Origin of the sequence: Streptomyces sp. CB02009, assembly GCF_001905825.1 — a bacterium.
GTDB lineage: Bacteria > Actinomycetota > Actinomycetes > Streptomycetales > Streptomycetaceae > Streptomyces.
The window spans coordinates 35473-147295 of the sequence record NZ_LIVV01000001.1 but is presented as its reverse complement, the minus strand read 5'-3'; the positions used below and the strand labels follow the sequence as shown (position 1 = coordinate 147295).

Here is a 111823-nt window from a genome sequence, read left to right as displayed (position 1 = left end):
ACCTGCTCGGGCAGCCAGCGGAGCACCCCGTCCTCGCCGACGGCGATCCGGACGTCGTACGCGGCCGGCTCGGCGCTCCGGCCCGGCAGGGCGAGGGTGGCGGCGGCCGAGTCGACCAGCAGCCTGGCCCCGTCCCGCACCTCGGTCTCGACGGCGAGCCGGTCACCGCCGAGCGGCGCGCTCATCGCCCCGACGACGGTGACCCGGGTGTACGGCCCGGAGGCCCTGGTCCGGCGCAGGGCCAGGGGCCCGTCGCTCACGAGCAGCGGCAGGCCCCCGTCGGCGTCGGCGGCGATCCGGGCGGTGGCGCGCAGGCTCACGCGGTCCATGCCCCGAGCTGGGCCCGGACCCAGTCCGCGACCGGGGCGACGCCGTCCTCGGCGCGCAGCGAGGTGAAGGCGACGGGCAGGTCCCCGCGCTGCTCCTTGGCGTCGCGCGCCATCCGCTCCAGGTCGGAGCCCACGTACGGGGCGAGGTCGGTCTTGTTGACGACCAGCAGGTCGGCGGTGGTGACGCCGGGGCCGCCCTTGCGCGGGATGTCGTCGCCGCCGGCCACGTCGATGACGAAGATCTGGGCGTCGACGAGTCCCTTGGAGAAGGTGGCGGTGAGGTTGTCGCCGCCGGACTCGACGAGGATGAGGTCGAGCGGACCGACGGTGTCCTCGAGCTCCTCGACGGCTTCGAGGTTGGCGGAGATGTCGTCGCGGATGGCGGTGTGCGGGCAGGCGCCGGTCTCCACCGCCTGGATGCGCTCGGGCGGCAGGACGGCGTTGCGGAGCAGGAACTCGGCGTCCTCGCGGGTGTAGATGTCGTTGGTGACGACCGCGAGGGAGAGGGTGTCGCGCAGGAGCCGGCAGAGGGCGGCGACGGTGGCGGTCTTGCCCGAGCCGACCGGCCCGCCGAGCCCGATGCGCAGGGCGCGGCGGGTGCCGTCGGGGCGGTGGGCGTCGGCGGAGACGGCGCCGTGGTGGGTGTGGCCGTGGTCGAGGTGCATGGGGCGGCTCCAGGGTGCTCAGGAGGCGAAGAGGCGGACGGGCCAGGCGGCGTGCTGTTCGGCGGTGATGTCGAGGAGGGGCGCGGAGGCCGCGGGCAGGGCGGCGACGCCCTGCCGGGCGGCCCGCGCGGCCTCCGCGGCGACCAGGTCCATGGCGGGGGCGAGGCGGGCGAGGACGGCGGTGGCCTGGAAGGGGTCCAGGCTCAGGAGCCGGACCGCGGCGGTGGCGGGACCGCTGACGGTCTCGTACGCGACGCAGTGCGCGGCGTCCTCGGGGCCGAGCCCGGCGGCCCGGGCGGCGACGCCGAGGACGACGGGCTGATGGGCGCCGCGCGGGAACGCGGCCGCGAGCGCGTCGAGTTCGGCGCACGGCCAGGTGGCGCGCGCCGCCCGCATCATCTGCCGGCCGAGCTTGCGTGCCGCCGTGCGGAGGGCGGGCGACGGGGTGCGGGCGTCGGCGGCGGCGTCGAGTTCGTCCGCGTCGAGGCCGTGCGCGGCCCCCGCTGCGAGCCCGGCGGAGGTGAGTCCGGTGGTGTGCAGCCGGCCCCGGCAGAAGGCTTCGAGTCCGGCCGCGTCCCGGATGCGGCCGGCCTTGACGGCAGCCTCCGCGCCGCCCGAGTGGGCGTGCCCGCCGGCGGGGAACCGCCCGTCGGCGAGCACCAGGAGTGCTGAGCGACTCGTCATCAGAAGAGGAAGTAGCGCTGGGCCATGGGCAGTTCGGCGGCGGGGGCGGGTTCCACCGCTTCGCCGTCGATCGTGACCGTGAAGGTGTCGGCGTCGACCTCGACCCGGGGCATCGCGTCGTTCTCCCGCATGTCCGCCTTGGACACCCGGCGGGTGCTGCCGATCGTGGTGAACTCCTTGTGCAGGCCCAGCCGTTGCGCGATGTCGTCCTCGATGGCGGCCTGCGCGACGAAGTTGACCGAGCCGGCCGCCGCCGCCTTGCCGAGCGCGCCGAACATCGGCCGGGGCAGGACGGGCTGGGGCGTGGGGATGGAGGCGTTGGCATCGCCCATCTGCGCGTACGCGATCTGGCCGCCCTTGAGGACGGTGAGCGGCTTCACCCCGAAGAAGGCGGGCTCCCACAGCACCAGGTCGGCGAGTTTCCCAGGTTCGACGGAGCCGATGAGGTGGTCCATGCCCTGGGCGACGGCCGGGTTGATCGTGTACTTGGCGACGTAGCGGCGCGCCCGGTGGTTGTCCGCGCGACCGTCCCCGGGCAGGGCTCCGCGCCGCTTCTTCATGACGTGGGCGGTCTGCCAGGTGCGCATGACCACCTCGCCGATGCGGCCCATGGCCTGCGAGTCGGAGGAGATGATCGAGATGGCGCCCAGGTCGTGGAGGACGTCCTCGGCGGCGATGGTGGAGGGCCGGATCCGGGACTCGGCGAAGGCCAGGTCCTCGGGGACGGCGGGGTTGAGGTGGTGGCAGACCATCAGCATGTCGAGGTGTTCCTCGATGGTGTTGACGGTGTGCGGCCGGGTCGGATTGGTCGAGCTGGGCAGGATGTACGGCTCCGAGACCACCGTGATGATGTCGGGGGCGTGGCCGCCGCCCGCGCCCTCCGTGTGGTACGCGTGGACGGTGCGCCCGGCGATGGCGGCGAGGGTGTCGCCGACGAAGCCGGCCTCGTTCAGGGTGTCGGTGTGGATGGCGAGCTGGGCGCCCGTCTCCTCGCACACGCCGAGACAGGCGTCGATGACGGCGGGGGTGGCGCCCCAGTCCTCGTGGATCTTGAACCCGAGGGCTCCGCCGCGCAGTTGGGAGTGCATGGCCTCCCGGGACATGGTGTTGCCCTTGCCGAGCAGACCGATGTTGACCGGGAAGGTGTCGAGGGCCTCGAACATCCTGGCCGTGTGCCAGGGGCCGGGGGTGACCGTGGTCGCCTTGGTGCCCTCGGCCGGTCCCGTACCGCCGCCGACGAGGGTGGTGACGCCGGTGGCGAGGGCCTGCTCGACGACGGTCGGCGAGATGAAGTGGACGTGGGCGTCGACGGCGCCGGCGGTGACGATCCGGCCGTTGCCGACGATGATCTCGGTCTCGGGGCCGATCACCAGGTCGGGGTGGACACCGTCCATGGTGTCGGGGTTGCCGGCCTTGCCGAGGGCGGTGATCCGGCCGTCACGGATGCCGATGTCGGCCTTGACGATCCCCCAGTGGTCGATGACCACGGCGCCGGTGATCACGGTGTCGGGGGCGCCCTCGGCGCGGGTGGTGCGGGCCTGGCCCATGGACTCGCGGATGACCTTGCCGCCGCCGAAGACGGCCTCGTCGCCGGCGCGGCCGGGGCCGCCGCTGCGGTCCTCCTCGATCTCGACGAGGAGATCGGTGTCGGCGAGCCGGATGCGGTCGCCGGTGGTGGGGCCGAACAGATCGGCGTAGACGGCGCGGTGCAGGTCAGGCACGGTCGGCCCCCTCGGCCTCGGTGGGTTCGTCGGTCGTGGCGGCGTCGGTCGTGTCGAGCGGGCCCGCCGTCCCGCCGCGCAGGCCGGGCACGATCCGCCGGCCGGCGAGCGGGACGAGTTCGACCTCCACGGGGATGCCCGGCTCGAAGCGGACGGCGGTACCGGCGGCGATGTGCAGGCGCTGTCCGCGCGCGGCGGCGCGGTCGAAGGCCAGACCGGGGTTGACCTCGGCGAAGTGGTAGTGGGAGCCGACCTGGACGGGCCGGTCGGCGGCGTTGAGCACGGTCAGACGCGTGACGGGGCGCCCCTCGTTGAGGGCGACGGGGCCGTCCGCGTACAGGATCTCTCCGGGGATCATCGGCGCGGCCCGTTCAGACGATGGGGTCGTGGACGGTGACGAGCTTGGTGCCGTCGGGGAAGGTGGCCTCGACCTGGACGTCGTGGATCATCTCGGGGATGCCGTCCATGACCTCGTCGCGGGTGAGCACCTTGCGTCCCGAGGCCATGAGTTCGGCGACGGTACGGCCGTCTCGGGCGCCTTCGAGGATGTGCGAGGTGAGGAGGGCGACGGCCTCGGGGTGGTTGAGGCGCACACCCCGGGCCAGTCGCTTGGCGGCCACGTCCGCGGCCACATGGATGAGCAGGCGTTCCTGTTCGTGCGGGCTCAGTTGCACTCTTCCACCTCACAGTCGTCGACCGGGACACCCGGACAGCTGCGGACCCTACCGACCGTCAACACCTTGTTGAACTGCGGAGATGCGGCACGCGGCCAGACATTGCACGTTAGGGCGGAAGTTTTTCCGGCTCGTTAACTGCGCCTTTGCTCTTTCATGATCATCGGATCGGGTCGACCGTCATGGACATGAGCCCCCGGATGCCGTCCTCCAGGACGTCGACGGCGACGTCGCCGAAGAGGGCCTGCTGGGCGATGAAGCCCTGGACGACGGCGATGAGCGTGCGGGCCACGTGGTCGGCGGGGACGTCGGCGGCCAGGATGCCGCCCTCCTTGTAGAGGGCGACCAGGTCCGCCCAGACGACGCGCATGCCGTTGTACCCCTCGGCGAGGGTCAGCGCGAGCCGTTCGTTGCGCAGGGTCTCGGTCCACACCTGGATGATCAGGCGCGCGAAGGCCTGCCGGTCGGCGCCCTCGATCCGCTCCTCGAGGAAGAGCCGGAGCACCGCGCCGATCAGCACGTCGGGGGTGGGCGGCGGCGTGGCTTTCGACGCCTCCTCGAAGGCACCCCTTATCCCGGCGAAGGCCTCGGTCGCGATGGCCGCGATGATCTCGTCCTTGCCGCGGAAGTACCGGTAGACCGCGCCGGCCGACAGCCCGACCTCACCGAGCACGTCCTGCATCGAGGTGGCGTGGAAGCCGTTGCGGGCGAAGCAGCGCGCCGCGCCGTCGAGGATCTGGCGCCGCCGGGCGTCGAGGTGTTCCTGGGAGACACGAGCCATGGCCCGAATCTAAAACGAATATTCATTCTTGACAACTTCCGATGCCCGCAGGACAGTGAGGGGCATATAAAAACGAACGATCCTTCTCTTTGAAACGAGGACACCATGTCCGCCAACGCCACCGCCGTCGACGCGGGGCGCAGGACCATCGCGGTGATGGTGCTGATCCCCGTCGTCGTCGCCCTCACCCTCTGGGCCTTCGCGTGGCCCGCGGCCCGGACCGCACCCCGCGACCTGCCGATCGGTGTCGCCGGACCCGCCACGGTGGCCACCGCCCTGGAACAGGACTTCGCCCGGCACGAGGGGGCCTTCGAGGTCCACCGCTACCCGGACGGCGCCGCGGCCCGCGCCGCGATACAGGACCGCGATGTATACGGAGCGGTGGTCGTGACCCCTGGCGGTACGGAGCTGCTGACCGCCTCGGCGGCGAGCCCCGTGGTGGCCGGACTCCTGCGGGAGGCCGTCACCGCACAGGCCCCGGAGGGCACGAGGATCCAGGTCACGGACGTGGTCGCCGCACCGGCGGGCGACCCGCGCGGGGCGGTGCTCTCCTCCAGCCTGCTGCCGCTCGCCCTGGCCGGAGCGGCGGCGGGGGTCGTCGCGACCCTCCTCGGCCTGCGCGGCGGGCGCGCGGCGGCCGCCCTCGCCGGCGCGGCGGCGCTCGCCGGTGTCGTCGGCGCGGCGCTGGCCCACAGCTGGCTCGGCGCCCTGGGCGGGAACTGGTGGGCTGAGGCCGGGGTCCTGGGCCTCACCGTCCTGGCGATCGGTTCGACGTTCGCCGGGCTCGCGGCCCTCGTGGGCAAGCCGGGCCTCGGGCTGGGGGCGCTGCTGATGATCCTGCTCGGCAACCCGTTCTCGGGCGTGGCGAGCGCTCCGGAACTGCTGCCGACCGCCGTGGGCACCCTCGGCCAGTGGCTGCCGCCGGGCGCCGCGGGCTCGGCCCTCCGGTCCGTCTCCTCCTTCGACGGCGCGGCGGCGGGCGGACCGCTGCTCGTCCTCGCCCTGTGGGCGGTCGCGGGTCTCACGTCGACCGTGCTCGGAGCCCGGCTGCGGCGTCCGGAGCCCACCGCGCCGGCAGCCGCTGCGGCGCCGGTTCCGGCACGCGCGGGCTGACCCCGGCCACCGAGTCCGACCGCGCACCAAGACGGCCGCGTGCCCCCGCTGTAGCGGACGGGGGCACGCGGCTTCCGCGTTGACGCGACCGCGACTGGGACGGGGACGGGGACTGGGACTGGGACGGAAACGAGGACGGGGCGGCGGGCGGGCCCGCCGGGCAGGGTCAGGAAGCGCCGGGCCCGCGGTGGTGGGCGGCGATGCCGAAGCGGCGCTGTTCGCCGGTAGCGGAGTCCACGGAGTGGAGGCCGGAGACCGAGCTGATCACCTGCTCGTCGGCGGGCTTCTCGGCGGCCTCGAGTTCCTCCAGGTCAGCGGCGGACACCAGGGCGACCAGCGGCTTCCCGTGGCGGGTGACGACGACGCGCTCCCCGCCGTAGACGACGCGGTTGATCAGGTCGGCGAGCTCGGCTCGCGCTTGCGTCACCGGGATCTCGTAGGTCATGCTCCCCATCTTACGGGCTGTACGTCCTGTACATTTTTGACAGATGGAGGTACCCGTCATGGAGGCTCGCCACGTCCTGCCCGAGTTCACGGAGCGCACCAGCTACGGAACCCGGACCCTCGACCCCTACTCGAAGCTCCTCTCGAACCGGATCGTCTTCCTCGGGGCGCCGATCGACGAGGCGTCGTCCAACGACGTCATCGCCCAGCTCCTGTATCTGGACCACGCGGGACCCGAACAGGACATCGCGCTCTACATCAACTCCCCCGGCGGCTCGATCCACGCCATGACCGCGATCTACGACACGATGCGCTCGCTGCACTGCGACGTGGAGACCACCTGTCTGGGCCAGGCCGTCTCCACCGCCGCCGTCCTGCTCGCCGCCGGCACCCCGGGCAAGCGCATGATGCTCGCGGGCGCCCGGGTCACCCTGCGTCAGCCCGTCATGGACGAGCCGCTCCAGGGCCAGCCGAGCGACCTCGACATCCAGGCCCGCGAACTGCTCCGGCTCCGCGCGCTGATGGCGGGGATGCTGACCGAGCACACGGGGCGGGACCGGGAGCGCGTCGACAAGGACCTCGACCGCCTCACGGTCCTGGACGCACCGGGGGCGGTCGCGTACGGCCTCGTGGACCACGTGGTCACGAACCGGCGCGCGAGCGCCGGCGGCGCGGCGGGGTGAGCCGGCCGTGGTCCCCGAGCTGCCTCCGCTGCCCGCGCTGACCCGCGCCGAGGGTGAACTCGTCGACGCCTACCTGGAAGTGGTGGACCTCCTCGGGAAGATCAATCCATCCAGGAGTTCGCATACCTATGGCGCCCTGCGCGCGGCCCAGGCACTGGTGGGGCGGTCGGAGGCACTTCTCCAGGCCCTGACGCTGATGCATATGCGGGGCGAGAGCGAGGTGCACGCGGACACGCTGGCGCAGGCGCTCAGGGTGCTGGACGGCGAGCGCCGCGCGGACCGCGTCACCGTCCCGCGCACCCGCGCGAGTTGACATTTCCGCGTGTCGTGTCGAGGTCCGGACGGCCGACGCGCACCGCAGAATCGCTCCCCCGATCGGCGTAGTCGACGAGTCGACATATGTGCCGGGTGAGTTGCACAACAGGTGTACGCATTTGGCGGAATGGGGCGTTCCACCCCTGGTGCGGGGCTCGTAGGGCGAACCTCCGAAGATCACAAAGACTCCCTGTCCACCCGTATGGATCAGTCGTGAGGAGCCTCACATATCGCCGTTTCAGCTCGGATTTCGACCTGGGTGTGGGTCAAGATCCCTGTCGACGACAAGCCCCCGCCGCCGCGGCGGGGCGGTCCGGGCGGACGCCGAGTCCTGCCGCTGTCCCGGACGTCTGGTCGACAGGATTGGATCGGCAGGAGTGGAGGACCCGATTTTTACGGGGCGTACGCGCTGTTCCGGCAGCGAGTCCGCCCCTTGGGGTGAAGCCGCGTCAGCGGCCGGGCATCTTCGCCAGCCCGAACCCGACAGGTCATCCTTCGCAGGCGGCTGACGAAGGGTTGCGCATGACTGCGCAGATGCACGTCCCGTCCCTGCTGTCCCGGGCCGGAGCCGTCTCGGCTCTCACCCTCGCCGCCGTCGGCGGCACGCTGTTCGCACCCGGTGCGGCAACGGAGGCCCAGGCAGCCACCACGCACGCGAACAAGGCACTGAGCGTCGCCGCGTCCAAGAAGGGAGCTCCGTACCGGTACGGGAGCACCGGACCCTCCAGGTTCGACTGCTCCGGTCTGACGCTCTACGCGTACAAGAAGGCGGGCAAGTCGCTGCCCCGCACCGCGCAGCAGCAGTACAACAAGACCCGGCACATCTCCGCCTCCACCAGGCAGAAGGGGGACCTGGTCTTCTTCCACTCCGGCGGAAGGGTCTACCACGTGGGCATCTACGCCGGGAGCGGCAAGATCTGGCACTCGCCCAAGACGGGTTCCTGGGTGAAGCTCGACAGGATCTGGTCGTCGAAGGTCTACTACGGCCGCGTCCGCTGATCAGGCGGCGGTAGCGGTTCGTCCGGGGGGGGTGCGGTGGCGCCGCCGTGCCCCTGACCGACGGAACAGGACCTGGGGGGATGTCACCCCCTAACAGCTCGCCAAAGGGGCTGTGGTCCACGGAAGGGTGATCCAGACCGTCTTGCCGCCGTCGTCGGTCGGTGTGACCGACAGACGGCCGCCCGCTTCGGCGGCGAGGACACGGATGATGACCATGCCGCGGCCGTTGTCCTGCTGGACGGCCGCCGGGAGGCGGCGCGGCCGGCGGGGATGGCTGTCGGTGACGCCGATGTGGAGCCGCTCCTCGCGCTCCAGGCGGACGTCCACCGTGAAGGTGGGCGACTGGCCGAGGGTGTGCAGGACGGCGTTGGTGGCCAGTTCGGAGACGATCAGCCGGATCGAGTCCGCGATGTCCGCGACGTCGTCGAGGCCCCAGCCCATGAGGACGTCCGCGACGAAGCGCCGGGCCGTGGGGACCGAGGCGGGTTCGCTCGGCAGCGTGACGGATGCTTCCTGGTGATCTGCCATGGCGACGCTGTCCCTTTCCCACCGGGGCCACCGCCCCGGACTGCACTTCGCGTCAGAGTGCCACCGATCGCGCCGCGCCGTGCGGCGTTCCACCAAGATATGTCCCCATCTGTCGCCCGAAGCGGTGAACTCTGCTGCCCGGGAACGTCCTTGGCGCCCTACCCGGCGTCCGGCGCGGCGCGCAGGATCGTCCGTACCGCGTCCTCGATCTGCGCGTCGGTCAGATCGGCGCGGGCCGTGAGCCGCAGCCGCGAGATGCCGTCGGGGACCGACGGCGGCCGGAAGCAGCCGACCGCGAGACCCTGTTCGCGGCAGTCCGCCGCCCAGCGCAGGGCCGCCTCCGGCGAGGGCGCGCGTACCGAGACGACGGCCGCGTCGGGCCGGGCCGCCGTGAGACCGGCCTCGGTGACCAGCCGGTGCAGCGTGCTCGCGACCGTACGCGCCCGCTCCGCGAGGCCCGGTTCGGCCCTGATCAGACGCAGGCTCGCGAGGGCGCCGCCCGCGGCCGCCGGAGCGAGACCGGTGTCGAAGATGAAGGTGCGGGCCGCGTTCACCAGGTGCTCGATCACCCGGGCCGGGCCGAGGACGGCACCGCCCTGGCTGCCGAGGGACTTGGAGAGGGTCAGGGTGGCGACGACGTCCTCGTCGCCCGCGAGCCCGGCCTCGTGCGGGGCGCCCCGGCCACCGTCGCCGAGGACGCCGAAGCCATGGGCGTCGTCCACCACGAGTCCGGCCCCGTGCGCCCGGCAGGCCTCCGCGAGCTCCGGCAGCGGCGCCTTGTCGCCGTCGACGGAGAAGACCGAGTCGCTGACGACCAGGGCCCGCCGCCCCGGGTGCGCGCCGAGGGTCTTGCGTACGGCCTCGGGCTCGGTGTGCGGCACGACGGCCGTCTCGGCGCGGGCCAGGCGGCAGCCGTCCACGATCGAGGCGTGGTTGGCGGCGTCGGAGACGATCAGGGAGTCCCGGCCGCCGAGCGCGGTGAGCGCGGCCAGGTTGGCGGTGTAGCCGGAGGAGAAGACGAGGGCCGCCTCGAACCCGCAGAACTCGGCGAGCTCGCGCTCGAGCCGGGTGTGCAGCCGGGTGGTGCCGGTGACGAGCCGCGAGCCGGTGGAGCCGGCGCCCCAGCGCCTCGCCGCGTCGGCCGCCGCCTCGGTGACCTCGGGGCGGCGGGTGAGGCCCAGGTAGTCGTTGCCCGCCAGGTCGAGCAGGTCCGACTCGGCGGCCCGCGGCCGCAGCGTACGGACGAGACCGGCGTCCGCCCGGCGGCGCGCCTCGGCGTCGGTCCAGTCGAACGCGGTACGGCGGGGGCCCGCGGCCCGTGCGTCGTCGGCCTGTGGCATTCGGCGATCCTTTTGTAGGCAGCGCACAGACCCTAACCGGACGGTGCCGAGGTCGGGATGTGGTCATCCACACACCTCTATCGGGGGCGTTTGTTCAGATCCTCCTTGGCCCGGGGGTGGGCGGTAGGCAAGGATCAGCGTTTATGGACCTGCTGAACACGCTGGTGGAGAAGGGGCTGCGGCGCGAGCTGCCGACCCGTGAAGAAGCGCTCGCCGTGCTGGCGACCTCCGACGACGAACTGCTCGATGTGGTGGCGGCGGCCGGCAAGGTGCGCCGTCAGTGGTTCGGGCGGCGGGTGAAGCTCAACTACCTGGTGAACCTGAAGTCGGGCCTGTGCCCCGAGGACTGCTCGTACTGCTCGCAGCGGCTCGGCTCCAAGGCCGAGATCCTCAAGTACACCTGGCTGAAGCCGGACGAGGCCTCCCAGGCCGCCGCCGCGGGTGTCGCGGGCGGGGCCAAGCGGGTCTGCCTGGTCGCGAGCGGCCGCGGTCCGACGGACCGGGACGTCGAGCGGGTCGGCAGGACCATCGAGGCCATCAAGGAGCAGAACGAGGGCGTCGAGGTGTGCGCCTGTCTGGGTCTGCTCTCGGACGGCCAGGCGGAGCGGCTGAAGGACGCCGGCGCCGACGCGTACAACCACAACCTGAACACGTCCGAGGCGACGTACGCCGGGATCACCAAGACCCACACGTACGCGGACCGGGTGGACACCGTGCAGAAGGCGCACGCCGCCGGTCTGTCGGCCTGCTCGGGTCTGATCGCGGGCATGGGCGAGACCGACGAGGACCTCGTCGACGTCGTGTACGCGCTGCGCGAGCTCGACTCGGACTCCGTCCCGGTCAACTTCCTCATCCCCTTCGAGGGGACGCCGCTCGCCAAGGAGTGGAACCTCACCCCGCAGCGCTGCCTGCGGATCCTGGCGATGGTGCGGTTCGTCTGCCCCGACGTCGAGGTGCGGATCGCGGGCGGCCGCGAGGTGCACCTGCGGTCGATGCAGCCGCTGGCGCTGAACATCGCGAACTCGATCTTCCTCGGCGACTACCTGACGAGCGAGGGCCAGGCCGGCCAGGCCGACCTGGACATGATCGCGGACGCGGGCTTCGAGGTGGAGGGCGCGGGCACGACGACGCTCCCGAAGCACCGCGCGGACGCGCTCGCCGCGGCGGGCGGCGGCTGCGGTTCCCAGGCGTCGGCGGGCTGCGGCTCGCACGACGCGGCGGAGGGCGCCGGCTGCGGCTCGCACGCCGAGGCCGGTGGCGGCTGCGGTCCGTGCGGGGGTCACGCGCAGGCGGCCCCCTCGGCCGAGCCCGCCGCAGAGGCCGCGAGCGAGGTGCCGGGAGCCCGTCCCGACCTCGTCGCCGTGCGCCGCCGTGGGGCCGGAACGGAGCTCGCCCCGAATGCGTAACGACGAGCTGCTCGCCCTGGACCGGGCGCACGTCTGGCACCCGTACGGTCCGATGCCGGGACGCACGGAACCGCTGGTCGTCGATTCCGCGTCGGGTGTCCGGCTCCGCCTGGCCGAACCGGTGCACGGCCAGGCCGAGTTGATCGACGGCATGTCCTCGTGGTGGTCGGCCCTGCACGGCTACAACCACCCGGTGCTCAACGAGGCGGCGCACGGCCAGCTGGACCGGATGAGCCACGTCATGTTCGGCGGGCTCACCCACGAGCCGGCCGTGCGGCTCGCCACCCGTTTGGTCGAGATCACCCCGGCGCCCCTCCAGCACGTCTTCCTCAGCGACTCCGGCTCGGTCTCCGTCGAGGTCGCGGCCAAGATGTGTCTGCAGTACTGGCGCTCGGTGGGCCGGCCCGGCAAACAGCTCCTCATGACCTGGCGCGGGGGCTACCACGGGGACACCTGGCAGCCGATGTCGCTGTGCGACCCCGAGGGCGGGATGCACGAGCTGTGGTCGGGCGTCCTCCAGCGCCAGGTGTTCGTCGACGCGCCGCCGGTCACGTACGAGGAGTCGTACGCCGACATGCTGCGGGAGCAGATCGCGCTCCACGCCCACGAGGTCGCCGCGGTGATCGTAGAGCCGGTGGTCCAGAACGCGGGCGGGATGCGGTTCCACCCGCCCGCGTACCTGCGCGTCCTCCGCGAGGCCTGCGACGAGCACGGGGTCCTCCTGATCTTCGACGAGATCGCGACCGGCTTCGGCCGGACGGGCACGCTGTTCGGCGCCGACCAGGCCGGCGTCTCACCCGATGTGATGTGCGTGGGCAAGGCCCTGACGGGCGGATACCTGTCGATGGCGGCCACGCTCTGCACGACGGAGATCGCCGAGGGCATCTCGCGCGGCGAGGTGCCCGTCCTGGCGCACGGGCCGACCTTCATGGGCAATCCGCTGGCCGCCGCGGTGGCCTGCGCCTCGATCGACCTGCTGATGTCCCAGGACTGGGCGCTGGAGGTCAAGCGGATCGAGACGGGACTCCGCGAGGGGCTCGCCCCCGTCGCCGAGCTGCCCGGTGTCCGCGAGGTGCGGGTGCTCGGCGCGATCGGCGTCGTCCAGCTCGACCACGACGTCGACATGGCCGCGGCCACGGAGGCGGCGGTCCGGGCGGGCGTGTGGGTGCGTCCGTTCCGCGACCTGATCTACACCATGCCGCCGTACGTGACGGGCGACGAGGACCTGGCCCGCATCTGCGCCGCGGTGCACGCGGCGGCGGTCGCGGGCTGACCGGAAGAACGCGAGAACGGGGAGAACTGTGGGAATCATCGTCGTCAGCGGTACGGGCACGGAGATCGGCAAGACCGTCGTGACCGCCGCGGTCGCGGCCGTCGCCACCGCCGCCGGCCGCACGGTCGCCGTCCTCAAGCCCGCGCAGACCGGTGTCGGGCCGGACGAGCGCGGTGACGCGGACGAGGTCGTACGGCTCTCGGGCGCCGTGGGCTCCGCCGAACTGGGCCGTTTCCCGGAGCCGCTGGCGCCGGGGACCGCGGCCCGGCGGGCGGGGCTGGCCCCGGTCGGGCCCGCGGAGGTCGCCGAGGCCGCCAGGAAGCTGGCCGCCGAGCACGACCTGGTCCTCGTGGAGGGGGCGGGCGGCCTGCTCGTCCGCTTCGACGAGGAGGGCGGCACCCTCGCGGACGCGGCGGCGCTGCTCGGCGCGCCCGTTCTCGTGGTCGTCGCCGCCGGTCTGGGGACGCTCAACTCCGCGACCCTGACGGCGGAGGCACTGCGGGCACGCGGGATCGAGCAGCTGGGCGTGGTGATCGGCAGCTGGCCGGACGCGCCGGACCTGGCGATGCGCTGCAACCTCGCGGACCTGCCGCGGGAGGCGGACGCGCCGCTCCTCGGCGCCGTGCCGGAGGGGTCGGGGTCGCTCGGCCCGGCGGAGTTCCGGGCGGCGGCGGGCGACTGGCTCGGGCCCGCGCTCGGCGGCACGTGGGACGCGGAGGCGTTCCGGGAGCGGTTCGCGGAGCCGTACGCCGGGGATTCGTAGGGCGGGCGGCGGCGGGGTCCGTCGCCGGGAAGCTCGCGGGCGCGGGCGGCGGCGGAGTACATCGCCGGGAGGCTCGCGGGCGCGGGCGGTGCGGCGGGACGCGGGACGCTCGCGGCCGCGGGGCACAGGGGCCTCCGATCAGGGGACGCGCGTGTCTCCGCTCCGTAGGCTGGAGGCATGCGCGCTCACGTTCAGGAGATCGTCTTCGACTGTGCCGATCCGGCCGCTCTGGTCCGGTTCTGGGCGGGGCTCCTCGGCGGTGCCCCGGTCGACCGGAGCGGCGACTGGTCGTACGTGGACCCGCCGGACTTCGTCCGGCTCGCCTTCCAGCGGGTGCCGGAGGGCAAGGCCGTGAAGAACCGCGTCCATCTCGACCTGGAGGTCGAGGACCCGGTCCTGGCCGCCGACGAGGCGCTGCCCGCGGGCGCGTCCCGGGTCGGCGCGCCCGTCACCGACGAGCAGGGCGCCTTCCAGGTCATGCGGGACCCGGAGGGCAACGAGTTCTGCTTCGTCACGGGCTGAGGAGGCTCCGATGGCACCGCCGCACACTCCGTCACCCGTCCCGTCCGCCTCGCCCGGCGTCCACCATCCGCTGTTCGCCCGGTTCTACGCCCGGTTCAGCGTGTCCGCCGACGCCAAGGGCGGGCTCGGCGCGCTGCGGGCGGAACTGCTCGCCGGGCTGTCCGGCCGGGTGATCGAGATCGGGGCGGGCAACGGGCTGAACTTCGCGCACTACCCGGCCGGTGTCACCGAGGTGGTGGCCCTCGAACCGGAGTCCAGGCTCCGGCGGCTGGCCCAGGAGGCCGCGCTCCGGTCCCCGGTCCCGGTGACCGTCCTTCCGGACACGGCCGAGGCGCTGCCCCTGGAGGACGCCTCCTTCGACGCGGCGGTGGCCTCGCTCGTGCTGTGCACGGTACGGAACCTCCCGCAGGCCCTGGCCGAGCTGCACCGGGTGCTGCGCCCCGGCGGCGAGCTGCGGTTCTTCGAGCACGGCCTCGCCGACTCGCCCGGCCTCGCGCGCGTGCAGCGGGGTCTCGACAGGACCGTCTGGCCACTGCTCTTCGGCGGCTGCCACACCTCCCGCGCCCCGCTCGCGGCGATCGAGGCGGCCGGCTTCACCCTGGGCCCGTACCGCTCGTTCGACGTGCCGGAGAAGGGCCCACGGCTGCCCTCGTCGCCCTGTGTGCTCGGCACGGCCCGGCGGTAGCGGCGCCTGGGCCGGGCACGGCCCGGCGGTGGCCGCGCCTGTCCGCGGAGCGGAAATCCTGGCAGCGGCCCGGCCCCGCGTGATGGGATCCGGCCATGATCGCTCCGAAGATACGTGCCGCCACCCCCGACGACGCCGAGGCCGTGCTGGCCTTCTGGAAGGAGTCCGCCGAGGGGACCTCCGTCTCGGACGACGTGCCCGGGGTGACCCGGCTCGTCGCACGCGACCCCGAGGCACTCCTCCTTGCGGTCGCCGACGACCGCATCGTGGGTTCCGTCATCGCGGGCTGGGACGGCTGGCGCGCCTCCCTCTACCGTCTGGCGGTCCTGCCCTCGTACCGTCGCCGGGGCATCTCCACCGCGCTGCTCCGGGCGGCCGAGGAGCGGTTCCTCGCGCTCGGCGGACGGCGTGTGGACGCCATGGTCCTGGAGGCGAACGAGACAGGACAACGGCTGTGGACGGCGGCCGGGTACGGTCGCCAGGACCACTGGCGCCGCTGGGTGAAGCCGCTCACGGACTGAGCGGCCCGACCGGCTCAGGGCCGGTCACCCCGCCGTTTTGCCGATCCTTTACCATGGTCTCTCATCAGACGACCCGACGACCGAAAGGTGTGAGCGTCCGCCCATGGGCGAGCCTCCCAGTAGTACCGATCTCCGTACTGCTCCCGAAAGCACCGGCCACGACCGCCGGCATCGAGCATTCCCCCTCCCCCTGGCTGATCATGGGACGGAGGTGAACCGATGACCGAAGTGCTGCTGCTCCTCCTGGCGCTCCTCCTCTCCGTCGCGTGCGGCGCGTTCGTCGCGGCCGAGTTCTCGCTGACGACGGTCGAGCGCCGCGAGCTCGAGGACGCGGCCGAGCGCGGTGAGCGCGGAGCGGCGGGAGCGCTCAAGGCCGTCAGGTCGCTGACCTTCCAGCTCTCCGGCGCCCAGCTGGGCATCACCGTCACCAATCTGGTCGTCGGCATGCTCTCCGAGCCGTCGATCGCCAAGCTGATCCGGGGTCCGCTCGAGGACCTCGGCATCTCCGCCTCGGTCGCCTCGTCGGTGGCGCTGGTCCTGGGCACGGCCCTGTCGACCGTCGTCCTGATGGTGGTCGGCGAGCTGGTGCCCAAGAACTGGGCGATCTCCTCGCCCCTCGCGGTCGCGAAGGTGGTCGCCACCCCGCAGCGGGTGTTCACCGCCGCCTTCAAGCCGCTGATCAGCCACCTCAACAACACCGCGAACCGGATCCTGCGCCGGCTCGGCATGGAGCCGACCGAGGAACTGGCCTCGGCGCGCTCCCCGCAGGAGCTGGTGGCGCTCGCCCGCCACTCCGCGAAGGAGGGCGCCCTGGAGGCGGACACGGCCGAGCTGTTCGTCCGCACCCTCAACCTGGCGGAGCTCACCGCGGAGAACGTGATGACGCCCCGCGTGCAGGTCACCGCGCTGGACGTGCAGGCCACCGCGGAGGACGTCGCCAACGCGACCCGGGCGACCGGCCTCTCCCGCTTCCCCGTCTACCGGGGCAGTCTCGACGCGGTCGTCGGCATCGCGCACATCAAGGACGTCCTGGCCATACCGGCCGAGGAGCGGCGCCACCGGCGGATCGGCGAGCTGCTGCGCGAGCCGCTGCTCGTGCCCGAGACGCTGACCGTGGACCGGCTGCTCGACCGGCTGTCCGGGAAGCAGACCATGGCCGTCGTCATCGACGAGTACGGCGGTACCGCCGGGGTCGCGACCCTGGAGGACATCGTCGAGGAGGTCGTCGGCGAGGTCCGCGACGAGCACGACCCGCACGAGACGCCGGACCTGGCGCGGGCGGGCGAGGACGAGGACGGGCGTGAGCTCTGGTCCGCCGACGGCGCCGCCCGCACCGACCAGGTGGAGGTGATCGGCCTCCGGGTTCCGGACGGTCCGTACGAGACACTCGCGGGCTTCGTCGCCCATGAGCTGGGCCGCATCCCCGCCGTCGGGGACCGCGTGGAGCTCGACGGCTGGCGGCTCGACGTCGTGGACGCCTCGGGCCGGCGCGCCGCGCGCGTGCTGCTGCACGCCCCCGCGGTGCGGGAGCACCAGGACGAGACCGGGGAGGCCGGCCGATGATCGCGATCCAGCTGTTGATCGGTCTGCTGACCCTGGTCGTCAACGCCTTCTTCGTCGGCGCCGAGTTCGCCCTGATCTCGGTGCGCCGCAGTCAGATCGAGCCGCTGGCCGAGGAGGGGAACCGGCGGGCGCGCAGCGTCATCTGGGGCCTCGAGCACGTCTCCGCGCTGCTCGCCGCGGCGCAGCTCGGCATCACGCTCTGCACCCTGGTGCTCGGCATCGTCGCCGAGCCGGCCATCGCGCACCTGCTCGAACCGGTCTTCGACGCGGTGGGTGTGCCGCACGGCCTGGTCCACCCCATCTCGTTCGTGATCGCGCTGAGCGTGGCCACGTATCTGCACATGCTGCTGGGCGAGATGGTGCCGAAGAACATCGCGCTGGCGGAGCCGACGCGTACGGCGCTGCTGCTCGGCCCGCCGCTGGTGACGCTGGCGCGGGCGCTGCGGCCGGTGATCTTCGCGATCAACGCCTTCGCCAACGCGCTGCTCAAGCTGCTGCGGGTGGAGGTCAAGGACGAGGTCGCGGCGACGTTCTCGGACGACGAGCTGGCCCGGATGGTCACCGACGCCGGTGACGCGGGTCTGCTCGACGACCGGGCCGCGGAGCGGCTGCACGACGCGCTGGAGCTGGGCCGCCGTCCGGTCCGGGATGTCGTGATGCCGGCGGAGAAGGTCGTGTACGCGCGGGTCGGTACGAGTCCGGGCGAGCTGGAGGCGCTGTCGGCCCGGACGGGCTACTCGCGCTTCCCCGTGGTCGACGCGGAGCGCAGGATCCTGGGCTATCTGCACGTCAAGGACGCCCTGGACGCCTCGCCGCGCGACGAGCCGTTCCCGGTGTCCGCGCTGCGGCCGATCGCCCGGGTCCGCGCGGCCACGCCGCTGGACGACGTGCTGACGGCGATGCGCCGCAGCCGGACGCATCTGGCGGCGGTGCTCGACGAGGAGGGCAAGCCGGCCGGGCTCGTGGCGATGGAGGACGTGCTGCGGGAACTGGTGGGCCGCCCGGCGGCGCCGTAGCGCCGCGCACCGGCAGGGGAGGGCCCCGGGAGCATGTGCTCCCGGGGCCCTCCCCCGTTCCCGTGGGGCGGGATGCGTTCCCGCGGGGCCGGCTCCGTTCCCGTGCGGCGGGATCCGTTCCGGTGCCGCCGACTCCGTTCCCGTGCGGCGTGCTCCGGAGCGGATCGCCGCATACCGCACGGTATGATCTCTCCGCCATGCAGATGAATGCCACGTACAACAGTTTCGTCGCCCTCGGCGACAGCTTCACCGAGGGCATGTCGGACCGGAAGCCCGACGGTTCCTACCGGGGCTGGGCCGACGTGCTCGCCGGCCGGCTCGCCGCCCGCGCCCCCGGCTTCCGCTACGCCAACCTCGCCGTGCGCGGCAAGCTCATCGGACAGATCGTCGAGGAGCAGGTCGAGACGGCCGCCGCGATGAAGGCCGACGTCGTGACGCTCGTCGGCGGGCTCAACGACACCCTGCGGCCCAAGGTCGACATGGGGCGGGTCCGCGGACTGCTCACCGAGGCAGTCGAGACGCTCACCCCGTCGTGCGGGCAGCTGGTCCTGATGCGCAGCCCCGGCCGGAACGGGCCGGTCCTCGAACGCTTCCGCCCCCGGATGGAGGAGCTGTTCGCGCACGTCGACGATCTCGCCGCCCGGCACGGGGCCCTGGTCGTCGACCTGTACAGCGCCCCCTCGCTCGCCGACCCCCGGCTCTGGGACGTGGACCGGCTCCACCTCACGGCCGACGGGCACCGGCGGGTCGCCGAGGCCGTGTGGCAGACCCTCGGCCTGGCCCCCGAGGAGGACTGGCGGACACCGCCGCCGCCGACCCCGCTGCCGCGCTGGGCGAGCCGCCGCGCGGCGGACGCCCGCTTCGCCAGGGAGCACCTCGGCCCGTGGATAGGGCGGCGTCTGACCGGCCGCTCGTCGGGCGACGGCCGCGCGCCCAAGCGCCCCGAGCTGCTGCCGTACGAACCGCCGACCGCGCCGTAGCCGCGGCGGGCGCGGTGCGGGAACGCGGCCGTGAGCTGCGTCTCGTAGCAAGCTCCAGCTCGGACGGTGGCGCTGGCCTGCAGAAATCGCCAGTAAACTCTGTCCACGTGACTGCTGTGACTGCGAAGCCCCGCATCCCCAACGTTCTGGCCGGCCGCTACGCCTCCGCGGAGCTCGCCGTCCTCTGGTCCCCCGAGCAGAAGGTGAAGCTGGAGCGTCAGCTCTGGCTCGCCGTGCTGCGTGCGCAGAAGGACCTCGGGATCGAGGTTCCGGACGCCGCCCTCGCCGACTACGAGCGCGTGCTCGACCAGGTCGACCTCGGTTCCATCGCCGAGCGCGAGAAGGTCACCCGGCACGACGTGAAGGCCCGGATCGAGGAGTTCAACGCCCTCGCCGGCCACGAGCACGTCCACAAGGGCATGACCTCGCGCGACCTCACCGAGAACGTCGAGCAGCTGCAGATCCGGCTCTCCCTGGAGCTGATGCGGGACCGTACGGTCGCCGTCCTCGGCCGTCTCGGCAAGCTCTCCGGCGAGTACGCCGAGCTGGTCATGGCCGGCCGCTCGCACAACGTCGCCGCCCAGGCGACCACCCTCGGCAAGCGGTTCGCGACGGCCGCGGACGAGCTGCTCGTGGCGTACGCCCGCCTGGAGGAGCTGCTCGGCCGCTACCCGCTGCGCGGCATCAAGGGTCCCGTCGGCACCGCCCAGGACATGCTGGACCTGCTCGGCGGCGACGCCGGCAAGCTGGCCGACCTGGAGCAGCGGATCGCCGGTCACCTCGGCTTCGCCCACGCCTTCACCTCGGTCGGCCAGGTCTACCCGCGCTCGCTCGACTACGACGTGGTCACCTCGCTGGTGCAGCTGGCCGCCGCCCCGTCGTCGATCGCCAAGACGATCCGCCTGATGGCGGGCCACGAGCTGGTCACCGAGGGCTTCAAGCCCGGCCAGGTCGGCTCCTCGGCGATGCCGCACAAGATGAACACCCGCTCCTGCGAGCGCGTCAACGGCCTCATGGTCATCCTGCGCGGATACGCCTCGATGACCGGCGAGCTGGCGGGCGACCAGTGGAACGAGGGCGACGTCTCCTGCTCCGTGGTCCGCCGGGTCGCGCTGCCCGACGCGTTCTTCGCGCTCGACGGTCTCCTGGAGACCTTCCTCACCGTGCTCGACGAGTTCGGCGCCTTCCCGGCCGTCGTCGCCCGTGAGCTCGACCGCTACCTGCCCTTCCTGGCGACCACCAAGGTGCTCATGGGCGCCGTGCGCGCCGGTGTCGGCCGCGAGGTCGCCCACGAGGCCATCAAGGAGAACGCCGTCGCCTCCGCCCTCGCCATGCGCGAGCAGGGCACCGTGCAGAACGAGCTCCTCGACAAGCTGGCCGCGGACGAGCGCATCCCGCTGGACCGGGCGCAGCTCGACGAGCTGATGGCGGACAAGCTGTCCTTCACCGGCGCCGCCGCCGACCAGGTCGCCGCGGTGGTCTCCCGTATCGAGGAGATCCTCAAGCAGCACCCGGAGGCCGCCGCCTACGCCCCCGGGGCGATCCTCTGACCGGGAGCCCCCGGTTCACCAAGGAGCAGCTGGAGGCCGCCCGTGACCGCGTCGTTCCCGACGTGGTGGCGGGCGGCCTCTCGGTCTTGTTCTGCGGGATCAACCCGGGTCTCATGACGGCGGCGACGGGCCATCACTTCGCCCGCCCCGGCAACCGCTTCTGGCCGGTGCTCCACCTGTCCGGGTTCACCCCGAGGCAGCTGCGGCCGGACGAGCAGGAGGAGCTCCTGGCGTACGGTCTCGGGATCACGAACGTGGTGGCGCGGCCGACCGCCCGGGCCGACGAACTGAGCCGGGAGGAGTACGTCGAGGGCGGCCGGATCCTGACCGCGAAGGTGGAGCTGCTGGCGCCCCGCTGGCTCGCGGTCGTCGGTGTCACCGCGTACCGCACGGCCTTCGGCGAGCCGAAGGCGGCCATCGGGCCGCAGGAGCGGGTGATCGGATCCACCCGGGTCTGGGCGCTGCCGAACCCGAGCGGGCTCAACGCGCACTGGACGGCGGCGACGATGGCCGCGGAGTACGCCCGGCTCCGGGAGGCCGCCGAGGTCCCTCACGGCTGAGGAGGCCGCGTGCCGCGCGGGAGACCGCCGGTGCTCCGGCCGGATGCCGGGTCGGCGGGTGGGCGGTCACGCCGGCGGGTCGACCGGGGTGAGGACGGCGAGCAGCTGGAACGGCAGCTCCTTGTCCCACTGGGAGACGCCGAGTCCGATCCACAGTCCGCCGGCCCGCCACAGGAGCAGGTGCGGGGTGTGGCAGCTGAGGGTGGACCAGGGCTCGGGTATCGGCCCGCCCTCCATGCTCCGCTCCAGGACGGGCCAGAGGTCGAGCTCCCGCGGCTCGCCCCAGCGGGCGGTGAGCAGGGCGGCCAGCCCGTCCCGCTCCGCTTCGTACTGGTCCTCGACGATCGGGCGGCGCGTGCCGTCGTCCTCCCAGAAGTCCTCGCTGGTCGCGAGCTCCGCCAGGTGGTGGTCCGGGCCGCCGTCGAATCCCCGGGCCCTGAGTAAGTCGATCGCCGCCAGGTGGTCTGCCGTGGTCATGGCTCCAGTAAAGCGCTCGCCACTGACAGTTGGCGCCGTGTCAGAAACCGCGGGGGCGGGTGGGCCGGCGGCGAATCCAAAGCGTCATGGGGGCGGCACTCGCCGCGACCGGGCCCATTGAGTACCATCCGCCGAAGAGGTGCACGAGCTGGGAGGACACACTGTGGGGCGGCTGACCGGCGGGGATCCGTCTCTGCTGCGGCGGATCAACTCCGCGGTGGTACTCCATGCGCTGCGCGGCGCCGAAGCGCCGACGCTCACGGATCTGACCCGGATCACGGGCCTCTCGCGGCCCACGGTCGAAGGGGTCGTCGAGGGACTCATGGAGGGCGGCCTCGTCGTCGAGGCGGCGCCCGAGGAGCGCGAGGCCCGGCGCCAGGGGCGTCCCGCACGGAGGTTCCGGTTCCGTGCCGAGGCCGGTCATCTGCTCGGCATCGAGATCGGCCCGCACCGGGTGGCCGCGCTGCTCTCCGGTCTGGACGGGCGGATCATCGGCGCCGGCTCGCGCGAGGTGTCCGAGACGGCCCCCGAGGACGAGCGCCTCGACCGGGTCCGTACGGTCGTGGCCGACGTGCTGCGCAGGGCCGGGGTCGCCCGGTCCAATCTGCGGGCGGTCGGCGTCGGCACCCCCGGCATCGTGGAGGCCGACGGCACGGTCCGCCTCGGTACGGCCCTGCCGGGCTGGACGGGCCTCGCGCTCGGCGACCGGCTGCGGCGCTCCTTCAAGTGCCCTGTCATCGTGGAGAACGACGCGAACGCGGCGGCCGTCGCCGAGCACTGGAAGGGTGCCGCGACCGACTCCGACGACATCGTCTTCGTCCTCGCCGGGCTGAGCCCGGGCGCCGGTTCGCTGATCGGCGGCCGGCTGCACCGCGGTTTCGGCGGGGCGGCCGGGGAGATCGGCGCGCTGCACCTGCTCGGCCGGGGCGTCACCCCCGAACACCTGCTGTCGACGACGGACGAGCCGCTGCACCCGCTGGACGAGCAGGCGGTCGCCGAGGTCTTCGCGCTGGCCCGCAAGGGCGACGCGCGCGCGGAGGCGGCGGTGGAGCGGTTCATCCAGCGGCTCGTGCACGACGTGGCGGCGCTGGTCCTGGCGATCGACCCCGAGCTGGTGGTCGTCGGCGGCTGGGCGGCCGGCCTGGACGGCGTGCTCCAGCCGCTCCGGGAGGAGCTGGCCCGGTTCTGCCTGCGACCGCCCCGGGTGGTGCTGTCGCTGCTCGGCGAGGCCGCGGTCGGGACGGGTGCGCTGCGGCTCGCCCTCGACCACGTCGAGGAGCAGCTCTTCGCGGTCGACGGCACGGTGACGGCCCGCCGCTAGACCTCGGAGGATCTTCGCGACGGGCCGTGCGGTGTTCTCGCGGGAGGGGCGCTACGAGGCCATGACCAGGTCGACCGAGTCGCCGAAGGTGAGGCGGCAGGTGTCGGCGCGGTAGGTGGCCACGGAGACGGCCGCGGTGCGTCCTGCGGAGAGGTAGCGGGTCGTCACGACGAGCACGGGCGCGCCCGGCAGGCGGTCGAGCTCCTTGGCGTCGTCGGCGCGGGCGGAGCCGAGCTCCACGGCGCGGTCCTGGCCGTCGAGGGCGAGGTGCTGGAGTTCGCGGAGCACCGCGCGGGCGCGGGCGGGTCCGGCGGGCGCGTCGATGGCGCTGAGGCCCGGGACGGAGCCGACGGGCACGTAGAGCAGCTCGGCGGCGACGGCCTGGCCCTGGCTGACGCGGATGCGGCGGACGATGTGCACCCGCTCGTCGGAACCGCTCTCCAGGACGCGCGCGACGGCGGCCGGGGCCACGTCGGCGGCGGAGTCGAGGGGCTGCCACGCCTCGTCACCGACGCCCGGCCAGGTGTGCTGGGTGGTGGAGACGTCGACGCCGACGCGCGGCGGAGCGACGGTGGTGCCGACGCCGCGACGGCGCTGCAGTCTGCCTTCGAGCTCCAGCTGCTCCAGGGCCTGCCGGAGCGTGGCACGGGCGACACCGAAGCGTGCCGCGAGATCGCGCTCGTTGGGGAGGATCTCCCCGACCGCGAAGTCCGAGTCGAGTGCTTCGCCGATGACTGTCTTGAGGTGCTGGTACTTCGGTTCCGGTACCGATGCCAGCTGCGTGGTCCCCACCCTGATCCTCCGCAATTCGCCGTGTCCCGCGGCGTTTTTCCGCGCCCTTGTTTATTAAAGGTTCCTGCACTAACTCTGCGACCATAAGGCGAGCCCACCCCTTGGTCAAGACCAATCCTCCGTCGAACGCCCCCGAATGTGACCCTCTGACCTAGATCGTTCACAGGACGTTCGCGCCCCCGTGTGCCCAGCGCAGCAAAACACCCCGTCTCCCAGGGGGGAGACGGGGTGAATTTCCGGCCGATCGGCGCGATCGGGCGGTTCTGTCGCGCGGGGTGCGCACCGGTCTGTCGCGCGGGGTTCGCCCCGGGCGCCTCAGAGACCGGCGAGCGCCTGGAGCTTGTCCGGGTTGCGGATGATGTAGACGCACTGAACGCGCCCGTCGAGCACCTCGATCTGGAAGACCGAGTCCGGCCTGCCGTCGACGAGGGCGAGCAGGGCGGGGCCGCCGTTGAGCTCCAGGAAGCGGAACTCGAAGATCTCGTCCGCGCCCTGGGCGGTGGCGTGCAGGAAGCGGCCGACCTTGTCGGCGCTCTCGATGATCCGCAGCGGTGCCTTGGACTTGCCGCCGCTGTCGCCCACGAGCCGCACGTCGGGGGCGAGCAGGGCGAGGAGACCGCCGAGGTCGCCGCCCGCCGCAGCGGTGAGGAAGCGCTCCGTGAGGTCCCTGCGCTCGGTCGGGTCGACGTCGTAGCGCGGCTTCCCCTCGTCGACATGGCGCCGGGCGCGCCCCGCGAGCTGCCGTACGGCCGCCTCGGAGCGGTCGAGGGCGGTGGCGATCTCGGCGTACGGGAAGCCGAAGGCCTCGCGGAGCACGAAGACGGCGCGCTCCAGCGGGGAGAGCGATTCGAGGACGACGAGCACGGCGAGCGAGACGGAGTCGGCGAGCAGGGCCCGCTCCGCGGTGTCGGGCGCGGTCGGTCCGAAGTCGGTGACGACGGGCTCGGGCAGCCACGGGCCGACGTAGGACTCGCGGCGCGCCTGGGCCTGCCGGAGCCGGTCGATGGCGAGCCGTGTCGTGATCCGCACGAGGAAGGCCCGGGGCTCGCGGACCTCGGTCCGGTCCTCCGCGGTCCAGCGCAGCCAGGCCTCCTGGACGACGTCCTCGGCGTCGGCGGCGCGGCCGAGCATCCGGTAGGCGACGCCGAGGAGCATGGAACGGTGCTCCTCGAAGTGCTCGGTCAGGGTGTCGGTCGGAATGTCGGTGGGCACCCGCACATCCCAGCCCACGGCGGTCGCGCTGTCCAGTTTCGGACGGGGGCTTGAACTCCAGGCTACTGATCGGTAATTCTCACTGACAGGACGTCTAAGAGCTTCAGGACACAGGGAGTCCGCATGCCCGAACGGATCGCGTTCACGATCGAGACGCCGGCGGGCCCCCGCACCGCGTCCCTCACGTACGAGCGCCGGGGCGCGGGGGAACCGCTGCTGCTCCTGCACGGCATCGGACACCACTGGCAGGCCTGGGAGCCCGTGCTGGACATCCTGGCCGCGGAACGCGACGTGATCGCCGTCGACCTGCCCGGCTTCGGCGACTCCGACGAGCTGCCCGAGGGCTGCCCGTACGACCTGTCCACCGTGGGGAGCGTGCTCGACGCCTTCTGCGCGGCCGTCGGCGTCGAGCGCCCCCACGTGGCGGGGAACTCGCTCGGCGGACTGCTCGCCCTGGAGCTGGGCCGGGAGAAGCTCGTCCGCTCGGTCACCGCCCTCTCCCCCGCCGGATTCTGGTCGGAGGGCGAGCGGCGGTACGCGTTCGTGACGCTGCGGGCGATGCGGGGCGCCGCGAGGTCGCTCCCCGTCCCGGTGATCGACCGGCTCTCCCGGACGTCCGCCGGGCGCACCGTGCTCACCAGCACGATCTACGCCCGCCCGGGGCGCCGTTCACCCGCGGCCGCCTACGCCGAAACGCTCGCGCTGCGCGGGGCCACCGGGTTCCGGCAGACCCTGGCCGCCGGCGGGAGCGTGCGCTTCCGCGACGACGTCGCCGACGTGCCCGTCACCGTGGCCTGGGGTGCCCGCGACCGGCTGCTCCTCCCCCGCCAGGGCGTCCGCGCCAAGCACACGATCCCCGGCGCGCGGCTCGTCCGGCTGCCCGGCTGCGGTCATGTGCCCATGAACGACGACCCGGCTCTCGTCGCCCGTGTGATCCTGGACGGCAGCGGCGCCTGAGACCGCCCGCGGGACCTGCCCGACGCTTCGGGTCCCCCGCGCGAAGAGGCCGGTGCCCACGGCGGCGCCGGCCCCCACCAGCAGACTGCCGACCGCCTGCGGGAGACCGAAGGCGGCACCCGCGACCAGGACCGCGCTCAGGGCGGCGGCGACCGGGATCGCACCGGTGAAGAGGGTGGCCCGCTCCATGCCGATCCGCTGGACACCCATGTAGAACAGGACGAACCCCACCACGGTGGCGAGCGCCGCCTGCCAGACCAGGGCGCCCGTTTCCACGGCCGTCGGCATCCGGACGAGGCCGGCGCCGTCCACGACGAGGCCCACCAGCGCCGCCTCGGCCGCGCCGATCCCGCACACGACCGCCGTGAGCAGCTTCGGCCCGAGCAGGCGAAGGACGGGGACGGCCAGCACGGTGAAGCCGACCTCGCCCGCGAGCGCCGCCACCGACCAGCCGATTCCGGCCAGGTCCGTACGCCCCCAGCCCTGGACGGTGAAGGCTCCGGCGGCGACGAGCAGTGCCCCGTACAGCACGGCGGGGGCGGGCTTGCGGCCCTCGGTCAGCGGGACGAGGACGGCGACCACCACCGGGGCGCAGCCGACGAGGACGCCGGGCACGGCCGGCTCGGCGGTCCGCTCGGCGGCGAGGACCGCCAGGTTGAAGCCGACCATGCCGACCCCCGCGAGGGCGGCGAGCCGGAACCAGTGACGGGTGGTCAGGGTCCGCAGCGGGGCGAACCCGCCGCGGCCGAGCAGGGGCAGCAGGAGCAGGCAGGCGGCGCCGTAGCGCAGGGCCTGGCCGCCCGCGTACGGATAGTCGCCGAGGAGGCTGTTCGCGGTGAAGGAGGCGCCGACGAGGGCGTAGGCGAGGGTCACGAGGAGGACCCCGCGGAGGGCGTTCGCGTTCATGCCTCCGACGCTAGGAAGGTACGCGGCCCCGATGAAGGTCCACTTCCGTCACGCCATCGGGGACCACTTCGGGGCGGTGCCGCCGTCCGGGGTGGCGTCCGAGGTGCCGTCCGGGGTGCCGGCGCCGTCCTCGCCGGGGCGGATGCGGGTGAGGGCGCGGGCGCGGAACGTGCGGCGGTAGGCGTCCGGGGGCACGCCGACGGTGCGGTTGAAGTGCCGGCGCAGGGTCGTGGCGGTGCCCATGCCGGTGGCGGTCGCGATGCCCTCGACGCTCTCGTCGGTGGACTCCAGCAACTCCTGGGCGTGGCGGATCCGCTGGGTCAGCAGCCACTGCAGCGGGGTCGTCCCGGTCACCGACCGGAAGTGGCGGCCCAGGTTGCGCGAGCTCATCCGCGCCCGGCGGGCCAGGTCGTCCACGGTCAGCGGCTGGTCGAGCCGCTCCATCACCCAGGGCAGCAGGTCGCCGAGCGGGTGGTCGTCGCGCGCGGGCACGGGAGTGGTGACGAACTGGGCCTGGCCGCCCGCGCGGTGCGGGGGTACCACCAGGCTGCGGGCGACCGTGTTGGCGACGGCCGAGCCGTGGTCGAGGCGCACCAGGTGCAGGCAGAGGTCCATCGCGGCGGCCTTGCCCGCGGACGTGAGGACACGGCCGTCGTCCACGTAGAGCACGTCGGGGTCGACCTCCACCCGGGGGTGGCGGGCGGCGAGTTCCTCGGTGTGGGCCCAGTGGGTGGTCGCGCGCCGTCCGTCGAGCAGGCCCGCGGCGGCCAGCACGAACGCCCCCGTGCAGAGCGAGGCCACCCGCGCGCCCGCCTCGTGGGCCGCGCGCACCGCGTCGACCAGTTCGGCGGGCGGGGCCTCGTCGGTCTCGGCGAGGGCGGGAACGATCACCGTGCCGGCCCGCGCCAGCAGGTCGAAGCCACCGTCGGGCTCCAGCCGGAAGCGGCCGATCCGGACGGTGGACGGACCGCAGAGGGAGACGTCGTACCAGGGGCCGGTGACGGCGGACGGGGGCGGGCCGAAGACCTCGTAGGCCACGGAGAGTTCGAACTGGCGCATGCCCTCGGTGACGGCGAGGGCGACGGTGCTCGGGTCCTTGGTCGGGGCCGCGGTCGGGGCGTTGCTCAGGCCCTTCGTCGGGTCCTTGGTCGGGGCCGCGCTCCGGTTCGTGTGCACGTCCGTAATTGTACGCATGATGTCGTTCCGGACACTCGTACGCGGCGGCCGCCGGGGCCAGGATTGCCCCAGGAAAGCGGTTCGGGTCGTACGAGAGCAGGGAGAAGTCATGGAAACGGGGCACACGGTCGCGGTGTTCGGCGCCTACGGACACACCGGGCGGTTCGTGGTGGCGGAGCTGCTCGCCCGCGGGTTCGTCCCCGTGGCCGTCGGCCGTGACGCCGAGAGGCTGCGGGCTCTCTCGGAGTCCCGGCCGGGGCTCGACGTACGTCTCGCGTCGGCCGACGACCCCGCGTCGCTCGACCGCGCACTCGAGGGCGCGGCGGCCGTGATCAACACCGCGGGGCCCTTCGCCGTGACCGGCGCCCCCGTCATCGAGGCGGCCCTGCGGGCCGGGATCCCCTCCGTGGACGTGGCCGCAGAGATCGAGGCCAACGTCGACACGTTCGAGCGGTTCGCGGACCGGGCCCGCGCGGCGGGCACCGTGATCGTCCCCGCGATGGCCTTCTACGGCGGCCTCGGCGATCTGCTCGCCACCGCCGCCATGGGCGACTGGGACGCGGCCGACGAGGCCCACATCGCGTACGGGCTGAGCAGCTGGCACCCCACCGCCGGCACCCTCGCCGCCGGCAAGGTCTCCCGTGAGCGGCGGAACGGCCGTCACGTCCGGTACACCGGGGGCCGGCTGGAGTACCACGACGACGAGTTCACGGTCCAGGAGTGGTCCTTCCCGGCCCCGCTGGGTCCCCGGCCGGTCATCGCCGAGTTCACGATGGCGGACGTGGTCACCGTCCCGAGCCATCTGAAGGTGCCCGAGGTGCGCACCTACATGGCGGTCGACGCGGCCCGGGACCTGTCGGCGCCCGACGCCCCGGCGCCGGCCCCGGTCGACGAGGCCGGCCGGTCCGACCAGACCTTCGTCGTGGACGTCGTCGTCCGCTCGGGCGGCGCGGAACGCCGGGCCGTGGCCGTCGGCCAGGACATCTACGCCGTCAGCGCGCCGCTCGCCGTCGAGGCCGTCGGGCGGATCCTCACCGGCCGGGCCAGGACGACCGGCGTCGCCTCGGCCGGCGAGGCCTTCGACGCCCCGGACTTCCTCCGCGCGCTCGCCCCGCACATCACCGTCGACCTGCGTAGGTGACGGGAGCGCCGCCGCGACGGATCGGTCCCGATCCGCCCGGGGCAGGGCACCGGAGGCATCATGGGCCTCGGCCGGGACCGCCGGCGCGCGGAACGGGGAGAGGGGCCGCACGGACATGAAGAGCCACGGACAGCCGGCCTGGGAGCTGCTCCTGCCGGCCGCCGCCGCCCCGGCGCGGCGGCGCGGCCGGGCCCTCCAGGAGGCCCTGCGCGAGGCGGTGCGCTCGGGCCGGCTCGCGGCCGGGACGCGGCTGCCGTCGACCCGCGCGCTCGCGGCCGACCTGGGCGTCTCGCGGGGCTTGGTCACGGAGGCCTACGAACAGCTCACCGCCGAGGGCTATCTGCGCAGCGACCGGGGCGCGGGCACGTGGGTGGGCGACGCGGCGAGAAGCCGATTCGGCGGCACGCGCGCGCGTGGGGCGGCCCCTTCGGGTGGGGGTGACCTGGGCCGGGGCGGGGGTGCACGGGCGGGCGGAGGCCCCGCGGCCCCTAGCCACCATCCGGGCCCGGCCACGCCCGCGCGTGGGGCCGTCCCCCTCGGTCCGGAGGCCGTCGGGCACGCGCGCGGGGCCGGCGGCCTCGACCCTGCCCCCGGCTCGCTCGCGCCGGGCGCGGATACGCCCCCGCGGGGTACCGGGGCGCCCCCTTGCGGTACCGGTGCGCCCGCGCGGGGTACGTCGGCCGTCCTCGTGGACTTCCGCCCCGGGACACCCGATCTGTCGCTGTTCCCGAGAGCGGCCTGGTCGGCGGCCCAGCGGGCCGTGCTCGCGCGACTCCCCCACCCCGCCCTCGGGTATCCGGACCCGCGCGGGCTGCCCGAACTGCGGGAGGCGCTGGCCGACATGCTGACCCGGCGCCGGGGCGTGGTGGCCGACCCGGAGCGGCTCGTGGTCTGTTCGGGAGTGGCGCAGGCGTCGAGCCTGCTCGGCTTCGTGCTGCGGGCGCGGGGGCTCGACGCGGTCGGCGTCGAGGATCCGGGCAGCCCCGAGCACGGGCGGCTGTTCGCCTCCACGGGTCTGGACACGCTGTGGCTGCCGCTCGACGAGGAGGGGCTGCTTCCGGAGCCGCTCACCGCCTCCGGGGTGCGGGCGGTGGTGGTGACGCCCTCGCACCAGTTCCCGTCCGGGATCAGCTGGTCGGCGGAGCGGCGGGCCGCGCTCCTCGACTGGGCGCGGGCGGTGGACGGCTACGTCCTGGAGGACGACTACGACGGCGACTTCCGGTACGACCGGGCGCCCGTCGGCGCGCTCCAGGGGCTCGACCCGGAGCGGGTCGTCTACGCCGGCTCGGTGAGCAAGTCGCTCGCGCCCGGTCTGCGGCTCGGCTGGATGCTCGTCCCCGAGGCACTGCTCGCCGAGGTCGTCGAGCGCAAGCGGACGATGGACCTCGGCAACCCCGTGCTCGACCAGGCGGTGCTCGCCGAGTTCGTGGCGCGGGGCGCGTACGACCGGCAGTTGCGCCGCTGCCAGCGCGCCTACCGGGAGCGGCGGGACGCCCTCCTGTCGGCGCTGGCGGAGCACCTGCCGGGAACCGGGGTGAGCGGCATCGCCGCCGGACTGCACGTCATCGCGCGCGTGCCGGCGCGTTACGGGCCGCCGGAGCTGTTCCTGGCGCGGTCGGCGGAGGCGGGCGTGGCCCTGCGGCCCCTGGAGGAGTACGGCACGTCGCGGCCCGGTGACGGGGACGTACGGCTCGTGCTCGGGTACGCGCACCTGGCGCCGTCCGTCGTGGCGTCCGGGATCCGCAGGGTGGCGGAGGCGGTCGGCCGGGGGTGAGGTGATCCGCGCTCCGGCCCTCGCGCGAGTGTTCACGCGGGGTTCGCGCGGGCGCCGCTCCCGGCCAGTAGGCATGGGGCGACGCACCGCCCTCGCCCGGACGCCCCTCGGAGGCTCATCCATGTACCGGTCCGCACCCGGCAGTTCCCCTTCTCCCGCCCGGCGCAGCGTGCTGCGCGGTTCGCTGGCCGCGTCGGCGGCGCTCACCGTCGGGGGTGCGGGTCTCGCCGCCCCGGCGTTCGCGCTGTCGGGCCGGCCGCGTGCCGAGTGGGGTGTGCAGACGGGCGACGTCACGACGTCCTCGGGTCTCGTGTGGGTGCGCTCGGACCGGCCGGCCCGCATGCTGGTGGAGACCTCGGCCAGCGAGTCGTTCCGGCGGGTGCGCCGCCACCACGGGCCGCTGATCGGCGCGGGCACGGACTTCACCGGCACCACCGCGTTGCGCGGGCTGCCCGCCGGCGAGCAGATCCACTACCGGGTCACGCTCGCCGACCCGGACGATCCGCGCCGGACGGGCGAGCGGATCGCCGGCACCTTCCGTACCGCCCCCGACCGGCGTCGGGACGGGGTCCGCTTCCTGTGGTCGGGAGACATCGCCGGGCAGGGCTGGGGCATCAACCCGGACATCGGCGGCTTCCGCGCGTACGAGGAGATGCGCCGCCTCGACCCGGACTTCTTCCTGTGCAGCGGCGACTCGATCTACGCCGACGGGCCGCTCCAGCCGAGCGTGACGCTGCCCGACGGACGGATCTGGCGGAACGTCACGACGCCCGAGAAGGCGAAGGTCGCGGAGACCCTCGACGAGTACCGGGGGAACTTCCGCTACAACCTCCTCGACCACCACGTCCGGGCCTTCAACGCGCAGGTGCCCACGGTGACGCAGTGGGACGACCACGAGGTGCGCAACAACTGGTACCCGGGCCAGATCCTGGACGACGCGCGCTACACGGAGAAGAGCGTGGACGTCCTCGCCTCGCGCGCCCTGCGCGCCTTCGGCGAGTACACGCCGGTGTCCACCCTCCACGCGCGCGGTGGCGGCCGCGAGGGACGCATGCACCGGGTGGTGCGGTACGGACCGCTGCTCGACGTGTTCGTGCTCGACATGCGCTCGTTCCGGAACGCCAACTCCCCCGGGCGGCAGCCCGACGACACCACCGGCATCCTCGGTGCCGAGCAGCTCGCCTGGCTCAAGCGTGAGCTGGCCGCCTCCACCGCGGTGTGGAAGGTGCTCGCGGCGGACATGCCGCTCGGCCTGGTCGTCCCGGACGGCACGAACATCGAGGCGATCGCGCAGGGCGACCCGGGCGCCCCGCTCGGCCGTGAGCTGCAGATCGCGGAGCTGCTGCGATTCGTCAAGCACCGGCGGATCACCGGCACGCTGTGGCTGACGGCGGACGTGCACCACACCTCGGCGCAGCACTACGCGCCGGAGCGGGCGGCCTTCCAGGACTTCGCGCCGTTCTGGGAGTTCGTGTCGGGCCCGCTGGCCGCGGGCGGATTCCCGGCGAGCGCGCTGGACGCGACGTTCGGCCCGGAGCGGGTGTTCGTGCGGGCGCCCGAGCGGGCCAACCTGTCGCCGATGGAGAGCCCGCAGTACTTCGGGGAGGTCGACATCGACGGCCACAGCGGGGAACTGACGGTCCGTCTGCGGGCGGAGGGCGGGACGGTGCTGTTCAGCAAGGTGCTGCGGCCAGGTCGCGTCGGGCAGTAATGCCTGGTCGGAAGGGGTGCGGGGGCGGGTGTCCGACGGTCGTGACGGCCGGACGGGCACCCGTTCCCCGGTGATTGTCAGTGCCGGGTCCTAACGTCGTTTCCATGACGCGATCCGTACAGGCACTCGCCTACGTCCGCCCTTCCGCGCTGCAGTCCACGGGCTCCGGCCGGCTCCTCGGCCTGGAGACCGCGGGGGGTCTCACACCCCGCGGGGCCGAGGCCCATCCCCGTTTCTTCGCCGGCTTCCTGGCCTCGCCGCAGGTCGCGGCCCGCGGTCTGCTGGCGGTCGCCGACGTGGCCGCGGCCCGCTACTTCCAGCGGATACGGCCGGGGTCGCTCGACCCGGTGGTGACGGGGAACGGGGACCGGCTGCGGTTCGAGTCGTTCTCCGGCTGCGGCGGGGTGTACGCGCGCCTGGACGTGCTCGACGAGGGGCTCGGCGGTGCGGAGACGGGGCACGGGACGACCAACGTCGACGTCAACAACCCGCTGCGCGAGGCGCTGTCGCGGATGACGGGGGACGACCCGCTGCACCTCCGGGTGGGTCCGGAGGAGATGGCGGTGACGACGCTCGCGGGGGCCGTCGTGGAGAAGAAGGTTCCGCTGCCGGACCGCTGGCTGCGGGGCTTCGCCGAGGCGCAGGTCGCCTCGGCACGGTTCGACCTGCGGGCCGAGCTGAGCGGGGCGGAGGCCGTCCGCTTCCTCCGCTCCCTGCCGCGCAACCAGGCCCGTGGACGCGGGCCGATGTGGATCACGCAGTCCGGCCGGACGCTGCGGCCGACGACTCGGCCCGGCCCGGGCGCGGTGTGCCTGCCGGGACCCGACCGGCTCGTCGCCCTGGAACGGGTGCTGCGGCACGCGACGGGTCTCCGGGTGTACGGGCCGGTGCCGGACGGCACCCTGGCCACGGCGAGCGCCTGGGAGGTGGTCCTGCCGGGCATGCGGCTCACGCTGACGCTGTCGCCCGATGCCGCGCGGGGCTTCTCCGGCGAGGGCGGGGTCCTCGAGGCCCTCGCGACGGAGGAGGCCGCGCAGGACGCCGAGCTGGTCGCGGTGCTGCTGGCCTGGGAGCCGCGGATCGACCCGGCCGACCTGGCGGCGCAGGCCGGGCTCACGGTCGACCGGGTGCGGGCGGCCCTGACCCGGCTCGGGACGGCCGGGCGCGTGGGGTACGACGTGGCGGACGCGGCGTACTTCCACCGGGAGCTGCCGTACGACGCGGACCGCGCCGAGCGGCACAACCCGCGCCTGGTGAGCGCCCGGCGGCTGGTCGCGGAGGGCGCGGTGACCGTCGAGGGCGAGCTGGCGACGGTGGCCTCGGGCGAACGGCGCTACCGGGTGCGGGAGTCGGACGGGGTGCTGAGCTGCACCTGCCAGTGGTGGGCCGACTACCGGGGCCGGCGCGGCCCGTGCAAGCACGCGCTCGCGGTCCGGATGGTGCGGCGCGGCGCGAGGCCCGAGCCCGTCGCCGCCGGGGCCGACGACACGGCGGTCGCCGGAGCTGCGCGATGACGGGGAGCGCCGGGCCGACGGTGGGCGGCGCGGGGACAGAGGTGGGGAACAGCCTGGTGAACAGGGTGGTGGGCAGCATGATGACGAAGGTGAGGAGCGCTGTGGTGCGCGGGGCGGGGAACGACACGGTGACGGCGGGCGACGCCGCGGCGCGCACGGGCGCCGGCAAGGGCGGCGCGGACGGTGCGGGCGGTACGGAGGGGGGCACCCCGGTCGAGCAGTTGCTGGCGGTGGTGCGCAAAGGGCGCGCCCACAAGGTGCCGGCGCTCCTGGAGCCGCTGGACGCCGCCGCCCGGAAGACCGCCCTCGGGCAGTTGAAGTCCCTGCGGTCCGAGGTGCGCGGCTGGGACTGGAAGCGGTGGAACGAGGCGACGGCCGTGCGGCGCGCGCTGTACGTGGCGGGCGCGGGCTGTCAGACGGGCGCGGCGGCGACGGCGACCTGGCTCGGCGGGCGCGACCTGCTGAGCTGGCGCTCCGAGGACGGCACCCTGGTCCTCCAGGTGCTCGCCGGCCGTGATCAGGCGTGGACGGCGGACGTGGCGCAGCGGCTCGCGGCGCGGCCGGCCGTGGCGGAGAGCAGTTACGGCCTGATCCGCGGACTCGTGGAGCGCTCCGGGTGCGCGGTGCCCGCGACCGACGGCTATGTCCTCGCGTGGACGCGGGAGATCACCGACGCGCGCCTGCTGGAGCGGCTCAGGAAGGACACGCACACGCGGGTGCTCGTGCCGCACGCGCTCGGCATGGCCGAGACGCCCGACCGGCTGACCTGGTCGGTCGGACCCGAGGCGCCGACGCACTGGCCGACCGCGCTCGCGACGCTCGTCGCCGAGGGCGTGCTCGACCGGGCCCAGGTCGTGGACCTGTGCGTCTCCCGGCTGCTGCGCGGCGGCCGGGCCCGGGACCTGCGGTTCCCGCTGGAGGTGCTGCGGCTCGTCGAGCCGAGCGCGGACGAGCGCCGGGAGCGGATCCCGGACTGGATCGGGATGACGGCCGACGCGCCGTCCCCGGTGGCGGGGTACGCGCAGGAGGTCCTCGCGGGCCTCGCCGCGGACGGCGCGCTGTCGGCCGGTGTGCTGGCCGAGATGACGGGCGGGGTGCTGTTCCGCACCGAGAAGAAGCTGGTGCGGGCGCAGTTGACGCTGGTCGGCAAGGTGCTGGCGCGGGAGCCCGGCGCGGTGGCGGAGCTGCTGCCGGCCGTGGCGGAGGCCTTCGGCCATGAGGACACCGCGATCCAGGAGCGGGCCCTGAAGCTGGTGGGCCGTCATGCGGCGGCGGTGGACGCCTCCGTACGCCGTGAGCTGGCCGAGCAGGCCGGTCAGCTGAGTCCGGTGCACCGTCCGGCGGCCGCGGCGCTGTTCGGGAGCGATCTGGAGGTGGCGGCCGGGGTCCCGTACGAGGAGATCCTGCCGCCGGTGCCGGAGCGGGAGCGGGTGGCTCCGCCGGCGACGTCGGTCGAGGCGCTGGTGGAGGAGCTGCTGACGAGGGGCCGGTACCAGGACTCGGCGGCGTTCGAGCGGACGCTCGACGGCCTGGTGCGGCTCGCGCGGCGGGACCGGGCGGGGCTCGAGGCGGCGGTGCGCGAGGCGTTCCCCGCGGAGCACTGGGAGCACCAGCACTACTTCAGCCACCACACCCAGGGGCTGGAGGTGGTTCTCGCGGGGCTGCTGGGTCTTCTGCCGGGGTGGCGCGTCGACGCCGGGCGGGCGAAGGGCAACAACCGGAAGGCCTGCCACCATGAGGCGCTGTCGGGGATCATGGACGCGCGGCTGTGGGAGATGGCCGGCCTGATCGGCACGGACGCGCTGCCGTTCCTGCTCGCCGCGCCGACCCTGCACACCGGTGAGATCGAGCCGATGGTGCTGGTGGAGCGGCTGAGCGGGTACCGGGAGGCGGGTGTCGAGCCGGCCCCGGCCGACTTCGCCCAGGCGCTGCTCCGGGTCGGGCGCCGGGATCCGTCGGGCGCGCGGGCGGCCGAGGAGGCCGTGGCGCTCGGCACCCGGGCGGGAGACCGGCTCGCCGCGTGGCTGCGGGCGGGGGATCCGCTGGGGACGAGGGTGCGGTTCCTGCCCAGGGGGAAGGACCGGGCCTCGCAGAAGTGGTGGCTGACGGACCGGACCGTCGTCGAGATCGACGACCGTCCCGTGGTGCGCAAGGAGTTCCCGGCGCCCTTCCGCTGGCTGGGCGGTGAGCTGGCGGCGACTCCCCGTCGCTGCTACCACTGGCTGGACACGCGGGCGCACTGGGCCGCGGCGCTGCCGGTGGACCGCGAGTTCGTGGCGGCGTGTGTGCTGTCCTCCCTCGCCTCGGGGGCCGACGCGGACCAGCGCGGGGTGACCGAACCGCTCACCGCGCTCGCCGAGGCGGGCGGCCCGGCGGGCCGGGCGGTCCATCTCGCCGTGGCGTGCGGTCTGGGCTCTCAGGACGCGGACGACCGGCTGCGCGCCGTGGACGCGCTGCTGGTCCTGGCGTCGGGGGGCGACCTGGACGCCCGGCGACTCGGCACGGAGCTGGCGTGGCTGGTCCTGGAGGGTTCGGTGAAGCCGAACCGGCTGGCGGACGCGCTCCGGACGACGGCCGCCACGGGCGCGTACGGCACGGTCTGGGCGGTCCTTGAGCCGATCCTGCCGGAGCTGCTCGGCGCGGAGAAGCCGGTGCACGGTCTGGGCGAGGTGCTCGCGGTCGCGGCGGACTGTGTGGAGCGGTGCGGGGCCCGGGGCGAGGTGGCGGGGCTGGACGCGATGGCCTCGACGCGGAGTGCCGCGCAGTTCGTCGTCCAGGCGAAGCGGCTGTCGGGCGCACTCGGCCGGGGGGCCGATCAGCCTCTGACAGAAACGGTCTGAATCGTTCTTTAAGCCGCCAGATGGGCGCTTAACCCGTCAGTCACAAAGCGTTCGTGATCACGCAACACCACTGGGTCACAGTGAGGTCATGACCGATGTGACGTCTTCGAAGAGCGCCCGCCGTCCGCACCACTGGCGGCACGACCTGATCGAGCTCGCCGCGCTGTTCACCGCGGTGGTGGTGGCCGACACGATCGCCAAGACCATCGCCAAGGGGCCCGACGGGCCCTACCTGCTGGTGTTCTCGGCGATCGCGCTGGTCGCCACCGCCGCCTTCCACACCTGGTGGGCACGGAGGCGCAGTCATGCGAGCCATGCCCCGCCCGCCGGGCACACCGGCGGGCACTTCTCCGTGACCGAACCGGCGAGCGCCGGGGAGGGCCGGGAGGAGACGGGGCCCGTGGTGCCCGTCGAGACCGCGCTGTGGCGGATGCGGACCACCGTCGCGGACACGCCGGGCAGCCTCGCCGCGCTGTGCACGGTCCTCGCCCGCCTGGGCGTGGACATCCTCACCCTCCAGACGCATCCGCTCGCCGACGGCACGGTCGACGAGTTCCTGCTGCGGGCCCCCGCCGACCTCTCCGCGCACACCCTCGCCCGGGAGACGGCGGCGGCCGGTGGCCGTGACACCTGGACCGAGCGGGCCGATGCCCACGACCTGGTCGACACCCCGACCCGGGTCCTCGGCCTGGCCACCCGTACGGCGCTCGACGCGGCCGAGCTGCCGCTCGCGCTGCGCCAGCTCCTGGGCCGCTGCACCCTCCACTCGGTGCCCGCCGTCTCCCTCACCGGCCGCCCCACCGGGGAACAGGCCCCGGTCGAGGGCGTCCTGGAGGAGACCGTGATGCGGCTGCGCGACCCCAACGGGGGCACGCTCATCGTGGAGCGGCCCTACCTCCCCTTCACCCCGACCGAGTTCGCCCGGGCCCGCGCCCTCGTGGAGCTCGACGCCCGGCTCGGCCCCCGCGTCCCCCGCAGCCAGGACGTGCTGACCCTGCCCGAGGGCAACGAGATCACCGTCCGCCGCGCCGACCAGCGCGACCTGCCCGCCGCGCGCGCCATGCACGACCGCTGCTCGGCGCGGACCCTCGGCCTGCGCTACCACGGCCCCGTCGGCGACGCCGACCGCTACCTCGACCACCTGCTCAGCCCCCGCTTCGGACGCACCCTCGCCGTCCAGACGGCCTCCGGCCGGCTCGTCGCCCTCGGGCATCTGCTCTGGGACGGCGACGAGACCGAGGTGGCGCTGATGGTGGAGGACGACTGGCAGCGGCGCGGCATCGGCTCCGAGCTCCTCGGCAGGCTGGTGGCGATGGCCGAGGAGGCCGGGTGCGCGAGCGTGTACGCGGTGACGCAGTCGTCCAACACGGGGATGGTGGCCGCGATGCGGGCGCTGAACCTCCCCCTCGACTACCAGATCGAGGAGGGCACCCTGGTGATCACAGCCCGGCTGGCCTCGGCACCGCGACCGGCCGCCCGGCCGGAGCCCCGTGAGACCCGGCAGGAGCAGCCGCACGAAGGGGTGCGGCGGGCGGAGCGCTGAGCGCCCAGGTCAGATCCCGCCAGAGGTCCTCGACGTCCTCGAGACCGACCGACATCCGCAGCAGGCGGTCGCTGACGCCCGACGAGCGCCGGTCGCCCTCGGCCACGATGCGGTGGCTGATGGAGGCCGGGTGCTGGATGAGGGTGTCGACGCTGCCGAGGCTGACGGCGGGGGTGATGAGCCGCACGCCGGCGATGACGTCGTGCGGGTCGCCGTACACCTCGAAGGCGATCATCGCGCCGCCGATCCGCGGGTAGTGGACCTGGGCGATCCGGGGGTCGGTGGCGAGGCGCCGTACCAGCTCGGCCGCCGTGCCCGACGCGGCCCGCACCCGTACCGGCAGGGTGGAGAGACCGCGCAGCAGCAGGTAGCCGGCGAGCGGGTGCAGCACGCCACCGGTGGCGAAGCGGACCTGGCGGAGCGTACGGGCGAACTCCTCGTCGCAGGCGACGACGCCGCCCATCACGTCACCGTGGCCGCCGAGGTACTTGGTCGCGCTGTGCAGCACGATGCGGGCGCCCTGCTCGACCGGGCGCTGGAGCACGGGCGTGGCGAAGGTGTTGTCGACCAGGAGCGGCACGGAGCCGCAGGAGTGGGCGAGGGCGCGGATGTCCGCCTCGGCGAGGGTCGGGTTGGCGGGCGACTCCACCATGACCAGGCCGGTGTCGGGCCGTATCGCGTCCGCCACGCCCGCCGGGTCGGTCCAGGTCACCTCGGTGCCGAGGAGTCCGGCGTCGAGGAGGTGGTCGCTGCAGCCGTAGAGCGGACGGACCGCGACGACATGGCGCAGGCCCTGGCTCGCCCGGGCGAGGAGGACGGCGGTGAGGGCCGCCATGCCGCTGGCGAACGCGACGGCGGCCTCGGCGCCCTCCAGGCGGGCGAGGGCCTCCTCGAAGCGGGCGACGGTGGGGTTGTCCAGCCGGGCGTAGACCGGCGGCCCGTCGAGCCGGGCACCGGTGGTGGCGAACTCGTCGATGCGGGCGGCCTCGGCCCGGGCGTCGTACGAGGGGTAGGTGGTGGACAGGTCGATCGGCGGGGCGTGCAGACCGAGCGAGGCGAGGTCTTCGCGGCCGGCGTGCACGGCTTCGGTGGCGAGGGCCCTCGGGGTGTCCGAGGAGCCGCAGTCCATGGCGTCCATGGCGGCACTGTGAACGAATACCGGGAAGTAGCGGGAAATCGCCGTGCTACGTTCGCCAGATGGCCGATTCTGTCGTACTGGACGCGGTCGATCTGCACATTCTTCGCCTCCTGCAGAACGACGCCCGGACCACCTACCGCGAACTCGCCGCCGAGGTCGGAGTGGCACCGTCCACCTGCCTGGACCGGGTGGCGCGTCTTCGCCGCACGGGCGTGATCCTCGGACACCAGCTGCGACTGGATCCAGCCAAACTCGGCCGAGGGCTTGAAGCGCTCCTTCTCGTCCAGGTCCGGCCGCACCGGCGGGAACTGATCGGTCCGTTCGTGGACCGGATCAGGGCCCTGCCGGAGTCCCGGGCGCTGTTCCATCTGACGGGACCCGACGACTACCTGGTGCACGTGGCGGTGGCGGACCCCGCCGACCTGCAACGACTCGTTCTCGACGAGTTCACGTCACGCCGCGAGGTGGCGCGCGTCGAGACGCGGCTGATCTTCCAGGAGTGGGAGTGCGGCCCGCTTCTGCCGCCCGTTCCGAGCCCCTCCATGTCAGCCGACTGACCCTCGGCGAGGGTGACGCAAGCCCGCCGGAGACGCCAGGATGACCCCCATGCCAGAGACTTCCAGCAGCGCGCTGCCCCGCCAGGTCGCCGACGAACACGTCGACGCACTCATCGCCCTCGACCCGATCACCGGTACGTACCTGGGAGTCAAGGAGAGTGCCGGACTGCTGCCCGACTTCTCGCCGGCCGGTCAGCGGGCCGTGGCCGACCTCGCCCGCCGCACGCTCGCCCGGCTCGACGCGGCGGAGCGCGTCCCGGGTGCGGACAGCGAGGCCGAGCGGCGGTGCGCCCGACTGCTGCGGGAGCGCCTCACGGCGGAACTCGCCATGTTCGAGGCCGAGGAGGGCCTCTGCACGGTCAGCAACATGCGCTCCCCCGCGCACAGCATCCGCATCGTGTTCACGGTGATGCCGACCGAGACCGAGGAGGACTGGGCCTCGGTCGCCGCCCGGCTGCGCGCGGTCCCCGCCGCGCTCGAGGGCTACCGTGCTGCGCTCGCGCTCGGCCTGGAGCGCAAGCTCCTCGGCGGGCCGCGCCCCACCGCCACCTTCGTCGAGCAGCTCACCGAGTGGGCGGGCGCGGAGAGCGGAAGGCCGGGCTGGTTCGAGGAGTTCGCCGCCGCGGCCCCCGACACCCTGCCCGAGGACCTGCGCGCCGGGCTCGCGAAGGCGGGCCGGGGCGCCACCGAGGCCGTCACGGCCCTGCGCGACTGGATGCGGGACGTGTACGCCCCGGCCGTCGCCGACGCCCCGAACACGGTGGGCCGGGAGCGCTACCAGCGCTGGACCCGCTACTTCAACGGCACCGACCTGGACCTCGACCAGGCGTACGCGTACGGCTGGACCGAGTACCACCGGCTGCTCGGCGAGATGCGGACCGAGGCCGAGCGGATCCTCCCGGGCGCCGGCCCCTGGGAGGCGCTCGCCCACCTCGACGAGCACGGCACCCATGTCGAGGGGGTCGACGAGGTCCGGGTCTGGCTCCAGCAGCTCATGGACGAGGCGATCGAGGCACTCGACGGCACCCACTTCGAACTCGCCGAGCGGGTGCGGCGGGTGGAGTCCCGCATCGCCCCGGCGGGCGGCGCCGCCGCGCCGTACTACACCGGTCCGTCCGAGGACTTCTCCCGGCCCGGCCGCACCTGGCTCCCGGTGGACGGCACGACGCGCTTCCCGGTGTACGACCTGGTGTCGACCTGGTACCACGAGGGCGTCCCCGGCCATCACCTCCAGCTCGCCCAGTGGGTGCACGTCGCCGACCGCCTCTCCCGCTACCAGGCGACCATCGGCAAGGTCAGCGCCAACTGCGAGGGCTGGGCGCTGTACGCGGAGCGCCTGATGGACGAACTCGGCTTCCTGCCCGACGCGGAGCGGCGCCTCGGCTACCTCGACGGGCAGATGATGCGCGCGTGCCGGGTGATCGTGGACATCGGCATGCACCTGGGTCTGGAGATCCCGGCGGAGTCGCCGTTCCACCCGGGCGAGCGGTGGACGCCGGACCTGGCCCAGGAGTTCTTCCAGCGGCACAGCAGCCGCCCGCCGTCCTTCGTGGAGAGCGAGCTGACCCGCTACCTGTCGATGCCGGGCCAGGCCATCGGCTACAAGCTGGGCGAGCGCGCCTGGCTGCTCGGCCGCGCCAACGCGCGGGCGGCGCACGGCGACGCGTTCGACGCGAAGGCCTGGCACATGGCGGCGCTCTCGCAGGGCCCGCTGGGTCTCGACGACCTGGTCGAGGAGCTCTCGCGGCTGTGAGGACCGAGCACTGAGATCCCCGGCCGATCGCTTGATCGGCCGGGGATTCCCCTGCTATCTCTCGTACATGACCTCCGAGTACACCCCCGACGCCACCGACTGGCGCATTCTCGAAGCCCTCCAGTCCGAGGGCCGCGCCAGCTTCGCCGAGCTCGCCCGCACGGTGTCGATGTCGCCGTCCGCGGTGACCGAGCGGGTGCGGCGCCTGGAGGAGGCCGGGGTGATCTCCGGGTACACGGCGATCGTCGACCAGGACCGGCTCGGGCTGCCGATCCTGGCGTTCGTACGGCTCCGCTACCCGCACCGCAACTACAAGCCGTTCCACGATCTGCTCGACACCACGCCGGAGGTGCTGGAGGCGCACCACGTCACCGGCGACGACTGCTTCGTGCTCAAGGTCGCCGCGCGGTCCATGCGGCACCTGGAGGAGACCACCGGGAAGATCTCCACGCTGGGCGCGGTGACCACCAGCGTGGTCTACTCCTCGCCGCTGCCGAGGCGTTCGCTCAGCCGCTGAGCGCGTCCCCTCCTGTGCGCAGCTCAGCCGCTGAGCGCGTCCCCTCCGGTGCGGAGCCGTACGGCCGAGCCGTCCCGCGCCTTGACGACCTCCATCTGGGCCGGGATCCGGCGGCGCAGGTCGCCGACGTGGCTGACGATGCCGACGCTGCGGTCCCGCTCGCGCAGCGAGTCGAGGACGTCGAGGACCTCGTCGAGGGTCTGCTCGTCGAGGCTGCCGAAGCCCTCGTCGATGAAGAGGGTGTCGAGCCGTACGCCGCCCGCCTCGTCGGTGACGACATCCGCGAGCCCGAGGGCGAGGGCGAGGGAGGCGAAGAAGGTCTCGCCGCCGGAGAGCGTGGCGGTGTCCCGCTCGTTGCCGGTCCAGGCGTCGACGACGTGCAGGCCGAGACCGGCGCGCTTGCCGCCGGAGCGCGCGTCGGAGTGGACCAGGGTGTAGCGGCCCGAGGACATCCGCTGGAGCCGGGCGGTCGCGGCGGCCGCGACCTGTTCGAGGCGGGCGGCCAGGACGTACGACTCCAGTCGCATCCGGCGCTCGTTCTCGGCCGAGGTGCCCGCGGTGAGGGCGGCGAGGCGGGCCACCCGGTCGTACTCCTCGCGGAGCGGCCCGAGGCGGCGGACCTCGGTGAGGGCCTGCCGGGAGAGGCCGGCCAGGCCGGTGGCGCGTTCCCGGGCGGCGGCCAGGGCCGAGTCGGCCTCGCGGAGGGCGCGTTCGGCGGTGGTGTGGGCGGCGCCGGCCGCCGCGGGGTCGGCCGGCGCAAGCGCGGCGGCGGCCGCGGTGCCGGGCTCGGCGAGCCGGTCCGCCACGGCGGCGGCCTCGGCCTGCCAGGCGTCGACGCGCTGCTGGTGATCGCGGCGCTCGCCCTCGCGCAGCAGCGCGGCGGCCGCCTCGGCCGGGGTGGTGAAGCCCGCGCGGTAGGCCGCGTCGGCGAGGCGGTCGTCGGCCTCCTTGAGGCGCCGTGCGGCGAGTTCGGCGGCCCGGACGGTGGCGGTGGCGTCCACCAGGAGGGCGATCCGACGCTCCAGGCGCGTGGCGTGTTCGGCCACGGTGGCGAACGCGCCTCGTCCTCGGGTGAGTTCCTCGTCGAGGGCGAGCTGTTCGCGGTCCAGGGCCTCGCGCCGCGAGGTCCGCGCGGCGACCCGGCGTTCGGCCGCCCGCTGCGCGGCGACCCGCTCCTCGTACTCGCGCTCGGCCCGCGCGAGGGTCTCCCGTGCGCGGTGGGTCTGTCCGGCGAGCGCGTGCGCCTCGGCGTGGAGGCCGGTCAACTCCTCGACCTCGCGGGCGAGTTCTTCGACGGTGGGCTCGGGCGACTCGGCCGGGGCGCCCGCCTGGACCTCCGCGCGGGCCGTCGACCAGGACTCGCGGGTGACGGCCAGCGCGCGTTCGGCAGCGGTACGGGTCTCCTCGGCGCCGGTGTAGGCGGCGTACGCGGCGTCCTCGGTGGCCCGGTCGACGTGGTCGGCGGTGCTGCGGGCGGGGGCCGGGTGGGCGGTGGAGCCGCAGACCTGGCAGGGGTCGCCGGGGGCGAGGGTGACCGCGAGTTCGGCGGCGATGCCCTCGAGACGGCGGGACTTGACGTCGAGCCAGGTCTCGTGGGCGGCGTTCCGGCGCTCCCGGGCGTCCGCGAGGCGTGCCTCGGCCGCCCGGGTGTCCTCGGCGAGGGTGTCCCGGCGGCGGGCCGCGTCACGGCGGCGGCGGGCGGGTTCGAGCCGGCCGGCGAGGTGCTCGGCCCGGGCGGCGGCGTCGCGGGCGGCCTCGACGTGCTCGCCGAGCGCGGTGCGGCGCGGCTCCCAGCCGGCGAGCCAGTCGGAGGTGTCCCGGAGGACGTCGTCGTCGGCGCGGGCCTCGCGCGCGAGCGCGGCGCGCTCGTCGGCGATCGTGGCGGCGCGGCGTTCGGCGCGGCGGGCGGCCTCCAGGCCTCCGAGTTCCTCGCGCAGCCGGTGTTCGCGGGCGGAGAGGTGCTCGGCCCCCGCGTCGGCGAGCTCGGAGGGCAGTCGGGCGCGGGAGCGTGCGCGGGCGGCGTGCGCGGTGCTGTGCTCGCGCTCGGCGTCCTGGCGCAGCCCGAGCGCGGGGGCCACCCCGTCCGCCTTCAGGCTGCGGTCGAGGGCGGCCTGGAGGCGGTCCCGCTCGGGGGCGTGCGCGGTGAGCCGCTCCCGGCGGAGCAGCGCGTCGGCGTGCCGGGCCTGGCGGGCGGCCAGGTCGTTCTCGGCGTCGAGCGCGGCGCGGGCCGCGTCCCGCCGCGCCTCTGCCGCGTCGAGCCGTACGCGGGCGATGTCGAGTGCCTCGCTCGCCTCCGTACGGGCGACGGCGGCCCAGGTGAGGACGGCGTCGGCGACTCCGGGATCGCCGGGGCGTCCTTCGACGGCGGTGCGGGCGGCGGCGAGTCCCCCGGCTGCCTGGCCCATCCGGTGGGCGAGGCCGAGGAGCCGCTCGTCGCCCTCCTCCACCTGCTGCTGGGCGGCGCGCCGCAGTTCGGCGAGGCGCTCCTCCACGGCGGCGAAGCGGCGGGTGTCGAAGAGCCGGCCGAGGAGCTTGCCGCGGGCCTCGGCGTCGGCGCGCAGGAAGCGGGCGAAGTCGCCCTGCGGGAGGAGTACGACCTGGCAGAACTGCTCGCGGCTCATGCCGACGAGCTGGGTGATCTCCTCCCCTATCTCCTGGTGGGAGCGGCTGAGGCCGTTCCACGCGCGCGTGGCGGGGTCGTACTCGCGCAGCCAGGTCTGGGCCTTCTCCGTGGTGAAGCCGCCGCCCCGCTTCTTGGGGCGCTGCTGGGCCGGGCGCCGGGTGACCTCCAGGCGCCGGTCCCCCACGGTCAGTTCGAGGACCACCTCGGTGGAGGTGCCGACGGGGGCGTGGTCGCTGCGCAGCGTCGCGCCGGGGGTCTGCCGGACGCCGGGCACGCTCCCGTAGAGGGCGAAGCAGACCGCGTCGAGGACGGAGGTCTTGCCGGCCCCGGTCGGCCCGTGGAGGAGGAAGAGCCCGGCTGCGGAGAGGGCGTCGAAGTCGACGGTCTGCGTGCCGCCGAAGGGGCCGAAGGCGGTGATCTCCAGACGGTGCAGCCTCATCGGCCCGCCTCGCGCTCGGCCGTGTCGACCCGTACGTCCTCGAAGGCGCCGTGGAGGACCGTCCGCTCGGCGCCGTCGAGGGCCGAGCCGCCGCGCACATGGGCCACGAAGTCCTCCGCGATCTGCTGGTCGGTGCGGTCCCTGAGCCGCTGGGCGTAGGAGGCGCCGGGGTCGTCGTCCGTCCGCTCGGGGTCGAAGACCAGGTTCAGGGTGTGCGGGAAGCGGGCGGCGAGCCGGGCCATCGGCTCGGCGGGGCGCACCGGGTCGGTGAGCACGGCCTCGACCCAGGACTGCTCGTGGCGGGCGTGCGCGGGGTCGGCGAGGAGGTCGTCGAGCCGTCCCCTGAGCCGGGCGAGGGGGCGCGGGACGGGGCAGTCGAGCCGCTCGGCCCCGGTGATCGCCCCGTCGGGAGTGCTCGGGCCCAGCTCGACCAGCCACATGGTCTTGCGGTGGTCGGCCTCGGAGAAGGAGTACGCGAGGGGGGAGCCGGAGTAGCGGACGCGCGGGGTGACGGTCTGGCTGCCGTGCAGGTGGCCGAGGGCGACGTAGTCGACGCCGTCGAAGACGCCGGCGGGCACGGCCGCGACCCCGCCGACGGTGATGTCCCGCTCGCTGTCGCTGGGCGCGCCGCCCGCGACGAAGGCGTGGGCGAGGACGACGGAACGGGTGCCGGCGGGGCGGTCGGCGAGGTCGGCGCGGACCCGGTCCATGGCGGCGGCGAGCACGGCCTCGTGTCCGGCCTTCTCGGCGCCGAGCCGTTCCCGTACGAGGGCCGGTTCGAGGTAGGGCAGGCCGTAGAGGGCGATGTCGCCGTGGGCGTCGGTGAGGACGACGGGGGTGCCGATGCCGGCCGGGTCGGTACGGAGATGGATACCGGCGCGCTCCATGAGCCCGGCGCCGACGCCGAGGCGGCGGGCCGAGTCGTGGTTGCCGGAGATCATCACCGTGGGCACGCCGGCCTCGGCGAGGCGGTGCAGGGCGGTGTCGAACAGCTCGACGGCGGGCAGCGGGGGCACGGCACGGTCGTAGACGTCGCCCGCGACGAGGACGGCGTCGACCTCGTGCGCGTGGACGGTGGCCACGAGGTGGTCGAGGAAGGCGGCCTGGGCGTCGAGGAGGCCGACGCGGTGGAAGGACCGGCCGAGGTGCCAGTCCGAGGTGTGCAGGAGCCTCACGATGCCGTCCCACCCCGCATGTGCGCCGCTCCTCGCCGCTGGTTCCCGTCCGTGTGCGCCCACCACGCTATCCCGCCGGGGGGTGTGGTCGGGGCCGTACGGGCTCCGGCGACGGCTCAGGTGTCGGAGGGCGCCGGTCGGGCCGCGCCCGTCACGTCACGCCCCGCCCCGCACGCGCCCGTGGACATCCGTCCCGGCTCAGGCGTCCCCGTACGCCTCGCCGCCCGGTTCGAAGCCGGCCGTGCCCGCCGTGGCGTCCGCGAGCCAGGCGCGGAAGGCGGGGACGTCCGCGTCCGGGAGGCCGATCTCGATCGTGACGGCGTCCGCGTAGCGCACGTCGCGGACGGCGCGCCCGGTCGCCCGCAGGTCGTTCTCCAGCTTCCCCGCGCGCTGGTGGTCCACGGTGACGGTGGCCAGCCGGAAGCGCTGCCGGGTCACCGTGCCCAGCGCGTCGAGGGCCTCGCCGACCACGCCTCCGTAGGCGCGGATGAGCCCGCCCGCGCCGAGCTTCACGCCGCCGTAGTAGCGGGTGACGACGGCGACGACGTACCGCATGTCGCGGCGCAGGAGCATCTGCAGCATCGGGACACCGGCCGTGCCGCCGGGTTCCCCGTCGTCGCTCGCCTTCTGGACGGAGGCGTCGGCGCCGAGGACGTACGCGAAGCAGTTGTGGCTGGCGGTCGGGTGCTCCTTGCGGATGCGCGCGACGAACTCCTGCGCCTCCCGCTCGTCGGCGACGGGCGCGAGCGCGCAGAGGAAGCGCGAGCGGTTGATCTCGGACTCGTGCACGCCCTCGCGGGCCAGGGTGACGTACTGCTCCTGCATCCGGCCAGCCTACGTTCCGGGGCGGCCGCCCTGGTCAGGCGGTCGTGGCGGGCACTGGCCCGGGGGTCCCGGCACGGCGGTCGCGGCGGCCCCGGCACCGGCGGTCGTGGCGGTCCCGGCACCGGCAGTCGTGGCGACCCGGGCACGGCAGTCGTGGCGGCCCCGGCACCGGCAGTCGTGGCGGTCCCGGCACCGGCACTGCTGTCGCGGCAGCCCCGCACGGTGGTCGCGGCAGCCCCGGCACGGCGGGTCGCGACACCCCGCAAGGTGGTGCTGGCCGCCCGGTCCGGCGACGGCGGCGGCTCCCTGCCATGCTGCCGCCGCCCCGGCCCGCCCCAGCCCGGCCCGGCCCGGCGGTCGCCGCGGCCCCGCTACGGCGCCTCCGGCTCGCGCTCCCCGGCGGCCGGTTCGGGCGGGGTCGCGAGACCCGCGTACGGCAGGGCGCGCAGCGCCAGGGCCCAGCCGAGCCGGGCCTCGCCCGACTCGCTGGAGCGGCCGGTGAGCTCGGAGATGCGGCCGATGCGGTTGAGGACCGTGTTGCGGTGGCAGTAGAGCTGGTCGGCGGCCCGCGAGGCCGAGCAGCCGTGGTCGAGCCAGGCGCGCAGGGTGGTGAGGAGCGCGGCGCGCTCGCCGCCGGTGGCGAGGACGGGGCCGAGGTGGACGGTGACGATCCGCTCGGCGATGTCGGTGCGCCCGCTGAGCAGCACCTGGGCGAGCCGGTCGTCGAAGACGCCGACCTCGCCGCTGCCGGCGGGGAGGGTGCGGAGGGTCTGCTCGGCGAGTCGCAGGGCCCGCCCCGCCTGGGAGAGGCGGTCGAACTCCGGCGAGACCCCGGCGGTCGCCCCGGTCCGCTCGCGCAGGGCGGCGAGCAGCGCGCGCGTGGCCGGGTCGCCGCCGCCGAGCGGGGCGGCGGCGGCCCGCCCGGCGGGCGCGTCGCGCCGGGGCAGCCGGACGATCCCGGCGTACCGGCCGGAGCGGGGCCGCCAGTACGACCACATGCCCTGGGCCTCCAGGACCGGCGAGGGGTGCGGCGGAGCGGCCGGGTCCTGGGCGGCGACCACGACGACGTACCGGTCGACCGCGGGGACGCCGAGCGCGGCCGCGGCGGCGGATGCGACGGCCGGGTCGTCGGCCCGCCCGTCGAGCAGCGCCTCGAAGAGGGCGACGCGCCGGGTGTCCTGGCGGCTCTGGAGTTCCAGCTGGGCGATCCGGTACGCGTCGGCCATCGCGACCGAGTAGCGGTCGATGGTCTCCCAGACACCGCTCGCCATGTCGAGCTCGACGTCCCGGCTGTCGGAGTCCCGCCCCGCCCGGATCCGGAGGTACTCGGCCATCACCTGCCACAGGACGCGGCCGCCGCGCCGGTAGGCCTGGAGCACGGTGTCGAGCGGGACGCCCTGTTCGGCGCGGCGGCGGCCGGTCTCGCGGGCCGCCCACTCGAAGTCGCCGCCGGTCGCGGCCAGCCCGCCGAAGTCCTCCAGGGCGCGCAGGAGGTTGTCGCGGCAGATCTCCCACAGGTCCTCGCGGGTGACGGGCGCGCCGGAGGCGTACGTACCGGAGTGGGCGCGGATGTCGTCGACGGCGCGGTCGGTGAGCCGGTCGATGTCGGCGAGCATCGCCGTGGCGAGCGCGCGCCGCAGCGCGCCGGAGCCGCCGGAGCCGCTCAGGGGCGTGTGGATCCCGCCGGGTCGCGCGCCGGAGCCCGCTGCGGGAGCGCCGGGGCCGCCCGCGCGCGCCGGGGTGGTGCGGTTTCCGCCGGGGCGCGGTCCCGGGGGCTCTCCGGGTGCGGCCGAGCTGTGCGTCATGGCTCGCACCGTAGCGCCGGGATTTGGCGAATGCCACGGGCCGGGCGGCACGGCGGGGCCGCTGCCCAGCTCGGCAGGCCACATGGTGGGCACCTGCACATGGCGTCCGGACGGGGTCGCGGCGGATTCTGTGCCGTGTCACCGATCGTCAACAGAGCTGTTGACTCCGCGTACCTGGAGCGTGCCATGTCACTGAGCGTCGCCGGCCTCCTCGGCGAGTCCGCCCGCCACTTCCCCGACCGGATCGCGGTCGTGGAGGGCGCGGCCCGGCTCACCTACGGCGAGCTGTGGACGGAGGCGCTGCGCTGTGCCGCAGGGCTGCGCGAGGCCGGGGTGAAGCCGGGCGACCGGCTGGCCGTACTGCTGCCGAACACCATCGAGTTCCTGCGGGTGTACTACGGGGCGCTCGCCGCCGGCGCGACGGTCGTCCCGGTGCACGCGCTGCTCGTCGCCGACGAGGTGCGGTACGTCCTGGAGCACAGCGGCGCGGTGGGCATCGTCAGCGGCGGCCCCCTGTGGGCGGTCGCCGACGAGGCGGCGCGCGCGGCCGGGGTGCGCGCCTTCCAGGGGGCGCCCTCGACGGCCCGGCCGCTGGCCGCCGCCGAGCCCGCGGAGCCGTCGGACACGGCGGTGATCCTCTACACGAGCGGTACGACGGGCCGCCCGAAGGGCGCTCTGCTCACCCATCTCAACATCGTCATGAACGCCTCGGTGACCGCGCAGGACCTGCTCGGACTCGGCGCCGGCGACGTGGTCCTGGGCTGTCTGCCGCTCTTCCACAGCTACGGCCAGACCTGCGCGATGAACGGGACGCTCCGGCAGGGCGCCACGCTCGTGCTGATGCCCCGGTTCAGCGGCCCGGCCGCCCTGCGGGTCCTGGCCGACGAGGGCGTGACGGTCTTCATGGGCGTCCCGACGATGTACCACGCCCTGGTGGAGGCGGCGGCCGGTTCCGACGCACGGCCGGAGGCGCTGCGCGCCGCCGTGTCGGGCGGCGCCGCGCTGCCGGTCGCCGTCCTGGAACGCTTCGAGGAGACCTTCCGCACACAGGTCCTCGAGGGATACGGCCTGACGGAGACCTCGCCGGTCGCGACCTTCAACCAGCCGCACATCGGCCGCCGGCCCGGCACGGTCGGGCACCCGGTCTGGGGCGTGGAGGTGGGTATCGCGGACGCGGCCGTGGACGGCGAGGTCCTGCTGCTCGCGGACGGCGCGATCGGCGAGGTCGTCGTGCGCGGGCACAACGTGTTCGCCGGCTACCTCGACGACCCGGAGGCGACCGCCGCGGCGGTGGTGGACGGCTGGTTCCGGACGGGCGACCTGGGCGTCCGGGACGAGGACGGCTTCCTGCGGATCGTGGACCGGAAGAAGGACCTGGTGATCCGCGGCGGCTTCAACATCTACCCGCGCGAGGTCGAGGAGGTCCTCGTGCGCCACCCCGCGGTCTCCGAGGTCGCGGTGATCGGCGTCCCCGACGACGCCAGGGGCGAGGAGGTCTGCGCGGTGGTGGTGCGCCGGGAGGACGCCGCCCCGCTCTCCGAGGACGAGCTGGTCGACTGGTCGCGTGAGCGGCTCGGCCGCCACAAGTACCCCCGGATCGTGCGCTTCGTCGAGGAGCTGCCGCTCGGCCCCACGGGCAAGATCCTGAAGCGTGCGCTGGTGGCGCAGGCCGGGCCGCAGGCGTGAGATTCCGACGTTCCGAGGAAGGGTGGCGGCGATGGTGGAGCGCGGACCCGAGGTCCTGACCCGGTACGGAGCCCTGCGCGGCTCGGCGGAGGGCGGGGTGGCCGCGTTCCTGGGCGTGCCGTACGCGCAGGCCCCGGTGGGCCCGCTGCGGTTCCGGGCGCCGGAGCCGGTCGAGCCCTGGACCGGGGTGCGGGAGGCCACGGCCTTCGGCGCGACGGCACCGAAACACCCGTACGCCCCACCGCTCGACGCCCTGCTCCCCGACCCCGAGATCGCCGGCGACGACTGCCTCAACCTGAACGTGTGGGCCCCGTGGGGCGCTCCGGACGGTCCGAGCGGGGCGGGTGGTGCGGACGGGGGGCCCGGCGAGGGCGGCCGCCCGGTGATGGTCTGGATCCACGGCGGTTCGCTCGTCCACGGCTCCTCCGCGGTCCCCGTCTACGACGGCACCGCCTTCGCCCGGGACGGGGTCGTCCTGGTCTCGGTCAACTACCGGCTGGGGACGGAGGGGTTCGGTGTCTTCCCCGACGCCCCCGGCAATCTCGGCCTGCGCGACCAGATCGCGGCGCTGACCTGGGTGCGGGACTGCGTCGCGGCCTTCGGCGGGGACCCGGAGCGGGTGACGGTCTTCGGCGAGTCGGCGGGCGCGATCTCGATAGCGGCCCTGCTCGCCTCGCCGCTCGCGAAGGGGCTGTTCCGCCGGGCGGTGCTGCAGAGCGGGGCGCCGATCGCCCAGCCGCTCGACAGGGCGCGCCGGACCACGGAGGCGGTGGCGGCCCGGCTGAAGGTGCCGGCCACGGCGGAGGCCTTCGCGCGCGTGGACCGGGACCGGCTGCTCGCGGCGCAGACGGAGGTGACCGGAAAGGGGTCGCCGCTGACCGGCGGGCACTCCTTCCAGATCGCCGTGGACGGCGAGGTGGTGCCGCGTGATCCGGCGGCGGCGCTCGCGGACGGCGCTTCGGCAGAGGTGGACCTGCTGATGGGCACGACCACGGAGGAGTACCGGCTGTGGTTCGTGCCCAGCGGGGTCACGGACCGGGTGGGTCCCGTGGTCCAGCGGCTCCTGCTGCGGAGGGCGAAGGTGCCGGCCCGGACGGCGCGGGTGTACCGCGCGGGCCGTCGGCGGGAGAAGCCGGGCGAGGTCCTGGGCGCGGTCGCCACGGACAGGCTGCTGAGGATCCCGCTGAACGTCCTCGCGGACGCCCGGCTCCGGACCGGCGGCCGATCCGGGTCGGCGGCGGGCGCGGGAACGTTTCTGTACGAGTTCGGCTGGCGTTCTCCCGTGCTCGGTCTGGGCGCGTGCCACGCGCTGGAGCTCGGCTTCGTCTTCGACACGCTCGACCGGCCGGAGACCCGCGCCCTGACGGGCCCGGACGCGCCCCGCGACCTGGCCGCGGCGATGCACGCGGCCTGGGTGTCCTTCGCGGCGACGGGCGACCCGGGCTGGCGCCGGTGGGATCGGGCCCGCCCGGTGATGACCTTCGGTCCGGGCGTCCCGTCCCTGGTCGAGGCCCCGCGCGAGGCCGAACGGAGCGCCTGGGACGTCTGAGGCGGTCGGCGAGGAGGTGCCGGGTACGTCTGCGGCCGGTGGCGGGAATCAGGGCAGGTGATGGCCGGTTGTCGAGACTGACGGGCCATACCGAAGAGAGGCAGCGAGCGCGATGAGCGTCGAGCACACGACCGCCGGACCGACCGGCTACTCCGCGGAGGAGACCGTACGGCGGATCCTCACGTCCACCGGCGACACCTGGGCGGTGGTCGGCCTCTCCACGAACACCCGGCGGGCCGCCTACGGCGTGGCCGCCGTCCTCCAGCGCTTCGGGAAGCGGATCGTCCCGGTCCACCCGAAGGCGGAGACCGTCCACGGCGAGCAGGGGTACGCGTCCCTCGCCGACATCCCGTTCCCGGTGGACGTCGTCGATGTCTTCGTCAACAGCGAGCAGGCGGGCGGGATCGCCGACGAGGCGGTCGCGGCCGGGGCGAAGGCGGTCTGGTTCCAGCTGGACGTCGTCGACGAGTCCGCCTTCGCCCGCACGCGGGCGGCGGGCCTGGACATGGTCATGGACCGCTGCCCCGCGATCGAGATCCCGCGCCTGGGTTAGCAGCGCGAAGAAGCCCCGCGCGACGGTGCCTCGACGGCACCTGTGAACGCTGTTTGCTTGTAGCGCAGTTGACGATGCTGTAGATTCGCCGACGCGTGTAGCGGTCGGAAACCTGCGCACGCGTCTCATCCTTCCCGAATCCGAAAAGGACGAACTGATCGCATAGGGCCTCGCCGTGACGGCGTGGGCCCAGGAGCTGCCTTGTCGGCTCCCAGCTGGAGACCGCACCGGTAGGTGAGGTGTCTCTCCATGCCATACGCGTCAGTGACACTCGGGAGGAAACAGCGTGACGTCCAGCGGCACCACCACCATCTGCGCGCACCCGGTTCGCGACATCATCATCGTGATGCTCGTCGGTGTGGTGGCGGGCCTTCTGTCCTTCATCGTCGTCACCGAACTCGGTGGCACTGCTCTTGACGGCCTCACCAGGGCCGGAACCGCGTGCCTCGCGGTTGTCGGTGCGGGTCTCATCGTGCTCCAGTACCTCAAGCGCACCTGACGTCCTCGCGAGGGGCGACCCGGTCGGGTCGCCCCTCCGTCCAGACCCGCCCGATCGGCGGGACACCCCCCGGGGGCCGGGGCTCCGGGGGCTCAGGCGACGGCGACGCCGAGACCCTCCAGGACGACGGCGCCCGGGAGTTGGGCGAAGGCCTTCCCGGGCAGGATCAGCTTGCCGCGCCTGCGGCCGCTGCCGATCAGGACCCACTCGGTGTCCACCACGGCGGCGTCCACGAGGAGGGGCCAGTCGGCCGGGAGGCCGACGGGCGTGATGCCGCCGTACTCCATGCCGGTCGCGCCGGTCGCGGTGTCCATCGGCGCGAACGAGGCCTTGCGGGCGCCGAGATGCTTGCGTACGACCCCGTTGACGTCGACCCGTGTCGCGGACTTCACGACGCACGCGGCGAGGGTGGCCGTCTCGCCGCGCCTGCCCGCGACGACGACGCAGTTCGCGGACGCGTCGAGCAGCGCGGGCCCGTAGTGCTCGACGAAGACCGCGGTGTCGGCGATGTCCGGATCGGTGTCCACGTACAGCAGCTGATCGGCCGGTACGGGCCCGGTCCAGTCCCGGACGGCGGCGGCGACGGGGCCGGTCAGCAGGTCCAGGCAGTCGGGGGCGGGCCGGGCGTCGTCGAAGGTTCCGATGGGTGCGCGCATGCGCCTCACGCTAACAACGAAGGCCCGGGGGTGGGACGCGCGTCTCAGCGTACGGGCGGGGTGCGGGCCGGTCGCGGGCGCGCGGCGCTTCTCAGCGTACGGGCGGGATGGAGACGGCCATCGTCATCTCGGCGGGCTCGTCGCCGTCGTTGCGGTACTCGTGCCCCGTGTTGGCCTCGAAGACGGCGGAGGTGCCGGCCGGCATGAGGTGTTCCTCGCCGTCGACGACCAGGGTGAGGACTCCCGCGGTGACGTTGAGGAGTTCGACCGTCCCGTCCGGGTGCGGGTCGGAGGCGCTGCCGTCGCCCGGCATGAGGGTCCAGGACCACAGCTCCAGGGGGCCGCGGGCCTCGGTGCCGACCAGCAGGGTGGTGTGGCTCCCGGTGGAGGTGGACCACATGCGGACGGCCTGGTCGGGCGGGACGATCCGGACCTGGGGGCCCTGTTCGTAGTCGAGCAGCGTCGTGATGGAGACGCCGAGCGCGTCGGCGAGCTTCACGGTGGTGCCGACGCTGGGGTTGGTCCGGGCCTGTTCGATCTGGATGATCATGCCGCGGCTGACGCCCGCCCGTGCGGCGAGGGCGTCCAGGGTGAGGCCCCGCTCCTTGCGCCAGCGCTTCAGGTTCCGGGCGAGCGACTGCGTGAGCTGATCGAGGTCCGACACATTCCGTCCAATATTCTGGATGACAGAGTTCAATAGACTGAACTACGGTGGGGTGCACCCGATTGTTCACTGCACTGTACTGCCGTCCGCGACTGCGAGGACCCATGACCGCCCTGTTCGCCCTGGCCACCAGCCTTCTGTGGGGCCTCGCCGACTTCGGCGGCGGGCTGCTGACCCGCCGGATCCCCGCCCTCACGGTCGTCGTGGTCTCCCAGGTGCTCGCGGTCGTCGTCCTCGGCACCGTCGTGCTCGCGACCGGCGCGTGGACCGAGGCGGGACCGCAGCTCTGGTACGCGGTCGGGGCGGGCGTCGTCGGCCCCGCCGCCATGCTCGCGTTCTACAAGGCACTCGCGCTCGGCCCGATGGGCGTGGTCTCGCCGCTCGGTTCGCTCGGTGTCGTCGTCCCCGTCTCGGTCGGCCTGCTCGTCGGCGACCGGCCGGGGCTCGTCCAGTTCGCCGGGATCGGCGTGGCGGTCCTCGGCGTGGTCCTCGCCGGCGGACCGGAGCTGCGCGGGGCGCCGGTCCAGCGCCAGGCGGTGCTGCTCACGCTGGTGGCGGCCTTCGGCTTCGGCTCGGTGATGGCGCTGATCGCCGAGGCCTCCACGACGGTCACGGGGCTCTTCCTGGCCCTCTTCGTCCAGCGCGTGACCAACGTCCTGGTGGGCGGCGCAGCCCTGTACGCCTCGGTGAAGCGCGGGGGCAGGGCACTGCCCGAGGGCGGCCCGCAGGTGATCCGCGCGGCCCTGCCGGCCCTCGCGTTCGTCGGCCTCGCCGACGTCGCGGCGAACGGCACGTACGCGATCGCCGCCCAGCAGGGTCCGGTCACGGTCGCCGCCGTGCTCGCCAGCCTGTACCCGGTGGTCACGGCCCTCGCGGCGTACGGCGTCCTCAAGGAACGCCTCCGCGCGATCCAGGCGGCGGGCGCGGGCCTCGCCCTGGTGGGCACGGTCCTGCTGGCGACGGGCTAGACCCTGTCGTCACACTCCCGCCTGCCCCGCGGGCGACGACGGAGGTTTGACGACAGGACCTGGCCGGGCGGCATCCGCCCGCACCTCCCCGGCCCCTACCGCGCCTGCTCGACCTCCCACGCCGCGAGCGCCGCGAGCTGTTCCGAGGTCACGTGGTCGGGGATCGGGACCGGGGCCGGGGTCCGCAGCGGAGGCTGCCAGCCCTTCTCCTCGTCCCAGCTGCGGACGACCTTCGCCGGGGCGCCCGCGACCACCGAGTGGTCGGGCACCTCACCGCGTACGACCGCGCCCGCGGCGACGACCACGTTCCGGCCGAGGCGCGCGCCGGGCAGGATCACGGAGCCCGTGCCGAGCCAGCAGCCGGGGCCGATCACGACGGGCTCCGAGCGGGGCCACTGACGGCCGACCGGCTCGTCCGGGTCGTCGTAACTGTGGTTGGTCGAGGTGATGTAGACGTACGGCCCGCAGTACGTGTCCGAGCCGATGGTCACCCTCGCGTCGGCGATCACGTGGCTGCCCCGGCCGAGGACGACGCCGTCGCCGAGCGTCAGCACCGTCTCCGTCCCGAGATCCAGGCCCGGCAGCATCCCGGCCGTCAGCGTGACCTGCTCGGCGACGATGCAGCACTCGCCGATCTCGATCCACCGCTCGCCGAAGACCGTGCCCTGCGGGAACGCGAGCCGGGTGTCCGCGCCGAGCCGGCGGAAACGCAGCTTCCCGGGGTGCTCGGCCGTGACGGAACCCGTCTCCTGCACCCAGCGCCAGCCGCCCTGCACGGCACGGTTGAGCATCCGGCGCCGCCAGGCGGCGAGGGACGAGAACGTGTTTCTGTTCCTGGGCACCCGGACACCGTAGTCGGCACCGTCGTACCTGATCACCGCAGTGCGCTGTGATGTCCGTCATGGGCACGGCATAGGCTGCGGCCGGGGGCACCCCCGGGCGTGACATGACGGCTGACGATCAGGAGCGAACCATGACAGAGGCGTTGATCAAGGGTGTGGGCGGCAAGGAGCCGCAGATCGACCCGACCGCCTTCACCGCCCCGACCTCCGTGGTGCTCGGCGACGTGACCCTCGGCGCCCGCACCGGCATCTGGTACCACGCGGTGCTGCGCGCGGACTGCGGCCCCATCGCGATCGGCGAGGACTCCAACATCCAGGACAACTGCACGGTCCACGTCGACCCCGGCTTCCCGGTCTCGATCGGCGACCGCGTGACCGTCGGCCACAACGCGACCGTGCACGGCTGCGTCATCGAGGACGACGTGCTCGTCGGCATGGGCGCGACCGTTCTCAACGGTGCGCGGATCGGCGCCGGTTCGCTGGTCGCCGCGCAGGCGCTGGTCCCGCAGGGGATGGAGATCCCGCCGGGTTCGCTCGTCGCGGGCGTGCCCGCGAAGGTCCGCCGGCCGCTGACAGAGGAAGAGCAGGCGGGCATCCGGCTGAACGCCGAGATGTACCTGCACCTCGCCAAGGGCCACGCGGAGGCCTTCGGAGCGTGAGCCGCACGCCGTCCGGCAGGTGAGGGCGCAGGCCGCGCTACGGCCGACAGGTGACGGCGCGGGCCGCACGCCGTCCGGCGCATGTGTGCTCGCGCCGTACGACGTCCGGTACATACGTGAGGGAGGGCGGCACCCGTCGAACGGGTGCCGCCCTCCCTCATCTGCGTACGTACCGGTGCGTCCGGTCTCAGTCGGCGACCGCGACCGGCGCCGGCTCCCGGGCCTCGGCCTGCTCCGCCGCCGCCTTCTTGGCGCGGTTCTTGATGATCAGCATCGAGGCGACGCCGATCAGCACGGCGAGGACGAGCCCCAGCCACGAGAAGCGCTTGAGCCAGGCCTCCGCGACGATGCCGACGGAGTAGATGACGGCCGTCGTGCCGCCGGCCCACAGGATGCCGCCGAAGACGTTGGCGATCAGGAACTTCCAGTACGGCATGTGCAGGACGCCCGCGAGCGGCCCGGCGAAGATGCGGAGCAGGGCGATGAAGCGGCCGAAGAAGACGGCCCACATGCCCCACTTCTGGAAGGAGCGCTCGGCGAGCCCGATGTTGGCCTCGCTGAAGTGCTTGGGGAACTTCTTCCCCAGCCAGGCGAGCAGCGGGCGCCCGCCCCTGCGCCCGATCGCGTAGCCGATCGAGTCGCCGATGATCGCGCCGGCGGTGGCGCAGGCGCCGAGGACGTACGGGTTGATGTCACCGTGCTGCGAGGCGAGCAGCGCCGAACTCACGAGCACGATCTCGCCGGGCAGCGGGATGCCCAGGCTCTCCAGCCCGATCACCACGCCGACGAGGACGTAGACCGCGATCGCGGGGATCGTCTCCAGCCACTCCTGGACGTGCAACGCGGCTTCCTCCCGTTTCGACTGCCCTGCCGCGCCCGGCCCCTGGTCGGGGGTTCCTGGCGCCGGCGTGCTCCGCGGCGGGCACGCCGGGGCAGCCTACCCGGTCGGGGTGGACGGCCCGTGCCGCCGGCCGCCGGGAACGCGGCCGCCCCCGCACCCCGGAAGGGGGTGCGGGGGCGGTCGACGGCGTCCCTGATCAGGCGTTCGGGCGCAGGGTCCAGACGACGGTCATCTCGCCGGTCACGGCGCCGTCCTCACGGGTGATCTCGATCTTCACCGGGAACTCCGGCCGCTGCCCGGCGTCGAGTTCGGCGACGACCTCGGCGGCCGGGCGGCCCAGGGTGGCGGTGGCCGTGACGATGCCCATCGCGAGCTTCTTGTAGCCGATCTCGGCCTTGACGGCGAGCGGTACGGCGCGGCTCAGCTGGTCGCCGAAGGCGGCGAGGACGATGGCGCCGCTGGCGGACTCGGCGAGCGTGAACATCGCTCCGGCGTGCGGGCCGCCGACGTGGTTGTGGTAGGCGGGCTGGTCCGGCAGGCGCACGACGGCGCGCTCGGCGGTGGTCTCCAGGAACTCCAGGTTCAGGGTTCCGGCCATGGGCACCGTGGCGGCGAGCATCTCGCCGACGGTCATCTGGTCTGCGCTCATGACCGTGATGTTACCCACCAGTAGCAGCCTTGGCCATCCCCTCACCCGCGAGCTGCACGGGGGCGGGCGTGGTCGCGGCGCCTCCGCACCTCTATGGTTACTGGCCATGTGGCCAGGACAGCAGCCGCCCGGGGGCGAGCAGAACCCGCAGGACCAGAACCAGAACCCCTACCAGCAGTCGGGGTACCAGCAGCCGAACCCGTATCAGCAGCCGCCTGCCCAGCCCGGGTATCCGCAGCAGCCGCCGACACAGCCCGGCTACCCGCAGCAGCCGCCCGCGCCGCCCGGCTACCCGCAGCAGGGGTACGGACAGCAGCCCGGTTACGGCCAGCCGAACCCCTACCAGCAGCCGACGGTCCCGCAGCAGTACGCGGTACCGGGACCGGCGCAGCCCGGCGGGCCCGGCGGCGGGAAGAAGAAGACGACGCTCGTGGCCATCGTCGCCGCGACCGCCGTGGTCGTCGCGGCCGGTGTCACCGGCTTCCTCGTCCTCGGCAAGGACGACGACAAGAAGACGAACGCGGACCCGAAGCCGCCGGCGTCGTCCGCGCCCGCCGATCCGACGACCGACCCGTCGACGATCCCGAGCGACAGCCCGTCCGCGATCGAGAACCCGCGCGACGGCGCCGCCCAGCAGCCGACGATCCCCGGCTGGAAGGTCGTCTACAACCCGAAGTACGGCACCCTCTTCGACGTACCGCCGGAGTGGGAGGTGCTGAAGCCGGGCATGATCACCTTCTTCGAGGACGAGAAGAAGAACGACGGCAGCCCGCTCGTCACCATGTCGTCCCCGTCGCGCCTCAAGAGCGAGTGGTGCACGTACGACACCGACAAGAACGGCAGCATGGAGACCTGGGGTCTGAGCACCGCGGGCACCAAGGGCGGCCAGGGTGCCAAGAACACCTCGGACGCCGCGCGCAGCGAGGCCGGAACCTGGGTGTGGGGCGGCTACGCCCAGCACATGCCGCAGAGCACCATCAAGATCACCAAGCCGGTGCCGTACACGACGAAGTCCGGTCTGACCGGTCACATGGCGACGGCCACGGCGCCCGGCGTCAAGAAGCGCAACAAGTGCGAGACGGACGGCAAGTCGATCGCCTTCACCTTCAAGAACGCCAAGGGCGACTTCTCGACCTGGGTGCTCTACGGGGCCGACGGCGTCAAGGACGAGCTGCCGGACGCCACCATCCGGCAGATCCTGTCGACGGTCCGGCTCGCTCCGGCGTCCTGACCGCACGACTCCCGCGGGTCCGGCCCCGGCACGTGGTCCGTCCACGTGCCGGGGCCGGCCCGTCCGGAACGCCGGACGCCGCCCGACGCCGGACGGCACCCGAACGCCGGACCGCACCCGAACGCCGGACCGCACCAGGGACGCCCGACGGCACCCCGGACGCCCCGTCCGGATATCGGGTTGGCATACGGGCGGCCCGGCAGGGATAGTCCCGGGGTGAACAGTCCCGCCGCCCCCCACCGCGCCCCGCTCGGCTCGCGCCGCCCCGAGTGGGCCGGGCGCAACTACGTCCTCCTGACCGCCGCCACCGTCGTGACCAACCTCGGCACGCACGGCGCGCTGATCGCCACGACCTGGGCGGTGTTCGAGACCGGTGGCGACGCCGGCGACGTGGGACTCGTGGCGATGGCGCGGTTCCTGCCGCTCGTCCTCTTCCTGCTGATCGGCGGCGCGGTCGCCGACCGGGTGCCCCGGCACCGGGTGATGGTCGCCGCCAACGTCCTCAACTGCGTCTCACAGGCCGTCTTCGCCGCCCTCGTGCTCGCGGGTTCGGCCCAGATCTGGCAGATGATGGTGCTCACCGCGCTCTGCGGCACCGGACAGGCCTTCTTCAACCCGGCGGCCGAGGGCATGCTGATGTCCAGCGTCACCGGGGAGCAGGCGAGCCGCGCCTTCGCCGTCTACCGGATGGCGATGCACGGCGCGTCCATCGGCGGCGCGGCGCTCGGCGGCGCCCTCGTCGCGTTCGTCGGACCCGGCTGGGTCCTCCTGATCGACGCCGTCGCGTTCGCGGTCGCGGGCGGGCTGCGCGCGTTCCTGGACGTGAGCGGCATCCCGGAGCGCGCTCCCGGCGGCGGTCTCTTCGCCGATCTGCGGGAGGGCTGGCACGAGTTCGTCGGCCGGCCCTGGCTCTGGTCGATCGTCGCCCAGTTCTCCGTCGTGGTCGGGCTGATCGGCGCGGTCGAGTCGGTGTACGGGCCGCTGGTGGCCAAGGCCGAGCTGGGCGGCGCGACCCCCTGGGGCATCGCGCTCGCCGCGTACGGGGTGGGAACGCTCGCGGGTGCCTTCCTGATGGCCCGCTGGAAACCGCGCCGGCTGCTGTTCGTCGGCACGCTCTGCGTCTTCCCGATCGCGCTGCCGTCGGCGGCGCTCGCCGTACCGCTCGACGCGGTGGGGCTCACGGCGGCCATGTTCGTCAGCGGTGTGGCCATCGAGGTGTTCGGCGTCTCGTGGATGACGACGATGCACCAGGAGATCCCCGAGGAGAAGCTGTCCCGGGTGTCGGCCTACGACTGGTTCGGCTCGACCGCCCTGCTGCCGCTGACGACGGCGCTCGCCGGCCCGGCGGAGAGCGCGTTCGGCCGGAGCACGGCGCTGTGGGGCGCGGCGGGACTGATGGTGCTGGTCACCGCGCTCGTGCTGCTGGTGCCGGACGTACGGAACCTGACCCGGCGTCCGCACACGAAGGAACCGGTCGGCGCCTCGCCGGCCGCCGCCTCGGAGTCCGTACCGGCCACGACGGCCGCACCGCTCCCGGCCGTCCCCGCTCCGGCCGGGCGGGCGGCCGACGCCTCGGCCGAGGTCTCAGCCGATGCCGAAGGCTCCCTCCGGCGGAACGGGTGACGGGACGGCCCCGGCGTCCAGGACCGGTGCCGCGGCGCCGGTGAACCGGTCGAGCGTGTCCCCGTGCTCCACGCGCGCGGGGAAGGCGTCCGCCGCGGCCCGGCGGGAGAGGTGGGCGATGTCGATCTCACGGCCGGAGGCCACCAGGACCGCGTTCCCGAAGCGGCGGCCGCGCAGCACGGCCGGTTCGGCGACCAGCGCGAGCTCGGGGAAGACGGCCGCGAACGTGGCCAGCTGGGAGCGGAGGAAGGCGAAGGGCGCGCCGTCGGCCAGGTTGGCGGCGTAGACGCCGTCGGGCCGCAGGACGCGCCGGACCTCGCGCGCGTACTCCACGGAGGTGAGGTGGGCGGGCACCCGGGAGCCGCCGAAGACATCGCCGACGACGAGGTCGGCCGAGGCCTCGGCCGCCTCCTCCAGCCAGCGGCGGGCGTCCGCGCCGTGCACGGTGATCCCGGACCCCTCGGGCAGCGGGAGGTGGTCGGTGACGAGCGCGAGCAGCCCCCGATCGGCCTCGACCACGTCCTGGCGCGAGCCGGGCCGGCTGACGGCCACGTAGCGCGGCAGGGACAGCGCCCCACCGCCGAGGTGCAGGACGTCCAGCGGTTCGCCGTCCGCGGCGGCGCCGTCCACGACATGGGCGAGTCGGCGGGCGTACTCGAACTCCAGGTACGCCGGGTCGTCGAGGTCGACGTACGACTGGGGTGCGCCGTCGACCGTGAGGAGCCAGGCCCGCTCCCGGTCCACATCGGGCATGAGGCGCGCCGTGCCCTGGTCGACCTCGCGGATGACGGGAATCTGCTCGTTCACGCTCTCATTGTGCAGGGGGTTTCCCCGGCGGCCGTCAGAGGTGCTTGAGGGCCTCGCGGACCGAGAGCGGCGAGAGCCGGCCGGTGTGCGCGGCGACGAAGGCACGGACCTCGGCCGGGGCCGTCTTGCCGTACTCGCGCAGGCTCCAGCCGATGGCCTTGCGGAGGAAGAAGTCGGTGTCGGCGGCGCGGCGCAGGCAGTGCGCGAAGAGCCGGTCCGCGTCGGTCGCTTCCTTGAACCGCAGCTGGTGGAGGATCGCCGTCCTGGCCACCCACAGGTCCTCGTCCTCGATCCACTCGTCCATGCGGTCGCCGAGGGCGGGATCGGCCGCGACCAGTCCGCCGACGACATGGGCGGCGAGGTGGTCGACCGTGTCCCACCAGGAGACGGTGGTGACGAGGCGGCGGGCGACCGGCAGGAATCCGGACGAGCAGCGCTTCACATGGCGGCGCAGATAGTCCACGGCGAAGTAGTGGTACTCGCGCTCGGGCAGCGCGAAACAGCGCAGGGCGACGGCGGCGCAGTCCTGCTCGTCCGGGCGGGGGGTACCGTCGAGGACGGTGCGGGACAGGGCCCGGCGCTCGGGCGTGCGCACCCCGAGGAAGGGGGCGACGCCCTTCATGTACGCGACCATCTCCTGCGCCCGGAAGGGGTTCCCGGCGGCCGGGTAGACGGTGGTGAGCCGCTCGAGAAGGGTGTCGGCGAGGGCGCTGTCGGGGATGCCGGGGATGCCGGCGGGACCGCCGGCCGTCGGCGCGGTCTCGGTCATGGGGCTCTCCGTGTCGTGGGCGGTCCGCCCGGGGTCGTGGGCCGCCCGCCCGGAGTCGTGGGCTGCCTGCCCGGGGTCGTGGGCTGCCTGCCCGGGGTCGTGGGCTGTCCGCCCGCCCGAGGCCATGGGCGGTTCGCGGGGCGGGACATGACGCACATTACGGCGATCATACGGACGCGTCCGTTACTCTCCCCGAATGCTCGCTCCCGTGCCCCGGCCGCCGGGCTCCCTCGCCCTCCGCTGCTCCCGGGCCCTGCTCGCGCCCCGCGCACGGCTCTCGGTGCTCGCGCTGCTGCTGCTCACCGCGGCGGCCCTCGTCGTGCTGTACGAGCCGCAGCGGCTGCTGTCCTCGGGCTGGCCCCGGCAGACGGACGGCACGGGCGCGGTGATGCTCTTCGCTCTGGCGTACGGCGTGTGCACGGCGGCGTTCGTCCCGCGTCCGGTGCTCAATCTGGCGGCGGGCGCGCTCTTCGGCTCGGCGTTCGGTCTGACGGCGGCGATCGCGGGGACGGTGCTCGGCGCCGGGATCTCCTTCACCCTCGGCCGCTTCCTGGGGCAGGAGGCGCTGCGGCCGATGCTGCGGGGCCGCTGGCTGACGGCGGCGGACGGGCAGCTCAGCCGGCACGGGTTCCGTTCGATGCTCGCGATCCGGCTGTTCCCCGGGGTGCCGTTCGCGGCGGCCAACTACTGCGCCGCCGTCTCCCGGATGGGGTACGTGCCGTTCCTGGTGGCGACGGCGCTCGGCTCGGTGCCCAACACGGCGGCGTACGTGGTGGCGGGGGCGCAGGCCGGGGAGCCCGGCTCCCCGGCGTTCCTCTTCTCGGCGGGCTTCATCGCCCTGTCCGCCGTGGCGGCGGCGGTGGTCGCCTGGCGCAAGCGGCACCATCTGAGGGCCCCGGCTCCGGCCGTGGAACCGGAGCCGGAACCGGAGCGGGCCCCCGAGGTGGTGGGCGGCCCCCGCTAGGACCGGGGTCAGCGCGCCCGGGACCGGGGTCAGAACACCTGCCACCGAGGTCGGACCATGGCATCGAGGTCAGAGCGCCTCGACGATCATCGCGTTCGCCAGGCCGCCCGCCTCGCACATCGTCTGGAGCCCGAACCGGGCGCCCCGGGCCCGCAGCGCGTGGACGAGAGTGGTGGTGAGGCGGGTGCCGCTGGCACCCAGGGGGTGGCCGAGGGCGATCGCGCCGCCGTGGACGTTGACCTTGGCCGGGTCGGCCCCGGTCTCCTGCTGCCAGGCGAGGACGACACTGGCGAAGGCCTCGTTGACCTCGAAGAGGTCGATGTCGGCGAGGGAGAGGCCCGCGCGCAGCAGCACCTTCTCCGTGGCGGGGATGACGCCGGTGAGCATGAGCAGCGGGTCGGATCCGGTGACGGCGAAGCTGTGCAGCCGGGCGAGGGGCCGCAGGCCGAGCTTCGCGGCGGTGTCGGCGGCCATGACGAGCACGGCGGACGCGCCGTCGTTGACGGGGCTGCTGTTCCCGGCGGTGACGGACCAGTCGATCTGCGGGAAGCGCTCGGCGAAGCCGGGGTCCTCGAAGGCCGGCCGCAGTCCGGCGAGGATCTCGGGGGTGGTCGCCGGCCGCACCGACTCGTCGCGGCGGACGTCCTCGTACGGGGCGACCTCGGCGTCGAAGAGTCCGGCCTCCCACGCGCGCGCCGCCCTGGTGTGCGACGAGGTGGCGAATTCGTCCATGGCCTCGCGGCCGATCGACCACTTCGCGGCGATGAGTTCGGCGCTGATGCCCTGCGGGACGAGGCCCTCGGGGTAGCGCTCGGCGACCCCGGGGCCGAAGGGGTCGGCGCCGGGCGGCACGTTGGACCACATCGGGACCCGGCTCATGGACTCGACGCCGCAGGCGACGGCGATGTCGTAGGCGCCGGAGAGCACGCCCTGGGCGGCGAAGTGCACGGCCTGCTGCGAGGAGCCGCACTGCCGGTCGACGGTGGTGGCGGGCACGGACTCGGGGAATCCGGCACCCAGCCAGGCGTAGCGGGTGGTGTTCATGGCCTGCTCGCCGACCTGGTCGACGGTGCCTCCGATCACGTCGTCGACGAGGGCGGGGTCGATGCCGCTGCGCTCGATCAGGGCGCGCAGGGTGTGCGAGAGCAGGGCGACGGGGTGGACGTGGGACAGGGCGCCGCCCGTCCTGCCCTTTCCTATCGGCGTCCGGACGGCTTCGACGATGACGGCGTCGCGCATGGCAGGCTCCTGAGTTGGATAAGTGGACCAACACTCATCGGTAACATAGCCCAGTGGGTTCGGTTTCCAAACCCTCTCGGCACAGTTCGTTGGATTTCCGAACGCACCGAGCCCGTGCTGCCCTAGGCTTGTCGCCATGAAGGCCGCACCCCGCCCCTGCTCGATCGCCGACACCCTGGCGCTCGTCGGCGAGAAGTACTCCCTGCTCGTGCTCCGCGAGGTCTCCCTCGGCGTGCGACGCTTCGACCGGATCGCCCGCAACACCGGCGCGCCCCGCGACATCCTCACCACCCGGCTCAAGCGGCTGGTCGAGGCCGGAGTCCTGGAGAAGGTGCAGTACAGCGAGCGCCCCCAGCGCTTCGAGTACCGGGCCACGGCGGCCGGCGAGGAGCTCGGACCGGTCCTGATGACCCTGATGGCCTGGGGCGACCGCCACCTCAACGCCGACGACCGCCCGGTCGTCCTGGAGCACCGGTGCGGCGAGGTCCTCAGCCCCCGGATCGTCTGCGCGCACTGCGGGGACGAGGCCGACCGCGACAGCCTCACCGCCCACGTACGGGCCCCCGGCTGGACGGCCGCGGGCCCGACGACCCCCCGCGAGGCCTGAGCACGGTCCCGTCATCTTGGGGCGGTACGCTGCGCACGACCTTCTGACCGCACACGTACATAACGGGACGGCCCTAGCCCCATGAGTTGGTTCGAATCGTTCATCCTCGGACTCGTCCAGGGGCTGACGGAGTTCCTTCCCATCTCCTCCAGCGCGCATCTCCGTCTCACGGCGGCGTTCGCGGGCTGGGAAGACCCGGGTGCGGCCTTCACCGCCATCACCCAGATCGGTACGGAGACCGCGGTACTGATCTACTTCCGCAAGGACATCGCCCGGATCGTCTCGGCCTGGTTCCGCTCCCTCACCGACAAGGCGATGCGTTCCGACCACGACGCCCAGATGGGCTGGCTCGTGATCGTCGGCTCGATCCCGATCGGCGTCCTCGGCATCACGCTCAAGGACCAGATCGAGGGCCCCTTCCGCGATCTGCGCCTGATCGCCACCACCCTGATCGTCATGGGCATCGTCCTCGGCGTCGCGGACCGGCTCGCCGCCCGCGACGAGATCGGCGGCCGCCACCGGGCGATCCGCGAGCGCAAGACGCTCAAGGAACTCAGCGTCAAGGACGGCCTGATCTTCGGCCTGTGCCAGGCGATGGCCCTGATCCCGGGCGTCTCGCGCTCGGGCGCGACGATCTCCGGCGGCCTGCTCATGGGCTACACCCGCGAGGCGGCGGCGCGCTACTCCTTCCTCCTCGCCATCCCGGCGGTGCTCGCCTCGGGCGCGTACGAACTGAAGGACGCGGGCGAGGGGCACGTCTCCTGGGGCCCGACGATCTTCGCCACGATCATCGCCTTCGCGGTCGGCTACGCGGTGATCGCCTGGTTCATGAAGTTCATCACCACGAAGTCCTTCATGCCCTTCGTGATCTACCGCATCCTGCTCGGCATCCTGCTGTTCGTCCTGGTCGGCACGGACGTCCTGAGCCCGCACGCGGGCGAGTCGGGGCAGTGACCCAGCGGCATACGGTCGGCGCGTAGCAGCCGACGCCGCACAGAAACGTTCGGCCCCGCCTGCAGCGCAGCAGCAGGCGGGGCCGTAACGGTTCCCCCGACGGGGGTGGCGGGGAGGCCGTGCGCACAGCATGCACCCGAAACCAGCCATGGGGTAGAGGTGTGGCGGGAATGCATCGAAGGAGCACGCGGCATTGACCCGCCGGCCTTCCTCGTGCAGCCCTGGATCGCGCCTCGGCTCTGGATCGCCCCTCGACCCTGGATCGCCCCTCAGCCCTCGAAGGGCACGCGGGCGATCTCCTTGATGCCGCCGAGGGTGCCCCACTCGTTCTTGCCGAGGCGGGTCAGCGGGCGCATCAGCGCCATCTCCGGGTGGCCGTCGAGGAGGACCGACTCGTCGATGGCCGCGTGGACGACCCGGCCGAAGACGACCGTCGAGTCGCCGATCCGCAGCGTGCTGTGCAGCTCGCACTCCAGCGCCACCGGCGAGTCCGCCACCCGCGGCGGCTTCACGCGGAGGCTCGGCTCGCGCTCGACACCGCACGCGTCGAACTCGCTGACCCCGCGCGGGAAGTCCGTCGCCGTCGCGTTGATCTGCTCGAAGAGTCCCTCGGGAGCCAGGTTGACGACGAACTCCCCCGTCTCCTCCACGTTGCGCAGCGAGTCCTTGCGTCCCACCGAGGTGAACTGCACGACCGGCGGGGTGACCGAGGCGATGGTGAAGAAGGAGTGCGGGGCCAGGTTGTCCGTCCCGTCCGCCGAGGACGTGGAGACCCAGGCGATCGGCCGGGGGACGACGGTGGCGGTGAGCAGCCGGTAGAAAGCGGTGCGGTCACTCAGTTCGGGATCGATGTTCACACGCATCCGGCCAGTATGACCGCGTCCGCCGACTCCCCCGCGCACGCCCCTTGGCCCCTGGCCCGGCCTGCCCGACACTGATCCGATGACGCAGCGCGTGGACCTCGCCACCGTGATGGACCGACTCGCCGTCGACGACCTGGTCACCGGGTACGCGGCAGCCGTCGACGACGCCGACTGGACCGCCTACCGGGCCCTTTTCTCGCCGGACGGCAGGGCCGACTACCGCGGCTCCGGCGGTGTCGAGGGCCCGGCGACGGAGGTGGCCGACTGGCTCGCCGAGACGTTGACGCTCTTTCCCGTACGGCAGCACCTCATCGTGAACCGCCGCGTCGTCTTCCGCGGGCCGGCCGGTTACCCGGAGACCGGGGACACGGCGGAGATCCGCGCGGACTATGTCAACCCGATGCGCTTCACCTCCGGCGAGGACTTCGTCTGCGGGGGCCGCTACGCGTTCGGGGCGGTGCGGACCACCGACGGGTGGCGGCTGACCTCGGTCGTCGTCGACGAACGGTGGCGTCGGCACGGCTGACCGCCGCCCGGCCCCCGCGGCCGCCGCCCCGGGGGTCCCTTCCGGCCCCGGTCACCACGACGGACCGCCCGAGCCGCGCCGAACCCGGTCACGCCCGACACTGAAGGCAAGGGCGGAGGCATGCCATGCGAAATCCGTTCGCACGACGGGGTCAGCACCCGGAACAGGGGCAGCACCCGGAGCAGGGCCACGGTCCGGATCGGATTCCCGACCAGGGGCCGGACCGGGATGCGGACCCGGAGCAGGGCCACGGTCCGGATCGGGTTCCCGACCAGGGGCCGGACCGGGACGCGGACCCGGACCAGGACCACGACCGGGACGGGACCCCGCGCGGCCGGCCGGGCGGCCGGGCTCGTCGGCGTGCCCTCGCCCGTTCGCTGCTCGCCGTCGGCTGCGGCGCGCTGCCCGCGCTCGCCTTTCCCGCCCCCGGCCTCTGGTGGTGGGCATATCTGGCGCTCGTCCCCTGGCTCCTCCTGATCCGTTCGGCTCCGGGAGCGCGCCGGGCCGCCCTGGACGGATGGCTCGGCGGGATCGGCTTCGTGTTCGCCGTCCATCACTGGCTGCTGCCCAGCCTCCATGTCTTCCTCCTCCCTCTCTCCGCACTGCTCGGCCTGCTGTGGCTGCCGTGGGCCTGGCTCGTACGGTCCCTGCTCGGAGGCGTGCCGTCGGCGCTGCGGGCCGGCACCGCGCTGGTCGCGGTGCCCTCCGGCTGGCTGCTGATCGAGCTGGTGCGCTCCTGGGAGGGGCTGGGAGGTCCCTGGGGGCTGCTCGGGGCGAGCCAGTGGCAGGTGCCGGCGGCGCTCCGGCTGGCCTCGGTCGGCGGGGTGTGGCTGGTGACCGCGCTCGTGGTGGCGGTGAACACGGCCGTGGCCCTGCTGCTGGCCGCACCGGGGCTGCGCGCCGTCGGCGTCGCGGGACTCGCGGCCTGCGCGCTCGTCGCGGGTACGGCCGCCTGGGGGGTGGGGGCGCCGCGGGTGACCGGGACCGTGCGGGTGGCCCTCGTACAGCCCGGCGTGTTCGACGGCGCGGACGGGGCGGAGCGGCGGTTCGACCGTGCCGAGGAGCTGACCCGCTCGCTCGCCGGGCAGCGCCTCGATCTGGTGGTCTGGGGCGAGAGCGGTGTCGGCGCCGACCCGGCCGGCCGGCCCGATCTCGCCGCCCGGCTCACCGCGCTCTCACGGGAGGTCGACGCGCCGCTCCTGGTCAATGTGGACGCGCGGCGGGCCGACCGCCCGGGCATCTACAAGAGCGCCGTCATGGTCGGTCCCGAGGGGCTCACGGGTGAGCGCTACGACAAGATGCGGCTCGTGCCCTTCGGCGAGTACATCCCCGCGCGCGGGGTGCTGGGCTGGGTGACGTCGTTCGGGAAGGCCGCCGACGAGGACCGTCGGCGGGGCACCGAACCGGTCGTGATGAGGCTGCCCGCCACGGGCGACGGCAGCGAGGAGGGTGCGCGCGACGGCGGCGCCGGCGCCCGGGAACCGCTGGTCGGCCCGCTCGTCTGCTTCGAGTCCGCGTTCCCCGACATGAGCCGGAACCTCGTGCGCGACGGGGCCGGGCTCCTCGTCGTCCAGTCGGCGACCAGTACGTTCCAGAAGAGCTGGGCGCCCGCCCAGCACGCGTCGCTGGCGGCGCTGCGGGCCGCCGAGACGGGACGGCCCGTCGCGCACGCGACGCTCACCGGGGTCAGCGCGGCGTACGGCCCCGACGGACGCAGGATCGGGCCCGTGCTCGGCACGGACGCGAGCGCCGTCGCCGTCCGCGAGCTGCCGCTCTCGGACTCGACGACGGGCTACGTCCGCTGGGGCGACTGGCCCCTGTACGGGGCGCTCGCCGTGGTGGGCGCGGTGTGCGCGGCCGAGGGCGCGGGCGCGTTCAGGAGGCCTGGAGCAGCGCCTCGCGCACGACGCGCTCGCACAGCTCGTGGGTCTGCAGGGCATCCCTGGCACTGAGGACCCGACCGTCGCGTACGGCGTCGAGGAAGGCCAGTACGGCCTGCTCGATACCGCGCTGGCGGGGCACCGGCACCCAGTCGCCGCGCCGCCGCAGGGTCGGCTGGCCCTTGTGGTCGACGACGTCGGAGAGATTGACGACCTGGCGCTTGGTGTCCTGCCCGGAGACCTCGAGGATCTCCTCGGTGGAGCCGTTCATCCGGTTCATCATGCCGATGGCGGTGAACCCGTCACCGGAGAGCTGGAGCACGACGTGGTGCATGAGCCCCTCGCGGACGCGGGCGCGCACGTCGACGTGCTCGATCTCGCCGGGGAGGAGGAACCGCAGGGTGTCGACGACGTGGATGAAGTCGTCGAGCACGAAGGTGCGGGGGTCCTCGGGCAGGCCGATGCGGTTCTTCTGAAGGAGGATCAGCTCGCGCGGGTGCTCGGCGCACTGGGCGTACGAGGGGGCGAGGCGCCGGTTGAAGCCGACGGCGAGGCCGACCGAGCGCTTCTCGGCCAGTTCCACGATCCGCTCGGACTCGGCGTACTCGTAGGCGAGGGGCTTGTCGACGTACGTCGGGACGCCCGCGTCCAGGAGCCGGCCGGCGATCTCGGCGTGCGCGGCGGTCGGCGCGTGGACGAAGGCCGCGTCGAGCCCGGCGGCGAGGAGCGAGTCGAGGTCGCCGTGGCGCTGCGCGGCGGGCAGGTGGAGGGTGTCGGCGACCCGGTCGAGCGTCGCGCGGGTGCGGGTCTGGAGGTGGAGTTCGACCCCGGGGAGGGTGGCGAGGACCGGAAGGTAGGCCTTCTGCGCGATGTCGCCGAGTCCGATGCAGCCAACCTTCACGGGTTCTCCCTTGTCGTGTCCACAGGCCCTGTACGGGTGGGCCGTTCGCGCTGGTCAGCTTACGCGGACCGGGCCGGGGCGACCGGCGGCCGCCAGTCGGCGATGCCGTCGAACCCGCGCAGGACGAGCCCGGGGCCGAAGCGGGAGACCGCGCTGACGAGCGTGGACCGGAGGGCGACGGCGGGACGGGCCGCGAGCAGGGTGACGGCTCCGGTGCGGGCGGCCTTGCGGACGATGGCGGTGGTACGGGGAAGGCGGTCGGCGGTGTACGCGGCGAGGTCGCGGCTCGGGACGAAGTCGGGCGCGGTGCCCGCGGGGTGGGGACCGGGCGCGGAGCCGGAGCGCTCGGCGTCGGCCGCGGGGCCGACGTGGTGGGCGAGGACGACGGCGTCCTCGATGGCCTGGTTCCCGCCCTGGCCGAGGCTCGGCATCATCGCGTGCGCGGCGTCGCCGAGGAGCGCGACCCGGCCGCGGTGGAAGGCGGGCAACGGGTCGGGCAGGTGGTGGACGTCGTGGCGGAGTACCCGCGCGGGGTCGGTGGCGGCGAGGATCTCGGGGACGGGGTGGTGCCAGTCGCCGAACAGGCGCAGGAGTTCGGCCTTCTCGTCGTCGGGCGCCCGGCCGCCGGCCGGGGCGGCGGCCATCGCGTACGCGTAGATCCTGCCGTCCTTGAGGGGCTGCGTCCCCCACAGGCGTCCGGCGCCCCAGGTCTCGTGCGGGGCGAACGGCCGCTCGGGGGCCGGCACGACGACCCGCCAGGTGGTGCAGCCGGCGTACCGCGGGCCGGGGTGCGCGGGGAAGAGGGCGTGCCGCGCCGCGGAGCGGATGCCGTCGGCGGCGACCACGAGTGCGGCCTCGATCTCGCCGTCGGGGGTGGCGACGCGGGCGGGGCTTCGGTCGCCGCCGGGGTCGACGAGCGCGGCGGCCGCTCCGGTGCGGACGGCCCCGTCGGGGAGGGCCGAGGTGAGGATGTCGACGAGGGTGGCCCGGTGGAGGAGGACGAGCGGCCCGCCGAAGCGGGCGGCGGCGGCCGTGGCGTCGGTACGGGCGAGCCAGCGGCCGCCGGGGGCGCGCATGCCTCCGTCGCCCTGCCAGGCGGCGAGGTCCCGCAAGCGGTCGCCGAGGCCGATGACGTCCAGGGCGCGCTGGGCGTTGGGGGCGAGGCCGATGCCGGCGCCGACGGGGGCGAGGTCGGCGGCCCGCTCCAGGACGGTGACCTGCCAGCCGCCGCGGTGGAGGGCGACGGCGGCGGTGAGTCCGCCGATGCCGGCGCCGATGACGACGGCACGGTGCTGTTCCATGGCTGCTCCTCGGATCGGGGAACTACAGGTGTAGTACGACCGGTGACGTGACCGTACTACAGATGTAGTGAAGCGGGGAGGGGGCGGCTGTAGGTTGTCCCCATGACCTCGGCGACACCCTCCGCTGCCCCTCCCGGCCCGAACGGCTCCCCCGGGACCTCAGGCGCTCCCGGCTCCCCCGCCTCCCCCGCTTCCTCCGCCTCGCGGGCGGACCGGATCGGCGACGCCGCCCTCGACCTCCTCGTGGAGCGGGGCATGCGGGGCCTGACCCATCGCGCGGTGGACGAGCGGGCGGGGCTGCCGCAGGGGTCGACGTCGAACCACGCCCGCACCCGCCAGGCCCTCCTGGAGACGGCCGTACGACGTCAGGTGCAGCTGGAGTCCCAGGTCCTGACCCCGGACGATCTGCCGGGCGCCGCCGGGCCGCCCGGGACAGTCGGGTCGTCCGGGACAGTCGGGACAGCCAGGGCAGCCGAAGAGGTACGGGACAGGCCCCGGGACGGGGCACCGGACGGAGCACCGGGCAGGACACCGGACGGGGCTCCAGGCACGGCACCCCGCGGGCCCTCCGAGCCGGCGCCCCACGGGCCCCTCGACACCGACACCCTCGTGGACGCGCTCTCCCTCGCCCTGCACCGCTATCTCACCGACCACCGCGCCCTGCTCGTCTCCCGCTACGAACTTGCCCTGGAGGCGACCCGCCGCCCCGAGCTCCGCGCCTTCTTCGACGCCGCCGGTTCGGTCTTCCACGGGCCCCTGGTCGCGATGACGGCGGCGGCCGGCTCGCCCGAACCCGAGCGCCACGCGCTCTCCCTCATCGCCTGGTGCGAGGGGCTGATGTTCTCCTGCGCCGCCGGCTCCTTCCACGCGGCCGTGCCGAGCCGGGCGGAACTGCGCACCGGCTTCGAGGAGTTGCTGCGCGGCATGCTCGGCGGCGGCACCGGCCCGGGGCGCGGGGAAAGCACTGGCGCGGCTGGTGATCGTGGGGGACGATGCCGCGCATGACCACCGACCGCACGGAGACCACACCCCGCGTCGATCCGTCCACGACCTCGGGGGAACGCGAGGCGCTGGAGCAGTGGCTCGACTTCCATCGCGCGACCCTCGCGTGGAAGTGCGAGGGGCTCGACGACGTCCAGCTGCGCACCCTGTCCGCCCCTCCCTCGGAACTCAGTCTGCTGGGCCTCGTCCGCCACATGGCCGAGGTCGAACAGGGCTGGTTCCGCAACGTCCTGGCCGGCGAGAAGGCGCCCAGGCTCTACTCGACCGAGGAGGACCGCGACCGGGACTTCCACGTCACCGACGAGGACACCTACGAGGAGGCCCACGCGGCCTGGCAGGCGGAGATCGCCCACGCGCGCACCGTGGCCGCCGCGCGCGGTCTCGACGACCTGGGCGAGGGCGAGCACCGCAGCGGGGCGCGGTTCAACCTGCGCTGGATCTACCTCCACATGATCGAGGAGTACGCCCGGCACAACGGCCACGCGGACCTCGTCCGGGAGCGGATCGACGGCGCGACCGGGGACTGACGGGGTCAAGGCCGGTCCCGCGTCGCTCACCCGTGCGGGGCATTCCCCTCCGGTAGGGGCGCGAAGATCACTGCCGGGCCAGCAGAGTTGCGCGGGTGCATGGAACCCGAACAACAGCGAAGATCCTGGTCGGGGCCGCCGTGGCCGCCCTCGCGGGCTGCGTCCCGGTGGACACCCCGCCGGCGGCGCCCGCCCCCGCGTCCGCCGCCGAGACCTTACGGCCCGGCCGGGACGTGGCCCCGCAGATCGGCGAGGGACCGGCCCTGGAGGCACTCGAAGCGGCGCTCCCCGCTCCCCCGCCGTCGGCCGCGCCCAGTGCGACGCCTTCGGCCGAGGCGCACCGCGGGGAAGCGGCCGCGCCCCGCCCCGAGGAGGCGCGCCCCCAGCCCGTACCGCGGCTGCGTGAGCGTCCACGTCCGGAGACCCGGCCGCCGCTGCCCGAACCGCCGGCGGAACTCGTCGAGCTGCCGCGGACTCCGCCGCTGTCCCCGACTCCACAGCTGTCCCGGGCGGAGGTCTGCGGCCTGGGCGAGCGGTACGGCGGCTGGGCCCCCGGCAGCGACCCGTCACGCATCTGCCACGGCACGTACGTCCGCTGAGGCCCCGGGGCTCCAGTCCCGCCCCGGCGCCCGGCCCTCACATGCAGCGGAGCCGGAGCTCCAGGCGCTCGATCGCGGCCCGCACCCCGTTCCCGTAGCCGTCGTCGTCGAGGTGGTCCGAAGCGGCGCGGGCCCGGTCCAGGTGGACCCGCGCGGCGTCGGGCCGCTGCAGCTTGACGTAGTCGGCGGCCAGGTTGAGGTGGAGCGAGGGGTACAGCGCCCGGAGGGCGACCGCGGAGCCGTGCTCGGCGAGCCGCTCCTCCGCGAGGCCCTCCGCCGCGCTCAGGGCCCGCAGGTCCCAGGCCAGCTCGGTGTCGGGGTCGTCCTGGGCGTCCGCCATGTAGTGCGCGAGGGTGCACCGGTGCAGGGGGTCTCCGTCCGGGCCGATCTGCTGCCAGAGCAGCCCGAAGCGGTTGCGTGCCTCCTCGCGGTCGCCGCCGTGGAGCAGCATCATCGCCTGCCCGATCCTGGTCATGACCCCGTCGTCCGACACCTGCTGCTGCTCGGTCACCGCGACCTCCACCCGCTCACCCACTGGGAGAGCCGACGCTAGCCGCACCGGGGCCGGATCGGGCCGAGGCTCAGCCGAGGTCCGGGACGCGCCAGTCGATCGGCTCGTGTCCCTGGGCCGCGACGGCCGCGTCGATCTGGGTGAAGGGCTTCGATCCGAAGAACTTCTTCGCCGAGAGCGGCGAGGGGTGGGCGCCCTTGACGACCACGTGCCGCGCCTCGTCGATGAGGGGCAGCTTCTTCTGGGCGTAGTTGCCCCAGAGGACGAAGACGGCGGGGTCGGGGCGCGAGGCGACGGCGGTGATCACCGCGTCGGTGAACTTCTCCCAGCCCTTGCCCTTGTGCGAGTTCGCCTCGCCGGAGCGGACGGTCAGCACCGCGTTGAGCAGGAGGACGCCCTGCTCGGCCCACGGCATCAGATAGCCGTTGTCGGGGACGGGGTGGCCGAGCTCGGCCTGCATCTCCTTGTAGATGTTCCGCAGGGAGGGCGGGGTCTTCACTCCGGGGCGGACGGAGAAGCAGAGACCGTGCCCCTGCCCCTCGCCGTGGTACGGGTCCTGACCGAGGATCAGGACCTTCACCTTGTCGTACGGAGTGGCGTCGAGGGCGGCGAACACCTCGTCCTTCGGCGGGAAGACCGATCCCTTGGCGCGCTCTTCCTCGACGAACTCGGTGAGCTGGGCGAAGTACGGCTTCCGCAGTTCCTCGCCGAGAACACCCCGCCAGGACTCGGGCAGCATGTTGGTGTCGGTCACGGTCAACAACCTCCGGTGGACGTTCCTGTTACTCGTCCCCGAACCTACCGGGGGCCACTGACAGTGGCCCCCGCAGGCTCCCGGTTCCCCGCCCGCGCGGGTCCTACCAGCTGGCCCGGCGGCTCAGCTCCCAGAGCTGCATGACGGTCTGCGGGTCGAGCGCGCCCTCGCCGCCGCCGATGTCGTCACGGGCCGCGATGTACAGCTTGCCCTGCCACAGGGGCAGCAGCCGGACGTCCTGGACCATGATCTCCTGGGCCTCCTCGAACTCGTCCGTGACGGTCCCGCGGTCGCTCTCGCGGCGGGACTTCGGGAGGAGTTCGCCGGTGATCCTGGGGCTCACGTACGGCGTGCCGAGGACGTTCTCCTTGCCGACGAACGGCGCCACGAAGTTGTCCGGGTCCGGGAAGTCGGGGAACCAGCCGCGGCCGAAGACCGGGTACTCGCCCTTCTGGTAGCCCGCCTGGAAGTCCTTCCAGGGCTTGCCCTCGATCTCGACCTGGAAGAGGCCGGTCTCCTCCAGCTGGCGCTTCAGTTCCTTGAACTCGGCGGCCGTCGAGGAGCCGTAGCGGTCCGTGGTGTACCAGAACTTCAGCTCGACGGGGTCGGTGATGCCGGCCTCGCGGAGGATCTTCTTGGCCTTCTTGGCGTCCGGGTCGCCGAAGCGGTCGAAGAACTTGGTGGTGTGAGCCGCGATTCCCTTGGGCACCATGGAGTACAGGGGCTCGGCGGTGCCCTGGTAGACCTTGCTGACCAGTTCGTCGCGGTCGACGACCTGGGCGATGGCCTTGCGGACCGCGGGCTTGGCGATCGTGGGGTCCTGGGTGTTGAAGACCAGGTAGCGGATGTCGGCGCCGGTCGACTCGACGATCTGCAGGCCCTGGTTCTCGGGCTTGTCGTCCTGGAGTTCGATGACCTCCTCGGCGGTGAGGCCGCGGTAGGTGGCGTCGATCTCCTTCTTCTTGAGCGCGGCGACCATCGCCTCGGAGTCGTCGAAGTACCGGAGGGTCACCCCGCCGTTCTTGCGATCGGCGAAGCCCTTGTACGTGGGGTTCTTGGTCAGCTCCGCCGACTCCCGCTCGGTGTACGAGTCGAGGACGTACGGCCCCGAGCCGGTGAGCTTGCCGTCCGCGCGGAGCCGGTCCGCCGGGTACTCGGCCGGGTCCACGAGGGACATCGCCGGTGTGGCGAGGACCATCGGGAAGGTGGCGTCCGACTTGTTCAGCTTGAAGACGACGGTCCGGTCGCCGACGGTCTCGATCTTGTCGAGCGAGCCGAGCATGCCGTTCGGGCCGCCCTTGTGGTTGATCGTGCGGATGCGCTCGATCGAGTACTGCACGGCCTTGGCGTCCAGCTTGTGCCCGTTGGAGAACGTGAGGCCCTCCAGGAGCTTGCACTCGAAGACTCGGCTGGAGGTGTCCGAGAACTTGCACTCCGCGGCATCGGAATCCGGGGTCGTGCTGCCCGTCGGGAAACTCACCAGGGTCTGGAACACATTCCGGAAGAGCTCCCAGGAATTGTCCCAGGCGGCGGCCGGGTCAAGCGTGGTGGGAGAGCTCGTCGTGCCGACGACGATTCTCTGATCCCCGGCCGAATCACTGTCAGAGAAGACACTGCATCCGGTTACCAGGGATATGGACACAAGGGCTGCAGCGGCCTGCAGACTGGTCCGGTTGAACACGTGCACGCTCCTCGTTCAGCCACGGGTCGGCCGACGATACCGCAGCACCCCGTCAGGTCAATGTTCGAGCCTGACGGGGCACTTGAGGCATTCGACGTATAACCGGGGTCAATCCGGACACGAAATCCGGAAAGTGTCCGATTATCGGTCACCCGACTCCGGCGTTCAGGAAAATCCCGCCGTCGACCACGAGGGTCTGTCCGGTGATCCACTCCGACTGGGACGAGGTGAGGAAGGCGGCCGCGCCGCCGATGTCCTCGGGCTCGCCGAGCCGGCCGAGCGGGTAGGCGGCTGCGGCCTCCGCCTCACGGCCCTCGTACAGCGCCTGCGCGAATTTCGTCTTCACGACCGCGGGGGCGATCGCATTGACCCGCACGAGGGGGGCGAATTCATGGGCCAGCTGAAGAGTCAGATTGATCATCGCGGCCTTGCTGATTCCGTACGCGCCGATGAAAGGCGAGGCGGAGACGCCGGCGACCGAGGCGATGTTCACGATCGCCCCGCCGTGCTCCTTCTGCCAGGCGTGCCAGGTCCGCTGGGCGAAGCCGAGCGCGGAGACCACGTTGGTCTCGAAGACCTTGCGGGCCACCCCGAGGTCCAGGTCGGCGATGGCGCCGAAGACCGGATTCGTACCGGCGTTGTTGATCAGGAAGTCCACCCGGCCGAAGCCGTCCATCGCCGCCTCCACGGCGGCGGCCTGGTGGGCCTCGTCGTGGGCCTTGCCGGGGACGGCGATCGCCCGGTCGGCGCCGAGGCGCTCCACGGCCTCCTTGAGGGCCTCCTCGCCGCGTCCGGTGATGACGACCCGGTCGCCGCGGGCGACGAGCGCCTCGGCGATGCCGTAGCCGATGCCCCGGCTGGCGCCGGTGACGAGAGCGACCTTGCCGGACAGTTCCGGCCGTGCCTGTGCGGTCATGTCTGCCGTGCTCCTCTCGATGCCGGTCGTCAGTTGAGCGGGCCGCCGGCCACGTACATGACCTGGCCGGAGACGAAGCCCGCGTCGTCGCCGGCGAAGAAGGCGATCGCGTTGGCGACGTCCTCGGGGCGGCCGACCCGCTGTACCGGGATCATGGACGCGGCCGCGGCCTGGAAGTCCTCGAAGCCCATGCCGACGCGTTCGGCGGTCTGCGCGGTCATCTCGGTGACGATGAAGCCCGGGGCGACGGCGTTGGCGGTGATGCCGAACTTGCCGAGCTCCTTGGCGAGGGTCTTGGTGAGGCCCTGGAGGCCGGCCTTCACGGCCGAGTAGTTGGCCTGGCCGCGGTTGCCCAGGGCCGAGGAGGAGGAGAGCGACACGATACGGCCGAAGCCCGCGTCCACCATGTGCTTCTGGCAGGCCTTCGCCATCAGGAAGGCGCCCTTGAGGTGCACGTTCATGACGAGGTCCCAGTCGGACTCGGACATCTTGAAGAGCAGGTTGTCGCGGAGCACACCCGCGTTGTTGACGAGGATCGTCGGCGCGCCGAGCTCGGCGGCGACACGCGCGACGGCGGCCTCCACCTGGGCACTGTCGGAGACGTCGCAGCCGACCGCGAGGGCGGTGCCGCCCGCGGCGGTGATCTTCTCGACGGTGTCCTTGCAGGCCGCCTCGTCGAGGTCGAGTACGGCGACGGCGCGGCCCTCGGCCGCGAGGCGGAGCGCCGTGGCGGCCCCGATACCCCGTGCGGCACCCGTGACGACGGCTACGCGCTGCTCGGTGGTGGACATGCTTGGTTCTCCTCGCCCTTGGATCGTCCCTGGTCGCGGTCGAACCGGTCACCCGCTCCTGCGTCCCGCACATGAGCGACCGCTTAGTATCGTCCGCAGAACGAGACGCTAGAAGCCCTGGCACCCGGTGTCAACGGCCCACCGGGTGCACCCGGTCACTCCCCGTCGCCGGGCCGGGCGGAGGGGGTCAGCGCACGAGGAGGTCGAGCAGCCGCTCCACCTCCGCCTCCGGGTCGGCGGTGAGGCCGGTGTGGACCGGGCCCGGCTGGACGACCGTGGAGCGCGGTGCGATCAACCAGCGGAAACGCCGTCCGGCGTCGTCGCCGGCGGCCTGGCCGGCGGCGTCGCCGCCCAGGCAGACCCCCTCGACCGCGCGCAGGGCGGCCCGCACCCCGGTCACGTCGGCCGCCGGGTCCAGCACCGACAGCTTCGCCTCGTCCAGGTGCGTACGGGCGGCCACGTAGGAACGGGCGCGGCAGTAGACGACCACGCCCGCGTTGAAGCACTCGCCGCGCTCGACCCGCGGCACCACGCGCAGGAGCGCGTACTCGAAGACATCACGGTCGGTCACGGGGTGCTGTCCTTCTCGGTGGAGTGCGTCCGGGGCGCGAGGCGCTCGGCGAGCCAGCCGGGCGGCTGCTGCGGCCGCCCCTCGCTCCGCGGGCCGAGCGTGATCCGCTCGTGGATGGTGGCGGCGCGCGGCAGCAGCGCCCCGACGTAGGCGGCGCGGACCTCGTCCGTGCCGTCGAAGCCGGGCTCGTCGACGAGCCACTCGTCGGGCACGTCGGCGGCGATCTCGTCGAGCAGCTCGCGCGTGACGCGCGGGGCCAGTTCGGCGGCCGCGGCGGCGATGTCCGGCGCGTAGCGGGCGAGTACGTGGTCGGAGGCGTCGTAGGGCTTGGCGGCGGACGCCTGGGCGCCGGGCCAGTTGTGGTGCCAGGTCATGGTGGCGCCGTGGTCGATGAGCCACAGGTCGCCGTGCCAGACGAGCATGTTCGGGTTCCGCCAGGACCGGTCGACGTTGTTGATCACCGCGTCGAACCAGACGATCCGGCCGGCCTCGACGGGGTCCACCTCGTACGCCAGCGGGTCGAAGCCGAGCGAGCCGGGGAGGTAGTCCATGCCCAGGTTGAGCCCGCCGCTCGCCTTGAGCAGCTCCTGGACCTCCTGGTCGGGCTCGGAGAGTCCGATGACGGGGTCGAGCTGGATGGTGACGAGCTCGGGCACCCGCAGACCGAGCCGACGGGCGAGCTGCCCGCAGATGACCTCGGCGACCAGGGTCTTGCGCCCCTGGCCGGCGCCGGTGAACTTCATGACGTACGTGCCGAGGTCGTCGGCCTCGACGATCCCGGGAAGTGAGCCACCCTCACGCAAGGGCGTGACATAGCGGGTTGCAGTGACCTCTGTTAGCATTTTCCCAGGCTATCCCAGGGCCGAACCAAGCAATCAAAGGTTCGGCCCTTTTTGTGTGCACGTCACGGCAAGGCGCCAACTTACACCGGGGAGCACCGTGCCGGGGAGCGGCCGTCCGCCGGACCGACGTCCCTCAGCGGGCGTCCGCCGGACCGGTGTCCCTCAGCGGGCGTCCGCCGCGGTCGTGTCGCGCCAGCGGACGAAGAGCCGCTCCGCGTCGCCCGTACAGGACCAGGGCACGTCGGTGGCCCGGTTGCCGAGGAGCCGGAAGACGGGGCCCGCCCGGTCGCCCATGCCGGCCATGACCAGACCGTGCGCCAGATGGTTGAGGTCGGCGACGTCCTGGGCCCCGGGCACCCGGTGGGCGATCCACCGGTCGAGCGCGAGGCGGAGGTCGCCGCGCGTGTGCTCGTCGCTCCAGTGGTGCGTCAGGCCGAGGACCGGCTTCGCCTCCGTCTCCACCCGGTACCGGTAGTGCTCGGCGCGGGCGACCTGCGGGAGGATCACGAGCGGCGATCCGTACGGGGCCGAGTTCGCCACGTCCCAGGCGAAGTTGAGGGCCGCTCCGTACGAACCGTGCCAGCGGGCGGACAGGTGGCGCAGCGCCTGGTGGTGGGCCTCCCGGTGGTACGGGTCCCGGGCGAGGACCTCCTTCCACCAGGCCGGCATCCCGGGGTGCCCGCCGGGGTGGAGTCTGCCGAGGGTGAGCAGCGAGACCCACGGCTGGGGGTCCACCGGCGCGAGCTCGGCCGCGCGGTGGCAGTACCGGGCCGCCCGCTCCAGCCGTTCCGCGTCGGGCGTCCGCCCGGTGCGGGCCGCGGCGAACATCCGCATCACCTCGGTCTCCGCCCGCAGGACGGCGGCGTCGGGGTTGCCGGGCTCCGACGCCTGCCACAGGTCGACGGTGCGCCGGCCCGCCGCGGCGTCGGCCAGGAGGCGGATGCGGTGCGCCCGCCGGTCCCAGTCGCCCGGTGTGCGTTCGAGCAGGTCGCGGGCGCCTTCCCAGCGGCCCAGGAGCATGTCCTCGCGGCCCTCGGCCAGTGCCCGGTCGCCGAAGGCCGGATCGTAGTCGGGTGCCGGGGTGCGGCGCGGTCGGCCTGCCATGTCGGTTCTCCCTCGTACGGATGCGGGGCGGGGGCGGCTCAGAAGTCGGACAGGAGGCCGTCCCTTCGGCCGTCGGCGGGGCCGGTCGTCGGCAGCGCCTCGGTGGCCGACGGGTCGGCCGTGCCCGTGTCGTTCGGATGGAGCGGCCTCGGCCGGAAGAAGGACCTCTCGCCGCGGAGCCACGCGACACCCAGCGGAATCAGTCCGACGGCCAGCGCGCCGAGGCCGATGGCCAATGGGGTCGCGGACAGCGTCCGGACGGAGGCGGCGAAGACCCACACGTTGAAGGCCACGCCGAGGAGCGGCCACACCGCCAGGAGCAGCAGGTCGGCGGCGGAGGCGAACAGCACGCGGCGGAAGGCCACGGCGACGGCGATGCCGGCGAGCGCGTAGGTGAAGGCGATGAGCAGGCCGATGCCCTGGAGCGCGTCGTCGAGGATGCCGACCCCGGGGTCGAGGAGCGCCACGAGCGCCAGGGTCGTCACCGTGACCGCGCAGACGACCAGGGTGGCGGCCACGGGGGTCCTCCGCCGCGGGTGGACGCGGCCGAGGAACGGGGGGACCGTGCGGTCCCGGCCCATGGCGAAGAGCGTGCGGGTCGCCTGGAGGAGGGTGGTCTCCAGGGTGGCGGCCATCGACAGCGGTACGGCGAGGACGAGCAGGGTGCCGCCCACGCCGGGCCAGGCCGCTTCCCCGAGCCGCAGCAGGAAGCTTCCGTCCGTCGTCACGGCGTCGGGGCCGAGGAGCACGGAGGCGCCGATCGTGAGGGTGAGCAGGGTGGCGGCGACGACCAGGAGGCCGATGAGGCCTCCGAGTCCGGAGCCGCCCCGGCCGCCGCGGGTCTCCTCGCTGAGGTTCGCCGTCACGTCCCAGCCCCAGTACAGGGCTCCCACGATCAGCGCGCCGGCGGTGAAGGAGTGGGTGGAGTCGAAGTGCTCGAAGCCGAACCAGGAGAGGGAGAACGTCGCCGCGTGGACGTCCCTCGTCAGCGCGGCGACCGCCACGGCCGTCAGGAGGGTCAGCTGGACTCCGAGGGCGACGGCCCGCGCCCCGGCGGCGATGCGGGCGCCCGAGGCGACGAGGGCGGCCATGAGCAGGAACAGGCCGAGGCCGACGCCGGTGGCGAGGATGCCGTTCCCGGCCAGGTCCTCGTCGAAGAGGGACAGGGTGGCCCGGCCGGCGGGGGTCGTGGAGGCGATGACGAAGAGGGTGGTCGCGGCGACCACGGCCCATCCGCTGAGGAAGCCGAGGACCGGGTGCAGGGTCCGGGCGACCCAGGAGTAGGTGCCGCCGGCGTTGACGTCGAGCCGTCCCAGGTGCCGGAAGGCCAGGGCGATGCCGATCATGGGGATCGCACCGTAGAGCAGGGCGGCGGGGGCGGCCGGGCCGACCGCCGCGATGAGCGCGGGCACGAGCGCGACGGCGGTGTACGCCGGTCCGCAGCCCGCGACCGCCATGACCACGGAGTCGAACGTCCCCAGGGCTCCGGCCCTGAGCCCGCCCTCGCCGTTGCTGTTGCCGAACCGGTCGGTCACCCGTGCGCCTTCCCTCAAGCTGTGCCGGCGAGCGGTCGCCGGCCGGTCAGTCGGTCAGTCGGTCGTGCGGTCAGTCGGTCGTGCGGTTGTGCTGCCAGTCGGTCGTGCGGTCGTTCGGTCGTTCCGGTCGGGAAGTCCGGTCGGGGCGGGCGGGGTTCGCCCCGATCCGACCGGACACCTGCCAGGGTCTCCGCGGGCCCGATCCGGCCCTCGGTCGCCGTGCCCCGCTCGCTAGCGCACGGGCTGCTGCTGGGTGACGCAGTGGATGCCGCCGCCGCCGGTGCCGAGGCGGTCGATGTTCAGCTGCTCGATGACCCGGTCGGGGTAGAGGTTCTGCAGGGTCGCCTTCGCCGCCTGGTCCGCGCGGGTGTCGCCGAAGTGGGCGCTGATGACGGCGTCGTTGCAGAGGTAGAAGTTGGCGTACGAGGCGAGGAACTCCGGGTTGGCGGAGCGGATCTTGTTGTAGTCCGGGCCCTGGAGGCGCATCGTGTCCATCGGGACGCCGCCGGCCGTCGTCGAGGCGGACAGGATGCTGAACTGCTGGCGCGCGTCGCGCGCGTAGGCGTCGTTCTCCGACGCCAGGGGCATCTGGACGAGGGCCTCGCCGGGGGCGAGGAAGCGGGACGTGGCGTCGACGTGGTCGTCGGTGATGTCCTGGCCCTTGACGCCGTCGAACCAGATGACCTTGGAAGCGCCGTACGCCGCGCACATGGCGGTCTCGATCTGACGCTCCGTCTTCCCGGGGTTGCGGTTGCGGTTCACGAGGCTGCTGCGGGTCGCCATGAGGGTGCCGGCGCCGTCCTGCTCGATGGCTCCGCCCTCGCCGACCAGGCCGGCGTAGGTGATCGGCACGCCCACGTACGACGCGACGCGTCCGGCGACGAGGGCGTCCTTGCCGTGGGCCTGCTTGTTGCCCCAGCCGTTGAAGTTGAGGCCGATCGCGTCGAGGCCGCCGGCCCCGTCGGTGCGGAAGACGGGCCCCGAGTCGCGCATCCAGCAGTCGTCGACGGGGATGCTGCTGATGACGGTGACCGTGGAGCCGCACAGCTGGCGGGCCTTGGCGGCGCTGCCGGAGTTGGCGCACATCACGACGGGCTCGTACTTCGCGACGGTGCGGGCGATCAGGGCGATGTCCGCCTGGACGCCGCTCAGCGTGTTGCCCCAGATCGACGTGCTGTCGGGCCAGGCCATCCACGTACGGGTGTGGCGGACGTCCTCGACCGGGACCCGGAAGGTGCCCGCGGCCGTGGCGGCCCCGGCCTGGAAGCGGGTCGTGGCGAGGGCGGCTCCGGCGGCGGTCAGACCGGCCGCGGCGAGGAATCCCCTGCGGCTCAGGCTGCTGCGTGCGTGTCGGCTGGATTCGGGACGGCTCACTTGTGCCTCCTGCTTGAACTCCCCGCGGTGGGTCCGCGGTTGGCCAGAAATGTAAAACTGACCGAGCGCTCGGTCAATATTGTGCGCAGCATTCCCCGGAACCGCTGGAGCCCGCCCGCCACCGGGTGTACGAAGCATCGAAACCCGCAGATCGCAGGCGTGGAGCCTGGCTAGAGTGAGGCCATGGCAGCATCCGCGAAGGACTCTCCGAACCCGACCGCTCCCCCGGCCCGCCCGGCCACACGGTCACGGGCCTCGGCGAAGGGCGAGCAGACCCGGGCACGGCTGATCGCGGCCGCCCGCACCCTGCTCGCGGGCGAGATGAGCGAGCGCTTCACGACCCGCAACGTGGCGGCGCTCTGCGGGGTGTCGCACGGGATGTGCCACTACCACTTCCAGGACAGGACCGACCTCGTCCTCGCGGTCGTCGCGGACATCCGGCCCGAGTGGATCTCGCCCCTGGAGGAGGCGGTGGCCGCCCCCGGCACCTTCGCCGAGCGCGCCGAGCGGGTGCTCGACCTGCTGGGCAGGCCGGAGAAGGCCGACCTCGCCCATCTCCACTCCGCGCTGCACTGGCACGCGTTGAACGACGAGCGGGTCAGGGAGTCCCTGGAGACGGAGTACCGGCGCTGGCGCGCCTGCTTCGTCGCCCTGTTCCAGGTGCTCGCCGACGAGCGGGGCGGCGGTCTCGACCCCCGGCCGCTGGGCGAGGCCGTCGCCGCGGCCGTCGACGGGCTGGCCGCCGTGGAGTCCCTGGACGCCGATGTCGACGCAGGAGCGGTCCTCAGGACCCTGGTCCACACCCTCGCCGCCGGCGTCTGAGGCGGCCCGGCCGCCCTCGGCGCCGGCCGCCGCCCTACAGCGCCCGGCGGGCGGCCGCGATCCGCTCCGGATCCCAGCCGGGGCGCGGCACGGACTCCAGGAGCAGCCGGGTGTACGGGTGTTGCGGCGCCGCCAGCACATCGGCGGTCCGCCCCGCCTCCACCACGGCGCCGTGCCGCATGACGATGACGTCGTCGGTGACGCACCGGACCACGCCCAGGTCGTGGGTGATGAAGAGGTAGCCGATCGAGGTCTGCTCCCGGATGTCGGCGAGCAGGTTGAGGATCTGCGCCTGCACGGACACGTCGAGCGCGGCGACCGCCTCGTCGAGGACGAGGACCGCCGGCTCCACCGCGAGGGCGCGGGCGATGGCCACGCGCTGCCGCTGACCGCCGGAGAGCCGGCGCGGCAGCGCGTCGGCGGCCCGCGTCCCGAGACCGACCTGGTCGAGCAGCTCCCGCACCCGCCGGTCGTGGTCCCGGTCGGGGAAGTGGAGCCGTAGCGTCTCCCGGAGGGCCGCCTCGACGCTGGTCCGCGGATCGAGGGACTGGAGGGGGTCCTGGAAGACCATCTGGACCTCGCGGGCACGGGCGAGGCGGTGTGCGCGGCCGCGGCGCCGCTCGGTCCGGGACCGGCCTCGTACGTGGACCTCGCCCTCGTCCGCCCTCTCCAGGCCGACGACGATCCGGGCGGTGGTGGTCTTGCCCGAGCCCGACTCCCCCACGATGCCCAGGGACCCGCCGTGCGGCAGCGTGAAGGACACGTCGTCGACGGCTCGTACGGCTCCGTAGCTCCGGCGGAGGCCCCTGACGACCAGGACGTCGTCGGCGTTCCCGCCGTACCACGTGCCCTCGGCCCCGTCCGGGGCGGTCCGGACAGTGGAGCCGTCGCCGGAGTCCCCGGCGTTCCCTGCGTTCCCAGCGCTCTCGGTGTGCACTGTGCGCTCTGTGTGCTCCGTGTTCTCGTCGTGCGCAGCGGTCTTGGCGTTCTCAGGCATCGACGGCGCTCCCTTCGAGCCGGTCGCTGTGGTGGCAGGCGGCCTGGTGGCCCGGCCGGCCCGGGGCGGGCAGCGACACCGGGGCCTGCTGGTCGCAGACGTCGGTGGCGAACGCGCAGCGGGCGGCGAAGGCGCAGCCGGGGAGCGTCACCCGGAGGTCGGGCGGCTGCCCGTCGATGGCGGCGAGCCGCCCCCGCGGGTTCTCCAGGCGGGGGGTGGAGGCCAGGAGCGCGGCCGTGTAGGGGTGGCGGGGCCGGGCGAAGATCTCCTCGGCCGGCCCGCTCTCGGCGATCCGTCCGGCGTACATCACGTAGACGCGGTCGCTGATGGCGGCCGCGAGATCGAGGTCGTGGGTGACGAACAGCAGCCCGGTGCCGAACCGTTCGCGCAGCCTGCCGAGGAGGGCGATGACCTCGGCCTGGGTGGTGACGTCCAGGGCGGTGGTCGGCTCGTCGGCGAGCAGCAGGGCCGGGTCGCCCATCAACGCGGCGGCGATCATGACCCGTTGCAGCATGCCGCCGGACACCTGGCTCGGGTACTTGGCGAGCGCCGTGCCGTCCAGGCCCACCGCTTCGAGGAGTTCGACGGCGCGCGCGGTGGCCTGCGGCGCGGTCATCGTCCTGGTCGCGCGGACGCTCTCGGTGAGGAAGTCGCCGATGCGCCGGAGCGGGTTGATGGCCGCCCGCGGGTCCTGGAAGATCATGGCCACGGTGCCGGTGCGCAGGGCGCGCAGCCGGTCGGCGTCGAGGGTGAGGACGTCCTGGCCGTCGACGAGGACGGTGCCCTCGGTGACGGCGCCCGGCGGCAGCAGGCGCAGGGCGCTGCGCGAGGTGAGGCTCTTGCCGGAGCCGGACTCGCCGACGAGTGCGACGGTCTCCCCGGCTGCGACGGCGAGGTCGATCCCGTCGAGGACGGGTCGGGCCGTGCCCGGCAGGGTGATCCGGAGCCCCTGGATGTCGAGCGCCGGCCTCTCGGAGGTGCCCGCCGGGGTGTCGGACGCGTGCGCCGGGCTGTCGGGTGTGTTCATCGGTCTCTCCTGGCGACGCGGTCGGCCCAGCGCTCTCCGACCACGTTGAACGCGACGACGGTGAGCACGATCAGGACGCTGGGCAGGATCGCGGACAGCGGGTAGCCCTGCTGGACGGCCGTCTGCCCGTCGAAGACCATGCGGCCCCAGTCGGGAGTGAGCGCCGGTACGCCCAGGCCGAGGAAGGAGAGGCCGGCGAGGTCCATGAGGGCGTAGCCGAAGTTGATGGTGGACTGGGCGAGGACGACGGGGGCGATGTTGGGGAGGATGTGGCGCAGGCAGATCTGGAGCGCCGAGTGGCCCTGGACCAGATAGGCGCTGACGTACGGACGCTCGCGTTCCGCGAGGACGAGCGAGCGCGTCAGCCTGCTGACGTAGGGCAGGTAGGCGATGGCGAGGGCGATGACCGGGGCCAGCAGCCCCTCGCCGTAGATCGAGATGATCAGGATCGCGAGCAGCATGCCGGGGAAGGCGAAGACCAGCTCGGTGCTCCGGGAGAGCACCGAGTCGAGCCAGCCGCCGCGCCAGGCCGCCGCCGTGCCGATGGCGACACCGGCGAGGGTGGAGAAGAGCACCACCCCGAGGGGGCCGAGCAGCGAGGTGCGGGCGCCGAGGATCAGCCGGGAGAACGTGTCGCGGCCTGCGGCGTCCACGCCGAGGAGGTGCTCGGCGGAGGGTCCGGCGAGCGCGTTGCCGAGGTCGACGGCGTTGGGGTCGTACGGCGCGACGAGGGAGGCGAGGAGCGCCCCGGCGACGACGAGGACGACGAAGCCCAGGCAGACGAGGTGGAGCGGCGACCGGGCCGTGCGGATCTTGGCGAGGCCGGGCCGGCGGGTGAGGACGGCGGTCATGCGGAGGAGCTCCTCGATCCGAGGGTGATCCGCGGGTCGACCAGCGGGAGCAGCAGGTCGACGATGAGGTTCACGATCATGAACAGGGCGACGATGATCAGCGAGATGGCCTGGACGGTCGGGAAGTCCTTGGTGGTCGTGGACAGCTCCAGGAGCTGACCGATGCCGCCGATGCTGAACGCGGTCTCGACGAGGATCGTGCAGACGAGCAGGGTCGAGACGATCAGTCCGCCGGTGGTCAGGACGGTGCCGAGGGAGTTGCGGAACACATGGCGCCGGATCACCTGGCGCTCCGGGACGCCCCGGCTGCGGGCGACCGTGACGTGCTCGCTGTCGAGGGCCTCCAGCATCGCCGAGCGGGTGACCCGGGCGAGCATGCCGATCAGGTAGAGCGCGAGGGCGATCGCCGGGAGGGTCAGGTGCCAGACCGTGTCGAGGAAGCCCTCGCCTGCGCCGCCGCTCGGGAACCAGCCGAGTTTCACCGCGAACAGTGCCTGGAGCAGGACGGCCGCGACGAACGACGGGGTGCCGACGGCGAAGGTGGTGGTGACCAGGACGGCGGAGTCCGTCGCCCCGCCGCGTACGGCGGAGATCCAGCCGAGCACCAGGCCGATGACGACGACCACGACCAGCGCCATCGCGATCAGCAGCAGCGTGGTCGGCAGCCTGTCGGCGAGGAGCCGGGACACGTCGACGCGGTACGTGATGGACCGCCCGAAGTCGCCCTGGACCATGTCCCCGAGCCAGCCGGCGTAGCGGACGAGGAAGGGGTCGTCCAGGTGGTACTGGGCGTTGATCGCGGCGAGCGCCTCCGGCGAGGCCGAGCGGCCCGAGAGCAGGAAGCTCGCGGGGCTGCCCGGTGCCAGGTACATCGCGCCGAAGACCACGAACGACGCCACGAGGAGGGTGACGGCCATCTCCGTCACCCGTCGGACGGCGAATCTCGCGAAGTTCACGGCGCGGCCCCCACGTCGGCGGCCCACGGGTAGTACATGTACGAGATGGTGGTGGGGGCGCCGGTGATCCTCTTGTTGAGGAAGACGGCGGTGGGCCACTCGGCCACCGGGATCCACAGCAGGTTCTCGACGGCGTGCCGCTGCAGCTCCGACTCGATCGCCAGGCGCTTGTCGGGGTCGTACTCGGCGGTCGCGCGGGCGACGCCCGCGTCGTAGGCCTTGTCGCTGTAGCCGGCGAAGTTCATGTAGGCGCCGGTCTTGAAGTTCTGCAGCAGGTCCAGCGGGTCGGTGATCGAGTCGTAGTAGGTGAGCGGGAACATGTCGATGCCCTCGCGCGCCTCCGGGTCGGTGAACAGGGCGGTGAACGCGTTGGGCGCGATGGTCTTGAGCCGGATGTCGAGACCGATCCGGGCACCCGCGGCCTGCACGGCGGTGGCGAGCAGGGAGACGTCCTGGCCGATGGAGCTGGTGGCGACGGTGAGGGTCTTCCCCGTGGCGCCCGCCTCCTTGACCAGCGCCTTGGCCTTCTCGATGTCCGGCGTGATCTGCGGAAGGCCGTCGAGGGCCGACTTCCGGGTCTGCTCCGAGCCGGCCGCCCAGGCGGCGCGGGTGGTGAGCGAGTTCGTGACGGTGCCCGCGCCGCCGAGTCCCGCCTTCACGAAGCCGCTGCGGTCGAGGGCGAGGGAGAGCGCGCGGCGGACGCGGACGTCACCCAGCGGGCCCTTCATGTTCGTGATGTTGACGTTGACGGTGCTGAGGCCCTCGCCGAAGTAGAGGGTGCCGACGCCGCTGCCCTTGAGGCGGCCGTAGCTCTCGGTCGGTATGAGGTAGCCGCCGTCGGCCTCGCCGCTGAGCATGGCGTTCGTACGGGCGGAGGGGTCGGTCATGAACCGGAAGACGACCTTGCCGGACCTGGCCTTCTTGCCCCAGTAGCCGTCGAAGCGGTCGAGCTCGACGGACTGGCCCTTGTTCCAGGTGCCGAGGGAGAACGGTCCGGTGCAGGCGAGTCCGCCCGAGGTGCCGTAGTTCTTGCCGGCGGCCTCGACCCCCGCCTTGGAGGCGATCACGCCGGCGGCGGTCGCCATGTACTGGGGGAACTGGGAGTCGGGCTTCTTGAGCTTGACGGTGACCTGGAGCGGGCCGGTCTTCCGTATGGAGGCGACGTTCTCGAAGTTCTGCGCCCAGGCCGCCGCGTTGTCCGGGTCCCGCTGCCGGCCGAGGCTGAACACGACGTCGTCGGCGCTCATGGTCCGGCCGTCGTGGAAGCGCACCCCGCTCCGCAGGTCGTACACCCAGGTGGTCGGGTCGGGGTTGGCCGCCTTCTCGGCGAGCCCCGGTTCGAGGGTGAGGCCCGGCGTCCAGCGCATCAGGCTCTCGCAGACGTTGGAGAGGATCGTGTTCTGCGGGTAGTCGAACGCCACGGTGTAGTCGAGCGTGGGCGGCTCGGCGTACACGGCCCAGGTGAAGGAGTCGATGTCGCCCTTGGCGACGGGCGTGGTCTTCGAGAGGGTGACACCGTCGGCGCCCGCCCCGTTCTTGGGCGGTCCCGCGCAGGACACGACGAGGGCCGCCGTCGTCAGAAGGGCGGCCGCGGCGGCTCGGCGGCGGCCGGACGGACGGCCCCGGGAGACGCTGCCGCGTCTGCCGGTGCGGGGTACGGGTGTGGTCATCGTCGCGCTCTCTTTCCGTACGGGCTGTGCGTACGCGATGGGGGAGGCTGCCGGACCGCGGGGACGGTCCGGCAGGAGCGATCGGTCCGGTCCGGTTACGCGAGGGGGCGGGCGACGGGGATCTGCTGCGTGATGCAGTGCACGCCCCCGCCGCCGAACGCGATCGCGAGCGCCTGCACGCCGACCACCTTGCGGCCCGGGTACGCCGCGGCGATCACGGCGAGCGCGTCCTCGTCCTGGGGCAGGCCCGCCACGGGGACGACGACGCCGCCGTTGGCGACGTAGTAGTTCAGGTACGACACCTCGATCTCGCCGTCGGCCACGTCGGCGAACGCCGCCTGCGGCACGTCGACGATCTCCAGCGACCGGCCCTGGGCGTCGGTGGTGACCTCCAGGACCGCGCGGTTGGCGCGCATCCGTGCGTAGTCGGGGTGCGCGGGGTCCTCGGGCAGCGAGACGACGACCTTGCCGGGAGCGGCGAAGGCGCAGACGCCGTCGACGTGACCGTCCGTCTCCGTGTCGAGCAGGCCTCCGTACGGCAGCCATACAACCTTGGTGACGCCGAGCCTGGATTTCAGCTCGGCCTCGATCTCGTCCCGGTTCATGCCGGGGTTCCTGTTGGGGTGCAGCAGGCACTGCTCGGTCGTGATCAGCGTGCCCTCGCCGTCGACCGTGATCGCCCCGCCCTCCAGGATCATGTCGGAGGCGATGCGCTCGACACCGAGGTGCTCCAGGAGCAGACCGCTGATCCGGTCGTCGGAGTCGTACGGGTGGTGCTTGCGGCCCCAGGCGTTGAAGCGGAAGTCGACGCCGGCGCGGCGCCCCTCGCCGTCGAGGACGAACAGCGGGGCGGAGTCGCGGAACCAGGAGTCGTCCAGGGGAAGCTCCACGACGGTGATCCCGGTGCCGCAGTGGGCGCGGGCGTCGTCACCGTGGCCGAGCGGGGCGACCATCGTGACCGGCTCGAAATCGGCGATGGCCCTGGCGACGTTCGCGTACTCCTCCTTGACGTCGTTCAGCACGCTGCCCCAGAGGTCGGGGCGGGTGGGCCAGGCCATCAGACAGCCCTCGTGCTCGGCCCACTCGGCAGGCATACGGAATGCGGTCATTCGAGAACTCTCTTCTCTCGCCAGAGATACCCGGTCGATGGCGGAAGGGCGGCACAAGTCCGGATCACGCCACTGACGAGTACGTGGTGGATGGAATCTTCTCCTCGACTGAAATTTCAGTCAAGAGAGAATTCAGGGGACGTTCACGCGGAAGCGGAACGGTTCGGCGCGGAGCAGGGGGTCGGCGGATCATCGGCGGTTCGGGGCGGCTCAGGGACGCAGGGCCGGGTCGCGGCCTCGGCGACTGCGGAGACCCTAGAGGCCGCGGGGACCACGGCGGCGGCGAGGGTCGAGGAGATCCTCGGCCGGGATGCCGGCGGTCCGGGTGCGAGAGCGGTCCGTTCTCGGCGATGTTCTCACTGTGGCATTGACTGAAAAAACAGTCAATGCCTGGGAGAAAACGCTCCTCAAGCGATGAGGAGTGCCGTGAAGGAGCGGTTCACGGAACGACCACGGAGGCGCGTGCGGGTGCGCGCCCGCGCTTCAGCGGAGCGCGGCCAGCTCCGCCTCGACGGCTCCCAGCAGCAACGCACGGGCGTGGTCGATCTTGATCCCGCCGCCGAGCCAGCGCATGCTCAGCCCCTCGAGCAGAGCGGTGAGCCGCTCCCCCGCGGCGGCGAGCGCCGACGCGGACGCCATGGGCTGCACCTGGCCGAGCAGCACGGCCACGTCCTGGGCCCACATCAGGGTGGCCCGGGCGAGGTCCTCGCGCAGCAGCTCGTCGAAGACGGCGCTCGCCCTCAACTCACCCCAGGCCGCGCTGTTCTCCCGTACCTCGACGGTGTCCTGGAGCTCCAGCAGCAGGGTTCCCTCGAGTTCCTCGCGGGGGCTCGGCGGCGGGGCGTCCGGGTCGCGGTCGCTCGTGTAGCGCTCGGCGCGCTGGCTGATGAACTCCAGTGTGTGCCGCAGGATCCCGGAGCGGTCCTTGAAGTAGTAGTAGATCAGGGCCGTGGAGACACCGGCCTCCGCCGCGAGTTCCTCCACTCGCAGCCCGCGGATCCCGCGACGGGCGATGACCCGCGCTGCCGCTTCGAGGATCTGAGTACTACGAGATGCCATGCCCGCACCCTACCCGGCGCCGATCAGGCCTGATCTGCGGCCCTCGGGCCGCCCATCGGCCGCCGCACCGCGTGCTGTTGGCGCCGGAGGGCGCGCCTTCCCGCGTCATCCGTCGCGCCGGTGATGGTCGAGGACCACCGTCACGGACCCGCCGCCCTCGGCCCCTTCGACCAGGCGCGCGATCACGATCTCCTTCTGGTCCGCGCTGCGCACGCAGAAGGGCCGTTCGTCGGCGAGTTCGGCGAAGGGCAGCGTCGTCACGGGTTCCGACTCGATCCCGCGGACGCAGTCGGCCGGACTCAGCCCGTCCCCGGTCGCGATGAAGGCGTCGCTCTCCTCGGGCAGGACGAACGCCTCGTCCGTCCGGGCGAGGTACCAGGCCGCGGTCTCCCCGGGCACGACCTTGCCCGCCTTGAGATCGAACTCGTAGGAGGTGTCGGGCGAGGTGAGCTCGACGCCCGCGTACCCGGGTGTGTAGGCGGTCGCGCCGGACGGCTTCGACGCGCCGGCGGAGGGCCGCACCGTGACGGGCGGCCGCGTGGAGGGTGCGCCGGTGGCGCCGGCCGGATCCGCCCCCTCCTCCGGCGGCGGGTCGAGATAGTAGACGGCTGCCCCGCCGACGACGAGCGCGGCCACCGCCACGAGGGCCGTGAGCAGCAGGCGGCCGCCGCGCCGGGGCGCCCGGCGCGACGACGGGGCGTGCGCCCGGGCACCGGCGGGGCGCGCCTCCGGCTCCGGCCCTTCGGGAGGAGCCGTGGGCGCCGCCGCCGTACCGCCGCCGGAGGAGCCCGTACCACCGAGGAAGGCCGCGCCGCCGGAGGAGCCCGCACCTCCAGGGAAACCCCCGCCCCCGGGGAAGCCCCCGCCACCGGGAGAGCCCGTCGCCGCCGCGGATCCCGGGTGGGGGCTACGCGAGGAGAACGCGGTGGCCGTGACGGTCGGCTGCGCATGGGGCGGAGACGCCGGCCCCGCGCCGTGGCCCGCGATGTCGGCACTGACGGGGTGGGGCAGCCAGTCGTCGGCGAACTCCGGCCGCGGCCCCACGGCGGGATGGGCGTGGACGGCCGCGATCAGTTCGGCGGTCGAGGGACGCTCCTCCGGGCTCTTGGCCAGGCAGCGTCCGACCAGGTCGCGCAGGGCGGCGGGGACGGCGGCCAGGTCCGGCGCCTCGTGGACCACGCGGTACAGCGCCGCCGATTCCGGCCCGCTCCCGAAGGGCGGTGCTCCGCCCGAGACGTACACGGCGAGCGCGCCGAGCGCGAACACGTCGGTCGCCGCCGTCGCCTGGAGTCCCAGCGCCTGCTCGGGCGCCATGAAGGCGGCGGTGCCGATCCGCAGCCCCGCCCCGGTCAGCGCGGTGGCGTCGGCCGCGCGCGCGATCCCGAAGTCGATCACCCGGGGTCCGTCCGCGGCGATCAGTACGTTGGCGGGCTTGAGGTCGCGGTGGACGACCCCCACACCGTGGATCCCCTGCAGCGCCTCGGCGATCCCGGCCACGAGCAGCAGGACGGTGCGCACCGGCAGCGGGCCGTGGCGCTGGACAACCTGCTGGAGTGTGGGGCCGGGAACGTACGCCGTCGCCAGCCACGGCGTACGGGCGTCCACGCCGTAGTCGACCACCTGCGCGGTGAACAGGCCGTGGATCCGCCGGGCGCTGGCGACCTCCTGGGCGAAGCGCTCGCGGAACTCGGGGTCCGCGGCGAACTCGGCCCGCACCGCCTTCAGGGCGATCGGACGCCCTCCGGGGGTGTACGCCAGGTACACGACGCCCATGCCGCCCGCGCCGAGACGTGCGTGCAGGCGGTAGCCGCCGATCTCGCGGGGGTCGTCGTCGGACAGAGCCGTATGGGCGGGCTGTACACCGGGAAGCTGAGTGGACATGCGGTGGCTCTTTCGGCAGGTGGAACGGAGCGACGAGCGCCGCTCCCCGGCATCGTGCCCTTAACTAAAGTTTCAGTCAATGTGAGACGATGATGCGCCATGACCGGCGACGCCTGACGGACGGAGGAACCCCGTGGCGACGGACCGCAGAACCGCGATCCTGGAAGCAGCCGCCCGCACCATAGCCAGGCGAGGGGTCCGCGGACTCCGCACGGAGGAGCTGGCGGCCGAGGCGGGCGTGTCGACGGCGCTGGTCTACTACCACTTCAAGGACCGGGCCGGCATCCTGCGGCACACGCTCGAGTTCATCACCGACCGGGCGAAGCGGCACTCCCTGGCGCGGCAGGGCTCCGAAAGACCGATGGATCCGAGGGAGCTGCTCGGGATGGCCCTCCAGCTGGAGTTCGAGACCCTCTCCGAGATGCACGAGAACGCCACGACCTGGAGCGAGCTGCGCGCCGGTGCGATCTTCGAGCCCGAGCTGCGCGGGGCGCTCGCCGCGGCGAGCGCTGCCTGGGTCCAGCATGTCGCGGCACTCCTCACCCTCGCGCGACCGGCCGCGAGCGCCGCGGAGCGCGACGCCTCCGCCGAGCGCCTGACCGCGCTGCGCGAAGGACTCAGCGCGCGCCGGCTGAGCGGCGTCCTGCGCCCGGACCACGCCCGCGAGCTGCTGGGCGATGCCATCGAGGTGGAACTCGCGCACCTGGCGGCGCACGCGCGACCGTGAGAGACAGGCACCTGCCTCACCACCGCTTCACCACCGCACAGCGGCCTCGCGCACCGCCATCGAGCCCTGTCGCGCCCCCATCGCACCCCCATCAAGCCCCCACCGCACCCCGTCGAGAGATTTGACTGAAATTCCAGTCAGTGCGACAGTGCTTGACATGAGGCCCGTCACCGCTGTCGCGGTGACGCGCGTACGCGGTGCGGATGATGCACCCTCTGAAGCAGGACTCGTGTGACGACCCTGCCGTCTCTCCCCGTGCCCCCACCGCGGCCGGATGCCTCCGTCCTGCCAGTCCACGATCGGAGTCCACGATGACCTTTCTCCCCTCCCGACGCTCCGCCCTCCGCTCCTTCGCCGGGATAGGCGCGCTCGTCCTCGGCGCTTCCGCCTGCGGTCCCACGGACCCCGGCACGTCCGCCTCCGGCAGCGGCGCGAGGCCGGACGGCGGGCACGACGGAGAGCGCCGGCTCGGCGCCGAGTGGGAGAGCCACACCCGCACCTTCATGTCGTGGCCGGCGCTGGAGTCGGTCTGGATGGAGGACCTGCCGTACGTACGGAAGGACATCGCGCGGATCGCGCGGGAGGTCGCGGAGTACGAGGAGGTCGTCATGATGGCCAGGCCCGGGCAGCTGAAGGCGGCCCAGCGGGCGTGCGGATCCCTCGTGGAGGTCATCCCGCTGGACGTCGACGACCTGTGGGCCCGCGACACGGTGCCCCTCTTCGTCGAGGAGAAGGGCAAGGTCGTCGGCGTCGACGTCAACTTCAACGGCTGGGGCAACAAGCAGGAGCACGGGAACGACGCCCTGGTCGGCGAGACCCTGCTCGGGAAGTACCGGATCCCCCGCGTCGAGGCGCCCCTCGTCGCCGAGGGCGGCTCCTTCGAGACCGACGGCGAGGGCACCCTGCTCATCACCGAGAGCTCGATCGTCAACGACAACCGCAACCGGGGCATGACCCGGGACGAGATCGAGGACGAGCTGATCGACACCCTCGGCGTCGAGAAGGTGGTCTGGCTGGCGGGCGTCCGCGGCGAGGACATCACCGACGCCCACGTGGACAGCCTCGTCCGCTTCGTCGCCCCCGGCGTGGTCCTCCTGGACCAGGCCTTCCCCGGTACTCCCCCGGACTCCTGGTCCCGCTCGGCCGACCAGGCCCGCTCGGTGCTCAGCAAGGCCACCGACGCGCGCGGCCGCCGCTTCGAGATCATCGACCTGCCGCAGCCCGACCTCGACCGGATCACCGGCGAGGGCGACGACTTCGTCTCCACGTACGCCAACTTCTACATCGCCAACGACGCGGTCTTCCTGCCCAAGTTCGGCGACCGTAAGGCCGACAACCGCGCCAAGGGCATCCTCCAGGAGCACTTCCCCCAGCGCGACATCCGGATGGTCCCGATCGACACCATCGCCTCGGGCGGCGGCGGGATCCACTGCTCCACCCACGACCAGCCGGGCAAGCCCGCCGCCTGACGCGGGGCGGCGGCCCGCGCGTCACGAGCGAGCCGGACCACCCCGACCTCACTGACCGCACTGACCGCACTGACCGCACCGACAGCAGCGACTGCGACGACCGCCTCGGCCCTCTCCGGGCCGGGGCGGTCGTCGCGTTCCTCCGGCTACAGGCGCTTGGCGCTCCGCAGCCCCTTCGCGTAGAAGCCGTCGCCGTCGAGGCGCGCCGTGCCGCCCAGGTCGCCGAAGGTGGGTCCGTCGGCCTCCTCTCGGCTGGAGACGAAGCGGGGCTTCCCGTCGGTGTCGAGGCCCATGTACATGCCGACGTGGTCGAGGCGCGGCCCCGTACGGGCATCGATCTCGAAGAACACCAGGTCACCCGGCTGGAGCTTGCCGAGTGAGCCGGGGCGCCGCCCCGTGAGCGCCAGGACGTCCACGCCCACCTCGCTGCGGGCCATGCCGTCGGACGTACGGGGCAGCCCGTCGCCCTCGTCGTCGCTCGGCGCGAGCGGGAAGCGCGCCCGGTAGCCGAGGACCAGGCGCATGAAGCCGGAGCAGTCGACGGCGCGGTGGCGGGCCTTGTCGGGCCGTACGGCGGTGCCGTCGCGGAAGGTGTAGGGGATGCCGAGGTAGTCGTAGAAGTCCGACTCCTCGAGGCGCTTGTCGCCGTTCGGGTCGGGGTTGACCGGCCCGAACCCCGCGTCGCCGGCGTAGGCGACCCCGCGCGCGTCCTTCCTGACCTTCGCCGCGTGCAGGTACTCCTGGGTGAAGGCCATCACGTCGGGCTCGGTGCTGGTGCGCTCGGCCGCGAACCAGGCGGTGAACCAGCGCTCCTTCTCGGCGCCCTGCTTCCAGGGCTGCGGAAGGAGACGCACCCAGCGGTCCGTGACCACCTTCGCCCGGGTGAAACGCGGTTCGGCGAACGTACGGACGGGGCCGGCCAGCACGGCCGTACGGGCGCCGTCGGTGAAGCTCGCCACCACCGCGCCGTCCCCGTCGCGGACCACCGTGCGGTCCGGGTCGCGGAGCCGCTCGTAGGTCGGTCCGCGGTGGGAGGTCTGTGTCGCGCCCGTGTCCGCCACGTCGGGCGGCGGGGGCGGCGTCCTGGCCTCGTTCAGCTCGCCGGTCAGGTACACGGACGTGCCGAGCAGGCCGGCGACGGCCACCGCCGCGAGCGCACCGCGCGTACGGCGGCGGCGAAGGGTCGTGTCACGCACCGGGCATCACTCCGAGCAGGATTCCGGCCGTCAGCACCACATAGGTGGCGAGCGCGACGGCGCTGGTGGCGAGCAGGGTGGCTCCCCGGGGCTGCCGGACGAGCTGGTAGGCGATCAGGCCGGGCACGATGAACCCGAGGGTCTGCGTGCCGTAGAGCATCGGGAACTCCCTGCGCAGCAGCACGTACACGGTGGCCTGCAGCAGCACTCCCATCAGCACGACCGCGGCGAACAGGCGCTTGCCGTAGAGGATGACGACCTTCTGGAGCAGCACCGAGCCGGTGTACGTGGCGGCGGTGACGCCCAGCACCATGGCGGCGAGCCGCAGGTCCTGCACCAGGGTGAGCGCGAGCCAGCCGGGGGTGATCATGCCGCCGGGCGAGAGATTGGTGGTCAGGTAGCAGACGAGTGAGAACAGAAGCCCGAGGGCGATGCCGAGAGCGGCTGTCTCCGGAGTGAGGACGGCGGGGATCAACGGGGCTCTCCTGTGGGGTGCCGGTAGTCGTGGTGGGGGTACGGGTCCTGGTACGGGTACGGATACGGGTCCTGGTACGGGTACGGATACGGCGCCTGGTACGCGTCCTGGACCCGGTCCCGATACGCGGAGGCGTCGGCCTCGTACACGGGAAGGACCTGCGTGTCCCCGCCGGTCACGCACACGGACAGCTCCTCCGGCCCTTCGTCCGGCAGCTCCTCCGGCCCTTCGTCCGGCGGCAGTTCCGCAAGTTCCTCCAGGAGCAGTTCTCCCTGGCCGTGGATGTTGCCGATGGCCACGAGCGAGGAGCGGGGGCCGAGGTGTTCGACGATCCGGTCCAGGACCTCTCGGGCGTCCCGGCGGTCGCCGCCGAGGTCGACCACGCGGTCGCGCCACTCGGCGGGAATCGCGTCCGCGGCGCTCTTGGTGGGGTGGCCGATCAGGAACACCTGGTCCGGGGCGAGTTCCGGGACGATCTGGCCCATCTGGCCGTTGCGCTCGACGCGGTCGGGACGGCAGTTGATCAGGACGTTCAACGGCCGCTGGACCGCCCCGAGATCGAGCAGCTGGTGGATGTTCATCAGGGTGGACTCGGGGTCGTTGGCCGCGAAGACGTTCGCGAAGCGCAGCCGCTTGCCGCCGGGCGCCTCGTAGCGCTCCACGGACAGGACTCCGGGGTCCGGGGGCGCGTCGTACATGCCCCGGAGGGCCGTCTGCCGTTCCACACCGAGCAGTTCGGCGACCTTCAGCGCGATGGCCACGTTCTCCTTGAACGTGAACCAGCTGAATCCGCGCAGTTCCTCGTCGCTGACCGTCTCCGGGTCGACCGGAACCAGCGTGCAGCGCCGCCGGTCCGCCTCCTCCTGGAGGATGTCGAGCCGGTCGCGTTCGGCGGTGACGCAGATGCCGTCGTACGGCATGGAGCGGCACAGGGAGCGCGCCACGTCGTCCAGCGTCGGTCCCATCTCCTCCAGATGGTCCTCCCGTACGTTGCACAGGACGCCGATCGTGGAGCGGATGAGCTTGGTCTGGTTGACCTCCTGGAGCGCCGGCATCACGGCCATGCACTCGATGACCAGCGCGTCGGGCCGGTAGGCGGCCGCCCGGCGGACGATGCCGACCTGTTCGACGACGTTGGCGATGCCGAACTTGCGGTAGACCGGCTCCTCCGTGGCGTCCGGGTGGATGAAGCGGGCCGCCGTCCCCGTCGTCTTCGCGACGGTGACGAGGCCGCCGCCGCGCAGGGCACCCGCGCACAGCCGGGTGATGGAGCTCTTGCCGCGGATGCCGTTGACGAGCACCCGGGTCGGGATGGACTCCAGGCTCGCGAGGTGCCTCCGCTGCTCGACGACGCCCGCGACGAACAGCACCGCGCTCGACACCAGCAGGACCAGATAGAGATAGAGCACGACCGTCAGTTCCTTCCGTGAGGGGTGGGGATGCGCGTGCGTGGCTCTTCGTGGATCTGCTGCCGGATCAGTTCCATCGTGCGCATCACGGCACCGACCTCGTCGTGGTGCTGCGGGAACAGCACGGTGCGCCGGTCTCCGTCGGCGAGGTTCTCGGCGTGGGCGGCGAGGGAGCGCAGGGGGCGTACGACGACGATGTGCAGCCAGCCGAGGCATGCCACGGCCGCGGCGCTGCCGAGCAGCCCGGCGAGCATGGTGCGGCGCTGGGCGACGTACTCGGGGAGTGTCGTCCAGGTGCCGGGCTGGGCGCTCACCACCTGCCAGTCGAGTTCCCGGGTGGCGCCGGTGCCCTTGAGCGGTGCCGCGGCGGTGATCACCGTCGGCTCGCCGCGTACCACCCGCGAGCGGGACCGGTGCGCGCGTGCCACCTCCTGGGTCAGCCGGTCGAGGCCGTGACCGGAGAGACGGTCGAAGGCGAGGAAGCCCTCCCGGCTGTCCGCGGCGATGATCCGCCTCCCGGCGTCGACGAGGTGGACGCGGCCCATGCCGGGCCTGCTGACCAGGGTCACCAGGAACTGCGGCCCGAACTCGCCGACGACGGTGACGTCCCGCTGCCCGGGGACGGCGGCGTAGGCCGCGATCACGGGCTCCTTGCCGGAGGTGTTGACCTGGACGACCCGGCCCGCGCGGTCCTGTCCGGCCTGCTCCCCTCCGCTCGGAGCTTTCCCTCCCGGCTCCACTCCGCCGGGGGCCTTTCCTTGGTCCTCCCCTCCGCCCGGGCCCTTCGCGGCCTCGCCCCCCGCAGCCTGGCCCCTTCCGGCCGGGACCGCGCCGATCGCGGCATCCTGGGGGAGGTCGCCGGAGCGGGCCGTCACCGTGCCGTTCCTGACGACGTACAGGGACCGGTAGCGCTTGCTCTCCTCCCGCATGCGCTCCAGGGCCTCGCCGACCGCGGCCGGTTCCAGGTCTCCGACCGTCTGCGCGACGGCCGCGAGGTCCGCGTACCCCTCGCCGAGTGCCTTGCGCACCCGCGCGGCGACCGTGTCCGTACGCAGCTGCTGGTCCGCCACCAGCCGCCGCGGCACCGAGACCGTACGGTCCCCCCGCTGGACCAGGAAGAGCAGCGGCAGCGACCACAGCAGGACGAGCACGGCGCAGAGCGCGAGGACGAACCCCGCGCCGACGCGGCGGCGGGCGGGCCCGGGCGGCGCGTCGTGCGGTGCGCCGAGCAGACGGAGCCGGAGCCGCTCCAGCGCGTGGCCGATCCGCGCGCCCTCGCCGAAGCGGGGCACGGTCACCGCTCGGGCCAGGTCGCCGCCGGCGAGGCGGCGGCTCTCCCCGTAGAGCCGCAGCAGCGGGCGTTGCAGGAAGAGGTACAGCAGCAGGGAGATCAGCAGGGCGACGGCGATGAGCAGCCCGGCGCAGGCCAGGCCGAAGATCTGGGTGCTCAGCACGACCGGGCTGTCATCGACGCGCACCGCGGTCGCCACGGTCAGCCCGAGGCCCTGGGCGGGAGTGGCCCGCTCACCGTCGGCGGCCGCGATCGCCCCGTGGCCGGTCGCGTGCCGTACGCCGCCGTGCACCACTGCGCGCGAGCCGGCGGGGGCCTTGCCGGCGCCGTCGTCCTCGGCGTTCGCGAGCGGACCGCCCGCCGCGAGGAGCGCCTTCCGTGCCGGTTCGGGACCGTTCGCGGCCAGCACCGCGCCGTCGGGGCCGAGCACGGCCGTCGCCCGGGAGTCGCCGCTCGCGGCGGTCGGCACCGACAGCGTGCCGGAGGTCACCAGGAGGCGCGGCCCCGCACCTCGCCGCGCGGCGAGGGGTGCGAAGGCCAGGACGCGGGTCTCGCCGGTGCCGAGCCGGACCAGCTTGGGCTGGATGACGCCGTCGACGGTCCTGCGGTCGCCGGTCGAGTCCAGCGGGATGGTCTCGCCACTGGCCGCGAGCAGGGTGCCGCGGGCCGGGTCGATCACGGCCTTGCCGCGCCACTTGTCGTAGGCGGCGTCGAGTCCGTCGAGGATCTGCGCGTCGGAACGGTCGCCCGCCATGTCGAAGGAGCGCGCGGCACGCCGCAGGTCGGTGACGCTCTCGTCGAGCGAGGCGCGCAGCGACAGCGCGCCGTCCTCGGCGATGCGCTCCTGAAGAGTCAGCACCGCACTGTCGACGGTGGCCCGCTCCTGGTCGCGCAGGAGCACCACGGTGGTGGCGGCCACCGCGAGCAGGACGACAAGCAGGGCGGCTATCGGCGGCCGGACGCCCCCGAGCAGGGGCATGTCGGCGCGGCGCCGGGTCTTGGGCCGCCGCCGCGAGCGCCGTGGCGCGGTGCGGAGAGGGGGCCCGGATGCGTGACGCGGGTGGCGTCCTGTTGAATCGGCGGTCATGCGGTCCTCGTTCATCTCCGGTTCAGCTCCTCGGCCAGGCGTGGGTGCCGTGCACCGCGGCGTGCGGGCCGGGGCCCGCTCCGCGGCGACCGTCCGGCCCTCTGTCGCCGCAGCGCTCGCGGCGCTGCTGGTCCTGCTCCTGGTCGGTACGACCGGCTGCTCCGGCGGCCCGGCCGGCTCCGACGGCGCGTCGGCGACGCCGCGGCCCTCCGGGTCCGGGGCGTCGGCCGAGACGGTCGTGGACCTCAGGAGCCGGGTCACCGCGTTCACCGGCAAGCTCTCCGCGCGCGGGGGCTACCGGGGGCCGGACCTCGCGCAGCGCCGTGCGGTGGCCGACGGCGTGCGCCTCACCCTCGACGGCGAGCTGTCCTCGGCGCGGGAGCGGCTGGCCGCGGTGGGCTGGACCGTGCGCACGCTGCGGGACCGGACCGGCGGCCGCGCGTTCGCCGAACTGGCCGACGAGGACGCGGGCGTGGCCCGGCAGCGCGGCTGGGGTCGTGTGTACGTGAGCCTGGGCGGCGGGCGGCCCCGCTGGACCGTGCAGGCACCCCATCCGGTCGCCGATCTGCACAGCGAGCGGCTGGCCGTCGGCACCCTGCTCTCGGCGCCCCGCGGCGTCCTGGTCCTGGCGGGTGCGCACCGCGACGCGGACGGCGGAGGCGGTGCGGACGTCGCGCATCGCGAGGACACCGTGTTCGACGCGGTCTGCGCCATGCTCGCCGGGCAGGGACTGCCGGCGCTGCAGGTGCACGGGTTCGCCGACGAATCGCTGCCGGGCGAGGACGTGGTGGTCTCCACCGGCCGCGGGGACGCGGCACGGCGGCCGGCGGAGCGGCTCGCGGACGCGCTCGATCTGCGCGGGCTGGCGGTGTGCCGTGCCGACGGCGAGGAGTGCGGCGACCTGGAGGGCCGCAGGAACGTCCAAGGCGTACGGGCCGCCGCGCTGCGCGTGCCGTTCCTGCACGTCGAGTTCAACCGGTCGGTGCGCGGCGGCAGGGAGTCGGCCGAGGACGCGGTGGGCGCACTCGGCGAGGTGGCACGGTCCTGGGCCGAGGGCTCTGACCGGGCCGGTCCGTCCGCTCCGGCGTCCTGAGCTCAGGGGTTTCGAACTCCCGCGTCCCGATGCGTCGGACGAGCGGGCTGGTCCGCGGGGATGCCCCGCGGGGGAGGAGCGGTCTGCGCCGAGGGGGGTCCGTCCGCGCGCGCAGGGCTCCCCGCGCCTTCTGTACGGCGACTGAGGGGTGTGCACCGTGTTGCCTTTCACGAGGTGGCTGTCGCCACATGGACGACGCGCCGGTCGCCGAGGAGGTCGGCGACCGACGCGTCTCCTGTCGGAGCGTCCGGTCAGGCAGCCGGCGGTACGACCGGCTGCGACTGGGTGGCGCAGTGGATGCCGCCGCCCCCGCTCGCGATGTTGTCGATGTTGAGCTGCACGACGTTCCGCCCGGGATACGCGGCCTGGAGAATCGCGTAGGCGACGCCGTCGGCGTAGCCGTCGCCGAACTGCGGTACGAGGACCGCCCCGTTCGCGGTGTAGTAGTTGGTGTAGCTGGACAGGAAGTCGTTGCCCCGGCCGCGGATGTACCGCCGGTCCGGGCCCGGCAGTTCGGTGATGGTCAGCCGCCGGCCCTGTGCGTCGGTCGCGTCCTGCAGGATCCGCCTGGTCTCCTCGTAGACGGCGACCCACTTGCTGTCGACGCCGGGGCCCGGCTTGTCGAGGATGACCTGCCCCGGCGCGGTGAAGCGGGCCAGGCAGTCGATGTGGGCGTCGGTGATGTCCTGGCCGGCCAGACCCGGTACCCAGATGACCTTGTCGACGCCGAGCACGGACTTCATGCCCTGCTCGACCTGGTCCTGGCTCATGCCCGGGTTCCGGTTGCCGTTGACGAGCGAGCTGACCGTGGCCAGCAGGGTGCCCGCGCCGTCGGTCTCCAGTGACCCGCCCTCGCCCACGAACGGGGCCCGGACGCGGTCGATCCCGTACTGGCCGAGCAGGGTCGCTGCCGCGGCGGCGTCGTTCGCGTAGGGCTGCGCGTACGACGTGCCGGTCTTGCCCCAGCCGTTGAAGTTGGTGTCCACGCCGGCCACGGCGCCCGGGGCGACGACGAAGGTGGGGCCGAAGTCCCGGATCCACAGGTCGTCGTTGGCGATCTCGACGACCTCGATGCCGTAGTAGGCGCCGCTCCCGCAGGTGTACCGGGCGTCGGCCGCCTGGTCGGGGCGGGCGAGCATGACGACGGGCTCGTACCGCGATATCTCGTGCGCCACGGTGGCGATGTCCCGGCGCACCGCGCCGAGGTGGCTGGACCAGACCGACGACAGTGCGGGCCAGGCCATGAAGGTGCGTACGTGCTGGTCGGTCTCCGCGGGCATCCGCAGAGTGGCGCCCGACGGGGCCGTCGCCGCGCGGGCGACCGTCGGCAGCGCCGCCCCGAGAGCGACGAGCGGCAGGGCGGCGGCGCCGAACCGGAGCAGTCGGCGACGAGTGGTGACTGGCATGTCCATGGAACTCCCTTGAGGAAGGGGCGGGAGGATGCCCGGCCATCCTGGACCGAACTGAAAATTCAGTCAAATGCTCGCTCGGGACAGCAGTGCGACCCGACAACCGAGCCGCAGCACGGCACAAGCGCACTTCACGAGCCGATTCGAGGCTCCACAACCACGCCGCACCGCACCCCGCACCGCGCCCGCACCCCTGTCATACGACCTCATCAGGGACCCAACTAAAGATTCAGTCAGCATGAGATACTCCGAGCGACGACAAGGAGGCACAACGTGGCCACAGACCGCCGAACGGCGATCCTGGAGGGGGCCGCCCGAGTCATCGCGCGGCGCGGGGTCCGCGGACTGCGGGTGGAGGAGCTGGCGGTCGAGGCCAGGGTGTCCACCGCCCTGATCTACTACCACTTCAAGGACCGGGCGGGCATCCTGCGCCACACGCTGGAGTTCATCAGCGACCGGGCCGATCGGTACACGGCGGCGGACGAGGGCTCGGCCGAAGGCTTCGACGCCCGTCAGGAACTGGAGCGGTCCCTGCTCCTGGAGTTCCAGGACCTGCCCGAGGTACGGGAGAACAGCACGGCGTGGGGCGAGCTGCGGGCCAGCGCGGTCTTCGAACCGGAGCTGCGCACCGAGCTCGCCCGAGCCGGCCTGACCTGGGTGCACGACGTCGCGGCGTTGTTGGCCGAGGCCTGCCCGGCCGTTCCCGCGCCGACGCTCACCGCGTCCGCGGAGCGCCTGACCGCCCTCACGGAGGGACTCAGCACCCGCTGGCTGAGCGGCGCACTGCCGCTGGACCGCGCCCGCGAACTGATGAGGGCGGCCCTCTCGGTGGAGCTGAGGCATCTGAGCCGCCACTGGCCGCCGGAGACCTGGAACACCGGCGGAACCGAGGAGGCCACCCCGCCCCGCCGAGAGCGAACATCCTTGGATCCCGGGCCTGTTGCGTGAAAGCTGGGAGGCCACATCACGGATCCGGAGGCCCTCCATGACCGCCGAGCACACGAACACGCTGTACGAGGCCGTGGGCGGCGCCGACGCGCTCCGCAGGCTCTCCGGAACGTTCTACGAGGGGGTCCTCGCCGACCCCCTCCTCGCACCGGTCTTCGCCGACTTCACCGCCGCCCATGTGGAGCACGTCGCCGTCTGGCTGGCGGAGGTGTTCTCGGGCCCCGCCGGGTTCACGGAGGAACTCGGCGGGCACCAGGCCCTGCTCCGCGCCCACCTCGGGCTCGGCATCACGGAGGAGCAGCGGCTGCGCTGGATGGAGCTGATGACGGCGGCCGTGGAGAAGGAGCTGCCGGACGACGAGCTGCTGCGCCGCCGGGTGGTGGAGTACTTCGACTGGGGCACCCGCATCGCCAAGGACGTGTCGGCCTCCGCGCCCGGCACGGACCTCGGCGAACCCGGCCCCACACCCCGCTGGGGCTGGGACGGCCTCGCCTGATCAGCGGGGCACCGCCTAGGGTGCGGGGGTGCCTACCCGAACCCTCCTGACCAGCACGTCTCTCGCCGACGCGGCTCTGCTCACCCACACGGAGCGGGGCCACGAGCTCCCGCTCCTGGTGTGGGCTCCGGGGCCGGGCCACCGCATGGTGTCGAGCGCCGTGCTCGGCGGCGGCATCGGCGAGCGCGCCTGGGTGGTCAACGCCCAGGTTCCGCCCGGCTACGACCGGCTCGATCCCGTCGCCCACCTCCGCGACCTGGCCGCCGAGGCGGGGCTCACCGGCGCGGGTGTGGGTCTGATGACGGCCGCCTCGGTCGCGGACCGTTGCCACGCCGAGGACGGCGGTGTGCGGGCGGTGGTCACCGCGGGGATCGGCGTACGGGGCTGGGCCGCGGCACCGGGCGCCGGTGGCGTCGCGCTCCCCCGCCCCGGCACGATCAACATCATCGTGTCGCTGCCCGTCCCCCTCACGGACGCGGCCCTCGTGAACGCGGTGGCCACCGCCACCGAGGCGAAGGTGCAGGCCCTGGTGGAACTCGGCGCGGACGCCTCGGGCACACCGACGGACGCGGTCTGCGTGGCGGCCCCGACACCCATCGTTCCCCGCACCGAGACCGGCCCCCGCGCGGGCGCCGGCACCGACCCCCGTACCGACACCGACACCGATGCCCACACCCACGGGGAGCCGTTCGCCGGCCCGCGCTCGCTGTGGGGCGCCCGCCTGGCCCGCGCGGTTCACGGGGCGACGCGCGCGGCGTGCGCGGGCCTGGTCACCCCCTAGGGGCCGGTCGGCCGTGGCGTACGCCTCGATCGCGGCCCACTGATGCGCGGGGCCCCGCCCGGTGCGATCCACGCGTAGGCCGCGCGCCACCGCGGCCGTGGCCCCTCAGCCGTGGCTCCTCACCCGTGCGACAGCAGCGCCGCCGTGAGTTCGGCCGCCCGGCGGTGCCACAGATGGGCGCCCCGCAGCATCGCGTGGCCGCCCGTCGGCATCGGGATGCCCGCCGCGTCGGCGCCCGCCGCACGGGCCCTGCGGACGAAGTCCCAGGACGCGCGGGCCGAGGTGACGCGGTCGCTCTCGTCGTGGAGCAGGTAGAGCCGCCGACCGCCGAGGTGGTCGACGGGTTCGTCGGTGGGGCACCAGGGCGCCAGGGCGACGACACCGCGGACGGCGGGGTCTCCCGCGGCGGCGAGTGCCGCGCGGCCCCCCATCGAGTGGCCGACGAGGACGACGGGGACGGACCCGGCCTGTTCCCGGAGCCGTACGAGCGCGCTCTCGGCGTCTCGCGCGGCGTCGGCGCTCTCGCCGTTCCAGCCGCGGTGGCGGTAGCGGACCTCGGCGATCAGCACGTTCCGGCCCCGGACGGCCCGGCTCACCGCGGCGGCGAAGGGCCGCATGCGCAGCGCGGGCAGGTTGAGGGCGGGGGGCGGCCCGGGGCCGTCGGCACGGCCCCCGTGGAGCAGCAGCACGGCCGCGGTCGGCACGGCGGGCTCGCTGCGGACGACGAACGCGCCGGGGTCGGCACGACGGGTGGGGCAGAGCGTCATCGGGCGCTCGCCCCCCTCCCGGTCCGGTGCGGTGGCCGGCGGGGCCGTCCGCTCGTGCGGACCGCCTGCTGTCCGGGCTGCTGCGCCATGGTGGGCCTCCAGGAGTCGCTTGCCGCTTCCCCGGTGGAGCGGTCCGCTCACGACACGGGGGGAGTCGACCGTGAGGCCCGCAGTCTGCCAGGTCGCACGGTCCGTCAGATACGGAACCCCGGCGGACGGGGAGGCGTTCCTGTCGTCACGGGGTGCCGGGGGTCCCGGTGGGCGCCGCCGGGGCGGGGCAGGCGACGGTGCCCGGGCGCACGGAGAGCTTGAGCTTCGGTGTGGTGAGGAGCCCCGGTATCTGGAAGTCCTGGGCGGTGCCGACGATCCGGTCGAACTTGGCGTACCGCGCCTGGATGCCGAAGCGGTGCTGCGGGCTGTTCAGCGGGTTCACGACGTACGCCCCGCTCGCGTCCTTGACGGTCCTCACGTCGGTGCCGTTGGTGTTGAGGTCGACGACGCCGTCCATGTCGAGGACCCCAGTGGCGTTCCGCAGGTCGAGGACGGTGTTCCTGGTCCTGATCTCCCAGGAGCCCGGGTTGTCGTCGCCGAGGGTGAGGAGCAGCGTGTACGTGGCTCCCGCGATCTCCTGCCGCCGGCTCAGGCAGAGGCCGTTGAGCATCCCGTCCGCGAACCCCATGCGGAGGACCCGGACGGATCCGGTCGAGCCGTCGGGCCGGACGACGGTCTGGTCGACGACCGCGGCGCCGTACTGCGTCCCGTACAGGCTGCTCGTCGTGAAGTCGACGGGCCGGTCCTGGACCTGGAGGCCGACGGCGAGCGCGCCGCTCGCCATGGCGGAGCCGAGGCCGCCGGCCGCCAGGAGCGCGGGCACGGCGACGGCGAGGGACCGGCGCCAGTGGGTACGCCCTTCCGGACCGCGGCCCGGGGGGCTGGGGCGATGCGCGGGGCTCGCGGGGCGCGGAGGACGACCCGAGCTCGCGGGGCCCGGGGGACGACCCGGGCTCGCGGGGCCCGGGGGACGCCCCGAGCTCGCCGCGCTCGGGGGACGCCCCGGGCTCGCCGGGGTCGGGGGACGCCCCGGGCTCGCCGGGCTCTCGTGGCGGACTTCGTGCTCGGGGCTCATGGCGTGGTCACCGTGATGGTTCCGGGAAGGTGGACGGGGTTGTCGGTGGAGTTCAGCGCCGCGTGGTCGTCGACCGTGCGGATCGCGTAGACGTCCCCGACGAAGTCCTCGGCCCCCGCGGTGAGCGGGATGAGGGAGCCGAAGAAGTCGAGGAGTCCCTGCACTCCGCAGATCTTCACGAGCACGCGGACGCAGACCTGGGAGATGGTGCCCCACATCGTCGTCGTCTCGGGCTTGCCCGCGCTGTCGTACCCGCCGAGGGAACCCTCGCCGGGGACGTCGATGGTGACGGTGTGGCCCGCCGCCCGCTGCGTCACGTTCATGTGCGAGCGGATCTTGAGCTTGGTGAAGGTGTACCGGTTGGTGACGCGCGTGGTGCCGTCGGAGAGCCGGATGGTGACGTTCTTCTCGACGGTCATGGAGACGGCGACCATGCTGGCGATGGTGACGCGGAGCGGGTCGGGGGAGGGCAGGAAGGGCACGCCCATCGGCTCGACGGCGGCCGTCGCCCCGGCGGCGCGGCTCGGCTGCCCGGACCAGAGCGCGGTGACGACGGCGAGGACGAGCGCGGCGGTGACGGCGACGGCCCTGCGCCGCGCCCCGGCCGACGGCGTCGCGCGGACCGCCGTCGCCCGCACCTGCGGCGGCTTCGTCCTCGCGGGCATGCTCCTCACCCCTCCGCCTCCGCCGGCATCCGGCGGCGGGGCCGTTTGGCGCCCCAGCCGACCATCATGGATCCGCCGAGGACGCCGAGGGCCATGCCGAGCAGGAAGCCCCCGAGGTTGGAGACGACGAGCGAGACGACCGCGAGGACCACGCCGATGAGCCCGAAGGTGTAGCGCTGGCCGGGCAGTGCCAGCGGGAGGAGGCCGCACAGGATCATCCCGCCGCCCACGAGGTAGCCGGCCACTCCCCCGAAGCCCGTGCTGACGATCAGCTGCAGGGAGCTGAGGGAGAACTTGAGGACGGTCCAGCCCCCGGCGACCAGCCACACCCCGCCCCAGAACGGCCGTGTACGGCGGAAGGCCCGGAACCACGCGTACGCGTGCGTCAGCCGGCTCAGCATGTGGAGGCCGATCCCGCGACGACCCTGATCTTCAGGTCGGGCAGCACGAGCGCGCCCGCCATCTCGGCGTCGTAGGCCGTGGCGCTGAGTCCGTGCAGCGTGATGGAGCTGCCTCCTTCTCCGCCCGCCGAGCCCAGCCCGAACCCGCCGGGCAGCGCGCCCGTGAGCGGCTTGCCGGCGACGGTGACCTGGTCGGCGGACTGGCCGAGCACCGCGTTCTGGAGGGTGGTCGGCCCGTACGACTGGAGTTCGGTCGCCTGGATGTAGAGGTTCGAGGCGTCGATGTCGGTGCTGAAGGCGGTGGGCGGGGTGGCCGTCACCTTCTGACCGCCCGTCAGGAGGAGCGAGTACGGGACGCCCGCGATGGTCTGGTGGACGATCCCGCAGAGCCCGGCGAGTCCGGCGCTGGCGAAACCGACGCGCGCCATCGCCGTGTTGGTGGTCGTACTGCCGTCCGGGCGCCCGACGGCCGGTGTGTTGACGATGGCGCCGAATCCACTGCCCTCGACCCCGTTGGACGTGAGGGTGAACGGCTGTCCCGCGACACTGAAGTTGGCGGCGAGCGCCCCCTGCGCGAGCGCGGCGCCGAGGACGCCGACGGCGACGGCGGAGGGGACGAGGGCGAGCGCGCCGCGTCCCCAGCGGGTCCCGCGCCGGGTGCCGTCGGCCGCCTCGGCGAGCATCCGGGCGTTCCAGTCGACGGCGGCGCGGGTTCCGGTGGTACGTATCCGGGCGAGGGCCGGTCCGACGCGGCGGGGGCTGAACGGGCTCCGGTTCATACGGATCCGCTCCCCACGGACACGCCGGCCGGCCTCGTCCGGCGGCGGAAGGGGCCGCCCTTCCGCCCGACGGGCTTCTCGGGGAGCCAGGCGAAGGCCATGGATCCTCCGAGGACGGACAGGACCATGCCGACGAAGAGCCCGCCGAGGTTCGACAGCGGGAACGAGGCGACCCCGGCGATCACCGCGATGACGCCGGCCGTGTGGCGCTGGCCGGGCAGCAGCAGCATGAGGAGGGCCATCGCCATGAGGACGACGCCGCCCGCCATGCCCGCGATCCCTCCGACGCCGACCTGGAGGATCTTCCCGAGCGGTGCCATCGGCAGGAAGAAGATGACGAATCCGCCGAGCGCGGTCCAGACCGTCGCCCAGAACGGCCGGGTGCGGCGCCAGCGCCGGAAGGCCGCACGGGCTCCGCGGACCGGCGCGACCGGGTCGGCGGCGTCGGCGAGGCCGGCGGGGCTCGACGGGACGGGCTCACCGGGGCCGGGAGCCGGCTCGGGCGGTGGATCGATGGTCATGGCGACCTCGCAGGTGAGGGTCGTGGGCGGGTGGGTCCGGGATCTGGGTGGGTGGGGCCGGG

108 protein-coding genes, 1 pseudogene and 1 riboswitch (1 of these 110 cut by a window edge) are annotated in these 111823 nt (G+C 73.5%); of the genes and pseudogenes, 49 read left to right on the top strand and 60 right to left on the bottom strand.

Translation table 11 applies throughout. The features are described from left to right. The 7 genes from AMK27_RS00730 to AMK27_RS00700 form a co-directional block, all read right to left on the bottom strand. Window positions 1-320, bottom strand: partial view of an urease accessory protein UreD gene (locus AMK27_RS00730; protein WP_073903768.1) — the beginning only. The gene continues 424 nt to the left of window position 1, outside the view; 320 of the gene's 744 nt are visible here — the first part of the coding sequence; its start codon is at window positions 318-320; its stop codon lies off the left edge, out of view. Next, a complete protein-coding gene (ureG, locus tag AMK27_RS00725; protein WP_073902078.1) occupies window positions 317-994 on the bottom strand; it encodes an urease accessory protein UreG in 678 nt (225 codons plus the stop codon). The genes AMK27_RS00730 and ureG overlap by 4 nt, the downstream gene beginning before the upstream one ends. A gap of 18 nt (window positions 995-1012) precedes the next feature. Next, the gene (locus tag AMK27_RS00720; RefSeq protein WP_073902077.1) at window positions 1013-1678 is read right to left on the bottom strand and encodes an urease accessory protein UreF; all 666 of its coding nucleotides are present in this window, start codon (window positions 1676-1678) and stop codon (window positions 1013-1015) included. Continuing rightward, entirely contained in the window at window positions 1678-3399 is a 1722-nt protein-coding gene (locus AMK27_RS00715; protein ID WP_073902076.1) for an urease subunit alpha, read from the bottom strand. Before AMK27_RS00715 ends, AMK27_RS00720 begins: the two co-directional genes overlap by 1 nt. Further along, the gene (locus tag AMK27_RS00710) at window positions 3392-3757 is read right to left on the bottom strand and encodes an urease subunit beta (RefSeq protein ID WP_073902075.1); all 366 of its coding nucleotides are present in this window, start codon (window positions 3755-3757) and stop codon (window positions 3392-3394) included. The genes AMK27_RS00715 and AMK27_RS00710 overlap by 8 nt, the downstream gene beginning before the upstream one ends. A gap of 13 nt (window positions 3758-3770) precedes the next feature. Then, window positions 3771-4073: an urease subunit gamma gene (locus AMK27_RS00705; protein ID WP_030316690.1), complete on the bottom strand. Its 303-nt coding sequence runs from the start codon at window positions 4071-4073 to the stop codon at window positions 3771-3773. A gap of 160 nt (window positions 4074-4233) precedes the next feature. Next, window positions 4234-4854: a TetR/AcrR family transcriptional regulator gene (locus AMK27_RS00700; protein WP_073902074.1), complete on the bottom strand. Its 621-nt coding sequence runs from the start codon at window positions 4852-4854 to the stop codon at window positions 4234-4236. 105 nt (window positions 4855-4959) lie between these two features. Here AMK27_RS00700 and AMK27_RS00695 point away from each other — a divergent pair, with 105 nt between their 5' ends. After that, window positions 4960-5967, top strand: coding sequence for a hypothetical protein (locus tag AMK27_RS00695; RefSeq protein ID WP_073902073.1), 1008 nt, complete (start codon window positions 4960-4962; stop codon window positions 5965-5967). A gap of 166 nt (window positions 5968-6133) precedes the next feature. Here the strand turns inward: AMK27_RS00695 and AMK27_RS00690 are convergent, their stop codons facing one another. Continuing rightward, window positions 6134-6412 (bottom strand): type II toxin-antitoxin system Phd/YefM family antitoxin, encoded by a 279-nt coding sequence (locus AMK27_RS00690; RefSeq protein ID WP_073902072.1) that lies wholly within the window; start codon window positions 6410-6412, stop codon window positions 6134-6136. A gap of 43 nt (window positions 6413-6455) precedes the next feature. Between AMK27_RS00690 and AMK27_RS00685 the strand changes: the two genes are divergently transcribed. The 3 genes from AMK27_RS00685 (at window position 6456) to AMK27_RS00675 (ending at window position 8408) form a co-directional block, all read left to right on the top strand. Continuing rightward, entirely contained in the window at window positions 6456-7094 is a 639-nt protein-coding gene (locus AMK27_RS00685) for an ATP-dependent Clp protease proteolytic subunit (RefSeq protein WP_073902071.1), read from the top strand. A 7-nt stretch (window positions 7095-7101) separates the two neighbouring features. Next, window positions 7102-7407, top strand: a complete 306-nt coding sequence (locus AMK27_RS00680; RefSeq protein ID WP_073902070.1) for a hypothetical protein — start codon at window positions 7102-7104, stop codon at window positions 7405-7407. A 339-nt stretch (window positions 7408-7746) separates the two neighbouring features. Beyond that, a riboswitch (cyclic di-AMP (ydaO/yuaA leader) is annotated at window positions 7747-7928 on the top strand. A 3-nt stretch (window positions 7929-7931) separates the two neighbouring features. Continuing rightward, the gene (locus tag AMK27_RS00675; protein ID WP_073902069.1) at window positions 7932-8408 is read left to right on the top strand and encodes a C40 family peptidase; all 477 of its coding nucleotides are present in this window, start codon (window positions 7932-7934) and stop codon (window positions 8406-8408) included. Between the two features lie 90 nt (window positions 8409-8498). On the opposite strand, the gene AMK27_RS00670 is transcribed toward AMK27_RS00675, so the two are convergent. After that, entirely contained in the window at window positions 8499-8936 is a 438-nt protein-coding gene (locus AMK27_RS00670) for an ATP-binding protein (RefSeq protein ID WP_073902068.1), read from the bottom strand. 158 nt (window positions 8937-9094) lie between these two features. Next, a complete protein-coding gene (locus tag AMK27_RS00665) occupies window positions 9095-10276 on the bottom strand; it encodes an 8-amino-7-oxononanoate synthase (protein WP_073902067.1) in 1182 nt (393 codons plus the stop codon). A gap of 143 nt (window positions 10277-10419) precedes the next feature. Between AMK27_RS00665 and bioB the strand changes: the two genes are divergently transcribed. The 11 genes from bioB to mug all read left to right on the top strand — a co-directional run bounded on the left by bioB (window position 10420) and on the right by mug (window position 21115). Further along, window positions 10420-11682 (top strand): biotin synthase BioB, encoded by a 1263-nt coding sequence (gene bioB, locus AMK27_RS00660; protein ID WP_073902066.1) that lies wholly within the window; start codon window positions 10420-10422, stop codon window positions 11680-11682. Continuing rightward, the gene (locus AMK27_RS00655) at window positions 11675-12955 is read left to right on the top strand and encodes an adenosylmethionine--8-amino-7-oxononanoate transaminase (RefSeq protein WP_073902065.1); all 1281 of its coding nucleotides are present in this window, start codon (window positions 11675-11677) and stop codon (window positions 12953-12955) included. Before bioB ends, AMK27_RS00655 begins: the two co-directional genes overlap by 8 nt. Window positions 12956-12983: 28 nt before the next feature. Continuing rightward, window positions 12984-13718 carry a dethiobiotin synthase gene (bioD, locus tag AMK27_RS00650; RefSeq protein ID WP_073902064.1) on the top strand — a complete coding sequence of 245 codons (735 nt, stop codon included), beginning with the start codon at window positions 12984-12986 and terminating at the stop codon, window positions 13716-13718. Between the two features lie 177 nt (window positions 13719-13895). Then, window positions 13896-14240: a VOC family protein gene (locus AMK27_RS00645; protein ID WP_073902063.1), complete on the top strand. Its 345-nt coding sequence runs from the start codon at window positions 13896-13898 to the stop codon at window positions 14238-14240. A 10-nt stretch (window positions 14241-14250) separates the two neighbouring features. Then, entirely contained in the window at window positions 14251-14925 is a 675-nt protein-coding gene (locus AMK27_RS00640) for a class I SAM-dependent methyltransferase (protein ID WP_073902062.1), read from the top strand. Between the two features lie 95 nt (window positions 14926-15020). Further along, the gene (locus AMK27_RS00635) at window positions 15021-15446 is read left to right on the top strand and encodes a GNAT family N-acetyltransferase (protein WP_073902061.1); all 426 of its coding nucleotides are present in this window, start codon (window positions 15021-15023) and stop codon (window positions 15444-15446) included. Between the two features lie 219 nt (window positions 15447-15665). Continuing rightward, on the top strand, window positions 15666-17009 hold the full coding sequence (locus tag AMK27_RS00630) for a hemolysin family protein (protein WP_073902060.1): 1344 nt from the start codon (window positions 15666-15668) through the stop codon (window positions 17007-17009). Further along, a complete protein-coding gene (locus AMK27_RS00625; protein ID WP_073902059.1) occupies window positions 17006-18025 on the top strand; it encodes a hemolysin family protein in 1020 nt (339 codons plus the stop codon). The genes AMK27_RS00630 and AMK27_RS00625 overlap by 4 nt, the downstream gene beginning before the upstream one ends. A gap of 197 nt (window positions 18026-18222) precedes the next feature. Next, window positions 18223-19005, top strand: coding sequence for an SGNH/GDSL hydrolase family protein (locus AMK27_RS00620; RefSeq protein ID WP_073902058.1), 783 nt, complete (start codon window positions 18223-18225; stop codon window positions 19003-19005). 107 nt (window positions 19006-19112) lie between these two features. Beyond that, on the top strand, window positions 19113-20555 hold the full coding sequence (purB, locus tag AMK27_RS00615; RefSeq protein ID WP_198955779.1) for an adenylosuccinate lyase: 1443 nt from the start codon (window positions 19113-19115) through the stop codon (window positions 20553-20555). Between the two features lie 62 nt (window positions 20556-20617). Next, entirely contained in the window at window positions 20618-21115 is a 498-nt protein-coding gene (gene mug, locus AMK27_RS00610) for a G/U mismatch-specific DNA glycosylase (RefSeq protein ID WP_079188126.1), read from the top strand. A gap of 66 nt (window positions 21116-21181) precedes the next feature. Here the strand turns inward: mug and AMK27_RS00605 are convergent, their stop codons facing one another. Further along, window positions 21182-21592, bottom strand: a complete 411-nt coding sequence (locus AMK27_RS00605; protein WP_073902055.1) for a hypothetical protein — start codon at window positions 21590-21592, stop codon at window positions 21182-21184. Window positions 21593-21755: 163 nt separating this feature from the next. Between AMK27_RS00605 and AMK27_RS00600 the strand changes: the two genes are divergently transcribed. Continuing rightward, window positions 21756-22913, top strand: coding sequence for an ROK family transcriptional regulator (locus tag AMK27_RS00600; protein ID WP_073902054.1), 1158 nt, complete (start codon window positions 21756-21758; stop codon window positions 22911-22913). A 51-nt stretch (window positions 22914-22964) separates the two neighbouring features. Here the strand turns inward: AMK27_RS00600 and AMK27_RS00595 are convergent, their stop codons facing one another. Next, window positions 22965-23705, bottom strand: a complete 741-nt coding sequence (locus tag AMK27_RS00595) for a GntR family transcriptional regulator (protein ID WP_073902053.1) — start codon at window positions 23703-23705, stop codon at window positions 22965-22967. Between the two features lie 315 nt (window positions 23706-24020). Next, window positions 24021-24905 carry an RNA polymerase sigma-70 factor gene (locus AMK27_RS00590; RefSeq protein WP_073903766.1) on the bottom strand — a complete coding sequence of 295 codons (885 nt, stop codon included), beginning with the start codon at window positions 24903-24905 and terminating at the stop codon, window positions 24021-24023. 135 nt (window positions 24906-25040) lie between these two features. Here AMK27_RS00590 and AMK27_RS00585 point away from each other — a divergent pair, with 135 nt between their 5' ends. After that, a complete protein-coding gene (locus AMK27_RS00585) occupies window positions 25041-25874 on the top strand; it encodes an alpha/beta fold hydrolase (RefSeq protein WP_073902052.1) in 834 nt (277 codons plus the stop codon). 501 nt (window positions 25875-26375) lie between these two features. Here the strand turns inward: AMK27_RS00585 and AMK27_RS44435 are convergent. Both AMK27_RS44435 and AMK27_RS00575 read right to left on the bottom strand, forming a co-directional pair. Next, window positions 26376-26780: pseudogene (locus AMK27_RS44435) on the bottom strand (EamA family transporter); the annotation flags it as partial. A 48-nt stretch (window positions 26781-26828) separates the two neighbouring features. Beyond that, on the bottom strand, window positions 26829-27839 hold the full coding sequence (locus tag AMK27_RS00575) for a helix-turn-helix domain-containing protein (protein ID WP_241847348.1): 1011 nt from the start codon (window positions 27837-27839) through the stop codon (window positions 26829-26831). A 226-nt stretch (window positions 27840-28065) separates the two neighbouring features. On the opposite strand from AMK27_RS00575, the gene AMK27_RS00570 reads away from it, so the two are divergent. The 6 genes from AMK27_RS00570 (at window position 28066) to AMK27_RS00540 (ending at window position 38479) form a co-directional block, all read left to right on the top strand. After that, window positions 28066-29097, top strand: a complete 1032-nt coding sequence (locus AMK27_RS00570; protein WP_073902050.1) for a saccharopine dehydrogenase family protein — start codon at window positions 28066-28068, stop codon at window positions 29095-29097. Between the two features lie 115 nt (window positions 29098-29212). Continuing rightward, complete coding sequence (locus tag AMK27_RS00560; RefSeq protein ID WP_079188125.1) at window positions 29213-30871, top strand: aminotransferase-like domain-containing protein; 1659 nt, start codon at window positions 29213-29215, stop codon at window positions 30869-30871. 121 nt (window positions 30872-30992) lie between these two features. Beyond that, window positions 30993-32582, top strand: coding sequence for an alkaline phosphatase D family protein (locus AMK27_RS00555; RefSeq protein WP_073902049.1), 1590 nt, complete (start codon window positions 30993-30995; stop codon window positions 32580-32582). Window positions 32583-32686: 104 nt separating this feature from the next. After that, entirely contained in the window at window positions 32687-34096 is a 1410-nt protein-coding gene (locus tag AMK27_RS00550; RefSeq protein ID WP_073902048.1) for an SWIM zinc finger family protein, read from the top strand. 77 nt (window positions 34097-34173) lie between these two features. Beyond that, the gene (locus tag AMK27_RS44095; protein ID WP_274535727.1) at window positions 34174-36936 is read left to right on the top strand and encodes a DUF7824 domain-containing protein; all 2763 of its coding nucleotides are present in this window, start codon (window positions 34174-34176) and stop codon (window positions 36934-36936) included. A gap of 88 nt (window positions 36937-37024) precedes the next feature. Then, window positions 37025-38479 carry a GNAT family N-acetyltransferase gene (locus AMK27_RS00540; RefSeq protein ID WP_073902047.1) on the top strand — a complete coding sequence of 485 codons (1455 nt, stop codon included), beginning with the start codon at window positions 37025-37027 and terminating at the stop codon, window positions 38477-38479. On the opposite strand, the gene AMK27_RS00535 is transcribed toward AMK27_RS00540, so the two are convergent. Continuing rightward, complete coding sequence (locus AMK27_RS00535; RefSeq protein WP_073902046.1) at window positions 38376-39617, bottom strand: trans-sulfuration enzyme family protein; 1242 nt, start codon at window positions 39615-39617, stop codon at window positions 38376-38378. The genes AMK27_RS00540 and AMK27_RS00535 overlap by 104 nt on opposite strands. Window positions 39618-39676: 59 nt before the next feature. Here AMK27_RS00535 and AMK27_RS00530 point away from each other — a divergent pair, with 59 nt between their 5' ends. The 3 genes from AMK27_RS00530 (at window position 39677) to AMK27_RS00520 (ending at window position 42444) form a co-directional block, all read left to right on the top strand. Next, window positions 39677-40174, top strand: coding sequence for an Lrp/AsnC family transcriptional regulator (locus tag AMK27_RS00530; protein ID WP_073902045.1), 498 nt, complete (start codon window positions 39677-39679; stop codon window positions 40172-40174). A gap of 49 nt (window positions 40175-40223) precedes the next feature. Beyond that, window positions 40224-41927 (top strand): DUF885 domain-containing protein, encoded by a 1704-nt coding sequence (locus tag AMK27_RS00525; RefSeq protein WP_198955778.1) that lies wholly within the window; start codon window positions 40224-40226, stop codon window positions 41925-41927. A gap of 67 nt (window positions 41928-41994) precedes the next feature. Next, a complete protein-coding gene (locus AMK27_RS00520; RefSeq protein WP_073903762.1) occupies window positions 41995-42444 on the top strand; it encodes an Lrp/AsnC family transcriptional regulator in 450 nt (149 codons plus the stop codon). Between the two features lie 23 nt (window positions 42445-42467). Here AMK27_RS00520 and AMK27_RS00515 read toward each other — a convergent pair whose 3' ends face one another. The 4 genes from AMK27_RS00515 to AMK27_RS00500 form a co-directional block, all read right to left on the bottom strand. Beyond that, entirely contained in the window at window positions 42468-45506 is a 3039-nt protein-coding gene (locus AMK27_RS00515; RefSeq protein WP_073902043.1) for an AAA family ATPase, read from the bottom strand. Further along, window positions 45503-46681 (bottom strand): exonuclease SbcCD subunit D, encoded by a 1179-nt coding sequence (locus AMK27_RS00510; protein WP_073902042.1) that lies wholly within the window; start codon window positions 46679-46681, stop codon window positions 45503-45505. Before AMK27_RS00510 ends, AMK27_RS00515 begins: the two co-directional genes overlap by 4 nt. A gap of 198 nt (window positions 46682-46879) precedes the next feature. Further along, window positions 46880-47506, bottom strand: coding sequence for a YigZ family protein (locus AMK27_RS00505; protein WP_073902041.1), 627 nt, complete (start codon window positions 47504-47506; stop codon window positions 46880-46882). A 371-nt stretch (window positions 47507-47877) separates the two neighbouring features. Further along, the gene (locus AMK27_RS00500) at window positions 47878-49311 is read right to left on the bottom strand and encodes a PucR family transcriptional regulator (protein WP_241847257.1); all 1434 of its coding nucleotides are present in this window, start codon (window positions 49309-49311) and stop codon (window positions 47878-47880) included. A gap of 186 nt (window positions 49312-49497) precedes the next feature. On the opposite strand from AMK27_RS00500, the gene AMK27_RS00495 reads away from it, so the two are divergent. The 4 genes from AMK27_RS00495 to AMK27_RS00480 all read left to right on the top strand — a co-directional run bounded on the left by AMK27_RS00495 (window position 49498) and on the right by AMK27_RS00480 (window position 53598). Continuing rightward, window positions 49498-50997, top strand: coding sequence for a long-chain-fatty-acid--CoA ligase (locus AMK27_RS00495; protein WP_073902040.1), 1500 nt, complete (start codon window positions 49498-49500; stop codon window positions 50995-50997). 31 nt (window positions 50998-51028) lie between these two features. After that, entirely contained in the window at window positions 51029-52546 is a 1518-nt protein-coding gene (locus AMK27_RS00490) for a carboxylesterase/lipase family protein (RefSeq protein ID WP_073902039.1), read from the top strand. 112 nt (window positions 52547-52658) lie between these two features. Then, entirely contained in the window at window positions 52659-53099 is a 441-nt protein-coding gene (locus tag AMK27_RS00485) for a CoA-binding protein (RefSeq protein WP_073902038.1), read from the top strand. Window positions 53100-53385: 286 nt separating this feature from the next. Next, window positions 53386-53598, top strand: coding sequence for a hypothetical protein (locus AMK27_RS00480; protein ID WP_073902037.1), 213 nt, complete (start codon window positions 53386-53388; stop codon window positions 53596-53598). A gap of 92 nt (window positions 53599-53690) precedes the next feature. Here AMK27_RS00480 and AMK27_RS00475 read toward each other — a convergent pair whose 3' ends face one another. Both AMK27_RS00475 and AMK27_RS00470 read right to left on the bottom strand, forming a co-directional pair. Further along, entirely contained in the window at window positions 53691-54254 is a 564-nt protein-coding gene (locus AMK27_RS00475; protein ID WP_073902036.1) for a YbaK/EbsC family protein, read from the bottom strand. A gap of 91 nt (window positions 54255-54345) precedes the next feature. Next, window positions 54346-54918, bottom strand: a complete 573-nt coding sequence (locus AMK27_RS00470; protein WP_073902035.1) for a helix-turn-helix domain-containing protein — start codon at window positions 54916-54918, stop codon at window positions 54346-54348. 104 nt (window positions 54919-55022) lie between these two features. Between AMK27_RS00470 and AMK27_RS00465 the strand changes: the two genes are divergently transcribed. Beyond that, window positions 55023-55886, top strand: coding sequence for a DMT family transporter (locus tag AMK27_RS00465; protein ID WP_073902034.1), 864 nt, complete (start codon window positions 55023-55025; stop codon window positions 55884-55886). Window positions 55887-55981: 95 nt separating this feature from the next. Here AMK27_RS00465 and AMK27_RS00460 read toward each other — a convergent pair whose 3' ends face one another. Continuing rightward, the gene (locus AMK27_RS00460; RefSeq protein ID WP_073903758.1) at window positions 55982-56728 is read right to left on the bottom strand and encodes an acyltransferase; all 747 of its coding nucleotides are present in this window, start codon (window positions 56726-56728) and stop codon (window positions 55982-55984) included. Between the two features lie 131 nt (window positions 56729-56859). Between AMK27_RS00460 and AMK27_RS00455 the strand changes: the two genes are divergently transcribed. After that, entirely contained in the window at window positions 56860-57387 is a 528-nt protein-coding gene (locus AMK27_RS00455) for a gamma carbonic anhydrase family protein (protein ID WP_073902033.1), read from the top strand. A gap of 187 nt (window positions 57388-57574) precedes the next feature. Here the strand turns inward: AMK27_RS00455 and AMK27_RS00450 are convergent, their stop codons facing one another. Together AMK27_RS00450 and AMK27_RS00445 are read right to left on the bottom strand one after the other, a co-directional pair. Next, window positions 57575-58228: a DedA family protein gene (locus tag AMK27_RS00450; RefSeq protein WP_073902032.1), complete on the bottom strand. Its 654-nt coding sequence runs from the start codon at window positions 58226-58228 to the stop codon at window positions 57575-57577. A gap of 196 nt (window positions 58229-58424) precedes the next feature. Further along, a complete protein-coding gene (locus AMK27_RS00445) occupies window positions 58425-58877 on the bottom strand; it encodes a DUF4442 domain-containing protein (RefSeq protein ID WP_241847256.1) in 453 nt (150 codons plus the stop codon). 106 nt (window positions 58878-58983) lie between these two features. On the opposite strand from AMK27_RS00445, the gene AMK27_RS00440 reads away from it, so the two are divergent. After that, complete coding sequence (locus AMK27_RS00440) at window positions 58984-60108, top strand: hypothetical protein (protein ID WP_073902031.1); 1125 nt, start codon at window positions 58984-58986, stop codon at window positions 60106-60108. A 216-nt stretch (window positions 60109-60324) separates the two neighbouring features. Then, the gene (locus tag AMK27_RS00435; RefSeq protein WP_073902030.1) at window positions 60325-61731 is read left to right on the top strand and encodes an MFS transporter; all 1407 of its coding nucleotides are present in this window, start codon (window positions 60325-60327) and stop codon (window positions 61729-61731) included. On the opposite strand, the gene AMK27_RS00430 is transcribed toward AMK27_RS00435, so the two are convergent. Beyond that, a complete protein-coding gene (locus AMK27_RS00430; RefSeq protein ID WP_073902029.1) occupies window positions 61693-62538 on the bottom strand; it encodes a spermidine synthase in 846 nt (281 codons plus the stop codon). The genes AMK27_RS00435 and AMK27_RS00430 overlap by 39 nt on opposite strands. A gap of 34 nt (window positions 62539-62572) precedes the next feature. Further along, complete coding sequence (locus AMK27_RS00425) at window positions 62573-63307, bottom strand: DNA alkylation repair protein (protein WP_073902028.1); 735 nt, start codon at window positions 63305-63307, stop codon at window positions 62573-62575. A 196-nt stretch (window positions 63308-63503) separates the two neighbouring features. Between AMK27_RS00425 and AMK27_RS00420 the strand changes: the two genes are divergently transcribed. Then, on the top strand, window positions 63504-64271 hold the full coding sequence (locus tag AMK27_RS00420; protein WP_073902027.1) for a TVP38/TMEM64 family protein: 768 nt from the start codon (window positions 63504-63506) through the stop codon (window positions 64269-64271). 69 nt (window positions 64272-64340) lie between these two features. Here the strand turns inward: AMK27_RS00420 and AMK27_RS00415 are convergent, their stop codons facing one another. Continuing rightward, window positions 64341-65510 carry a thiolase family protein gene (locus AMK27_RS00415; protein ID WP_073902026.1) on the bottom strand — a complete coding sequence of 390 codons (1170 nt, stop codon included), beginning with the start codon at window positions 65508-65510 and terminating at the stop codon, window positions 64341-64343. A gap of 136 nt (window positions 65511-65646) precedes the next feature. Here AMK27_RS00415 and AMK27_RS00410 point away from each other — a divergent pair, with 136 nt between their 5' ends. After that, a complete protein-coding gene (locus tag AMK27_RS00410; RefSeq protein ID WP_073902025.1) occupies window positions 65647-66117 on the top strand; it encodes a winged helix-turn-helix transcriptional regulator in 471 nt (156 codons plus the stop codon). Window positions 66118-66198: 81 nt separating this feature from the next. Beyond that, complete coding sequence (locus AMK27_RS00405) at window positions 66199-67071, top strand: undecaprenyl-diphosphate phosphatase (protein ID WP_073902024.1); 873 nt, start codon at window positions 66199-66201, stop codon at window positions 67069-67071. A gap of 269 nt (window positions 67072-67340) precedes the next feature. On the opposite strand, the gene AMK27_RS00400 is transcribed toward AMK27_RS00405, so the two are convergent. Continuing rightward, complete coding sequence (locus tag AMK27_RS00400; RefSeq protein ID WP_073902023.1) at window positions 67341-67934, bottom strand: flavin reductase family protein; 594 nt, start codon at window positions 67932-67934, stop codon at window positions 67341-67343. A 79-nt stretch (window positions 67935-68013) separates the two neighbouring features. Here AMK27_RS00400 and AMK27_RS00395 point away from each other — a divergent pair, with 79 nt between their 5' ends. Together AMK27_RS00395 and lnt are read left to right on the top strand one after the other, a co-directional pair. Next, window positions 68014-68460 carry a nuclear transport factor 2 family protein gene (locus AMK27_RS00395; protein WP_073902022.1) on the top strand — a complete coding sequence of 149 codons (447 nt, stop codon included), beginning with the start codon at window positions 68014-68016 and terminating at the stop codon, window positions 68458-68460. Between the two features lie 125 nt (window positions 68461-68585). After that, the gene (gene lnt / locus AMK27_RS00390) at window positions 68586-70412 is read left to right on the top strand and encodes an apolipoprotein N-acyltransferase (protein ID WP_241847255.1); all 1827 of its coding nucleotides are present in this window, start codon (window positions 68586-68588) and stop codon (window positions 70410-70412) included. Here lnt and AMK27_RS00385 read toward each other — a convergent pair. Beyond that, on the bottom strand, window positions 70336-71241 hold the full coding sequence (locus tag AMK27_RS00385; protein WP_073902021.1) for a Gfo/Idh/MocA family protein: 906 nt from the start codon (window positions 71239-71241) through the stop codon (window positions 70336-70338). The two genes, lnt and AMK27_RS00385, sit on opposite strands and share 77 nt — an antisense overlap. Window positions 71242-71300: 59 nt before the next feature. Next, the gene (locus AMK27_RS00380; RefSeq protein ID WP_073902020.1) at window positions 71301-72542 is read right to left on the bottom strand and encodes an FAD-dependent monooxygenase; all 1242 of its coding nucleotides are present in this window, start codon (window positions 72540-72542) and stop codon (window positions 71301-71303) included. 102 nt (window positions 72543-72644) lie between these two features. Here AMK27_RS00380 and AMK27_RS41010 point away from each other — a divergent pair, with 102 nt between their 5' ends. The 3 genes from AMK27_RS41010 (at window position 72645) to AMK27_RS00360 (ending at window position 74670) form a co-directional block, all read left to right on the top strand. Beyond that, a complete protein-coding gene (locus AMK27_RS41010) occupies window positions 72645-73547 on the top strand; it encodes a TetR/AcrR family transcriptional regulator (protein ID WP_079188122.1) in 903 nt (300 codons plus the stop codon). Then, window positions 73535-74071, top strand: a complete 537-nt coding sequence (locus AMK27_RS00365) for a DinB family protein (protein WP_073902019.1) — start codon at window positions 73535-73537, stop codon at window positions 74069-74071. Before AMK27_RS41010 ends, AMK27_RS00365 begins: the two co-directional genes overlap by 13 nt. 95 nt (window positions 74072-74166) lie before the next feature. Further along, complete coding sequence (locus tag AMK27_RS00360) at window positions 74167-74670, top strand: hypothetical protein (protein ID WP_073902018.1); 504 nt, start codon at window positions 74167-74169, stop codon at window positions 74668-74670. Window positions 74671-74707: 37 nt separating this feature from the next. Here AMK27_RS00360 and AMK27_RS00355 read toward each other — a convergent pair whose 3' ends face one another. The 10 genes from AMK27_RS00355 to AMK27_RS00310 all read right to left on the bottom strand — a co-directional run bounded on the left by AMK27_RS00355 (window position 74708) and on the right by AMK27_RS00310 (window position 84749). Beyond that, a complete protein-coding gene (locus AMK27_RS00355; RefSeq protein WP_073903752.1) occupies window positions 74708-75181 on the bottom strand; it encodes a tetratricopeptide repeat protein in 474 nt (157 codons plus the stop codon). 70 nt (window positions 75182-75251) lie between these two features. Continuing rightward, window positions 75252-75935 (bottom strand): uracil-DNA glycosylase, encoded by a 684-nt coding sequence (ung, locus tag AMK27_RS00350; RefSeq protein ID WP_073902017.1) that lies wholly within the window; start codon window positions 75933-75935, stop codon window positions 75252-75254. A 103-nt stretch (window positions 75936-76038) separates the two neighbouring features. After that, entirely contained in the window at window positions 76039-77616 is a 1578-nt protein-coding gene (locus AMK27_RS00345) for an ABC transporter substrate-binding protein (protein WP_073902016.1), read from the bottom strand. A gap of 148 nt (window positions 77617-77764) precedes the next feature. Continuing rightward, window positions 77765-78532, bottom strand: coding sequence for an SDR family oxidoreductase (locus tag AMK27_RS00340; RefSeq protein ID WP_073902015.1), 768 nt, complete (start codon window positions 78530-78532; stop codon window positions 77765-77767). Window positions 78533-78561: 29 nt separating this feature from the next. After that, window positions 78562-79323 carry a 3-oxoacyl-ACP reductase FabG gene (fabG, locus tag AMK27_RS00335; protein WP_030316526.1) on the bottom strand — a complete coding sequence of 254 codons (762 nt, stop codon included), beginning with the start codon at window positions 79321-79323 and terminating at the stop codon, window positions 78562-78564. A gap of 187 nt (window positions 79324-79510) precedes the next feature. Next, on the bottom strand, window positions 79511-79894 hold the full coding sequence (locus tag AMK27_RS00330) for a DUF3037 domain-containing protein (protein ID WP_073902014.1): 384 nt from the start codon (window positions 79892-79894) through the stop codon (window positions 79511-79513). Then, complete coding sequence (locus AMK27_RS00325) at window positions 79891-80736, bottom strand: HipA family kinase (RefSeq protein ID WP_073902013.1); 846 nt, start codon at window positions 80734-80736, stop codon at window positions 79891-79893. The genes AMK27_RS00330 and AMK27_RS00325 overlap by 4 nt, the downstream gene beginning before the upstream one ends. Before the next feature lie 162 nt (window positions 80737-80898). Next, on the bottom strand, window positions 80899-81840 hold the full coding sequence (locus tag AMK27_RS00320) for a hypothetical protein (RefSeq protein WP_073902012.1): 942 nt from the start codon (window positions 81838-81840) through the stop codon (window positions 80899-80901). Between the two features lie 38 nt (window positions 81841-81878). After that, the gene (locus AMK27_RS00315; RefSeq protein ID WP_073902011.1) at window positions 81879-83375 is read right to left on the bottom strand and encodes an APC family permease; all 1497 of its coding nucleotides are present in this window, start codon (window positions 83373-83375) and stop codon (window positions 81879-81881) included. Between the two features lie 231 nt (window positions 83376-83606). Continuing rightward, complete coding sequence (locus AMK27_RS00310) at window positions 83607-84749, bottom strand: agmatine deiminase family protein (protein ID WP_073902010.1); 1143 nt, start codon at window positions 84747-84749, stop codon at window positions 83607-83609. A 183-nt stretch (window positions 84750-84932) separates the two neighbouring features. Between AMK27_RS00310 and AMK27_RS00305 the strand changes: the two genes are divergently transcribed. Continuing rightward, the gene (locus AMK27_RS00305) at window positions 84933-85571 is read left to right on the top strand and encodes a TetR/AcrR family transcriptional regulator (RefSeq protein ID WP_073902009.1); all 639 of its coding nucleotides are present in this window, start codon (window positions 84933-84935) and stop codon (window positions 85569-85571) included. A gap of 34 nt (window positions 85572-85605) precedes the next feature. On the opposite strand, the gene AMK27_RS00300 is transcribed toward AMK27_RS00305, so the two are convergent. The 8 genes from AMK27_RS00300 to AMK27_RS43250 form a co-directional block, all read right to left on the bottom strand. Further along, on the bottom strand, window positions 85606-86568 hold the full coding sequence (locus AMK27_RS00300; protein ID WP_079188120.1) for an ABC transporter ATP-binding protein: 963 nt from the start codon (window positions 86566-86568) through the stop codon (window positions 85606-85608). Next, window positions 86561-87595, bottom strand: coding sequence for an ABC transporter ATP-binding protein (locus AMK27_RS00295; RefSeq protein ID WP_073902008.1), 1035 nt, complete (start codon window positions 87593-87595; stop codon window positions 86561-86563). The genes AMK27_RS00300 and AMK27_RS00295 overlap by 8 nt, the downstream gene beginning before the upstream one ends. Next, window positions 87592-88446 carry an ABC transporter permease gene (locus tag AMK27_RS00290; RefSeq protein ID WP_073902007.1) on the bottom strand — a complete coding sequence of 285 codons (855 nt, stop codon included), beginning with the start codon at window positions 88444-88446 and terminating at the stop codon, window positions 87592-87594. Before AMK27_RS00290 ends, AMK27_RS00295 begins: the two co-directional genes overlap by 4 nt. Then, window positions 88443-89402, bottom strand: a complete 960-nt coding sequence (locus tag AMK27_RS00285; protein WP_079188245.1) for an ABC transporter permease — start codon at window positions 89400-89402, stop codon at window positions 88443-88445. Before AMK27_RS00285 ends, AMK27_RS00290 begins: the two co-directional genes overlap by 4 nt. Continuing rightward, window positions 89399-91072, bottom strand: coding sequence for an ABC transporter substrate-binding protein (locus AMK27_RS00280; RefSeq protein WP_073902006.1), 1674 nt, complete (start codon window positions 91070-91072; stop codon window positions 89399-89401). The genes AMK27_RS00285 and AMK27_RS00280 overlap by 4 nt, the downstream gene beginning before the upstream one ends. A gap of 95 nt (window positions 91073-91167) precedes the next feature. Next, window positions 91168-92181, bottom strand: a complete 1014-nt coding sequence (locus tag AMK27_RS00275) for an agmatine deiminase family protein (protein ID WP_073902005.1) — start codon at window positions 92179-92181, stop codon at window positions 91168-91170. A gap of 483 nt (window positions 92182-92664) precedes the next feature. Further along, the gene (locus AMK27_RS00270; RefSeq protein ID WP_073902004.1) at window positions 92665-93240 is read right to left on the bottom strand and encodes a TetR/AcrR family transcriptional regulator; all 576 of its coding nucleotides are present in this window, start codon (window positions 93238-93240) and stop codon (window positions 92665-92667) included. 105 nt (window positions 93241-93345) lie between these two features. Next, window positions 93346-95121, bottom strand: a complete 1776-nt coding sequence (locus tag AMK27_RS43250; protein ID WP_073902003.1) for a serine/threonine-protein kinase — start codon at window positions 95119-95121, stop codon at window positions 93346-93348. A 133-nt stretch (window positions 95122-95254) separates the two neighbouring features. Here AMK27_RS43250 and AMK27_RS00260 point away from each other — a divergent pair, with 133 nt between their 5' ends. Further along, entirely contained in the window at window positions 95255-95848 is a 594-nt protein-coding gene (locus AMK27_RS00260; RefSeq protein WP_073902002.1) for a TetR/AcrR family transcriptional regulator, read from the top strand. 311 nt (window positions 95849-96159) lie between these two features. After that, window positions 96160-97317, top strand: a complete 1158-nt coding sequence (locus tag AMK27_RS00255) for an agmatine deiminase family protein (protein WP_073902001.1) — start codon at window positions 96160-96162, stop codon at window positions 97315-97317. 146 nt (window positions 97318-97463) lie between these two features. Here the strand turns inward: AMK27_RS00255 and AMK27_RS00250 are convergent, their stop codons facing one another. The 4 genes from AMK27_RS00250 to AMK27_RS00235 are packed head-to-tail and all read right to left on the bottom strand — an operon-like array spanning window position 97464 to window position 102790. After that, the gene (locus AMK27_RS00250; protein ID WP_073902000.1) at window positions 97464-98513 is read right to left on the bottom strand and encodes an NlpC/P60 family protein; all 1050 of its coding nucleotides are present in this window, start codon (window positions 98511-98513) and stop codon (window positions 97464-97466) included. Next, window positions 98506-98988, bottom strand: coding sequence for a poly-gamma-glutamate biosynthesis protein PgsC/CapC (locus tag AMK27_RS00245; protein WP_073901999.1), 483 nt, complete (start codon window positions 98986-98988; stop codon window positions 98506-98508). Before AMK27_RS00245 ends, AMK27_RS00250 begins: the two co-directional genes overlap by 8 nt. Beyond that, on the bottom strand, window positions 98985-100397 hold the full coding sequence (gene pgsB / locus AMK27_RS00240) for a poly-gamma-glutamate synthase PgsB (protein WP_073901998.1): 1413 nt from the start codon (window positions 100395-100397) through the stop codon (window positions 98985-98987). Before pgsB ends, AMK27_RS00245 begins: the two co-directional genes overlap by 4 nt. A 5-nt stretch (window positions 100398-100402) precedes the next feature. Then, entirely contained in the window at window positions 100403-102790 is a 2388-nt protein-coding gene (locus AMK27_RS00235) for a HAMP domain-containing protein (protein ID WP_143204799.1), read from the bottom strand. A 34-nt stretch (window positions 102791-102824) separates the two neighbouring features. On the opposite strand from AMK27_RS00235, the gene AMK27_RS00230 reads away from it, so the two are divergent. Further along, window positions 102825-103868, top strand: coding sequence for a hypothetical protein (locus AMK27_RS00230; RefSeq protein WP_079188119.1), 1044 nt, complete (start codon window positions 102825-102827; stop codon window positions 103866-103868). Window positions 103869-104119: 251 nt separating this feature from the next. Here AMK27_RS00230 and AMK27_RS00225 read toward each other — a convergent pair whose 3' ends face one another. Further along, window positions 104120-105274 carry an agmatine deiminase family protein gene (locus tag AMK27_RS00225; RefSeq protein WP_241847254.1) on the bottom strand — a complete coding sequence of 385 codons (1155 nt, stop codon included), beginning with the start codon at window positions 105272-105274 and terminating at the stop codon, window positions 104120-104122. 276 nt (window positions 105275-105550) lie between these two features. Between AMK27_RS00225 and AMK27_RS00220 the strand changes: the two genes are divergently transcribed. Genes AMK27_RS00220 through AMK27_RS00210 form a run of 3 tightly spaced genes read left to right on the top strand, consistent with a single transcriptional unit; the run spans window position 105551 to window position 107502 of the window. Then, the gene (locus AMK27_RS00220; RefSeq protein ID WP_079188118.1) at window positions 105551-106225 is read left to right on the top strand and encodes a TetR/AcrR family transcriptional regulator; all 675 of its coding nucleotides are present in this window, start codon (window positions 105551-105553) and stop codon (window positions 106223-106225) included. 37 nt (window positions 106226-106262) lie between these two features. After that, window positions 106263-106721 (top strand): group II truncated hemoglobin, encoded by a 459-nt coding sequence (locus AMK27_RS00215; protein WP_073901995.1) that lies wholly within the window; start codon window positions 106263-106265, stop codon window positions 106719-106721. A 28-nt stretch (window positions 106722-106749) separates the two neighbouring features. Further along, window positions 106750-107502, top strand: coding sequence for an adenosylcobinamide amidohydrolase (locus tag AMK27_RS00210; protein WP_073901994.1), 753 nt, complete (start codon window positions 106750-106752; stop codon window positions 107500-107502). Window positions 107503-107621: 119 nt separating this feature from the next. On the opposite strand, the gene AMK27_RS00205 is transcribed toward AMK27_RS00210, so the two are convergent. The 6 genes from AMK27_RS00205 to AMK27_RS00180 all read right to left on the bottom strand — a co-directional run. After that, entirely contained in the window at window positions 107622-108269 is a 648-nt protein-coding gene (locus AMK27_RS00205) for an alpha/beta fold hydrolase (protein ID WP_073901993.1), read from the bottom strand. Between the two features lie 235 nt (window positions 108270-108504). Continuing rightward, window positions 108505-109143, bottom strand: coding sequence for a DUF6230 family protein (locus AMK27_RS00200; RefSeq protein ID WP_241847253.1), 639 nt, complete (start codon window positions 109141-109143; stop codon window positions 108505-108507). A 248-nt stretch (window positions 109144-109391) separates the two neighbouring features. Beyond that, on the bottom strand, window positions 109392-110060 hold the full coding sequence (locus AMK27_RS00195; RefSeq protein ID WP_241847252.1) for a hypothetical protein: 669 nt from the start codon (window positions 110058-110060) through the stop codon (window positions 109392-109394). 5 nt (window positions 110061-110065) lie between these two features. Continuing rightward, on the bottom strand, window positions 110066-110461 hold the full coding sequence (locus AMK27_RS00190) for a DUF6114 domain-containing protein (protein ID WP_073901992.1): 396 nt from the start codon (window positions 110459-110461) through the stop codon (window positions 110066-110068). Next, entirely contained in the window at window positions 110455-111240 is a 786-nt protein-coding gene (locus AMK27_RS00185) for a DUF6230 family protein (RefSeq protein ID WP_073901991.1), read from the bottom strand. The genes AMK27_RS00190 and AMK27_RS00185 overlap by 7 nt, the downstream gene beginning before the upstream one ends. Next, the coding region (locus AMK27_RS00180; protein WP_338014277.1) for a DUF6114 domain-containing protein at window positions 111237-111823 on the bottom strand (587 nt) is incomplete at its 5' end. The genes AMK27_RS00180 and AMK27_RS00185, both read right to left, overlap by 4 nt.

Coding starts and splice junctions, on each gene's coding strand:
- ureG (WP_073902078.1), bottom strand. CDS start 994: ATGCACCTCGACCACGGCCACACCCACCACGGCGCCGTCTCCGCCGAC.
- AMK27_RS00720 (WP_073902077.1), bottom strand. CDS start 1,678: ATGACGAGTCGCTCAGCACTCCTGGTGCTCGCCGACGGGCGGTTCCCC.
- AMK27_RS00710 (WP_073902075.1), bottom strand. CDS start 3,757: ATGATCCCCGGAGAGATCCTGTACGCGGACGGCCCCGTCGCCCTCAAC.
- AMK27_RS00700 (WP_073902074.1), bottom strand. CDS start 4,854: ATGGCTCGTGTCTCCCAGGAACACCTCGACGCCCGGCGGCGCCAGATC.
- AMK27_RS00695 (WP_073902073.1), top strand. CDS start 4,960: ATGTCCGCCAACGCCACCGCCGTCGACGCGGGGCGCAGGACCATCGCG.
- AMK27_RS00690 (WP_073902072.1), bottom strand. CDS start 6,412: ATGACCTACGAGATCCCGGTGACGCAAGCGCGAGCCGAGCTCGCCGAC.
- AMK27_RS00685 (WP_073902071.1), top strand. CDS start 6,456: ATGGAGGTACCCGTCATGGAGGCTCGCCACGTCCTGCCCGAGTTCACG.
- AMK27_RS00675 (WP_073902069.1), top strand. CDS start 7,932: ATGACTGCGCAGATGCACGTCCCGTCCCTGCTGTCCCGGGCCGGAGCC.
- AMK27_RS00670 (WP_073902068.1), bottom strand. CDS start 8,936: ATGGCAGATCACCAGGAAGCATCCGTCACGCTGCCGAGCGAACCCGCC.
- AMK27_RS00665 (WP_073902067.1), bottom strand. CDS start 10,276: ATGCCACAGGCCGACGACGCACGGGCCGCGGGCCCCCGCCGTACCGCG.
- bioB (WP_073902066.1), top strand. CDS start 10,420: ATGGACCTGCTGAACACGCTGGTGGAGAAGGGGCTGCGGCGCGAGCTG.
- AMK27_RS00655 (WP_073902065.1), top strand. CDS start 11,675: ATGCGTAACGACGAGCTGCTCGCCCTGGACCGGGCGCACGTCTGGCAC.
- AMK27_RS00645 (WP_073902063.1), top strand. CDS start 13,896: ATGCGCGCTCACGTTCAGGAGATCGTCTTCGACTGTGCCGATCCGGCC.
- AMK27_RS00640 (WP_073902062.1), top strand. CDS start 14,251: ATGGCACCGCCGCACACTCCGTCACCCGTCCCGTCCGCCTCGCCCGGC.
- AMK27_RS00635 (WP_073902061.1), top strand. CDS start 15,021: ATGATCGCTCCGAAGATACGTGCCGCCACCCCCGACGACGCCGAGGCC.
- AMK27_RS00630 (WP_073902060.1), top strand. CDS start 15,666: ATGACCGAAGTGCTGCTGCTCCTCCTGGCGCTCCTCCTCTCCGTCGCG.
- AMK27_RS00625 (WP_073902059.1), top strand. CDS start 17,006: ATGATCGCGATCCAGCTGTTGATCGGTCTGCTGACCCTGGTCGTCAAC.
- AMK27_RS00620 (WP_073902058.1), top strand. CDS start 18,223: ATGCAGATGAATGCCACGTACAACAGTTTCGTCGCCCTCGGCGACAGC.
- AMK27_RS00605 (WP_073902055.1), bottom strand. CDS start 21,592: ATGACCACGGCAGACCACCTGGCGGCGATCGACTTACTCAGGGCCCGG.
- AMK27_RS00585 (WP_073902052.1), top strand. CDS start 25,041: ATGCCCGAACGGATCGCGTTCACGATCGAGACGCCGGCGGGCCCCCGC.
- AMK27_RS00575 (WP_241847348.1), bottom strand. CDS start 27,839: ATGCGCCAGTTCGAACTCTCCGTGGCCTACGAGGTCTTCGGCCCGCCC.
- AMK27_RS00570 (WP_073902050.1), top strand. CDS start 28,066: ATGGAAACGGGGCACACGGTCGCGGTGTTCGGCGCCTACGGACACACC.
- AMK27_RS00560 (WP_079188125.1), top strand. CDS start 29,213: ATGAAGAGCCACGGACAGCCGGCCTGGGAGCTGCTCCTGCCGGCCGCC.
- AMK27_RS00555 (WP_073902049.1), top strand. CDS start 30,993: ATGTACCGGTCCGCACCCGGCAGTTCCCCTTCTCCCGCCCGGCGCAGC.
- AMK27_RS00550 (WP_073902048.1), top strand. CDS start 32,687: ATGACGCGATCCGTACAGGCACTCGCCTACGTCCGCCCTTCCGCGCTG.
- AMK27_RS44095 (WP_274535727.1), top strand. CDS start 34,174: ATGATGACGAAGGTGAGGAGCGCTGTGGTGCGCGGGGCGGGGAACGAC.
- AMK27_RS00540 (WP_073902047.1), top strand. CDS start 37,025: ATGACCGATGTGACGTCTTCGAAGAGCGCCCGCCGTCCGCACCACTGG.
- AMK27_RS00535 (WP_073902046.1), bottom strand. CDS start 39,617: ATGGACGCCATGGACTGCGGCTCCTCGGACACCCCGAGGGCCCTCGCC.
- AMK27_RS00530 (WP_073902045.1), top strand. CDS start 39,677: ATGGCCGATTCTGTCGTACTGGACGCGGTCGATCTGCACATTCTTCGC.
- AMK27_RS00525 (WP_198955778.1), top strand. CDS start 40,224: ATGCCAGAGACTTCCAGCAGCGCGCTGCCCCGCCAGGTCGCCGACGAA.
- AMK27_RS00520 (WP_073903762.1), top strand. CDS start 41,995: ATGACCTCCGAGTACACCCCCGACGCCACCGACTGGCGCATTCTCGAA.
- AMK27_RS00515 (WP_073902043.1), bottom strand. CDS start 45,506: ATGAGGCTGCACCGTCTGGAGATCACCGCCTTCGGCCCCTTCGGCGGC.
- AMK27_RS00505 (WP_073902041.1), bottom strand. CDS start 47,506: ATGCAGGAGCAGTACGTCACCCTGGCCCGCGAGGGCGTGCACGAGTCC.
- AMK27_RS00500 (WP_241847257.1), bottom strand. CDS start 49,311: ATGACGCACAGCTCGGCCGCACCCGGAGAGCCCCCGGGACCGCGCCCC.
- AMK27_RS00495 (WP_073902040.1), top strand. CDS start 49,498: ATGTCACTGAGCGTCGCCGGCCTCCTCGGCGAGTCCGCCCGCCACTTC.
- AMK27_RS00490 (WP_073902039.1), top strand. CDS start 51,029: ATGGTGGAGCGCGGACCCGAGGTCCTGACCCGGTACGGAGCCCTGCGC.
- AMK27_RS00485 (WP_073902038.1), top strand. CDS start 52,659: ATGAGCGTCGAGCACACGACCGCCGGACCGACCGGCTACTCCGCGGAG.
- AMK27_RS00475 (WP_073902036.1), bottom strand. CDS start 54,254: ATGCGCGCACCCATCGGAACCTTCGACGACGCCCGGCCCGCCCCCGAC.
- AMK27_RS00465 (WP_073902034.1), top strand. CDS start 55,023: ATGACCGCCCTGTTCGCCCTGGCCACCAGCCTTCTGTGGGGCCTCGCC.
- AMK27_RS00455 (WP_073902033.1), top strand. CDS start 56,860: ATGACAGAGGCGTTGATCAAGGGTGTGGGCGGCAAGGAGCCGCAGATC.
- AMK27_RS00445 (WP_241847256.1), bottom strand. CDS start 58,877: ATGAGCGCAGACCAGATGACCGTCGGCGAGATGCTCGCCGCCACGGTG.
- AMK27_RS00440 (WP_073902031.1), top strand. CDS start 58,984: ATGTGGCCAGGACAGCAGCCGCCCGGGGGCGAGCAGAACCCGCAGGAC.
- AMK27_RS00425 (WP_073902028.1), bottom strand. CDS start 63,307: ATGACCGAGACCGCGCCGACGGCCGGCGGTCCCGCCGGCATCCCCGGC.
- AMK27_RS00420 (WP_073902027.1), top strand. CDS start 63,504: ATGCTCGCTCCCGTGCCCCGGCCGCCGGGCTCCCTCGCCCTCCGCTGC.
- AMK27_RS00415 (WP_073902026.1), bottom strand. CDS start 65,510: ATGCGCGACGCCGTCATCGTCGAAGCCGTCCGGACGCCGATAGGAAAG.
- AMK27_RS00410 (WP_073902025.1), top strand. CDS start 65,647: ATGAAGGCCGCACCCCGCCCCTGCTCGATCGCCGACACCCTGGCGCTC.
- AMK27_RS00405 (WP_073902024.1), top strand. CDS start 66,199: ATGAGTTGGTTCGAATCGTTCATCCTCGGACTCGTCCAGGGGCTGACG.
- AMK27_RS00400 (WP_073902023.1), bottom strand. CDS start 67,934: ATGCGTGTGAACATCGATCCCGAACTGAGTGACCGCACCGCTTTCTAC.
- AMK27_RS00395 (WP_073902022.1), top strand. CDS start 68,014: ATGACGCAGCGCGTGGACCTCGCCACCGTGATGGACCGACTCGCCGTC.
- lnt (WP_241847255.1), top strand. CDS start 68,586: ATGCGAAATCCGTTCGCACGACGGGGTCAGCACCCGGAACAGGGGCAG.
- AMK27_RS00380 (WP_073902020.1), bottom strand. CDS start 72,542: ATGGAACAGCACCGTGCCGTCGTCATCGGCGCCGGCATCGGCGGACTC.
- AMK27_RS41010 (WP_079188122.1), top strand. CDS start 72,645: ATGACCTCGGCGACACCCTCCGCTGCCCCTCCCGGCCCGAACGGCTCC.
- AMK27_RS00365 (WP_073902019.1), top strand. CDS start 73,535: ATGCCGCGCATGACCACCGACCGCACGGAGACCACACCCCGCGTCGAT.
- AMK27_RS00340 (WP_073902015.1), bottom strand. CDS start 78,532: ATGACCGCACAGGCACGGCCGGAACTGTCCGGCAAGGTCGCTCTCGTC.
- fabG (WP_030316526.1), bottom strand. CDS start 79,323: ATGTCCACCACCGAGCAGCGCGTAGCCGTCGTCACGGGTGCCGCACGG.
- AMK27_RS00325 (WP_073902013.1), bottom strand. CDS start 80,736: ATGCTAACAGAGGTCACTGCAACCCGCTATGTCACGCCCTTGCGTGAG.
- AMK27_RS00320 (WP_073902012.1), bottom strand. CDS start 81,840: ATGGCAGGCCGACCGCGCCGCACCCCGGCACCCGACTACGATCCGGCC.
- AMK27_RS00305 (WP_073902009.1), top strand. CDS start 84,933: ATGGCAGCATCCGCGAAGGACTCTCCGAACCCGACCGCTCCCCCGGCC.
- AMK27_RS00300 (WP_079188120.1), bottom strand. CDS start 86,568: ATGCCTGAGAACGCCAAGACCGCTGCGCACGACGAGAACACGGAGCAC.
- AMK27_RS00295 (WP_073902008.1), bottom strand. CDS start 87,595: ATGAACACACCCGACAGCCCGGCGCACGCGTCCGACACCCCGGCGGGC.
- AMK27_RS00290 (WP_073902007.1), bottom strand. CDS start 88,446: ATGACCGCCGTCCTCACCCGCCGGCCCGGCCTCGCCAAGATCCGCACG.
- AMK27_RS00280 (WP_073902006.1), bottom strand. CDS start 91,072: ATGACCACACCCGTACCCCGCACCGGCAGACGCGGCAGCGTCTCCCGG.
- AMK27_RS00275 (WP_073902005.1), bottom strand. CDS start 92,181: ATGACCGCATTCCGTATGCCTGCCGAGTGGGCCGAGCACGAGGGCTGT.
- AMK27_RS00270 (WP_073902004.1), bottom strand. CDS start 93,240: ATGGCATCTCGTAGTACTCAGATCCTCGAAGCGGCAGCGCGGGTCATC.
- AMK27_RS43250 (WP_073902003.1), bottom strand. CDS start 95,121: ATGTCCACTCAGCTTCCCGGTGTACAGCCCGCCCATACGGCTCTGTCC.
- AMK27_RS00255 (WP_073902001.1), top strand. CDS start 96,160: ATGACCTTTCTCCCCTCCCGACGCTCCGCCCTCCGCTCCTTCGCCGGG.
- AMK27_RS00235 (WP_143204799.1), bottom strand. CDS start 102,790: ATGAACGAGGACCGCATGACCGCCGATTCAACAGGACGCCACCCGCGT.
- AMK27_RS00225 (WP_241847254.1), bottom strand. CDS start 105,274: ATGCCAGTCACCACTCGTCGCCGACTGCTCCGGTTCGGCGCCGCCGCC.
- AMK27_RS00215 (WP_073901995.1), top strand. CDS start 106,263: ATGACCGCCGAGCACACGAACACGCTGTACGAGGCCGTGGGCGGCGCC.
- AMK27_RS00205 (WP_073901993.1), bottom strand. CDS start 108,269: ATGACGCTCTGCCCCACCCGTCGTGCCGACCCCGGCGCGTTCGTCGTC.
- AMK27_RS00195 (WP_241847252.1), bottom strand. CDS start 110,060: ATGCCCGCGAGGACGAAGCCGCCGCAGGTGCGGGCGACGGCGGTCCGC.
- AMK27_RS00190 (WP_073901992.1), bottom strand. CDS start 110,461: ATGCTGAGCCGGCTGACGCACGCGTACGCGTGGTTCCGGGCCTTCCGC.
- AMK27_RS00185 (WP_073901991.1), bottom strand. CDS start 111,240: ATGAACCGGAGCCCGTTCAGCCCCCGCCGCGTCGGACCGGCCCTCGCC.